Source organism: Massilia sp. YIM B02763 (assembly GCF_030412015.1).
In the GTDB taxonomy this organism is placed as follows: Bacteria; Pseudomonadota; Gammaproteobacteria; order Burkholderiales; family Burkholderiaceae_D; genus Telluria.
Genome location: NZ_JASNRD010000013.1, coordinates 1 through 111,853 on the forward strand (window position 1 = coordinate 1; position 111,853 = coordinate 111,853).

The following is a 111,853-nucleotide window of genomic DNA, read 5'->3' on the forward strand; positions in this document are numbered from 1 at the left end:
CTTATCGACTGTTTATTGTTAAAGAACTCGAATCTTGTACTACCTTGCTGCGCTCCGCGAATCGTTTTGTTCGTCAGCAGCAGAGAAGTGAGATTATGCAGTGTTTCGCTTGACTCGTCAACCCCTCGTTTTCTTCCGCTTTCGCTGCCGTGAAGCTGCGTCCGCGTCGGAGGAGCGAGACTATAGCAAACGCATGCGCAGGTCCGCAAGAGTGTCCCGGCAGTTTTTTACAACAGCCAGTCGATGGGCAGCCACGACAGCACGCGTACGCCGGCCCGCTTCCATACGCTGGTGCCCGGCTCCTCGCGGTACGCCGTCACCGTCTCCCCCGTGCGCTGCAGCCAGACGAGCTTGCTGTCGGCATCCAGGCGGACTTCGAATGCCTTGGCCGGCATCGAAGTATTCAGGCGCTGCGCCAGCTGGCCTGCCAGCGCCGGGCTGTCGATGACCAGGCCCATTTCCGTGTTCAGCTCGATGGAGCGGGGGTCGAGATTGAAGGAACCGACGAAGACACGCTTCCCGTCGACGCCGAAGGTCTTGGCATGCAGGCTCGACGAGGAACTGCCGCCGATGCGGCGCTGCTGCGTGGCGCCGTCGTCCATGCGGCGCAATTCGTACAGGGACACGCCCGCTTCGAGCAGGTCGCGCCGCCACTTGGCGTAGCCCGCATGGACGGCCGCGACGTCCGTCGCCTGCAGCGAATTGGTCAGCACCCGCACATGCACGCCGCGCTGCGCCATGCCGGCCAGCGTCGCCGTCGCTTCCTTGCCGGGCACGAAATAAGGAGACACCAGGTCGACGCTGCGCTGCGGCTCGCCCATCGCCTTGCCCAGCGCGACCGCCAGGCGTTCCTGCTTGCGCGCCTTGCCGAGCGCCTTGGCCGGGTCGTCGCTGACCAGGCGTGCCGGCGCCCACTCCAGGGGCAGGCTGCCCTGCATCAGCTGTTCGGCGAAAGGCAGCCTGCGCAGCGCCTCGATATAGTCGCGTGCCGCCGGCTCGCGGCGCCGTGCCTCGGCACGCCTGGCCAGCGCCTGCGGGTCCTCGGCATCGTCCGCGTGGACGAGGGACGCCACAGGATAGGCGGACGCGCTGTTCCAGTAGCGGTCGAAATCGCTGGAGACGTCGCGCACGGCCGGCCCGACCGCCAGCACGTCGAGGTCGACGAACAGGAAATCGTCGCCGGCGCCGAAATACTCGTCGCCGATATTGCGCCCGCCGACGATGGTCACCTGGTTGTCGACCGTGAACGATTTGTTGTGCATGCGCCGGTTCAGGCGCGCGAAATCGGTCAGGTAGCCGACGCCGCGCCAGGACCGCAGCGCGAAGGGATTGAACAGGCGCACCTCGACGTTCGGCATGCGCGCCAGGCCCAGCAGGACGGGATCGAGGCCGGACGTGTTGTTATCGTCCAGCAGCAGGCGCACGCGCACCCCGCGCGCCGCCGCGCTGCGCAAGGCGTCGAGCAGCAAGGTGCCGGTGAGGTCGCCGTGCCATATATAGTACTGGACGTCCAGGCTGCGCTCGGCGCGGGATGCCAGCAGGGCACGGGCGGCGAAGGCGTCGCGACCGTCGGCCAGCGCGTGGATGCCCGACTGCCCGGGGTGCTGCGCCAGCAGCGGCCCGATGGCGGCGCCCAGGCGCGTACCGCCGGTATCGGTGAAAGCCGTGGATGGCGTCCGCGGGGCCAGCGGCGGCAGCGCCGTGCAGCCGAAGACGGCCACCGCCGCGAAGGCGAACACCCCGCCGATCTTGATGACTGCGGACGCCCGCACGGCTAAAACCTATCCCAGCAGACCGGGGGCGCGCCTGGCAAGCGCAGGCGGCGTTGCTCGTCGTTGCGTGGATCGCCACGCGGCCTCCTCGCGCCTTGCCTGCGCTTGCCATTCATCGCCATGTGCTTCCCCCGGCCTACTGAGACAGGTTCTTACATCCCGTCGAAGTTCGGCTTGCGCTTCTCCAGGAATGCGGCCATGCCCTCCTTCTGGGCCGCGGTGCCGAATCCCGCGTGGAAGAAGCGCCGCTCGTAGCGCACGCCCTCGGTCAGCGTGGTCTCGAAGGCGCGGTTGACCGCATCCTTGATCTGCATGGCCACCGACACCGGCATCGCGGCGATGCCGTTCGCGACTTCCAGCGCCACGTCCATCACCAGGTCGGCCGGCACCACGCGCGAGACCAGGCCCGTGCGTTCGGCCTCGGCGGCGTCGATCATGCGCGCGGTCAGCAGCATGTCCATGGCCTTCGACTTGCCGATCGCGCGCGGCAGGCGCTGGGTGCCGCCGGCGCCCGGGGTGACGCCGACCTTGATCTCGGGCTGGCCGAACTTGGCCGTGTCGGCGGCGATCAGGAAGTCGCACATCATCGCCAGCTCGCAGCCGCCGCCCAGCGCATAGCCGGCGACGACGCCGATCACGGGCTTGCGCACATCCAGGATGTGTTCCCAGTTGCGGCCGATGTAGTTGCCGGGATAGGTGTCGGCATACGTGTAGTTGGCCATGGCCGCGATGTCGGCGCCGGCCGCGAACACCTTGTCGCTGCCCGTCAGGACGATCACGTTGATCGACGGGTCGGCATCGAAGGCATGCAGCGCATGCCCCAGCTCGTTCATCATGTTGTCGTTCAGCGCATTCATCGCCTTCGGACGGTTCAAGCGAATGACGACGACCTTCTCGTGCTGCTCGATCAGCAGATCGGCATATTCCATGGCACACCCCCATCTGAATTATCCAAGAGCGTCGATTGTATGACGTATACGGAAACTTTGTCCTGCCGTCATCGCCGTCGTCGATTGCAAGGATGCGCCGGCGCGGCGTGCGCCCGGTCGAATGCGGAGCTGACCGGGATCAGCGCGCGGCCGGGCGCGGCAGCAATGCCCAGATCTGACCGCGCTGCTTCATGCGCCCCGCATTGTCCGCCGCCTGCGGGCCGAAGCCGAAGAAGAAGTCGGCGCGCACGGCGCCCTTGATGGCGCCGCCCGTGTCCTGGCCCATCACGAGGCGCTGCATCGGCACCTCGCTGCCCGCTTCCGTGGTCGACAGGAACAGCGGCGCGCCCAGCGGCAGGAAGGCCGGGTCGATCGCCGCCGAGCGGGACGGCGTCAGCGGCACGCCGAGCGCGCCCTTCGGACCGACGCTGGGATCGGGCAGGCGCTCTTCGCGGAAGAAGATATAGCTGGGATTGACGTTCAGGAGTTCCTGGCGCCGCTCCGGGTGCGCGGCGATCCAGGCGCGGATGCCCTGGGCCGTGGCCTCGGCCGACGTCAGCTCGCCCTGCTCGACCAGCCAGCGGCCGATCGCCTTGTACGGATGGCCGTTCTGGTCGGCGTAGGCGACGCGCACCGTCTCGCCGCCGTCCAGCTCCACGCGGCCGGAGCCCTGCACTTCGAGGAAGAAGGCCTCGACCGGGTCGTCGACCCACAGCAGCTCCTTGCCCGGGATCCGGGCGCGCTCGATCTCGGCGCGCGTTCCATAGGGCACGACCGTCTTGCCGGACAGGCGGCCGCGCAGGCGCATGCCCTTCAGGCTCGGGTAGACGCTGGCCAGGTCGACCGTGATCAAGTCGTCCGGCACCTTGTACAAGGGCGTCTGGTAGGCGCCGCCGCGCTTGCGGGCGCCGCGCAGTGCCGCCTCGTAGTAGCCGGTGATGAGGCCGGCATCCGCGCCGTCGGCGGAACGCACGAGGTTCGGCACGAAATACGCTTCGAAGTAGCGGCGGATCGCCTCGCCGTCGGCCGCGTCGACCGTGCGGCTGGCCGCGCAGACGGCCTTCCAGTCGGGCTTGGCCGCCAGCGCGCGGCAGGAAGCCTGGAACGCGGGCCAGGCCTGGCGCAGGTCGTCCTGGCGCCAGCCGGGCAATGCGTCGAAGGCGACCGGCGTGAACAAGGGCGCCGGGGGCTGCGGCGGCACGGTCACGGGCCCCACCGGCGGCGGCATCTTGATCGGCGGCTCGGCCGGCTGCGGCTGCGGCTTCGGCTGCGGCTGCTGCTGGGGCTGCCCAGGTTGTGCCGGCTGCTGCGGCGCCGTCGTGCACGCCGCCTGCATGGCGACGATGGTCACGATGGTCAATAAGGCGGGTACACTGCGGGATGTCGAGAGCATGGGGGAAACCATATGTGGATACTGCTGTTGGAAGCGGGCGTGGCGCTGTTCCTGCTGGTGTTCATCGTCTGGTGGACGATGTTCGCGGGCCGCAAGCCGGAGCAGCAACAGGAACAGGAACGGGAACAACAGCGGCAAGCTCGGCCGCTGCCGCCCCGGGACGAGCCGCCCCGGTCCTGATCAATGCAGGGCGTGCGGCAGCGACAGCACGAATTCCGGGATCGGCACCTCGAAACGGTGGCCATCCTCGGCCACGAAGAAATACTCGCCCTTCATCGAGCCGAGCTGGGTCTCCAGCTGCGTGCCGCTCGTGTATTCGAACTGCTGGCCCGGCTGCAGCAGCGGCTGGTGGCCGACGACACCCAGGCCGCGCACTTCCTGCAGCTGGTTGTTGGCGTCGGTAATGGTCCAGTGGCGCGAAATCAGCTGGGCCGCGATGTCGCCCGTGTTCTTGATCGTGATCGTGTAGCTGAACACGTGCCGCCCCCGGTCCGGGCTGGACTGCTCGGGCAGGTATTGCGTCCTGACGGTGATGGCGAAGTCGTAGACGGGCATCGATGTTCCTTGTGGGTGTTGAGAAGCGTGGCCAACATGATACAACGCCCGCCGGATGGGCGGCGGCTGGCAGGAAGATGTCCCGGTCGCCGTGCCCTGGCGCTCTTGTCGGCGTACAATGTCGCCTCTTCGACATCAGCAGTTCCAGCACACCATGACCACCTACCGCATCGCCCCCAGCATCCTGTCCGCCGACTTCGCCCGCCTCGGCGAGGAAGTCAGGAATGTCGTCGCCGCCGGCGCCGACATCATCCACTTCGACGTGATGGACAACCACTACGTCCCGAACCTGACCATCGGCCCGCTGGTGTGCCAGGCGATCCGTCCGCACGTGCAGGTGCCGATCGACGTGCACCTGATGGTCAAACCGGTCGACCGCATCATCCCGGACTTCGCCAAGGCCGGCGCCGACATCATCACCTTCCACCCGGAAGCGTCGGAACACATCGACCGCACGCTGCAGCTGATCCGCGATAACGGCTGCAAGGCCGGCCTGGTATTCAACCCTGCCACGCCGATGCACTACCTGGAACACGTGATGGACAAGATCGACATGATCCTGATCATGTCCGTGAACCCGGGCTTCGGCGGCCAGTCCTTCATTCCGGAAGCGCTCAAGAAGATCGCGATCGCGCGCCGCCTGATCGACGAGTCGGGCCGCGACATCATGCTGGAAGTGGACGGCGGCATCAAGGCCGAGAACATCGCTGCGGCGGCGGCGGCGGGCGCCGACACCTTCGTCGCCGGCTCGGCCATCTTCGGCAAGCCGGACTACAAGGCCGTGATCGACGCGATGCGCGCCGAACTGGCGACGGTCGGGAAATAACATGCGGGACGGCGCTGCGGCCATCCGGGCCGCCATCATCGACCTGGACGGCACCATGCTGCACACGGTGCCGGATTTCGAACTGGCCCTGAACGGCATGCGCGCCGACTATGGCCTGGCGCCGGTCACGCAAGCCATCATCGAACCGATGGTGGGCAAGGGATCGGAGCGCCTGATCCGCGACGTGCTGGCGCTCGACTACGGCCCGGACCGCATCGACGCCGTGTTCACCGAAGCGATGGCGTCGTACCAGCGCCACTACCTCGCCATCAACGGGCAACGGAGCACGCTGTACCCGCTGGTGCTGGAAGGCCTGGCGGCATTGAAGGAACAGGGCCTGCGCCTGGCCTGCGTGACCAACAAGCCGATCGCCTTCGCCACGCCGCTGCTCGACCAGAAGGGCCTCGCGCCCTTCTTCGAGCTGGTCTACGGCGGCGATTCGCTGCCGCGCAAGAAGCCCGATCCCTTGCCGCTGCTGCAGGTGTGCCGCGACTTCGGGCTGGCGCCGGCCGAGGTGGTCGCCATCGGCGACTCCAGCAACGACGCCAAGGCCGCGCGCGCGGCCGGCTGCTTCGTGCTGACGGTGCCATATGGTTATAACCACGGAAAGCCTGTGCAAACGATTAATTCCGATGGTATAGTTGATTCGCTGCTCGAAGCGGCAAAGCTGATATCTGCACACAACGACACCGCAACGTAACTCGTCTATACATGTTTTTCACCAAAAAACACACCGTCAACCACTCCGGAGCCCCTGAGGCCTGGGTCTGGCGACGCTGGCAATCCTGGTCCAACTGACCGCCTGATTGCTGCAGGCACACGCACGTGCCTGCAGGTTTTTTGAAGACATCGCCGCCCGTCCCTCCCCTTTCACGGCCGGCCCGGAGAAAAGCATGACCGAACTCGAATTCAAATCGCTGGCCACGCAAGGCTATAACCGTATTCCCCTCGTCGCGGAAGCATTCGCCGACCTCGAAACCCCGCTGACGCTGTACCTGAAGCTGGCCCAGAGCCAGGACGCCGGCAAGAACACCTTCCTGCTGGAATCGGTGGTCGGCGGCGAGCGCTTCGGCCGCTACTCCTTCATCGGCCTGCCGGCGCGCACGCTGCTGCGCACCGTCGGCAACGTCACGACGATCGAGCGCGACGGCAAGATCATCGAGACCCACGAAGGCAATCCGCTCGACTTCATCGAACAGGTGCAGGGCCGCTTCAAGGTCGCGCTGCGTCCCGGCATGCCGCGCTTCTGCGGCGGCCTGGCCGGCTACTTCGGCTACGACACCGTGCGCCACATCGAGAAGAAACTCGCCGGCGGCGCACCCAGGGACGACCTGGGCCTGCCGGAAATCCAGCTGATGCTGACCGAAGAGCTGGCCGTGATCGACAACCTGTCCGGCAAGCTGTACCTGATCGTCTATGCCGATCCGTCGCAGCCGGAAGCCTATCCGAAGGCGCGCCAGCGCCTGAAGGACCTGCGCATGATGCTGCGCCGGAGCGTCGACGCGCCGGTGACGTCGAGCTCCGTGCGCACCGAGGCGGTCCGCGACTTCAGCAAGGAGGATTACCTGAAGGCGGTGGCCGTGGCCAAGGAATACGTGATGGCCGGCGACCTGATGCAGGTGCAGATCGGCCAGCGCATCCGCAAGCCCTACGTCGATTCGCCGCTGTCGCTGTACCGCTCGCTGCGTTCGCTGAACCCGTCGCCGTACATGTACTACTACAACTTCGGCGACATGCAGATCGTGGGCTCCTCGCCCGAGATCCTGGTCCGTAACGAAAAGGAAGCCGATGGCCAGCGCAAGGTCACGCTGCGCCCCATCGCCGGTACCCGCCCGCGCGGTTCGACGCCGGAACGCGACGCCGAACTGGCGCACGAACTGCTCAACGACCCGAAGGAAGTGGCCGAGCACGTGATGCTGATCGACCTGGCGCGCAACGACATCGGCCGCATCGCCACGACGGGCAGCGTCAAGGTGACGGACAAGATGGTCATCGAAAAATACTCGCACGTGCAGCACATCGTCTCGAACGTCGAAGGGACGCTCAAGGATGGCATGTCCAACCTGGACGTGCTGCGCGCCACCTTCCCGGCCGGCACGCTGACGGGCGCCCCCAAGGTGCGGGCAATGGAGATCATCGACGAGCTGGAGCCCGTGAAGCGCGGCATCTACGGCGGCGCCTGCGGCTACCTGTCGTTCGGCGGCGAGATGGATGTCGCCATCGCCATCCGCACTGGCGTGATCAAGGACGGCAACCTGTACGTGCAGGCGGCGGCCGGCATCGTGGCAGATTCCGTCCCCGAGATGGAATGGCTGGAAACGGAAAACAAGGCGCGCGCCGTGCTGCGCGCGGCCGAGCAGGTCCAGGACGGCCTGGACGGGGAGATTTGACATGCTGCTCATGATCGACAACTACGATTCCTTCACCTACAACATCGTGCAGTACTTCGGCGAGCTGGGCGAGGACGTGCGCACCGTGCGCAACGACGAGATCACGCTGGAGCAGATCGCCGACATGGATCCGGACCGCATCTGCATCTCGCCGGGCCCGAAGTCGCCCATCGATGCCGGCGTCTCCGTCGACGTGCTGAAGGAATTCAAGGGTAAAAAGCCGATCCTGGGCGTCTGCCTGGGCCACCAGGCCATCGGCGAGGCGTTCGGCGGCAAGATCATCCGCGCCAAGCAGGTCATGCACGGCAAGACCTCGAAGATCGCGCACACGGGCGTGGGCGTGTTCAAGGGCCTGCCCAGCCCCTTCACCGTAATCCGCTACCACTCGCTGGCCATCGAACGCGCCTCGCTGCCGTCCTGCCTGGAAGTGACGGCATGGACCGACGACGGCGAGATCATGGGCGTGCGCCACAAGGAATTCGACATCGAGGGCGTGCAGTTCCACCCCGAGTCGATCCTGTCGGAGCATGGGCATGCGATGCTGAAGAATTTCCTCGAGCGCTGAGCGCCCACCGCGTCGTCCCTGCGGAGGCAGGGACCCAATTTCCGCGAACTGCCTGCACATTGGGCCCCTGCCTGCGCAGGGGCGACGTTCCAGTGCCGCGTATCGAACACTGATTTTCAAGAACGGACCCCGCCATGATCACCCCCCAAGAAGCCCTGCTGCGCTGCATCGAGCACCGCGAAATCTTCCACGACGAGATGCTGCACCTGTTCCGGCAGATCATGTCCGGCGAGATGTCGCCGACCATGGTCGCCGCATTGACGATGGGCCTGCGCGTGAAGAAGGAAACCATCGGCGAGATCACCGCCGCCGCCGAAGTCATGCGCGAATTCTCGACCAAGGTGCCGATGGCCGACACCACCCACCTGCTCGACATCGTCGGCACGGGCGGCGACGGCGCGAATACCTTCAATATCTCCACGGCCTCGATGTTCGTCGCCGCCGCCGCCGGCGCGCGCGTGGCCAAGCACGGCGGACGTAGCGTGTCCTCGTCGTCCGGCAGCGCCGACGTGATCGAATCGCTGGGCGCGCACATCGACCTGAAGCCCGAGCAGATCGCCCAGTCGATCGCGCAGACGGGCATCGGCTTCATGTTCGCGCCGAACCACCACGCCGCCATGAAGCATGTGGCGCCCGTGCGCCGCGAGCTGGGCGTGCGCAGCATCTTCAACATCCTGGGACCGCTGACCAATCCGGCCGGCGCGCCGAACATCCTGATGGGCGTGTTCCACCCCGACCTGGTCGGCATCCAGGTGCGCGTGCTGCAGCGCCTGGGCGCCCAGCATGCGCTGGTGGTGTGGGGCCGCGACAATATGGACGAGGTCTCGCTGGGCGCCGGCACGCTGGTCGGCGAGCTGGTCGACGGCCAGATCCGCGAATACGAGATCCATCCGGAAGACTTCGGCCTGTCGATGATCTCCAGCCGCAACCTGAAAGTCGCCGACGCCGCCGCCTCGAAGGCGCGCGTGCTGGAAGCGCTGCGCGGCGAGCCGGGTCCGGCGCACGACATCGTGGCGCTCAATGCCGGCACCGCGCTGTACGCGGCCGGCGTGGCGCCGTCGATCGCCGCGGGCTTGGAGAAGGCGCGCGCCGCCATCGCCTCCGGCGCGGCGCTGGCCAAGCTGGAACAATTCGTGGACGTGACGCGCCGGCTCGGCGCGGCGGCCTGATCGAGGAGTGAGCATGTCCGATATCCTGAGCAAGATCCTGGCCGTCAAGGCCGACGAAGTCGCCGCCGCGAACAAGCGGCGCGACCTCCACAGCCTGCGCCGCGACGTGGAGAGCGACGGCGAACTGCGCGCCGGCATCCGCGGTTTCGCGGCGAGCCTGCGCCGCAGCATCGGCGCCGGCCGCGCCGGCGTGATCGCCGAAGTCAAGAAGGCGTCGCCGTCCAAGGGCGTGCTGCGCGCCGATTTCCGCCCGGCCGACATCGCGCAAAGCTATGCGCAGGGCGGCGCATCCTGCCTGTCGGTACTGACCGACGAGCAGTTCTTCCAGGGTTCCGCCGCCTACCTGCAGCAGGCGCGCGCCGCCTGCGCGCTGCCCGTCATCCGCAAGGACTTCATCGTCGACCCGTACCAGGTGTATGAAGCGCGCGCGATGGGCGCCGATGCGATCCTCTTGATCGTGGCGGCGCTGGACCATGGCCTGATGGCGGAGCTGGAAGCCTGCGCGATGGAACTCGGCATGGACGTGCTGGTCGAAGTGCATGACGACGATGAGTTGACGGCCGCACTGCGACTCAAGACGCAACTGCTGGGCATCAACAACCGCAACCTGCGCACCTTCGAGGTCACGCTCGACACCACCATCGGCCTGCTGCCGCGCATCTCGGCCGAACGCCTGGTGGTCACCGAGTCGGGCATCCTGAAGCCGGAGGACGTCAAGCGCATGCGCGACGCCGACGTGCATGCCTTCCTGGTGGGCGAAGCCTTCATGCGCGCGCCCGATCCCGGCACCGAACTGCGACGATTATTCGACTGACATGAACCACATCCGCGCAGGCCTCTTCATTCTATTGATCGCAGGCCTGGGCGGATGCTCGGGCGTCCGCACCACCCTCGTCGGGGCGCCACCGCCGCCGTCCTCTCCCATCCAGCCCGACGCCCCCGCCGCCCCGGCGCCGGCCTCGCTGCCGTCTTCGCTGCCGTCTTCGCTGCCGCCTTCCCTACCTTCCCCGAGCGGCCTGGACGACTACAAGACGCAGGTCGCCCGCCACGTCCTCCAGCACAATCCCAACCTCGCGTTTTCCGGCACGCTGCCCCCGCTGATGCCCGCCATCGTCGTGCTGCGCATCACGGTCGACCGGCAAGGGCAGATGACGGGCGTGGAAGTACAGCGCTCGCGCGACGCGAACGCATCGCGGGTAGCCGTCGATTCGCTGTGGCGCAGCCTGCCCCTGCCGCCGCCCCAGCGGCTGGCGCAGGCGGACGGCAAGCTGACGTTCTCGGAAACCTTCCTGTTCGGCGAGCGCTACCGCTACCAGTTGCGCAGCCTGGAACCGCCGCAGGCGGGGGAATAAGGACTAGCCGGCCTGGCGGCCCGCCGTATCGCGCAGCGCGCGCAGCGCAATGCCGATCAAGTCGCCCGGCTTGACGTCGCCATGCAGTTCCACCGCATTGCCATAGGCGATTTCCATCACGAGCGCGCCCAGCTTCAGGTGCGGAATCGACGATTGCCCGGACGGGAAAATGCGCGCGAGGCGCTGGCCGACTTCCTTCCACTGGGCGTCGAACATCCCGCTGTAGCGGGCCGCCAGCGCGGCGTCGACGCGGGCGCGGCGGGCCATGTCCAGCACCAGCAGGCGCAGGTCGGGCTCGTGCTGCATGCCGTTGGCCCAGTCGACGACGGTGCCGATCACGTCCCCGTCCGGCGCCAGGGCATCGAGCCGGGTGCACAGCTCGGCGGCCTGGCCGCCGCCGTAATGGTCGAACATGGCGCAGAACAGTTCGTCCTTGGACGCGAAGTTCGAATACAGCGCGCCTTTCGAATACCCCGCCTCCTCGGCGATGCGGTCGCAGGAGGCGCCGCCATAGCCTTCGCGCGTGAAGACGACGGCGGCCGATGCCAGCAGCCGTTCGCGCGTCTGCGCCCGGCTCTGTTCGCGCGTCAGGCGCGCCGGCCGGGCGCCGTTCAGCTGGTCTTGCAACAGGGAGGATTCGTGTTCGCTCATAAGGTGCGTGTTGTTGCGGACAGGGTCAGCCGGTCCGGCCGTCCCCGCCATGGACGGTCGGCGTGACCGACATGCCGACCTTCAGCAGGCGCGCCGCCTGCTGGTTGGGGTCGAGGACGATCTTGACGGGCAGGCGCTGCACGACCTTCGTGAAGTTGCCCGTCGCGTTATCCGGGGCGACGGGAGAGAAGGCGACGCTGCTCGCCGGCGCCAGGCTGTCCACATGGCCCGTCAGGGTCGTGCCCGGCAGCATGTCGACCGTCATTGTAACCCGCTGGCCCACGCGCATCTTTGCCAACTGGGTTTCGCGGAAATTCGCTTCCACATAGGCCTGTTGCAGCGGCACGACGGCCAGCAGCGGCACGCCGACGCGGGTATAGGCGCCCACGCGCACGCTGCGCTGGCCCACGATGCCGTCCACCGGCGCCTCGACACGCGTGTACGACAGGTTCAGTTCGGCCGCGTCGAGCGCCGCCTTGCTGCGCGCCACCTGCGCCTCGGCCTGGGCCAGCTGCGCCTGCAGCACGTCGACTTCCTGCTTGGCGGCGCTCAGCGCGGCCACGGCCGCCGTATGGTGGGCCGCCGCGGTGTCGGCCTGGGACTCCGCCTGCTGGCGGTCCTGCTGGGTCGCGGAACCGTCCGAGGCCAGGTTGCGATAGCGCTCGGCATTCGCCTTGGCGAACTTCAGCGTGGCGGCATCCGCATCGATGGCGGCGGCGGCGCGCTTGATCGTGCTGCCCTGCTGGGCGATGGCGGCGCGGGCGCGCACCAGGTCGGCGTTCGCCTTGGCCAGTTCGGCCTTGGCCATGTCGACGGCGACCACGTAGTCGCGGTCGTCGATGCGGGCCAGCAGCTGGCCCTTGTGCACCTGCTGGTTGTCCTCGACCAGCACCTCGACGACATTGCCGGCGACCTTCGGCGCGACCAGGGTGAAGTCGGCGGTCACATAGGCATCGTCGGTGCTCTGCGATGCGCTGCCGCTCTCGCGGTATTGATAGGAATAGGCGCTGCCGGCGACCAGTGCGGCGACCAGGACGGCGATCGACAGCTTTGCGGATTTGGGGAGAGACATGGGATACCTCGATATTTATATTGTTTGATACGTCAGTGTTTGGGCGGCAGCACGGGCGGCGCCATGTACCGGAGCGACAGCACGAGCGGGATCAGGGCCAGCGCCAGCGCGCCCAGCACCAGGTAGGCGTCGGCGATCGCCAGCACGAAAGCCTGGTGCGACACGCGGTGGGCGATCTCGGCGAACGCGCCCGGCTCCACGGCGCCGGCGACGCGGCGCACATTGGCTGCCTGGTCCAGCAAGACGTTGGCATGCGTGGCTTCGCGTACCGTCAGGATGCGGCCGACCAGCGCGCCGCCGAACATGGAGCCGAACGCGCGCAGCACGTTGACGATGCCGGACACCTGCGGCCCCTCCATCGGCTGCACGACGCTGGTCGCGAGGAACAGCAGCGAAATCACGGCCATCGGCTGGCCGAACGCGTGCAATGCCTGCGCCAGCGCGAACTGGTCGGCCATCCACTCGGGCGTGACCTGGGCGCCGCACCAGCAGGCGATGGCGATCAGCAGCAGGCCGAGGGAGAACACGTGGCGCGCGTCGACCCACTTCTTGTACAGCAGCCACGAGACCATCGGGCCGATGACGAATTGCGGCAGGCCGACTTCCAGGCCGATCACGGCCAGGTGCGGCGTGCGGAAGTGCCAGGCGTGGCCCAGGTAGTCGGCCGGCAGCAGGGAGCCGGACAGCAGCACAACCAGCATGCCGACGAAGATCGTGAAGCCCAGGCCCAGGTTACGGCGGTGCAGCAGCTGCAGCTTCACGAACGGCATCGGGTGGAACCATTCGCAGACGAGGAAGATCGCCAGCAGGGTCAGGCCCGCACCGAACAGCCAGCATACGAGCACGCTGTCGAACCAGTCCAGGCGCTCGCCCTGGGACAGGCCGACGCCCAGCATCACGAGGCCGGCGATCCCGGTCACGAGGCCGATCCAGTCGATCTGGCGGAAGCGTTCCAGGCGCACCGGATCCTGCGGGATGCCCCAGCCCACGGCCACGAGGGAGAACACGGCCATCGGCACGATCTGCCAGAACAGCAGGTGCCAGTTGGCCAGCGAATCCGTCCACGTGGCGGACAGCCAGGTGGCCACGTTCGGCGCGAACGTCGCCGTCATCGCGTACAGCGCCAGGCCGTACAGCCGGATCGGCAGCGGGAAGAAGCGCAGCGCGGCCGCCATCAGCACGGGAATCAGCAAGCCGCCGAAGAAGCCCTGCAGGCAGCGCAGCACGAGCAGCGTGCCGACGTCCGGCGCGAACGGCGTGAGCATGCCCAGCACGGCGAAGGTCGCGACCACCGCCATGTGGTAGCGCCGGAACGAGAACGTGATCGCGAACCAGGCCGAGAACGGCATCGCGGCCAGTTCGAACGCGCCGTACAGGCTCGTGATCCAGCTGCCGTCGTCGACGCCCATGCCGAAGGCGGTGCGGATGTCGGTCAGCGCCAGGCCGCCGATGCGGCTGTTCAGGCCCGACATCATGGCGGCGACGAAGACGCCGACCACGCCCGTCAGGATGCGCGCGCCGAAGGGATGCGGCACGGGAGCGGCTGGCGCTGCCGGGGCGGCCGGCGCCGCTGGCGCGGCCAGGCCCGGCAGGCCGGGAGACAATTCAGCGGCCATCGTCACGCGCTCCCGTCGCTGCCGGCAGCGGCTGCACGCGCCGCCGCCTCGGCCGCGGCCATCGCCGCCTGGCGGTCGGCGCAGACGCCGCTGCCGGCCACGCCGCCATCGGCATAGGTCTGCACTTCCCAGTGCCAGATGGCGTCGAACTCGTCCGCCCACACGCACAGGCGGCGGTGATCGACGCTGTAGGTGGCGGCGTCGAGGTCGCGCACCCACACGGGCGTCTCGAATTCCGCGGACTGGTACCAATCGTTCATGCGGGCCTCCTCACTTCGCCGCGGCCAGCGCCGGCTGCGCCGGATCCCAGCCGCCGCCGAGCGCCTTGTACAGGGCCACCATCGCCAGCGCCATCTCGGTGCGGCCGCGCGAGGCGGCGTTCTCGCTGTCCAGCAGGCGCTGCTGGATGACCAGCACGTTCAGGTAGTCCGCCGCGCCCTGCGTGTAGCGGCGCTGCGCGTTGTCCAGCGCCTTGCGGTTCTCCGCCGCCGCCACCTCGAGGTGGGCGGCGCGCTGCTGCACGGCGCGGTAGGCCGTCATCGCATTGGCCACTTCGTGCCAGGCGCCCAGCACCGTGCGCTGGTAGTCGATCGCCGCCTCCTGCTGGCGCGCCTGGGTCAGGGCGAGATTGCCCGTCAGGCGGCCGCCTTCGAAGATCGGCAGGTGCAGCACGGGACCGACGGCGAACTGGCGCGAACCCCAGTCGCCCGCATCGGAAAACTTCAGCGACTGGAAGCCGAAGCTGCCCGTCAGGCTGATGCTCGGATAAAAATCGGCCTTGGCCACGCCGATGGCGGCGGTGGCCGCGTGCAGCTGCGCTTCGGCGCGCAGGATGTCGGGGCGGCGGCGCGCCAGCTCGGACGGCAGGCCCACCGGCACGCGGGCCGGCAGTCGCGGGACCTCGACGGTATCCGCCAGGCGCGCATCCAGCGCATGCGGCGGCTGCGCCAGCAGCAGGGCCAATGCGTTCTTCAGGGCGTCGCGGCGCTGTTCGAGCGCGGGGATCGTGGCGCGGATCGTCTCCACCTGGGCGGCCGACACGGACGTGTCGAGCTGCGTCGCCACGCCCTGCTCGCGGCGGCGCTCGGCCACGTGCAGGCTCTTGCCGGCCAGGTCGGCATTCGTGCGGGCGATGCGCAGGTCGTCCTGCACGCCGCGCAGTTCCAGGTAGACGCGCGCCACTTCGGCCGTCACGGAAACGCGCATCGCCTGCGCATCGAAGTGCGCGGCCTCCGCCTGCGCGGCGGCCGATTCGCGCATGCGGCGCGCCCGGCCCCACAGGTCCAGCTCCCAGCTGGCGTCGATGCCGTATTGCGTCAGGCTGTACGGGGGCGAACCGGATTCGCCCGGCATCGACGCCGTGCCGAACGGATCGGCGCCGCTGGCGGCGTTCGCGCTCACGGGCTCGGCCGTGCCCATCAACGCGAGGATGCCGTTCGGGCTGGCGCGCTCGCGCAGCTGGGACGCGTTGGCGCCCACGCGCGGCAGCAGCGCCGCGCCGCTGATCCTGAGGGCGGCGCGGCTCTGCTCCAAACGCAACGCGGCCGTACGCAAGTCGAAATTGGCGGCCAGCGCGTCCCGCTCGAGGGCGACGAGGGCCGGGTCGTCGAACAGCGTCCACCAGGACGGATCGACGGGCTCGCCGACGGCCTGGCTGGCGATGCCGGCCGCGCGCGCATCATCGAAGACGGCGGCATGGGTCTGCGCTGCCGGCGCATGGAAGTCCGGGCCGGTGGCGCAGCCGCCGAGCGCCAGCAGCAAGGGCAACAACGCCGGCCCTGCGGCGCGAAGAGGTTTGAAGGTCAACATGGGATGCCGGAAAGAAACGAATCCCGGTAATTATACCGATCGGTATTTGAAATTCAAACGGTATTTATGTGATGACAGGTATTCATAAACATGGCCAAAGGCGGAAGCAGAAATGACAACGCCCCGAACTCGGTCGGGGCGTTGTTGGTGGCAATGCAATACGATTCAGCTCGCGCTGGGCCGCTTGACCGCCGTCTTGCGCGTGCCGGGCGCCGTCGTGATCTGGATGCAGGGCACGCGGTCGCCCTGCAGCGTCACGTCGAACGCCATCAGCTCGTCGCGCCGGAAGGCGTGCACGGTCACCTTGTCGCCGACGCGGTAGCGCGCGAACAGCTGTTCCAGGTTGGACGGCGCGCCGTTCACGCGCAGGCCGTCGACGGCGATCACGATGTCGCCCGCCGACAGGCCGGCCTGGTGCGCGGCGCCGCCTTCGTGGACCTGGGTCAGCTTGGCGCCGGCGGCGTCGCGGCCGATGCCGGCGTCCAGCGACGGCTTGCTGCTCTTGCGCTCTTCCGCCACCTTGATGCCGAACGGCGCGTACAGCTTGGCCAGCGGGATGTCCTCGGTGCCGCGGATGTAGCGCTCGAAGATCGACTTCAGGCGCACGCCGGCCACTTCGTCGAACAGCGCCTCGACTTCCTGCTCCGTCACGCCGCGCGCTCCACCCTGGTAGAAATCGCGGCCGTAGCGTTCCCACAGCGCCAGCATCACGTCGTCCAGCGATTTCGTCCCGCCCGTCTTGGCGCGGATGGTCAGGTCGAACGCCAGGCCCACCAGCGAACCCTTCGTGTAGTAGCTGATGATGGCGTTCGGCGCGTTCTCGTCCTGGCGGTAGTACTTGCTCCAGGCGTCGAAGCTGGACTCGGCGATGCTCTGCTTGGTGCGGCCGCTGCCGCGCAGCACGCTGGCGACGGTCTTGCCGAGCAATTTGAAATAGGTCGCCTCGCTGATGATCCCGCTGCGCACCAGCATCAGGTCGTCGTAGTAGCTGGTGAAGCCTTCGAACAGCCACAGCAGCGGCGTGTAGTTCTCGACCTGCAGGTCGTAGGGCGCGAACACGGCCGGCTTGATGCGCTTGACGTTCCAGGTGTGGAAGTACTCGTGGCTGCACAGGCCCAGGAACTTGGTATAGCCCTCGTTCGGCTCGGCGGTCTTCGGCGCGGCCGTCGTCGGCAGGTCGGCGCGCGAGCAGATCAGCGCCGTCGAGGCGCGGTGTTCCAGGCCGCCGTAGCCGTCGCCCACGGCCATCGTCAGGAACACGTAGCGGTCCATCGGCGCCTTCTTCGTCTTCGGCTCGAAGAACGCGATCTGGGTCTCGCAGATGGCCTTCAAGTCCTGCTCCAGGCGCGCCATGTCGAGGTTCGGCACGCGGCCCGTGATCACGATGTCGTGGCGGATGCCGTGCGCCGTGAAGCCGCCCAGCGCGAAGTCGCCCATCTCGACCGGATGGTCGATCAGTTCGTCGTAGTCGGCCGCGGCATAGGTGCCGAAGCCGTAGCGCTTGGCCTGCAGTTCCGGCAGCGAGGTCGCCACGCGCCAGTTCTTCGTGGCCGGGTCGGCCGGGCGCTGGATGTCGACGTGGTGCGCAGTCCCTTCCTGGCCGTGGACGCGCAGGAACACGCTGGTGCCGTTGAAGAAGCCGTGGGTCTGGTCGAGGTGGGCGGCGCGCACCGACAGGTCCCAGGCATAGACTTCGTAGTGCAGCGTGAGCGGACCGGCGACGGGCGCCGCCTGCCAGGAATGCTTGTCCAGTTTGGCCAGCGCGACGGCGGCGCCGTTCGATTCGGCGCGGATGCGCACGATGTTGCGGGCGAATTCGCGGATCATGTAGCTACCCGGGATCCAGGCCGGCAGCGAGAACACCTGCCCCTGTGGGTCGGGCGCCGCCACGGTGGCGGTGACGTTGAACAGGTGTCCGGCCAGGTCCTTGGGCACGATGGTGTAGTGGACCGCCGCCTGCTTCTTCTGGTTGGTTTTTTTCATGGGGTTGAAGAATCCTCTCTCGATGCGCCGTAGTGTAATCGGATTCCCCAGCGCCGGGGAGCGCTACAGATCGTCCGGCGTATCGATATCGCGGAAAATACCCATGTCGTCGACAGGGATTTCCGTGACCGGACAGGTTCGCAGCAGCCGGCGCGCGCCCTGCTCCCCTTCCAGGGCCAGCAAGGCATCGAGGTGAAGGCGGCCGAAACCGACCGGATTGCCGCGTCTTCCATCCATGACGGGCGCCACGATCGGCGCGCCGCCGGCCAGTGCGGCCGCCAGCGCCGCCAGCGTGGCGGGCGCCACGTGCGGCATGTCGCCCAGCGCCACCAGCCAGGCGTCCGCATCCGGAAGAGAGTAACGGATCGCATGCGTGAGCGACGCCGCCATGCCGCTGTCGGCATCGGGGCAGACGGCGACCTCGCAGCCGAGATCCGCCAGCAGCGCGGCCACCCCGCCGTCACCTGGCGGCACCACGGCGACCACGCGCGGCACGGCCGCCAGCAGCTTGCGCGCGCTGGCGGCGGCGACCGGCATGCCGCCGGCCTCCGCCAGCGGCTGCAGCAGCTTGTTGCGCTGCCCGGCCGGATCGAAACGGCGGCCCCGGCCCGCGGCCATCAGGATGCCGACCACGGACAGGGGCGCCGCCGTCATGACACCCCCGTCATGCCGAGGCCAGGTCGAACGGCAGCTTGCGCAGGCGCTTGCCGGTCAGCTTGAACACGGCATTGGCGAACGCCGGCGCCAGCGGCGGCAGGCCCGGTTCGCCCATGCCCGTCGGCGCGTCCTGCGAAGGCACGATGTGCACGTCGATCTGCGGCATCTCGTTCATGCGCGGGACCACGTAGTCGCTGAAGTTCTGCTGCTCGACGACGCCGTCCTTGAGCGTGATGGCGGCGCCCGGCAGCGTCGTGCCCAGGCCCATCAGCGCGGCGCCCTGGATCTGCGCCTCGATCGTGAGCGGATTGACGGCCAGGTTGCAGTGCACGCCGGCCGTGACCTTGTGCAGCTTCGGTGCGCCATCCTTCATCGACGCCTCGACCACGTAGGCGATCACGGTATTGATGGACTCGTGCACGGCCACGCCATGCACGTGGCCCTTCGGCAGCTTGGCCTTGCCGTAGCCGGATTTCGCCACGGCCAGGTCCAGCGCCGCGTGGTGGCGCGTGTGTTTCGCGTCGATCAGCTTCTTACGGTAGGCCACGGGATCCTGGCCGGCCGCGTGCGCCGCCTCGTCGATCAGCGTCTCCATCACGAACGCCGTGTGGGTCGAGCCCACCGAGCGCCACCACAGCACCGGCACGTTGGCCTTGGCGGTGTGCGCCGTCAGGTTCAGCGGGATGTCGTAGGGTTCGCCCATGCCTTCGATCATGGTGCCGTCCACGCCGTTCTTGACCATGAAGGCTTCGAACGGGGTGCCGGCCATGATCGACTGGCCGACGATCGCATGGTCCCAGGCGACGATATTGCCCTGCGCGTCCAGGCCGATGTCGGCGCGGTGCACGTGCGACGGACGGTAGTAGCCGCCCTTGATGTCGTCCTCGCGGCTCCAGATCATCTTCACGGGTCCCTGGTGGCCGGCGGCTTTATAGGCCTTGGCGATGTTGACGGCTTCGACCACGAAGTCCGAGCTCGGCACCGCGCGGCGGCCGAAACCGCCGCCGGCCATCACGGTATGCAGCGTCACCTGTTCGGGCTTCAGGCCCGCGGTCGCGGCGGCGGCGGCCTGGTCGCCGGTCTGGTATTGCGAGCCGACCCACAGCGTGCAGCTGTCGTCCTTCAGGTCGGCCGTGCAGTTGATCGGTTCCATCGGCGCATGCGCGAGATACGGGAATTCGTAGACGGCCGAGATCTTCTTTGCCGCGCCCGCGAGCTTCGACGTATCGGCCTGGCGCGCGACGGCGCCCGGCGTCTTCGCCAGCTCGGCGAACTGCGCCATCTGCTTGGCGCTGTCGACCTTCTCGACGGCGCTCGTGTCCCACTCGATCTCCAGCGCGTCGCGGCCCTGCTTGGCCGGCCAGTAGCCGTCCGCGATCACGGCGATGCCGCGTCCGCCGCGGTCGACGGGGATTTCCAGCACGTCGACGACGCCGCGGATCGCCTTGGCCTTGGCGGCGTCGAACTTCGCGACCTTGGCGCCGAACACGGGCGGATGGGCGACGACGGCAATTTTGGTGCCTTGCGGCTTCAGGTCCAGGCCGAACTGCTGGCGGCCCGTGGACTTGGCGCGCGCATCCAGGCGCGCCATCGGCTTGCCGACGTAGCGGAACGCTTTCTGGTCCTTCAGCACGACGGTTTCCGGCACCGGCATCTTCGCGGCCGCGTCGGCCAGCGCGCCATAGGTGGCTTTCTGGCCGCCCGGGCCGATCACGACGCCCTTCTCGGTGCGGCACTGCGACGGGTCGACCTGCCACTGCTTCGCGGCGGCGGCCACCAGCATCGCGCGGGCGCGGGCGCCCACTTCGCGGTACTGGGTGAACGAGTGGGCGATGGTGCCCGAGCCGCCCGTGATCTGCATGCCGAACACGGGGTCCTTGTAGACGTCGGCGGCCGGCGCCAGCTCGCTGCGCACCTGCGCCCAGTCGGCGTCCAGCTCGTCCGCGATCACCATCGGCAGCGCGGTGTGCACGCCCTGGCCGAATTCGAGGCGGTTGACGATGACGGTGACGGTATTGTCCGGCGCCACGCGCACGAAGGCGTTCGGCGCGTAGACGACAGGCTTGGCGTCGGCGGCGCGCGCCAGGCGGCGGCCGCCCGGCAGCACGAAGCCCAGCACCAGGCCGCCCGTGGCGGCGGCGCCGGCCTTCAGGAAGCCGCGGCGCGACGATACCTTGACGGCTGCAGCCTCGGCTGCGCCCTTGAACCATTCTGCTCGCATATCGGTCTCCTCAGGCCAGGGTCTTGGCCGCGTCCTTGATGGCCAGGCGGATGCGTTGGTAGGTACCGCAGCGACAGATATTGCCGCTCATGGCGTTGTCGATGTCGGCATCGCTCGGCTTCCTGTTCGTGCGCAGCAGCGCGGCCGCGCTCATCACCTGGCCGCTCTGGCAATAGCCGCATTGCGGGACGTCGTGCTTGACCCAGGCGTCCTGCAGGGCCTTGCCGACCTTGTCGGACTCCATCGCCTCGATGGTCGTGATCTTCTGGCCGGCGGCCGCGGAGATCGGCGTGATGCAGGAGCGGATCGCGGCGCCGTTCATGTGCACGGTGCAGGCCCCGCACAGGGCGGCGCCGCAACCGAACTTGGTGCCGGTCATGTCGAGGTTGTCGCGCAATGCCCAGAGGATGGGCGTGGAAGGATCGGCGTCGACCTGCACGTCGCGCCCGTTGATGTTCAGAGTGACCATGAAACTCCCTATCGTTTGTGGACGTACTGCTTCTTGACTGCTTATGAACTACCTGTCAACTGCTCATGTACGACGACGCCGCGCATGCGGATGCATGGCGCGGCGTCTTGCTGCGATTACTTGCTGCGATTATTTGCTGCGATTACTTGCTGACGGTGCTGCTTTACTTTATCTGCTTACTGCTTGACCGTGGCCAGCTTGGCTTCCAGCGTCTTCTGGTCGATGGCGCCCGGGATGCGGGTGCCGTCGGCGAAGAAGATCGCCGGCGTGCCCGTGATCTTGAGCTTCTGGCCCAGGGCCAGCACCTTGTCGTTCGGGGTCTCGCAGTTGTCGGCGGCGGCCGGCGCGGCCTTCCCGTTGATCATCCAGTCGTCCCAGGCCTTGGCGCGGTTCGGCGCGCACCAGATGTTCTTCGACTTCACGAAGGAGTCGTCGGACAGGATGTTGTACATGAAGGTGTAGATCGTCACGTTGTCGACGTTCTTCAGCGTGGTCTGGCGCAGGCGCTTGCAGTAGCCGCAATTCGGATCCTCGAATACGGCGATCACGCGCTTGCCGTCGCCCTTGACCTGCTTGATCGCCGAGTCCAGCGGCAGGTCGGAGAACTTGATCTTGTTGATCTCGTCGATGCGTTCGCGGGTCAGGTCGCGCGTGGTCTTGGCATCGTAGACGTGGCCGATGACCAGGTACTCGCCCTTCTTGTCCGTGTACAGGATGTCGCCGGCGACGCGCAGCTCGTACAGGCCGGCATACGGGGTTTCCTTGACCGACTCGATCTTGGCGCCGCCCAGGCGCGGTTCGACGTTCTTCTTGATCGTCGCCTCGACCGAGTTCTGGGCGCCCACGCAGGACGCCATCAGGCCGGTTGCCAGCAGGACGGCGAGCTTCGTTTTCATCATGACTGATTCCTAAAATCTTCTGTGGAGGTTACCGACCCATCGCATGGGCAATCAGCCGACGCTTGACCAGTGGCAACTTATCCAGCAAGTTTAATCCCAAATTGCGAATCACGCGCACCGGCTCCAGGTTGGCGCCGAACAGGCGCTCCAGGCCGTCGGTGGCCAATTGCATCAATAAAACGTCTTCCTTGCGCGCACGCGCATAGCGGGCCAGCACGCGCTCGTCGCCGATGCCCTGGTGCGCATCGCGCTCGCCCAGCACGCGCAGCAGGTCGACCACGTCGCCGAAGCCCAGGTTCATGCCGTGGCCGGCCAGCGGATGCACGGCGTGGGCGGCGTCGCCGACCAGCGCCACGCGCGGCGCGACCAGCGAATGGGGGCGCACGAGGCGCAGCGGGATCGCCTGCACCGCCTCCGGCTGCAGGGGTTTCAACAGGCCCAGCTTCTCGTCCGCGAACTCGCCCAGGCGGATCGCCAGCTCGCCCAGCGATTCGTTCATGATGGTGTCGGCCAGCGTATCCGGCGCCGACCACACGAGCGAGACGCGGTTGCCCGGCAGCGGCAGCAGCGCGACGATGCCGTCCTTGCAGGTGAACCACTGGTGGGCGACGTTGTGGTGCGGCTTCTCGCACTCGAAATTGGCGACGATGCCGCGCTGGTGGTAGGCGCGGTAGTCGACGCCGATGTCGCACTGCCCGCGCACCCACGATTCGCGCCCGTCGGCGCCCACGACCAGCTTGGCCGCGAGGCGGCTGCCGTCGTCCAGTTCCACGGTCGCCTCGTCGCCGCCGTTGCACAGGCGCGTGGCGCGGCCGGTGACGATGGTAACGTTCTGGGCGAAGCGCAGCGCCGCATCCAGCGCGGCATTCAGATTACTGTCCTCGACGATCCACGCGAGCGTGCCGGCATGGGCGCCGAAGGCATCGAAGCCCAGGTGGCCGCCCTGCGCGCCGTCGCCCTGCACGTCCATCGCATCGACGGGCGCCACCCTTCCCATGTCCAGCGCGCCCCAGACCTTGAGCGAGGACAGCAGCGTGTGCGCCGTGTGGTTCAGCGCGTACACGCGCGTATCCCACGGCTTCTCGCCGCCGGCCGCCCCCTCCTGCCCCGCTCGCGCGGGCGGCACCAGCAGCGTGACGCTGTGCCCGGCCTGGGACAGGCCGAGCGCGGCGGTCTTGGCGATCGCACCGTTACCGACGATGCAGACGTCGCTGCGACGGGCATCGCCATGCCGGGCGTCGGAGCGGAAGGTGGCGGAGGAAGTGGTCTGTGTGGTCATGGAGACATTATAGACCTTCACCGCCAGCCCCTTCGCCCCTCCCGGACGGCCCATAGCCCCTGGATCGCAAAAAATTGCTGTTCAGGACTTGCGATACCGCAAAGTGCTGGCTATAATCATGCCTCTCTTGGCCTGGTAGCTCAGTTGGTAGAGCAGAGGATTGAAAATCCTTGTGTCGGTGGTTCGATTCCGCCCCGGGCCACCAAGAATTCTGCAGTACAGCAAGACGCCACCTTCGGGTGGCGTTTTTGTTTTCCGGCGCGCTTCCGGCGCACTCCCTCAATCGAAGAACGCCATGTCCCGCGCCACCGCACGCGGCAATTCCTGCTTCAGCAAGTCGATCCACGCCCGCGTCTTCGCATCCACGAAGCGTCCGGAGGGCAGCAGCGCGAAGATGCCGATCTCGGGCGAGCGCCACGCGGGCAGCACCTGCACCAGGGTGCCGCGGCGCAGGTCGTCGACGACGCTGTACAGCGGCAGCATGGCGATGCCCAGGCCGCGCAGGGCGCTGTCGAGCACCACTTCGGCGGCGTTGCCGACCAGCGGGCCTTCGGGGTCGAGCTTGACGTGTTCGGCGCCGTCGTCCAGTTCCCAGTAGGACGTGACCGAGGAATTGACCAGGCGCAGGCAGGTATGGCGGGACAGGTCGTGCGGATGCTGCGGCACGCCGCGCCGCGCCAGGTAGTCCGGCGCGGCGCACAGCACCGAGACCATCTGGCCCAGCTTCAGCGCCACCAGGGCGGAATCGGGAAGGTACTGGGCCAGGTAGACGCTGACGTCGATGCCCTCGGCCAGCAGGTCGGGCGGGTTCTGCGACGAGCTGTATTCGATGGTGACGCGCGGATTGTCCGTGCAGTAGGCGGCGACCAGCGGCGCCACGTAGCGGTTGCCGAAGGCCGTCATGCTCATCACGCGCAGGCGGCCGGCCGACTGGCCCGCACCGCTGGCCTCCCCTTCGGCGCGCGCCACCATGTCGAGGATCGCCTTGCATTGCGCGGCGTAGCGTTCGCCGACACCCGTCGGGGCCAGGCGCCGCGTGGTGCGGTACAGGAGCTTGGTCTGCAGCCGGTTTTCCAGCAAGGTGACCAGGCGCGAGACCTGGGCCTTGGTGACGCCCATGTGCTCGGCGGCGGCCGTGAAGCTGCCGCCGTCCAGTACGTGCACGAACGCATTCATCGCGTGCAACAGGCCGTAGTCGAGATCCTTGCGCATAAGTCCGCCATCTTACCGCAGGCGGGCGCCGGCCTTTCCGGATCAGTTATTCAGGTACAGCGGATTGGTCGACACGTAGGTGGTGACCTTGTGGTTCAGCACGCCCTCCGGTGCGATGCGTTGCAGGTCGAACGGGATCACCTGCTCGGTGCCGGTCTGGAAGTTCCAGGTGAACGAGCGGTCGCCGACGACGAAGCGGACGGTCGAGCCGCCGGTCACGTTGACGTAGCGGGTCGCATCGTTAACGACGATGACCTTGTCGACCGCCGCCTGTTGCGGCGCGCTGCTGCCGATGACTTCGAGCGGCTGGGGAGCGGCACCGGCAACGCCGGCTGCCAGGGTGCTTGCGAGCAATACGGGAAGAATCAGTGCGGTTTTCATGTCGGGCTCCAGTTCAGACAGTGGTGCAGCGTGGCGCCGTCCGCCTTACGGGCGGCGCCTTCGATCGCCGGATGAGCGATTTGCTGTGGAACTCATCATAGTCGTGCGGATGAGTACGAAAAATAGGACTGGATCGAACTCTTTGTTACGGATGAGGTAACAATTTCCCGCTTACCACGTTTTTCCCTGTGCACGATTCGGCGGACCATCAAAGCTTCTTATGGTTGCTCCCAAGAATTCGTGAATATCGCTGCGCCGACTTGCGTCCTAGCATGTGTTCTATCGGGTGCCGTTGGCGCACCCGGCCTTCAGGAGAATGAACATGACCGACCTCAAACGTCGCAGCGTACTTGCCGGCGCCGCGGCCGGCGCCGTCGCCCTCGGTGCCACCGCCGCCGCCAAGGCGGCCCAACTCGGCCCCACCTTCGGCAATCCGGACAATCCACCCCAGGGCGCCATCAATTCCTCGGCCATCGCGAACGCCGAACCGGGGCCGCAGTTCGCCCAGCTGCGCGACACGATGCCGGCGTTCGCCAACCCGCCGCCGACCGACGTGGGCGGCATGGCGATTCCCTGGGCCTCGTTCAACCTGGCGCACAAGCGCATCCAGAACGGCGGCTGGGCGCGCGAGGTGACGACCAAGGCGTTCCCGATCTCGAAGGACATCGCCGGCGTGAACATGCGCCTGGGGCCGGGCGGCGTGCGCGAGCTGCACTGGCACCAGCAGGCCGAGTGGGCGATCATGGTCAGCGGCGAGGTGCGCATCACCACCATCGATGCGCTGGGCCGCGCCGAGGTGTCGGACGTGCGCGCCGGCGACCTCTGGTACTTCCCGCCCGGCCTGCCCCATTCGCTGCAGGGCCTGGGCGAGAACGGCGGCGAATTCGTGCTCGCCTTCGACAACGGCGCGGCCGGCGAATTCAATACGCTGATGGTGTCCGACTGGCTGGCGCACACGCCGCCCGAGATCTTGGCGCAGAACTTCGGCGTGCCGGCCGAGAAGTTCAAGGACATCCCGCTCGAGCAGCTGTGGATCTACCAGGGCGCCAAGCCCGGTCCGCTGAAACCGGACCAGGTGTACGCGGCCTCCTCGAACGGCCGCCCGGACCACCCGTTCATCTTCCGCATGAGCTCCATGGCGCCCACGCTGCGCCAGCCCGGCGGCGAGGTGCGCATCGTCGACAGCAGCAACTTCCCCGTCTCGAAGACGGTGGCGGCGGCGATGGTGACGCTGCGTCCGGGCGGCCTGCGCGAGATGCACTGGCATCCGGATGCCGACGAATGGCAGTACTTCATCAAGGGCAGCGGCACCATGACCGTCTTCAATACCGGCCCGGCCGCGCAGACCGTCAACTTCAATCCGGGCGACGTCGGCTATGTGGAGAAGAACCTCGGCCACTACATCAAGAACACGGGCACGACCGACCTCGTGTTCCTGGAACTGTTCAAGTCCGACCATTTTTCGGAAGTGACGCTGTCGCAGTGGCTCGCGAACACGCCGCGCCAGCTGGTGCGCGAGCACCTGCGCGTCGACGACGCCACGCTCGACGTGATCCACAAGTTGAAGGACCGCCGCGACGTGATCGCCTGAAAGGACCCGCCCCATGACCACCGCCGACACCGTCGCGCTCATGCGCGACAGCCTCGACCGCCCGCACCGCTCCCGACGCAGCATCCGCTCGCTGCTGGCCTTCGCCGGACCGGCGGTCGTCGCCTCGGTGGCCTATATGGACCCGGGCAACTTCGCCACCAATATCAAGGCCGGCTCCACCTACGGCTACGAACTGCTGTGGGTGGTGGTGCTGGCCAGCCTGGTGGCGATGCTGTTCCAGGCGATGTCGGCCAAGCTGGGCATCGTCACCGGCCGCAGCCTGGCGGAGCTGTGCCGCGACGCGTTCCCGCGCCCTGTGGTGATCGGCATGTGGATCGGGTCCGAGATCGCCGCCATGGCCACCGACCTGGCCGAGTTCATGGGCGGCGCGCTCGCCATCTCGCTGCTGTTCCACGTGGCGCTGGGTTGGGGCCTGCTCGTCACGGGCATCGTCACCTTCGCCATCCTGTCGCTGGATGCGCGCGGCTTCCGGCCGCTGGAGATCGCGATCGCGGCGCTGGTCGCGGTGATCGGCCTCAGTTATCTCGCCGAGCTGGCGATCGCCCCGCCGGACTGGCATGCCGCCCTGTTCCACGCCGTGGTGCCGCAGCTGCACGGAGAGCATGCCCTGATGCTGGCCGTGGGCATCGTCGGCGCCACCATCATGCCGCACTCGATCTACCTGCATTCGGGACTGACGCAGGGCCGCGCGCCGGCCCGCAACGACGGCGAGCGCTGGCGGCTGGTGCGCTTTTCGAACCGGGAGGTGGTCATCGCCCTGGGCCTGGCCGGCCTGGTGAACATGGCGATGGTCGCGATGGCGGCGACCGCCTTCGGCAAGAACGCGCCGGGCATCGCCGACATCGAGGCCGCCTACCGCACGCTGGCGCCGGCGCTGGGAACGGGCGCGGCGCTGCTGTTCCTGGTGGCGCTGCTGGCATCCGGCATTTCCAGCTCGGTGGTCGGCACGCTGGCCGGCCAGCACATCATGCAGGGCTTCGTCGGCGTGCGCATTCCGCTGCTGGCGCGGCGCCTCGTCACGGCCGTGCCGGCGGTGGCCGTGTGCATGGCCGGCGATCCGATGAAGGCGATGGTCGACAGCCAGATCGTCCTGAGCCTCGTGCTGCCGGTGCCGCTGGTCGCGCTGGTGGTGCTGTCGGCGCGGCCTTCGGTGATGGGACGGTTCGCCGCCTGCCGCCGGCTGACGTGGACGGCGTCGCTCGCCACGGGCGCGATCGTGGCCCTGAACGCGGCGCTGGTCTGGCAGGGGCTGGCGGGATGACCCCGCCCTCAATGGCCCGCCAGGGCCGCCACGATGGCGCCGCCGTCGGCCAGCAGGAACTGGCGGAACTCGCGCGCCGCCGGCGGCAAAGGGCGCTCGCCGGAGTGGACCACCTGCCACCGGTGCAGCAGAGGAAAGCCCTGCACGTCGAGCAGCTGCAGTTGTCCGGAGCGGACCTCGGCGTCGACCTCGTGCACCGACAGCAGGCCCACGCCCAGGCCCGCCATCACCGACTGCTTGATCGCTTCGCTGGTGCCCAGCTCCATATAGCGGGGCGCGGCCGCCTGGCCGAGGAAGACGTCGTCGGCCACGATGCGGGTATCGGTACCGGTTTCGCGCACGATCAGGCATTCGGCGCCCATGCGCGCCAGGGGAATGGCGCGCTGCCCGGCCAGCGCATGGGTAGGCGCCGCCACCAGCACGAACGGGTGGTCGGCGAACGGCTGCGCCACCATCTGCGGCAGGTCGGGGGCGCGCACCATCACGGCCACGTCGATCTGTTCGTTGCGCAGCATCTCGATCAATTGCGCGCGCGGACCCACCTTCATGTCGAGATCGACGGCGGTGTGTTGCTGCACGAAGGAATGGATCAGGTGCGGGAACAGCCGGCTGCCGGACGTGATCAGGCCGATCCGCAAATGCTGGACGCCGCCGCTCAGCAGATTGGCCAGCGATTGCTCGGCGGCGCGCAGGTCGGCCAGGATCACCTGGCAATGGCGCAGCACGAGGCTGCCCCCTTCGGTCAGCGAGATGCGCTTGCCGTTATGGCGGAACAGCGGCAAGCCGGCCAGGCCTTCCATCTGCTTGATCTGCATCGATACAGCGGGCTGGGTCAGATGCAGGTCTTCTGCGGCACGCGAAAAACTCAGGTTGCGCGCCACGCTCTCGAAGATCTTGATTTGGCGGAGGGTTACATGTTTCATATGCTGCACGCTCTCCTTCCCGAACGTCGTCGACAACGAATACGTTGTCTCGGGGACAGTGTAGAGGATCATGCCATGCGCGCGCGTTACAAGTTCGAAAGGCGGCGCCTGCCATTTGGTAGAGCGGGACCGCACGGCGGGCCCGGCGCCCCTGCTCTACAATGGCCGGGCAACCCGGACCCGCTGTATGTGCACTGAATTTTTCACAGGAGACTTCCATGAAATCGCTTAGCCTTGCTTCTGCCTGCCTGATCGCCCTGCTCTCCCTGCCCGCCCACGCCGCCGACACGGTGCCGCTCAAGAAATCCGATGGCGTGCTGGTCGACGGCAAGGGCATGACCGTCTATACCTTCGACAAGGACACCGCCAACAGCGGCAAGAGCGCCTGCACGGACCGCTGCGCCGAGAACTGGCCGCCGGTGCCGGCCGGCGACGCCCAGGTCGCCGTCCCCTGGTCGGCCGTCACGCGCGACGACGGCAGCAAGCAGCTGGCCTACAAGGGCAAGCCGCTGTACACCTTCGTGAAGGACAAGAAGCCGGGCGACAAGACCGGCGACAAGGTCATGAACGCATGGCACGTGGTCGGCGACTGATGTCCGCCGCGCTCCGGGCGATTCCGCTGCGTCCGGAGCGCATGTCCATGTCGACATTGTTCACAAAAAAACGACATCCATGCGCCGCAACAGCCGGAATGTTTACAATTTGCCCAAGAAGTAAGATTTCCACATAGAATTTCCTGGATGCCTACGACAGCAACCAGGACCTCCCGTGACCAATGAAGAATTCGGCTGGCTCGTCGCCCGCCTCGACACCCAGGCGGCGAACGCGCCGCGCGCCTTCCGCCTCAAGGTACTCTTCATCAGCGTAGCGGCCTACGTCGCCCTGTTCCTCGCCCTGCTCGCCATCCTGCTGCTGTTCGGCTGGGCCGTCGTGCATGCGCGCACGCATGGGCCCAGCCGCATCGCCTTCGCCGCCTGCGCGCTGGGGCTGGTGACGCTGCCCGTGTTCTGGGTCACGCTGCGCACGATGCTGATGCGCCTGCCGCCGCCCGAAGGCCGGGAGATCGCCCGCAACGAGGCGCCCGTGCTGTTCGAGCTGCTGGACAAGATGCGCGCGAAACTCGGCGGCCCGGCGATCCACCACGTACTGATCGACCGCGACTACAACGCCTGCATCGCCCAGCGCCCGCGCTGGGGCCTGGTCGGGCCCAGCGTCAATTACCTGGTGGTGGGGCTGCCGTTCATGTTCGGCCAGAGCACGTCGGAGATGCTGGCGATCGTCGCCCACGAATACGGCCACATCTGCGGCGCCCACGGCCGCACCGGCGCCTGGATCTACCGCCAGCGCCTGCTGTTCGCCGAGGTGCTGGCGCGCGTCGAAAGCACGGTCGAGGCCTCGTTCGCGCACATGCTGATGGCCAGGGCGCTGCACGCCTTCTTCCCCTATTTCAGCGCCTACACCTTCGTGCTGTCGCGCCAGAACGAGTACGAGGCCGACCAGGCATCCGTCAAGATGGCGGGCGCGCCGGCGGCCGCCTCGAGCCTGATCCGCAGCAGCCTGCTGGGCGACTGGTTCCACCGCGATTTCTGGAGCACGCTGTACCGCCAGGCCGACACGCGCGAGCGTCCCGCTTTCCTTCCCTACAAGGCGATGGGGACGGCGTTCCGCATGAGCCACGACGAATGGGCGAGCGGCGACGCCCTGAAAGCGGCCTGGCGGCGCGATTCGAACGCGGACGACACCCACCCCTGCCTGCGCGACCGCGTGGAGGCACTGGGCCAGCCGCCCGCCCTGCCGCAACCCGTGCAGCGCAGCGCCGCCACGGCCCTGCTGGGGGCCTTCGGCGAGCGCCTGGCCGAGGAGTTCGATGCGGACTGGTGGAAGGAACAGGCATCCGGCTGGGGCGAGCGCCACCGCCACGCGACGCGCTCGCTGGCGCGCCTGCGCGCATTGAACGGCGCCGCGCTGGCCGCGCTGCCCCTGCACGAGCTGCAGGAGATGGCGCTGCTGAAAGCCGAATTCGAGACGCCGCAAGCCGCCAAGCCCGTGCTGGAACACCTGCTGCGCCAGCCGGGCGGGCCGTTCCCGCGCGCGTCCTATGTCTACGGCCGCATCCTGCTGGGCGAACAGCGCCGCGAAGGCCTCGCCCACCTGGAGACGGCCGCACGCAGCGACCGCCACCTGGTGGACGACGCGTTGCGCGCCGGCTTCGCCTGGCTGCATGCGCGCGAGGGCGAACCCGTCGCATTGCAATGGGTGGACGCCGTGCTGGAAGCGCGCCCGGCCTGAGGCCGCGTCAGCGCGTCACGACCTTCAGCTGGTCGACGTCGAGCGTCGATTCGCCGACCAGTTCCTTGTCGAATTCGCCCACCAGCTCCACGGTCGTGTTCTGGTCGACCTTGACGCCCTGCGGGAAGTGTTCGTCGTCGATCTCGACCGTCATGCGGCCGCTGGCGTCGGCGAACTCGTAGTTGTCTCCTCCCTTGTGGCCGACCAGCTTGCCTTGCAGGCGCACCTGCTGGTCGTCCTTGCCCTTGGCCAGCAAGTCCTTGGCCGTCATCAGGGGCACGTTCGACGGGCCCGTGTAGCCAGCCGACGGCGCGGCCTTGGTCGATGGCCCGACGTAGCCGGTAGATTGAGCATGGGCAAAGGCAGCGGCGGCGCACAGGGTGGCGATGGCGGTGAGGGATACGATGCGTTTCATGATCAGTCCTTTCTCGATGTAAAGCCGTCGTGGACGGCAGGCATGGGTGCATTACACGGTCCGGACATTAACGGGATCTTAAGATGCCAATGGGGTCTTAAGATCCCGCAACGGGAAAATCGAGGGTGACACCGAGTCCCCGTCCATCCAGTCCGGGACCGAATGCCAGTACGATGCCGTGCAGGTCGGCGATGCGCTTGACGATCGACAGTCCGAGCCCGCTGCCCTCCTTGCCCTGCCCCAGCACGCGGAAAAAACGCTCCGTCAGGCGCTGCCGCGTGGCCGCGTCGACGCCGGCGCCGTCGTCGCGCACGGCGATGCGCACGCGGCCGTCGATGCGTACGGCTTGCACCTCGATCCGGCAGCCGTCCGGGCAATAACGCAGCGCATTGTCGACCAGGTTGCGCAGCGCAATCTCCAGCAGGGCCGGATCGGCGTCGACCGTGTCCACATCGCAGCGCACCGTTACCTGCATGCCGCGCTCCCCGGCCGCCTGCGCATGGTCGGCGCGCAGGCGCTCCAGCAGCGGCATCAGGGCCACCGGTTGCGGCCGCACGTGTTCGCGCGCCAGCGGATCCAGGCGCGCCAGCGTCAGCAGGCTGTCGACCAGCGCCGTCATGCGCGCCGTGTCCTGGCGCAGCTTGCGCAGCGGCTGGACCAGCTCCGGATGCTGGCGCTGCAGCAGCTGCACGTGCATGTGCAGGCCCGCCAGCGGCGTGCGCAATTCGTGGGCGGCATCGGCCGTGAAGCGGCGCTCGGCCTGCAGCGCGCCGTCCAGCCGTCCCAGCACGCCGTTCAGCGCCTTCACGATGGGCAGGATCTCGCGCGCCTGGCCGGAGGTGGGCACCAGCGCCAGGTCGTCCGGCGTCTTGGCGGCGATGGCCGCCGCCGTCCTGCGCAGGGGCTTGAGCACGCGCCCCGTCAGCAGCCAGCACACGAGCGCCAGCAGCACCAGCATGCCCAGCACGGGCAGCCACAGCGACTCGGCCAGTTCCTCCAGGATGTCGTAGCGCTCGTCGTAGCGCTGCCCGACCTGCACCTCGGCGCGGCGGGCGGCATCGCGCACGACGAACACGCGCCAGCGCTTGCCGCCGATCCTGGGATCGGCGAAGCCGTGGTCGTCGTCGAAGCCGGAGACGAAGGGTCGTTCCGGCGCGTCGCCGGTGCGCCGCAGCACGCGGCCGTCGACGACGACCTGGTAATGCATGTCGACCTTGCGCGCCTTGCCCTCGTTGCCCCTTCCAGGCTGCAGCCGGGCCAGCAGCCCGCGCTCGTCCCAATCGGTGGTGGCGGCCATGATCATGGTGCCGGCCTCCTCGAGCGCGTCGTCGAAGACGTCGTTCGTCTCCTGCCAGGAGATCGCCGTGACGATGCCGAGGCTGGCCAGCCACAGCACGATGCTGGCCGAAACGATGGCGGCCAGCAGGCGGCGCCGCAGCGACCACGAAGGCGCTTCGGCCATGATCGTGTCAGCCATGGTCGTTCAACCGGTAGCCGAGGCCGCGCACGGTGACGATGCTGTCGCTGCCGAACTTGCGGCGCAGGTTGTGGATGTAGACTTCGATGGCATTGCTCTCGACTTCCTCGCCCCAGCCGTACAGCGTCTCCTCGATCTGGGCGCGGGTCGTGATGCCGCTTCGGCGCAGCAGGAGCGCATACAGCACGTGGTATTCGCGCGCCGTCAATGCCACCGGCTTGCCGTCCAGCGTGGCCTGCTTGGTGTCGATGTCGAGCGCGATGCCGCCGTGCGCGAGGGTGTTGCTGGGCTGGTCGGCGCCGCGGCGCGCGGCCGCGCGGATCCTGGCCGACATCTCTTCCAGCTCGAACGGCTTGACCAGGTAGTCGTCGGCGCCGAGGTCCAGCCCCTCGACGCGGTCGGCCAGCGCATCGAACGCCGTGATCAGGATGACGGGCACGCGGTTGCCGCGCGCGCGCAATGCGGCCAGCAGCGCGTCGCCGGACAGGCCCGGCAGGCCGCGGTCGAGCAGCACGCAATCGTAGCGGTGCGCCAGCAGCGCCGTCTCGGCGGAGTCGCCGCGCCGCACCCAGTCCACCGCGTGCTGGTCCAGGCGCAGCCAGTCGAGGATCGTCTCGCCGAGGGACAGGTCGTCTTCGACCAGCAGGATGCGCATCAGACCTTCTTGAGGGCGCTGCCCTTGTGCGCGGCCTCGGCGCCCGTCTTGTCGCTCACGACGAGGTATTCCGGATGGTCGGCGGACGCCGCGACCTCGTGGCCCTTGATGGCCGTGTGCGACGTCAGCTTCTTCTTCACCGTGCCCCGCACGGTGCCCTGCGAGGAATGCCATTCGACCTTGTCGCCCGCCTTGAATTCGTCCGTCATGCTTGCCTCCCTTGATAAGATGAGCCGATTTCAACATAGATCGGCAGCCCTTCCCGCACGTTTGAAAACCGCAACGGTCGCCGGGCTGTCACACTCCCGTAACACAGCCGCTTGTATGATTGGGAGAAACATCGGACAGGTATATGTATAACAGTACACAACGGCTCCTGATCCTCGACGCGGACGGCACCACCATCGACGCGTTTTCCGCCATCGAGACCGCCTTTGCCCGCCACGGCCTCGTCATCGGCGACGAGGCGCGCTTCCAGAAGCGCCACAACCTCCTGAAATACCTGGGCGGGCTGAAGGAATTCCCCTCGATCATCCGCAAGAACCTGCGCAAGAACAGCCGCACCCGGCTGGTCGAGAGCCTCACCAGCGTGTACCGCGAGGAAGCCGCCTTGTACGACGGCATCCCCGAACTGATCCGCGAACTGATCGCCGCGCCCGACATCGTCGTCGGCATGGTCACCCGCAACATCACCAACGAGCCGCTCGAGACGCTGCGCCAGCTGTTCCTGCGCCACGACATCGACATCAACGAACTGGACTTCCTCGTCCACATCCCGCTCAGCGAAAAGAAGACGGCGCAGTTCCGCGCCATCCGCGAGCAGTTCGGCATCAACCCCGCGCGCGCCTACATCTGCGGCGACGAGCACAAGGACTTCACGGCCGCCGTCAACACGGGCATGCACCCGTTCATGGTGTCCTATGGCTTCGAGGACCACGACCGCCTGACGGCGAAGTTCGACGTGCCGCCGGAGCTGATCTCGCGCACCTCGAAGGAACTGTGCCAGCGCGTGCGCCACGCGCTTGACCTGGCCTGAATCGTCACGCCGGCGCCCGCCGCAGGCGGCTGGCGCTGACGCACAGCGCGATGACGGTCGCCGCCACGGCGATGGCTAGGCACAGCCGGATCGCCTGCATGCCCGCCGCGCCGCCGGCCAGGTCGCGGTCGAAGATCGACAGGACGATGCCCACCACCGCGGTGCCGAAGCACTGGCCGAAGGTGCGGACGATGGACAGGATGCCGGATGCGCTGCCGCTGCGTTCGCGCGCCACGCTGCCCAGCATCTCGCGGTTGTTCGGACTCTGGAACAGGCCGAAGCCGACGCCGCACAGCAGGTTGCGCCAGGCGATGTCCCAGGCTTGCGCCTGCGCCGGCAGCAGCGCCAGGCAGGCCAGTCCCGCCGCCAGCAGCGCCAGGCCGGTCGTCGACAATATGGCGGGTGGATAGCGGTCTGCCAAGCGTCCCGCATGCGGCGCGGCCAGCATGATGCCGATCGGCCAGGGCGTGAACAGCAGGGCCGAACGCAGCGCCGAATCGGCGTACACCGCCTGGAACAGGAAAGGCAGCGCGACGAAGGTGATGCCCTGGCCGAAGAAGGAGGCCAGCGAGGCCAGGGCCGCCAGCGAGAAGCGCGGCGTGGCGAAGATGTCGAGCGGGACCAGCGGCGCGGCGGCGCGGCGCTGGCGCCGGACGAACGCCCAGCCGGCAAGGAAGGCGATTGCCCCGTACATGGCGGCCGTCCGTCCTGCCCGCGGCTCCGTCCCCAGGTGCGCGCAGGCATCCGCGGCCAGGATGAACGCGCCCATGGCGGCGGCCGACAGCACGGCCCCGGCGCCGTCGAAGCCCGCACGGGCCGCTTGCCGCTTGTCGGGCACCGCGCGCAGCCCCAGCGCCAGGCCGATGGCGCCCAGCGGCACGTTGATCGCGAACAGCCAGGGCCAGCCCAGCCAGGACAGGATGGCGCCCCCCAGCGTGGGACCGATTGCCGTGTTCGCGGCGATCAGGAGCGCATTCAAGCCCAGGATGCGCCCCAGCAGGCGGTTCGGGAAGATCGTCCGGTGGATGGCCGGCGCGATGCTCAGGCACGCCGCCCCGCCGACGCCCTGCAGCACGCGCAGCGCCGTGAGCAGTTCCAGCGACGGCGCCAGCGCGCAGCCGAGCGAAGCCAGCGTGAACACGGCCAGGCCGGCGGCGAACAGGCGCCGGAAGCCGATGCGCGCCGCCAGCGCCGCGAAGATCGCCAAGGTCATGGCGACAGCCAGCAGGTAGCCGTTGGCCACCCACAGCGCGGCGCCCGCCGGCGCCTCCAGCGCGCGGGCGATCTGCGGCAGCGCCACGTTGATCATGCTGCCGTCCAGGACGGCCATCGTCGTCGCCGTCATGACGGCGATCATCGCCAGGCGGCGCTCGGGGCCGGGCAAGCCTTCGTCGCCCGGCATGTCGGAGAACAGTTCCATGACAGCCTTTCCGTGCCGGGGCACGCGTCGATCAGGCTGTCGACTATAGCGGCGCGGCCGGCATGGCGGAAGACGCGCGGGCTGCAATGACACCCTGCGTGCGGCGCCATGTCACGGCGCGGCCCGTGCATGCTAGCATCGGCGCATGTCCGACATCGACCTGAACCTGATCGTCGCCCTCGACTGCCTGCTGGCGGAAGGCAGCGTGGCCGGGGCCGCGCGCCGCCTGGGCCTGAGCGCCTCGGCGATGAGCCGTACGCTGGCGCGCCTGCGCGCGGCCACGGGCGACCCCTTGCTGGTGCGGGCCGGGCGGCAGATGGTGCTGACCCCGCATGCCGAGGCGCTGCGCGAACGCACGCGGCACACGGTGCAGGAGGCCCGCGCCGTGCTGCGCCCGTCCGCGGCGGCGCTGGATCCGGCGACGCTGGCGCGCACCTTCACGATCCGCGCCAACGACGGTTTCGTGGAAGTGTTCGCGGCCCGCCTGATCGCCGCGGCGGCGGCCGCCGCGCCCCGGGTACGCCTGCGCTTCGCGCCGAAACCGGACAAGACGGCGGCGCCCCTGCGCGACGGCGTCGTGGACCTGGAGATCGGCGTGCTGGGCGAGATGGCGCCGGAAGTGCGGCTGCAGGCACTGTTCCGCGACCGCTTCGTCGGCGTCGTGCGCGACGGCCATCCGCTCGCCTGCGCAGGCCCCGTCGATGCGGCGCAGTACGCCGCGCTCGGGCACGTGGTGACCTCGCGCCGCGGACGCCACGACGGCCCGGTCGACGCGGCGCTGGCGGCGCTGGGACTGGAGCGCAAGGTCGTCGCCATCGTGCCCAGCTTTCCGGCGGCGCTGGCCGTCGCGCGCGCCTCCGACCTGGCGGCCCTGCTGCCGGCGTCGTTCTGCGCCGCCGGCCCGGCCGGCGTGCATGCGTTCGAACTGCCGGTGGCGACGGCGCCGATCACGGTGTCGCAGATGTGGCACCCGCGGCTCGACGCCGATCCCGCGCACCGCTGGCTGCGCCAGCTCGTGCTGGCGACGTGCCGGCGCGAGGATCAGAAGCCGTACCAGAACAGCAGCACGCTGGCCGCCCCGAAGATCCAGTAGTCGATGGGCGCCCCAAGCGCCCAGCGCTTGTGCCAGGACACGTGTTCCCGCTTGAAGCGGCGCCACCCGAAGGCCGGGTTGATGAGGAACCAGAGGAAGTCCTCGACGATCCAGAACACCATCACGGACGCCATCACGCGCGCTTCCAGCTGCAACGACCACTCGCCCATGAAGAACAGGGGGAAGTGGAAGAACACGCCGATGAAGGAAAACATCCACAGGTGGTAGCCGGTCAGCGCGCGGCCGCCCCAGAAGATGTCGAGCAGCACGTGCTCCTCGATGCGCCAGGTCGGCAGGTTGGCGGCCCAGCCGCCCTCCCCCTCGATCTCGACCTCGACGCGCGCGAACAGGTAGGCGGCCGCCAGCACGGCCAGCAGCGTCGACGCGAGCTGGCCGGAAGAAGATAATTCAAACGTGGACATCGTCGCTTTCGTGTTGGTTCAGCACCGTCTCCAGCACATGCAGGGCGGCGTGCGGCCGTCCCAGGGCGCGCGCGCTGGCGCGCATCGCCTCCAGCCGGGCGGGGTGCGCGATCAGGTAGCGGATGCGGTATTCGAGCGTCTGCAGGTCGAAGGCCTTGAGCGCGGCGCCATGCTCGAGCAGGAAGTTGGCGTTGTGTTCCTCCTGGCCGGGGATCGGCGCGTTGACGATCATCGGCAGGCCCATCGCCAGGCATTCGGCCGTGGTGGCGCCGCCCGGCTTGGTGATGGCGAGGTCGGCGCAGGCCATCAGGCGCTCGACCTGGTCGGTGAATCCCAGCGCCGCCAGCCGGCCCGGGTGGCGCACGGCCAGGCGCTGCAGGGCGGCCAGTTCTTCCTCGTTCCGGCCGGCCAGGACGATCAGCTGGAAGTTGCCGGGAATGGCCAGCAGCCGCTGCGCCACGCCGGACAGGCCGCCCAGGCCGGCGCCGCCGCCCATCAGCAGCAGCGTCGTCAGCGCCGGGTCGAGGCCCAGCGCGCGGGCGCATTCGGCCCGCGACGGCGCGCGCGCGAAGGCCGGCATGATCGGGATGCCGGTGACATGGACGAGGTGGGCGGGAATGCCGGCGTCGCGCATGCGGAACGCCACTTCGTCGTTGGCGGCGAAATAGCCGGCGATGTGCGGATGGACCCACATGCGGTGCAGGTCGAAGTCCGTCACCTGCACGTAGACGGGGCAGGACAGCACCCCCGCCGCGATCTGCTGCGACAGGATCTCGGCCGGCTGGAAATGGGTGCAGACGATGGCGCTGGGCGCCAGCGCGGCGATCTCGTGGACCAGCTTGCGGCTGTCGCGCCGTTCGATCCAGCGTCGCAGGCGGTTGACCCAGCCGTCGGGGCACGCGTCGTTGCTGAGGCGGTAGACATGGCTCCACAAGCCGGGCGCGCGCTTGACGAGCAGGATGTAGAGATCGGTGTAGACCTTGCGCAGGCGCCGCGTGGCGAAGGCCATCGCGTCGAGGTGGATGGCGTCGGCGTCGCCGTAGACGATGGCGGCGCTGGCCCGGATCGCCTCGGCGGCGCGGGTATGCCCGGCGCCGGCGGGCACGCTCAGCAGGAGGATCCGTTTCCCGGCCATGCGCAGGTGGAGGTCGTTGCCGTTCATGGATCCCACTCTAGCCACCGAATGTGACCCGGCCATGACGGCCGGGCCGGACGCCGCGCGCGGCGCTCAGGCGTTGCGCCAGCGCCGGCGCGCCAGCGCGCCCATCAGGCCCATGCCGCCCAGGACCAGGGCGACGCTGCCCGGTTCCGGCACCTCGGCCGCGGCCAGGTCGATGTTGGTGTAGACGCCGTCGAAGCGGTAGTTGACGGCCAGGCTGCCGACGGACAGCACGCGCAGCAGCGCCTGGAAGTTGGCATCGTTCGACAGGTCGCCCTGGAAGCGCAGCACGGAGCCGGCCGCATCCCCAATGCCCGTCAGGGTCAGGCGCGCGCCGGCGGCGATGTCGCCCAGTGCGTCGAACACCAGCGAGGTGCCGCCGAAGTCGATCGTGGAGTCGGCCCCGAGCACCAGGCTGGCAAAGGTCTGCTTGCGGTCGAACAGGCCGCCCACGTCGAGCGTACCGCCGGCCAGCACGAGCGTGGCGGCCGGGTCGATGGCGCCGTCACCCTGCAGGGCGAAGGTGCCGCTCGCGAGCACGATGCTGGCGAAATGGGAGATCGCGCCGCCGTATGCGAAGGCGTTGCCCTTGCCCGCATCGACCGTCATGCTGTTCTTGCCGCCGCTGCCGCCGTCGATGTCGCCGATGATGCGGGCGTTGCCGCCGTCGATGAACAGCGCATTGATGCCGCTGCCCATGCGGATCGCCTGGCCGCTGCTGCCACCGTCGATCAGGCCGGCATTGCGGATGACCGTGGCGTCGGCCTTCGTCAGGATCGCCGCAGTCGCGCGGCCGCCGCCCACGATGGCGCCGCCGCCGCGGTTGTCGATGGTAATGGTAAAACCGCTGGCCTCGCCCGAACCGACGATGGCGGAATCGCTTGCCCCGCGGATGGTCCCGCCGGCCTGGTTGACGACGGTGGCGTTCGCGTACAGGCCTTCGCGCAGGCCCCCGCTCAGGTCGTTGCCGGCCAGCGTGATGCCGCGGCCCACCGCGTTCGTGTTGCCGGCAGCAACCTGGCCTTCGATCAGGCCGGCATTGACGATGCGGCCGCCGCCGGCCGAGATGCCCTCGCTGTAGGCCAGGCCGCTGGACGGGGCGCTGACCGCGTTCAGCGAGCGGATCGTGCCCGTGTTGACGATGTCGACCGTGCCGTCCACGTCGATGCCGTCGCCGTCGCCCGTGATGCCGTTGCCGCTGATGGTGCCGTGGTTGACGACCGTGACGACCTGCCTGGCGTTGAAGCCGTCCACATTGATGCCGCCGCCGTCGTTGCCGCGGATGATGCCGCCCGCGGCATTGCTCACGTCCAGCGTGAACGACGTGCCGGCCGTGGCCTGCTCGGCCGTGATGCCGTGGCGGCCGCCATCGACCAGGCCGGTGGCGGCGTTGGCGACGCGGATGCCCGAATTGGACTGGCCGTCGATGCCGTCGCTGGTGCCGGCCCTGGCCGTCGCCGAACGGATCGTACCGGCATTGTTCACCACGCCGTTGGCGCCCGGACGCACGGCGTCCGCCTCGCTGGCCGCCAGCAGGCCGCCGGCGTAGTTGTTGACGACGTTGGCGCCGGTGACGACCGAGAAGTCGACGGCCTGGGCCCCGCCCGCCGACGCATTCGTCGAGATCATCGCGCCGTAGTTGTTCAGCACCACGCTGGACGCCGGCACGTTCATCTGGACGACGTCCGCATCGGCCGTGCGCATCGTCGCCGCCGTGTTGGTACTGCTGCCGTTGTTGATCGTCAGGTTCGTCACGCCCTTGTTGTCGCGGATCGCGCGTCCCGTGCCGGTCTGGGCGATCGTGCCCTGGTTGTCGAGCGTCGCGTTGTTGCCCGTGATCGCCACGGCCACCGTCGAGCCGCCCAGCGTCAGCGACGCCCCCAGGGCGATGCTGCCCTTTTCTCCGCTTGCGCTGCCCAGCGTCTGCGCCGTCGTCACTGGCCCCGTGATGGTGAACGGGGTCGCATGAACGGGAGCCGCGCCCCAGGCGAGTGCCAGGGCCAGCAAGGTGGCGCCGGCCAGTGTGCGGTGCGCGAAGGGGAGCGAAGGAGCGGGCATGCGACGTTCCGGGAAAAGATGGTGTTGTCAAATTTAAACTGCTTTTATGACAAGAAAATGACGTATCGGGAATTGCATCTTGGATACAACTACCCGCTTCCCATGCCGGCCGGCTCTGCTAGACTGCGCCGCTGTCCCACCAACCGGAGTTGTCATGCCTACCTTCGCCGCGCGCATCATGGCGCTCGCACTTGCCGTCATTGCGCTGGCGCTGTGCACCCTCGCCTGGCAATCGACGCGCCACGACGCCGTGCCCGACAAGGGAAGCAGCTACCAGGCCGTCGCGCTGACGAATGGCCAGGTCTACTTCGGCCGCCTGGAGCGGGCGGCCACGGGCTACCTGGCCTTGCGCGACGTGTTCTACGTGCAGACCCGCCAGAACCCGGACACGCGCGCCGTCGCCAACGTGCTCGTCAAGCGGGGCAGCGAGGCGCACGGGCCGGACCGCATGCTGGTCAACCGCCAGCAGGTGCTGCTGGTGGAACCGGTCGGCGCCGACTCGCAGATCGGCAAGCTGATCGCCGAGCAGCGCGGCAAGCCCTAGCAGGCGTCACGCCGGCGGCTCGTGTTCGGCGCCGCGGCGCCCGAGACCCAGACCGAGGCCGGCGCCCAGGCCGCCGCCGCCACCGTCGCCCCCTCCACCACCGCCACCACCGCCGCCCTTGCCCCCTTCGTTCCTGCCGCGCGCGCCGCCGCCCTGCACGCGGGTCGGCCCCTGCAGCGGAATGGCGACGCCGGGCACGGGGCCCAGGTCGAGCGCCTCGCGGATGAAGTCGCGCAGCGCGATCACCAGTTCGGCCGTGTGGATCGGGCGGCCGGCCGCCATGTCGGTGGCGGCTTGCGCGGCCATGCGGCACTGCGCCTCGGTGCCCAGCAGCAGGATGTCGGCCAGCGCGCCTTCGACCGCGTCGCGGATGCGGCGCGAGCGCTCCGAGCCCGCGCGTGCTTCCACCGTGCCCAGGTCTTCGGCCGCTTCCTGCCCCGTCGTGCGCACGTCGCGCAGATGGGTCGGGTCGACGGTCAGCTCGCCCGTGAACGAGCCGCCCAGCGTGCGGTAGGCCGCGATCAGCGTGCGCAGGCGCTCGTTGATCTGGCGGTTCATGCGCTCGCGGCGCTGCTGGATCGTCTGCATCATGAGCACGCGGATGCCCACGCCGATCAGGGTGAACAGCAGGAGGCCGAACAGCGTCGTCAGCGCGGCCTGCCAGGAACTGAAGTCGAAGCCGCGCATCAGCGCACGACCTGCAGCTTGACCTGCTTGCCCTGGCGGTAGGTGTACAGCGTGAGCGCGGCGTCGCGCAGGTCGCCGTGGGGATCGAAGGCGATGGTGCCCGTCACGCCCTGGTAGCGGATGGCGGCCAGCGCCGGCAGGAACTTCACGGGGTCGACCGAGTTCGCCTTCTGCATGGCGGCCGCGAACACCATCGTCGCGTCGTAGGCGTACGGCGCATAGGTCTGCAGCGGGATCTTGTAGCGCTGGCGGTAGCGTTCGGAGAAGGCGTCGAGCGCGGGCTGCTCCTTGTCGGTGACGCCGCCCGCCACCACGCAGGTGACCTTGTCGTCGCCGAGCGCGTCGCCGGCCAGTTCCGGCAGCTTTTCCGAGCAGATGCCATCACCCGAGACCATCTTCGCCGCGATGCCCAGCGCCTTCATCTGCTTGAGCATGGGGCCGGCCACGGCGTCCATGCCGCCGTAGAAGATCACGTCGGGCTTCTTGGCGCGGATCTGCGTGAGGATGGCGTTGAAGTCCGTGGCCTTGTCGTTGGTGAACTGGCGGCTGACGATCTCGGCGCCCTTCATCCGCTTGACGCTCTTCGTGAATTCGTCGGCCAGGCCCTGGCCGAACGCGGTGCGGTCGTCGATGACGGCGATGCGCTTCGCCTTCAAGGTCTGGATCGCATACTTCGCCAGCGCGCTGCCGACCATATTGTCGTTGGCGACGACGCGGAAGGCCGTCTTGTAGCCCTGGCGCGTGTAGACGGGCGTGGTCGCGGCAGGAGAAATCTGCGGGACGCCGGCGCTGGCATAGATCTTCGAGGCCGGCACCGTGGGGCCGGAATTCAGGTGGCCGACGACGGCCGCCACCTTCGCATCGACGAGCTTCTGCGCCACGCTCGTGCCCTGCTTCGGGTCGCTGGCGTCGTCCTCGGCCTGCAGCACCCACTTGACCGGCTTGCCGCCGATGACGATGTGCTTCGCGTTCAGGTCGTCGACCGCCATGCGCGCGCCGTTCTCGATGTCCTTGCCCTGGTGGGCGCCGGGCCCGGACAGCGGCGACGCGCTGCCGATCTTGACGACGGTCTGGGCCGCGGTTTGAGCATGAGCCGGGGCAAAGGCCAGGGCAAGCAGGCAAGGCAGGAAGGCGGCGGTCGTGCGCATGGCGGTCCTTGTTGAATCGATATGATTCGATTGTACCGTCGGCGGCCGCGCGCACGCCGCCAAGCGTGCGTGGTATTTACCCCGCCGCTTCTATCATTCGCACACGCGCCGCACCGGAACCGGTGCGCGCGCCGTGCATTGCACGTGGCTCATCGGGATGCCGCGGCGTGCGCAAGGACCGACGATGAAAATGAGGAAAAAGGCCGACTTGCCCAGCAAGCCATGCGCGCGCTGCGGGCTGCCGTTCAATTGGCGGAAAAAATGGGAGCGCGATTGGGAGAACGTGAAGTTCTGCTCCGAACGCTGCCGGCGCGCGGCCAAGGGGCCGGCGCCGGCGGAAGGGACACCGCCGCCAAGGCGCGGCGGCGCTTGATCAGCGCTTGACGAGCGAGAGGAATTCGCGGCGCAGCGCCGCATCCTCGCGGAACACGCCGCGCATGACGCTGTTGGCCATCGAGGCGTCCATGTCCTTCACGCCGCGCCACTGCATGCAGAAGTGGTCCGCTTCCATGAACAGCGCCAGGCCGTTCGGCGCCATGATGGCTTCCAGCGCGTCGGCCAGCTGGATCACCGCCTCTTCCTGGATCTGCGGACGGCTCATGATCCAGTTGGCGATGCGCGCGTACTTCGACAGGCCGATCAGTTCCGACTCCGCATTCGGCACGACGCCGATCCAGACCTTGCCGATGACGGGACACAGGTGGTGCGAGCAGGCGCTGCGCACGGTGATCGGCCCCACCACCATCAGTTCGTCGATGTTCGACACGTTCGGGAATTCCGTCACGGCCGGCATCGGCTCGTAGCGGCCGCCGAAGACTTCCTTGACGAACATCTTGGCCACGCGGCGGCTGGTGTCGCGCGAGTTGTGGTCAGCGGCGGTGTCGATGACGAGGCTTTCCAGCACGCCCTGCATCTTGCCGCTCACTTCGTCCACCAGTTCCTCGATCTCGCCGGGTGCGATGTGGGCCGAGATGTTGTCGTTGGCAAAATAGCGGGTGCCGCTGGCCTGCAGGCGCGCGCGGATGCGCTGCGAGACGGGGCTGACAGCGGGGCCGGCGGCAGCGGTGCTTTCGGCGGCGGCAAGGTTCTCCGGCTCGAAAGGAGGAATGAGATCGTTCGGCATGAAATTCCTGAAATCTAGTCAATCGGATGCAGGCGCCCATGTGGCGCGGGCGGCAACGCGGTGCGTCCGCGTGGTGCATCGGTGCGGGACGGCCAGTCCCTGGGTCGTGCGGACGGTCGCTGGGAACCGTCGATGAAGTACGGGATTATAGCCCGGTATTGTCGGACGTAAATGTCGAGCCCTATTTTCCGGCGCGGCAATCCCGGTTCAGTGTTGCACGGTCGGCCCACGGCGCGCCGGCGGCAGCGGCAGGCCTTCGGCCCGCGCCAGCCGTTCCATCGCGCCCTCCAGCACCACGCGCGCCTGGGCCGCGGCCTGGCCCAGGTCCTGGTGCAGGCGGGCATCGGCCTCGTCGCGCGAGGCGCACTGGGCGCTGTAGCGCTCGAAGCTGCCCACCATCAGCAGCAGGTCGGCCAGGTGGCGCGGACATTCGCAGGCGAGGCGGTTGCCGGCCGCCGTGATGTTGGCCAGCGCCTCGTCGTCGAAGCGGCGCGCCGGCGGCTCGACCGGCGACTTGGCGGACGTCCTGGCCACCAGGTGCGGCGACAAGGATTGGCCGGCCAGCGCCTGGCGGCACAGCGGCACCACTTCGCCCATCTCGGCCGGCACCCGCGCCACCACCCAGCCGCGGGCGCGCAGCGCACGGATCGTCGCGCTGGAGCAGAACCGGTACAGCACCACCACGGCGGCCGCGCCGACGGCCTCGCGCGCCTGCGCGATCATGGGGACGGCGCCCTCGTCCAGTTCCGGCAATTCGACCAGCAGGACATCGGTGCCGCCATGTTCCGCCGGTGCCTCTGCTTGCGCCGCCGGCTGGTCGAAGCGCGACCAGCTGGCCTGCACCTCCAGCAGCAGCGCATCGCCCCCGCTGGCGGCGATGCGGCGCGCCAGGCCCAGGCCGATGACGACCACGCCGATCGGGCCGGCCGGCAAGTCGTCCGCACCGTCGCCATTCGCCAGCTCGCGCAGGCGCTCGACGGGCAGGTGGGCCAGTTGGCCGATCGGGTGGCCCTGGTCGACCAGTTGCTTGAGCAGGCCCAGGCGCTGCACCTGGGCCGCCGAGTAGAGGCGCTGGCCGTGCGCGGAGCGGCGCGTGTCGGACAGCTCGTAGCGGCGTTCCCACACGCGCAGGGTCTCGACCGACAGGCCGGCCAGGCGCGCCGCGACACCGCTGCGGTAGGTGACGTCGCTATCGTCGTCGTGTTGATTGGACATGAGTGAACCGCCTATGAACCGTCAATTTCGTCATTATAGCGGTTCAGAGGCTGGTCAAGGCATGCGGGATGCAGAAATGCGACACCGGAAGCGTCGTCCCGCGAAGGCGGGGACCCAAATTCTGCGTGCGTTGAGACGGTGCGCGAAGATTGGGTCCCTGCCTTCGCAGGGACGACGTATTGATGTGGCGGGATTGTTACCAGAAAATCACCCGCTCTTCCGGCTTCAAATACATCTTGTCCCCCGGCTTCACGTCGAACGCCTCGTAATAACCCGGATGATTGCGCAGGCTGCCGTTGACCCGGAACTCGGACGGCGAATGCGGGTCCGACTTCACCTGGGCGATCAGGGCCGCGTCGCGGGCCTTGCCGCGGCGCGCCTGGGCCAGGCCCATGAAGATGCGCTGCTCGGCCGTGAAGCCGTCGATCACGGGGGCCGGCTTGCCCTTGAGCGAGATGTGGTAGGCGCGGCTGGCCATGATGGCGCCGGCGTTGTCGGCGATGTTCTCGCCCAGCGTCAGCTCGCCGTTGAGCGTATAGCCCGGCACCGGGCTGTAGGCGCCGTATTGCGCGACGAGCACCTTGCCCTTGGCGGCGAATTTCTCGCCATCTTCCCTGGTCCACCAGTTGCGCAGGTTGCCGTCGCCGTCGTACTGGGCGCCCTGGTCGTCGAAGGCGTGGCTGATCTCGTGGCCGATCGAGATGCCGACCGCGCCGTAGTTGATGGCCGGCTCGGCGTTCGCGTCGTACAGCGGCGCCTGCAGGCGCGCGGCCGGGAACACGACTTCGTTCATCTCCGGGCTGTAGTAGGCGTTCACCGTCTGCGGCGTCATGTGCCATTCGCTGCGGTCGACCGGCTTGCCCAGCTTGTTCACGCCATATTGATGGGCGAATTCGCGCGCGCGCAGTACGTTGCCGGCCAGGTCGTCGCGCTTGATCGCCAGCGTCGAGTAATCGCGCCACTTGTCCGGATAGCCGACCTTGACGGAGATCTTGGCCAGCTTGGCGTGGGCCGCCTTCTTGGTGTCCGGCGTCATCCAGTCCAGCGTGTCGATGCGCTCCTTGAACGCGAGCAGGAAGTTGTTCACCATCTCCTGCACCTGGGCGCGGCGCTCGGCCGGGAAGTAGTGCTGCACATAGACCTTGCCGACCACTTCGCCGAGGTCGCGGTTGATCTGGGCGATCGCCAGCTTTTCGGTGGCGCGGTTGACCTTGGCGCCCGTCAGCACGGTGCCGCGGAAGGCGAAGCTCTCGTCGACGAAGTCCTGCGACAGGTAGGGCGCATAGGCGCTCAGCAGGCGCCACGTGAAATAGGACTTCCAGGTGGCGACGGGCGTGGCGGCGACGATCTTGTCGAAGGCCTGCATGTAGGTCGGCTGGGCCACGTTCACGAACGGCGCCTTGCCGGCGATGCCCTGCTCCTTCATCCAGCCATCCCAGTCGAAGCCCGGCGCCAGCGCCTTCAGCTGGGCGACGGACAGCTTGTTGTAGGTCTTGACGGGATCGCGGTTCTGCACGGCGCTCCACTGCGCCCTGGCGATCTCCGTTTCCAGCGCCACGATGCGTGCGGCCTGGCCGGCGGGATCGGGCTGGCCGGCCAGCGCCAGCAGCTTTTCCACGTGCGCCTGGTACTTGGCGCGCGTGTCCATCAGCTTGGCGTCGCCGGTCTGCAGGTAGTAGTCACGGTTCGGCATGCCCAGGCCCGATTGCGCGATCTCGACGAGATAGGCCGTCGACTGCTTGCTGTCCTGGCCCACGCCCATGCGCAGCGGGCTGCCGGCACCGATACGCTCGGCGTGGGCGGCCAGCACGGCCAGTCCCTGCTTGTCCTGCAGGGCGGCGATGCGCGCCAGTTCCGGCGCCAGCGGCTTCACGCCAAGCGCGTCGCGGCGCGTCTTGTCCACGTAGCTGGCGTAGTAGTCGCCCATCTTCTGGGCGTCCGAGCCGGCGGCGGCCTGCCGGTCCTGCGCGGCTTGTTCGATGAGCGTGCGGATCTGGCCCTCGACGTTTTCCTGTGCAATATTGAAGGCGCCCCAGCTCGAGCGGTCGTTGGGGATCTCGGTGCGCTTGAGCCAGTTGCCTTGCGAGTAGCGGAAGAAATCGTCCTGCGGACGGACGGCGGCATCGACGGCGGTCTTGTCCACGCCGGAAGCGGTGGACGGCACGTTCTCCGCGGCGTGGGCTTGCAAGGCGAACGCGCCGGCGATCAGGGCGCTGCACAGGGTGCGGTTCATGAGGTCTCCATTATTTTCATCGAGGCTGCATGCTAATTTAATCCTTTACGAATTAAAAGTTTTCAAGCCAACATCCTGTCTAGACAAGGTTGGGCGGTTGCGCTACGGCGAAAGGTATAATCCCGCGCTTTGCCGGAGCCTTCCCCATGAGCACCTTGCCGCCCTGCCCCCAATGCCAATCGGCCTATGCCTACGACGACGGCACCGGTCTCCTCACCTGCCCGGAATGCGGCAACGAATGGCGGCCGTCCGCGCAGGCCGATGCGGCCGACGCCAGGGAATGGCGCGACGCCTCCGGCAACCTGCTGCAGGACGGCGATACCGTCACCGTCATCAAGGACTTGAAGCTCAAGGGCGGCGGCGGCACCGTCAAGCAGGGTACCAAGGTCAAGAACATCCGCCTCGTCGACGGCGACCACGACATCGACTGCAAGATCGACGGCTTCGGCGCGATGAGCCTGAAGTCGGAATTCGTCCGCAAAGCGTAAAACGATTGGAAAACGCGGCGGGCGGCCCCACCTGTGGGGCCGTATGAGATCCCTTTCCTGTCTTGTCCTTCTCTCGATCGCCGCCTTCTCCGCGCCTGCCCGCGCCGACGAACTGGCCGACCTCGTCAACGCCTACCGCGCCGCGCCCGGCGATTGCAAGGGCGGCGCCCCCGCGCCCGCGCTGGCGGTCGAACCCGTGTTGTCGAACGTGCGCATCGGCGTGGGCACCTTCCTCGAATCGCGCCTGCGCCAGCTCGGCTACCGCGCGGAGCGGGCCGAGGCGATCGTCCTCACGGGGCCGCAGGATGCGCGCGCGGCAATGGACGTGCTGCGGCAGAAATACTGCGGCCGGCTCCTGGACGCCGGTTTCAGCGCGATCGGCACGGCGCATCTGGGCAACGGCTGGCAGGTCGTGCTGGCGCGTCCCGTCGTCATTCCCGACCTGCCGGACTGGCAGCAGGCCGGCCAGGAAATCCTGGCCCTCGTGAACGCGACCCGGGCCCGTCCGCGCACCTGCGGCGACCGCGCGTTCGGACCGGCGGGCCCGCTCGGCTGGAACCCGCTACTCGGCCAGGCCGCCTTCGCGCACAGCGACGACATGGCGCAGCGCCACTACTTCAGCCACCAGCAGCCGGACGGCACCGTCCCGGCCGACCGCGCCACCCGGGCCGGCTACCGCTGGCGCGTCGTCGGCGAGAACATCGCCTCCGGCCAGCGCACGCCGGCCGAGGCGATGGCCGCCTGGCTCGACAGTCCGGGCCACTGCGCCAACATCATGAATCCGAAGTTCAGCGAGATGGGCGCGGCCTACGCCATCAATCCCGGCAACGACAACCGCACCGCCTACTGGACCCAGGTGTTCGGCGCGCCCCGTTGAACCATGTTCATATACGTTCGCTATCGACCCGATTGACACAGACATATTGCGCACAATTGAATTGCGCGCTATAGTTCAACCCATGGAAACGAACGCTGCACACGAAGCCCTGCTCCTGGACAACCAGCTGTGTTTTGCACTCCATTCGGCATCGCTGGCGATGACGAAGGTGTACAAGCCCCACCTGGACCGCCTGGGCGTGACCTACCCCCAGTACCTGGCCTTGCTGGTGCTGTGGGAACGCGACGGGATCACCGTGTCCGATATCGGCGAGCGCCTGTTCCTCGATTCCGGCACCTTGACCCCGCTCTTGAAGCGGCTCGAGGCCCAGGGCCTGGTCGACAGGAGCCGCGATCCGCAGGACGAGCGCCGGGTCGTGATCCGGCTGACGGACGAGGGACGCGCGCTGAAGCAACAGGCCGCCGGTATTCCCGCCTGCATCCTGGGCGCCGCCGGCTGCAGCGTGGACGAGATCGTGAAGCTGGCCGAGGAAGTGAAGCTGCTGCGGCAGCGCCTGGCCGGTGCGCTATAGAAGATTGTTGTACTTGTTTGAATTTAACCTGAACGTAACGACAGAAAGGGAAACGCCATGACCACCAAACTCGACAAAGTCCTGTACACCGCCAAGGCCCACACCACCGGCGGCCGCGAAGGCCGTTCCGTCAGCGACGACGGCATCCTGGACGTGACCCTGCAGCCGCCGAAGGAAATGGGCGGCAAGGGCGGCGCCACCAACCCGGAACAGCTGTTCGCCGCCGGCTACTCGGCCTGCTTCATCGGCGCGATGAAATTCGTCGCCGGCCAGAAGAAGATCGCCTTCCCGGCCGACGGCGCCGTCGACGCCAGCGTCTCGATCGGCCCGATCCCCAACGGTTTCGGCCTGGCCGTGGAACTGGCCGTGAGCCTGCCGGGCCTGGACCGCGCCGTGGCGCAGGACCTGGTCGACGCCGCCCACATCGTGTGCCCGTACTCGAACGCGACCCGTGGCAACATCGACGTCAAGCTGACCCTGATCTGATCGAGCTCGCCGGACCTCGGTCCGGCAACCCGGAAGACAAAAGGCGCCGCCCGCAATGGGCCGGCGCCTTTTTTGCTACCTGGGGCCGGCGTCAGCCCATGGCCTCGCCGCCGGCGAACATCTCGAGCACGCCGGCGGGCGCACGTGGGCCGAACATCGTTTCCAGCATCGCCTCCGCCTCGCGCGCAACGCGCGCGCTGCGGACGAACATGGCGTCCTCGTAGGCGGCCGGCGCCGCCTCCACGTCGCCGGCGTGGGCGGCGATGGCGCGCCCCAGTTCGGCACCGTCCAGCAGCGCCAGGTTGGCCCCGTCTCCCGACGGCGGCATCAGGTGCGCCGCGTCACCCAGCAAGGTGACGCCTGGTACACGTTCCCAACGGTGCCCGACGGGCAGCGCGTGGATGGCGCGCGGCACGGGATCGGTATCGCTGCCCAGCACCAGGTCCCGCAGTTGCGGCGCCCAGCCCTCGAATGCGGCGGCGATGCGGGCCAGGGCCGCCGGCCGGTCGGCGAAGTCGATGGCGGCGATCCATTCCTGCGACCGTTCCAGCACCAGGTAGGCATGCAGCACGCCGCCGGGTTCGCGGTGCGCGAAGATGGCGCGTCCCGGTGCGGGCGCCATCAGCATGCCGGCACCGACCGCCCGTGCCGCCGCGGCATGGCGCGCATCGGCGTCGTGCAGCCAGGTCTCGATGAACACGAATCCCGTGTAGGCCGGCTGCGCTGCGGAGACGAGGGGCCGGATGCGCGACCAGGCGCCGTCCGCGCCCACCACCAGGTCGGCCGTCGCGCGGGTGCCGTCGGCGAACGCCAGCGCATGGCGGCCCTGCCCCAGCGCGGTCACGCCGGCCACCTTGCAGCCCCAGCGCACGGTGCCGGGCGGCAGCGATGCGATCAGGATGCGGCGCAATTCCCCGCGCGGCACCTCCGGACGGCGGAAACTGCCGTCGTCGGGCGCATCGACCAAGACCGTGCCGTCCTTGCCCAGCACCCGCGTCGCTTCGGCGCCGCGATGGACGATGGCGCCGAATTCCCGGGTCAGCCCGGCCGCGGCGAGCGCTACCTGCCCATCCTCGGCATGGATGTCCAGCATGCCGCCCTGGGGGCGCGCCTCCGGCCCGGCCTCGGCTTCGTAGACGGTCGCCGCGATGCCGTGCAGGTGCAGGACGCGGGCCAGCAGCAGGCCGCCGAGCCCGGCGCCGACGATCGCGATGGAAGTTGCCATGGTGTTGTCCTTGTCGAGTATTTTGTGGAACAGCGTTCCACTGTATTATTGGAACGATGTTCCACTAATGTCAAGCACCATGGCCACGACTACCCGGCGCACGCAACGCGGCGCTCCCTCGCTGTCGCGGGAACGCATCGTCGAGGCATCCATCGCGCTGCTGGACGAGAAAGGCGAGGAAGGCCTGACCTTCCGCGCGCTGGCCCATGCGCTCGCCACCGGTGCGGGCGCCATCTACTGGCACATCGCCGACAAGGACGACCTGCTGGACGCGGCCTGCGACGCCATCGTCGCCGCCGCGATGGCCGGCGCGGCACGAGGCGCGACAGCGCGCGCACGGATCCGCGCCGTCGGCCTGGGCATGTTCGATGCGATCGACGCGCATCCCTGGGTGGGAACGGAGCTGGCGCGCAGTCCGGCGAAGATGCCGACGGTGCGCATCCTCGAGGCATTGGGACGGCAGGTGCGCGCACTCGGCGTGCCGGAGCATGCGCTGTGGATGGCGACGTCGACGCTGCTGAACTACATCCTCGGCCTGGCCAGCCAGAATGCGGCGAACCGGCGCCTGGCGCGCGAGCGCGGCCTGGGCAGCCGGGATGGCTACCTGGACAGCGTGGCCGCCATGTGGGCCCGGCTGGACGCGCAGGACTACGCGTTCACGCGCAGCATGGGCACACAGTTACGCGCCCATGACGACCGTGACGATTTCCTGGCGGGCATCGACCTGATCCTCGACGGCATCGGCCTGCTGCGGGGAGGCGCTACGCCGCCTCCGGAAACGGCACCCGCTCCACCGCCCGCCTGAGCGCGTCGAAACACTGCGGGTCGAGTGCCGTACCGACCGTCTTGCTCATCATGTCGAGCGCCTGCGGCACCGGGATCGCGCCGCGGTAGGGGCGCGCCGCCGTGATGGCGTCGAAGATGTCGGCCGTCGTGATGATGCGCGTCTCCAGGCGGATCTCGTCCGCCCCCAGGCCGCGCGGATAACCGCTGCCGTCCAGGCGCTCGTGGTGGGCGCCGGCGATCGAGGCCAGCTCGCGGAAGGCGTCGATGCGGCCGAGGATGGTCTCGGTGAATGCGGCGTGCTGCTTGACCGCGTCCCATTCGGCGCGGTCGAGCGCGCCGGCCTTGTCGAGCACGCTGTTGCTGACGCCCAGCTTGCCCACGTCGTGCAGCAGCGCCCCGCGCTTGAGCCAGCGGCGGCGCTGCTGCGACAGGCCCAGCGTCTCGCCGATCATGTCCGTATACAGCGCCACCCGCGCACTGTGGCCGCTGGTGTAGGGGCTCTTGGCGTCCACCACCTGGCCGAAGGCGGTGGCGATGTCGTCCAGGTAGTCGTCGTCGAGCGGCTGCTGGGAACCGCCGGCGGGCTGCAGCGCGGCCACGGCATCGTCGATGCCCGGACCGGACAGCACGCTCCAGAACGCCTCATCGCGCGCGACTTCCGCGAAGGCGTCGACCAGGCGCGGGTCGAACCACTGCCCCGAACGCGCACGCACTTCGGCCAGCGCCGCCGCGCGGCCGTTCTCTGTATGGAACACGTCGATCACCTGGGCCAGCAGGGCGATGCGCGAATGGATGGGAATGTCTTCCCCGGCCAGGCGCGCCGGCTTGCCCTCGCCGTTGTAGTGCTCGTCGAGCGAATAGATGCCGTCCGAGACGCCCTGCGGGAACCGCAGCAGCGCCGCGATCTCGGCGCCGCGCTGGCAGCGCGTGGCGACCAGGTCGCGCGCGATCTCCGGACCGTCGCGCAGGATCGTCATCACGCTGCGGAAGCGCTCGGCCAGGCCGGCCTTCAGCCCCGTGTGCTTGAGCACGAAACCGAGTACCTGGGGCAGGCTGTCGCCGACCAGCTTGTAGTCGCGCTTGAAGTCCAGGTCGTCGGTCAGGTAGAGCGCGCAGATGCGCGCCGCATTGCTGCTGCAGCCCAGGTCCTTCAACAGCAGCGTGTAGTACAGCTCCCACAACTGGTCTTCCGGCAGGCCCACTTGGCGCCCGATATGTGTTCCTATCCAACAACAGCGCACGCAATGGCCGGCCGGCTGCCCTTCGGTAATGTCCAGGGCATAGCTGAGGGATCCGATCAATTCCGACAGTTTCAACGATTTTTGAGCAAAGGCAGAGGGATCCATCGCGCTTTTTGTATCTTTAATGAAATATTTGATGATTTTGAGAAATAGAGTACAACTAAGATACGTCGGCGCAGAATTTATTTTTTCTATCGACGCTATATAAATGGATAGTTTGATTAAATCGCCTTAACGCTCTACCATGATCACAAATAGCACTCAGCTATCAGGTCAAATCACTCGATAGCCCCCACCATCGTCCTGAAAGAACTGACATGAGCAAACTGACCACCGCCTCCGGCATTCCCGTCGTCGACAACCAGAATTCGATCACCGCCGGTCCGCGCGGCCCCGTGCTGCTGCAGGACTTCCACCTGATCGAGAAGCTGCAGCACTTCAACCGCGAGCGCATCCCCGAGCGCGTCGTGCACGCCAAGGGCTCGGGCGCCTTCGGCACCTTCACGGTCACCGAGGACATCACCCGCTACACCAACGCCAAGGTGTTCGCCCAGGTCGGCAAGCAGACCGAGACCTTCCTGCGCTTCTCGACTGTCGGCGGCGAAAAAGGCTCGGCCGACACCGAACGCGATCCGCGCGGCTTCGCCCTGCGCTTCTATACGGAAGACGGCAACTGGGACCTGGTCGGCAACAACACCCCGGTGTTCTTCCTGAAGGACGGCATCAAGTTCCCGGACTTCATCCACACCCAGAAGCGCGATCCGAAGAGCAACCTGAAGTCGGCCCAGATGATGTTCGACTTCTGGAGCAACACCCCGGAAAGCCTGCACCAGGTGACAACCCTGTTCTCGAACCGCGGCACCCCGGACGGCTACCGCCACATGCACGGCTTCGGCAGCCACACCTACAGCCTGATCAACGATGCCGGCGAACGCGTGTGGGTCAAGTGGCACTTCAAGACCCTGCAGGGCGTCAAGAACCTGAGCGCGGCCGAAGCGACCCGCCTGGCCGGCGCCGATCCGGACTACGCGCAGCGCGACCTGTTCAATGCCATCGCCACCGGCAACTTCCCGCGCTGGAGCGTGGAAGCGCAAATCATGAACGACGAGCAGCGCCAGGCCTGGGAAGCCAAGACCGGCTGGGATGCGTTCGATTTGACCAAGGTCTGGCCGCACGGCGACTTCCCGCGCATCAAGGTCGGCATCCTGGAACTGAACCGCAATCCGGAGAACTACCACGCCGACGTCGAGCAGGCCGCCCTGTCGCCGGGCAACATCGTGCCGGGCATGGGCTACAGCCCGGACAAGATGCTGCAGGCACGTATCTTCTCCTACCACGATGCCCAGCTGTACCGCATCGGCACCAACCACCAGTACCTGCCGGTGAACCGTCCGCGCGTCGAGGTCTACAACCAGCAGCGCGACGGCGCGATGGCGGTCGGTAACGGCGGCGCGGCGCAGAACTACGATCCCGTGCACATGGGCGGCGTGCCGGCGGCCGGCGGCTTCGGCCACGGCGATGCGGGCTGGCAGGTGGAAGGCGTGGCGGGCCGCTACGACACCCGCATGACCGACGACCACTACACCCAGGCGGGCAACCTGTTCCGCCTGCTGGACGCCGACGAGCAGCGCGACCTGATCAACAACATGGCCGGCGCGCTGAGCCAGGCCGACGCCACGGTCCAGGACCGCTGGATCGGCCACCTGGCGAAAGCCGACCCGGCCTACGGCAAGGGCGTGGCGGACGCGGTCAATCGCATCCTGAACAAGGCCTGAAACGGCAAGGGCGCATGACGGCCAGCGACAACCTGGCCGCCATGCAAGCCAAGAGGCCGCGCCGACGATTCGGCGCGGCCTTTTTCATGCGCGAGGCCGGAAGCCCCCGCTCCTGCTGCCTGCGCATTGCTGAGTTGGATAGGGACAACGCACACCGCTTATCGTGCGCCGTTGCGGCCGCCTTGCGTCAATACTGGTTCGCATCCCTGCCCTCCGGAGGCATCATGCCCAGCACGCGCGCAGCAGTGTGTGAAGTCTTGACGGCGCTTTTTGCACTCGCCTTGCCGGCGGCGGCGCTGGCCGCGCCGGTCACCGTCGTGACACACTCGACCGGCACCGCCTACGTCTACCCGACCGTGCTGTTCGCGCTCGGGCTGGAAGAGTTTCCCGAAGAAGAGGTTCTGCCGTACGAACTGACACTGACGTCCACCTTCGACTGGAACGCCCCGCTGCCGGCACGCGACGAAGGCGCATGGAACTACGGCGCGGTCGCGGTCGACTTTCGCATGGGCGACCTGCACTACCAGTATGCTGGCACGGAAACAAGTCACGTCAACCTGTACACGCCGTCCTACCTCGGCGGCGACGCGTACTTGCAGGATGTCTCGGCCAATCCCAATGGCAGCAGCTATGGCTATTCCTTCGACTTCAGCCACATGCTGCACTCCCCGGCGGGCAGCATGGGGCCGGGCGGCGCACTGACGCCGATGGCCTTCGGCGGCAACGGCAATGAGAACTCCTCGATGGGTATCACGACGTACTACATCAACGACGAGTTCATCTTCAGCTGGAGAATGCGCGGCGACGTCGACACCTATTCCGTCCAGGTCACGAGCGCCGTGCCGGAGCCTGCCGCTTACGGCCTGCTGCTCGCGGGCACGCTGACGCTGGCACTGCGCCGGCGCGCCGGCCGCGCGAGCGCATAGCGGCCGCTGTCATCGCTCCTGCGCTGCCAGCCAGGGCACGACGATCTCGAGCAGGCGCTGCGGCGCCTCGATCGGGATCATGTGGCCGCTGTCCTCGACGACCTCCAGCACGGCGCCGGGAATGGCAGCGGCCATCTCGCGCGCTTCCTCGATGCTGCGCAGCCGGTCCTGGGCGGCCGCCACGACCAGCGTGGGGCACCGGATCTCGTGCGAGCGTTCCAGGTCGCCCGGGCGGTCCAGCATCGACTGGCGCCGGAACACCTCGCCGCCCAGGCGCACGCCCATCGCGCGCACGCGCTCGATCATGGCCTCGTTGTCGCGCTGCTTCGGATGCAGCGAGCTGGCGACGGCGACGCGGCTCAAGCCGCTGAAGGCGATCGACGGCGCGGCGGCGCCGATCGCGCCCTTGCGCTTCTGCAGCGAGGGCGTGTCGGGCCGCGTGGACGTGGCAACCAGCACCAGGGCGCGCACCCGATCGGGCGCCTGGCGCGCGATCGCGCGGGCGACATAGCCGCCCATCGAAAAGCCGACCAGCAGGAACGCCGGCGGCGCCGTCTCCAGCACGCGCCGCGCCATCGCCTCGACCGAGGTGTCATGGCGCAGGTCGGCGTGCACGATGGGTCCGAAGCGCTCCAGTGCCGGCAGCATGTCGTTCCACAGGGTTTCATCGGCCATGAAGCCGGGGACGAGGAGGATAGCCATGCCGGCATCCTAGCAGATGCCCGCTCATTTGCCGGCTCATCTGCCTGCTTACCTTCCCACTTACCCGGCGGCTCATACGGAAGTATGAGTCATCTACACCTTCATGTAATTTACATCACTTTTATTGCATAACAGAATCATTTCATTCAAAATCTCATGCCTCGGGAGTAGACTTCCGCAACCCTCACAGGAACCGTCGTGAACCCATCCGCCACCTCCAGCGTACGCAACCAGCTCAGGTTCACGTTCGCCATCATCATTGCCCTGTCCTTCCTGTCGACCGCCATCGCCATCTGGCGCCTGCAGGTGCTGGCCGCCGACACGCAAGCGCTGACCCAGCGCCCGCTCGCCAAGGAACGCCTGATCTCGAGCTGGCTGCTCAATACCTCGGTGGGCGTCAAGCGTACCGCCCTGATCACCCGTGCCGCGGACACGGACCTGGCCAAGGCCTATGCCGACGAAGCGCGCGAATCGAGCGCGCGGGGCGGCGAACTGCAGAAGAAGGTCGGCGAGCTGCTCGACACGCCGGAAGAAAAGGCGGTCTTCGCCGAGATCGGCAGCGTGCGCGAGAAGTACACGGAAGCGCGCAACCGCGTCGCCAAGCTCAAGACCGAAGGCAGGAGCGACGAGGCGCTGGCCCTGTTCGACCAGGCCTATACGCCGGCCGCCAACGGCTACGTCGGCAAGATCAACGAATTGCTGGCGCTGCAGCAGCGCGCCATCGATACGCAATCGCATGCGGTGCTGACCAGCGCGGAGCTCAGCGGCGACGTGCTGGTGGCCCTGTGCCTGGCGACGCTGGTATTCAGCATCGCCGCCGGCGTACTGTTCGTGCGCGCCCTGTTCAAGCGCCTGGGCGGCGAGCCGGCAGCCGCCGCCGCGGTGGCCGCCGAGATCGCGGCCGGCAACCTGCGCGTGGACGTGCCGCGCCGCGCCGGCGACGAGGACAGCCTGATGGCCGCGCTGGAACGCATGCGCGCCAGCCTGTCCGGCATCGTCGGCCAGGTGCGCACCGGCGCCACCAGCATCGGCACCTCGATCGCGACGATGGCGGGCGAAACCCGCGACCTGTCGGCGCGCACCGAGAGCCAGGCGTCGGCACTGGAGGAAACGGCGTCGTCGATGGAAGAACTGACCCAGGCGATCGGCCACAGCGCGGCGAGCGCCGAGCAGGCCGACAGGCTGGCGGCCGATGCCGCCAAGGTGGCGCGCGAGGGCGGCACGATGGTCGGCCAGCTGGTCGAGACGATGGGCGAGATCGATGCCTCTTCCGCGCGCATCGCCGACATCATCGGCGTCATCGACGGCATCGCCTTCCAGACCAATATCCTCGCGCTGAACGCGGCGGTGGAAGCGGCGCGCGCCGGCGAACAGGGGCGCGGCTTCGCCGTCGTCGCGGCCGAGGTGCGCGCGCTGGCCCAGCGCTCGGCCGCCGCCGCCAAGGAAATCAAGGACCTGATCGACGCATCGACCCGCCGCGTCGCCGACGGCTCGACGCTGGCCGGCCGGGCCGGCCAGACCATGCAGGGCATCGTCGACGGCATCGCGCGCGTGTCGCACATCATGAACGAGATCGTCAGCTCCAGCCGCGAACAGGCCAGCGGCATCGCCCAGGTCAACCAGGCGATCATGCAGATGGATGGCAGCACGCAGCAGAACGCGGCGCTGGTCGAGCAGTCGGCCGCCGCCACCCGTTCGATGCAGGACCAGGCCGAGGCCCTGGTGGCGCAGGTGGCGCTGTTCCAGGTGGAAGGCGGCGAGCGCGCGGTAGTACCCGCCGTCGCTGTGCCGGCCGCCAGGACCGCGGCCAAGCCGGCGCTGCCGTCCGTGCGCAAGGCCGCGGCGACGTCAGCCGATAAGACGGCCACCAAGCCAACCACTAAGCCAACCACCAAGCCAGCCATGGCGGCAGCCGGCGACGACTGGGAAGCGTTCTGATCCGCTCCACCCTGCCTGCCGCGGCAACCCGTCGATCTGCCGGGTTGTCGCGGCAGGCGTTATGAGGCACCATCTGCCTTATTTCGTTTTTTCAAGAGTACCGCCATGAACCTGCCTGCCCACCAATTGACCATGACGGTCCTGATGACCCCGGATACCGCGAACTTCTCCGGCAACGTGCACGGCGGGACCATCCTGAAGCTGCTCGACCAGGTGGCCTATGCCTGCGCCAGCCGCTATGCGGGGACCTATGTCGTGACCTTGAGCGTGGACCAGGTGACGTTCCGCCAGCCGATCCACGTGGGCGAGCTGGTGACCTTCCTGGCCGCCGTCAACTACACGGGCCGCACCTCGATGGAAATCGGCATCAAGGTCGTGGCCGAGGACATCCGCAGCCAGGCCGTGCGCCACGTGAACAGCTGCTTCTTCACCATGGTGGCCGTCGGCGACGACAAGCAGCCCGTCCCCGTCCCTCCGCTGCGCCCGTTCACGCCGGACGAGCAGCGCCGCTTCGAGGAAGCCAAGGGCCGCAAGGAATTGCGCCTGGCGCTCGAACGCCAGCACGCCGAACGCGCGGCCACCCGCGGCTGATCCGCGACCAGGCGCCGTGCGCCTTCCCCTTTCCTCGCGCATGCCCGGTCCCGGTGCATGCCGCCGGGTTTTCCCCAGGACGCGCCGTCTTGGGGCAAGCCACCTCATCTTGTCGGAAATCTTTCCACTCGCCTCAGCCACGTATCCTCCGCGAATGTAACCGTTTGTAGTTCCTTGCCTCAGGGTTTCGGCACCGTCGGCAACTGTCGGTCGATTCATTCCGGAAGGAACTCAACGTTTCCTCTCCACCCCTGACAAATGCGCACAAAAACGGTGCGCAAGTGTGTTTTCGTACAAATTCGTCGATATTTTTTACATTTCGATGACATTTTCCAGGGGGCCAACGTTTTCTTATTGGAAATCAAATAGTTACTTCGGTGGCACGCTATATGCAATCCAGGTGTTTCGTGACCCGGAAGGGATAGCCCTCCCCGTCACGCAGAGGGGCACCGCAGACCCCGCTTCCAACACTTGAAGAGGCGCACTACCCATGATGATGAAGAAAGCGTTCGCCGCACTGGCACTCGCAGGGATGGCCATGTCGGCACAGGCCGGCATCGTGACCAACGAGGGATTCGACACTGTTTACGGAACCGACGGCCTGGCCGCCAAGGGCTGGCTCGGCGTGAACAACAGCAGCAGCAGCGAGCCGAACGGCTGGATCGGCGGCAATCCGGACACCTTCGCCGCCCAGTCCGGCGCCGCCACGTCCTACGTGGCCGCCAACTATCGGCTGGCCGGCGCCGACGGCACGATCAGCAGCTGGCTGCTGTCGCCGGTCTTCGACGCCACCGGCGGCGCCACCGTCACCTTCTGGCTGCGCGCGGAAGCGCTCGCCGGTTACTACGACCAGGTGAACTTCGGCTTCAACCTGAACGGCCAGTTCGTCAACATGACGCCGGTCAGCGTGGTGCCGACCGACGGCTGGACCCAGTACACGGCCGTCCTGGACGCGGGCACCGTCGGCATGGCGCGCTTCGGCGTGCAGTACGTGGGCGACTTCAACACGTCCGATTACGTGGGCCTGGACAACGTCACCATCACCAGCGTGCCGGAACCGGCCAGCCTCGCGCTGCTTGCCTTCGGCGCCTTCGGGCTGGGTATCGCGCGCCGCCGCCGCGCCTGAACAACGAACAGGAGAACACCATGTCGACACCGCATTCCCTCCAGCGCCTGCTGGGCGCCGCCAGCATCCTGGCCCTGTGCGCAGCCGCCCTGCCCGCCGCCGCGCAACAAGTCGCCGAGCCGGCCCCCCAGAGCGCCGATGCCCAGACCGTGGCCCGCGACGCCAGCACCGGCCGCCTGCGCGCCGCCACCCCGGAAGAAGTGCAGGCGCTGGCAGCGTCCAAGGCACGCGCCACGGCACGCTTCGCCGCCCCGCGCACGCTGCCCAAGACCCACGCCACCGGCGCCCGGGGCGCCCGCCTGACGGACGAGTTCCTGACCTCGTCGGTCGCCGTCCGCCAGCCCGACGGCACCCTCAAGATCGAGCACGGCACCGCCGAGACCGCGCAACAAGAAGCGCCAGCCGCCAACACCCCCGTCGTGGAGTAATTCATGCGCACCAACGTCATTTCGCACACCGTCCGCTCCCTGATCGCCGCCGGCGCCCTGACCTGCGTGGGCGCGCACGCCGCCACCATCCAGATCACCAGCCGCGACCCCGTCGGCGTCGGCTTCAACGATCCGACCCCGGTCGCACCGGTGGGCGGCAACCCCGGCACGACCCTGGGCGAGCAGCGCTGGAACGTCTACAAATACGTCGCCGGCATCTGGGAAAAGAACATCAAGAGCGACGTCACCATCACCGTCAGCGCGGGCTGGGAAGCGCTGACCTGCACGGCCACCTCGGCCACGCTGGGCAGCGCCGGCGCCTGGAACATCTGGTCCGACTTCAAGAACGCCAAGCCGGGCACCTGGTATCCGCAGGCGCTGGCCAACAAGCTGGCCGGCGTCAACCTGAGCGAAGGCTATGACGACGGCACCGGCTATGGCGGCGTCGACATCAAGACCCAGTTCAACGTCAACCTGGGCAACCCGGGCTGCCTGGACGGCTCGCCGTTCTACCTGGGCCTGGACGGCAAGGCCGGGGACAAGGTCAACTTCGTCGAAACCCTGCTGCACGAACTGGGGCACGGCCTGGGCTTCTCCGTCCTGAGCGTCTCGACCTCGAGCGGCTACCGCCTGAACGCCGACGCCAGCGCCTACGTGGCGACGGGCGGCCTGCCCAGCATCTGGGAACAGTTCATGTACGACAACACCGCAGGGAAATACTGGTTGAACATGAGCTCGGCCGAGCGCCGCGCCTCGGCGATCAATCCGCTGCAGCTGGCCTGGACCGGTCCGAACGCCGTCGCCGGCGCCAAGCAGATGCTCAAGGCGATCCCGGTCATCAAGACCGTCTCGCCGGCCGCCAACGGCAACCTGAGCATCGACTTCAATACCTCGTCGTTCGGTCCGCTGCCGCCGTCCAGCGGCACGCTCGGCACCCTGGCGCTGATCGCCGCCCAGCCAGGCGAACTCGGCCCGGGTTGCAGCGAATTCAATGCCGCCAACACCGTCGCCGTGAAAGGCAAGGTGCCCGTCATCAGCCGCGGCGGCTGCAATTTCGCGCTCAAGGTCAAGAATGCCCAGAACGCGGGCGCCGTCGGCGTCATCCTGGCCAACAACGTGGCCGGCTCGCTCGTTCCGGGCGGCACCGACGGCACCGTCACCATTCCGGCCGTGGGCGTGTCGCTGGAGGATGGCAACAAGCTGACGGCCTCGGTCGGCAGCGCCGCCCTCCTCGGCAGCCGCGCCAAGCCGGGCGTGGTCACCGTGAACCTGGGCACCGACCCGACCCGCATCGCCGGCGCCGATGCCTACGGCCGTCCGCTGCTGTACACGCCGGCCACGCTGGCCCCAGGTTCGTCGGTCTCGCACTGGGACGTCACCGCCAGCCCCAACCTGCTGATGGAGCCGAACATCAATGCGGACCTGGGCACCACGCTGGTGGCGCCGTACGACCTGACCCTGCCCCTGCTGAAGGACATCGGCTGGTAACAGGCCAGGCCCGGTCCGGCGCCACGGTGCCGGACCGGGCCCTCACAATGCATGCGATGTAGCGGGATTATGTACTTTACGTAAGCCGTGCTATAATGCGCCGCCTTGGCCTGGTAGCTCAGTTGGTAGAGCAGAGGATTGAAAATCCTTGTGTCGGTGGTTCGATTCCGCCCCGGGCCACCAAGAATCCCGCATCAGCGATGATGCAAACGACAACGCCACCCTCGGGTGGCGTTGTCGTTTGTGGCGCAGGTATTTCTACGCCGCCTTCTTCGGCAGGATATCGCTGGCCATCATCTCGCCGAACGGCCCCGTGATCGACTGTTCGCCCGCCGCCTTGCCCTTGCCCAGCAAGGGCAAGACCGGCTCGGCGAAGCGGTAGGACTCTTCCAGGTGCGGATAGCCGGACAGGATGAAGGTCTCGATGCCCAGCAGTAAGACGCTCATGGTGTGTTCCCGTTTCGACAAGGACGGCAACAGCGTAGAACGCGGCTCCCGCCACGCCAACGAAGGCTTTCGCTCATCGATATGCGTTTCGCGCTTTAATTTCGCGCTTTAACTGTCCGCGCATATCGATGGCCGGATTTCTTCGTTCACGCGGCAGCAGGTTGCGATGCAAGATGGCGTTTCGTTCAACATCGCCACGCCATGCCATGTCTTCCATCCCGCACGCTTCCCATGTTGTTTGAACGCCATGCGGTAACCGGCAGGAGTTCGCAGGATGCGCCAAAAGGGTTACACTTTGCCTGACAGAAACCCTTTCGCCGTACTGGCACGCGACATCCGATGCGTTCTTCCCATGCCCTGCGCTGTAGCGGCGCCGTCTTCCTCGCCATGCTGACGCTCGGCTGCTCGACCCGCCAGCTGCCCGCGGCCAAGCCGGCCACCACGATCCTGTTCGTCGGCAACAGCTTCACCTACGGCGATCCCGCCGGCGCGGCGCCGCTGGCCAAGATCTACCGCCCGCACACGGTCACCGACCTGAACGGCACGGGAATCGGCGGCGTGCCGGCGTTGTTCAAGGCCATGACGGAGCAGGCCGGCCTGGATTACGACGTCAGCCTGGAGACCATTCCGGGCGCCGGCCTCGACGCCCACTACGAGCAGAAGTACGACACGATCGTCAAGCCGTTCGACGTGGTGCTGCTGCAGAGCTACAGCACGCTGGATGCCCACAAGCCGGGCAATCCGGACAAGCTCGTCAAGTACACGGGCCTGCTGGCCGATGCCTTCCGCGCCCGCAATCCGAACGTCGACATCCGCCTGGTGTCGACCTGGTCGCGCGCCGACCAGGCCTACAAGCCGGACGGCGCCTGGTATGGCGCGCCGATCGAACGCATGGCGCTGGACGTACGGCGCGGCTACGACACGGCGGCGCGCGCGAACCGCCTCCGCGACGTCATCCCGGTCGGCGAAGCGTGGAACCGCGCCATCGCCGCCGGCGTGGCCGACCCCAACCCCTACGACGGCATCGCGCCGGGCCAGGTCAACCTGTGGGCGCCCGATTCCTATCACGCCAGCGTGCACGGCTACTACCTGGAAGCGCTGACGATCTTCGGCAACGTCACCGGCCGCGACCCGCGCTCGCTGGGCGCCGCCGAACCGGTCGCGCGCGAACTCGGCATCGAACCCGCCACCGCCGGCGCGCTGCAGCGGTTCGCGGCGGAGCAGCTGGAAGCCAGTCGCCTGGGCGCACGGGGTCGCTTGCCTTAAGGCCGGACTTCCAGGTACGGCAGAATGGTTTCCCATCTCTCCGTGAATGGCTGGAGCCGATTCCACATCGCCGCAGCGTCCCCCGGCTCGTCGGCCGGATAAGATAACGCGCGCCGGCCCAACTGGGCGCCCGAAGAAAACGGCATGCCGTTCCTTGCGGAGCGGCATGCCGTGCATTGCCGGACAGGCCGGCATGGGCCTGTCGGTGTGTCAGGGATGCGCAGTGGTGCTCAGGTGCCAGTGGTGCATGTGGCTCGCGGCGACCTGGACCCGGGCCGGCTTGTTCCAGGCCTCGATACCTGGAATGGCCAGGGCGGGCGTTCCCGCGAACTTGCCGTCGACCAGCGCCAGCTTGATGAACGATTGCCCGATATAGATGTGCCGGGTGCTCGCCGATGCCGCTTCGTTGGCCATGTTGTTGCGGTTGGCCGTAATCCAGGCCTGCAGCGCGGCCAGTTGCGGCTTCTGGGGGGCATTGCTTGCCACTTCCTGCCGTGCCGCGTTGATCATCTGCAGGATGGCGGCGCCTTCGCCCTGGCCGCCCAGGGCTTCGCTGTAGCCGCCCTGCCCGTCCGCGTAGCGCATGTCGATCTGCTGACCGTCGCTGTGCCCGCTATGGCCGAGGATCGAACGGCCGGTTGACGTCTGCGTCACGTGCTGGCCACTGGTGTCGTCGAAGCGGTAGGCACGCGACTGCAGCCAGGCGATCGTCTGGCGCGTGGCCCAGGAATCGCCGCCAGCGTCGCGGCTGCCGTAGCGCCGTCCACCCAGGCCGCTTTCGTTGTTCGCCAGGTACAGCGGCGTGAAGGCCGTGGCGCCGTTGAACGCGACCTGCCCCCCCTCCTGCGGATCGGACGTGACGTCGGTGTCCTCGACCCTCCCCTTGATGCGCACCGTTACCGAGACCTTGCCGCCGGTATTGGCGTCGGCGAAAGCAGGCAGCCTGATGCCGCTGAACTTGATCGTGCCGTTCGTATCGGTATGGGCCTGGCCCATCAGGTTGTCGCTGGAGAACGATGGCGTGCCGTTCGACGAAACGCTGATGTTCACCTCGCTGATCTTGGCGTTGGCGGGCGCGTAGCGGATCTCGAGCGGGATGGTATGGGTACCGTCCGTGCCGTTCAGCGGTACCGACAGGTAGGGCCCCGGCAGGTTGCCTTGCAGGTTCAGCGGCTGCAGCACCGGATGGGCATCCTTGTTCGGCGACGTGAACTTCGCTTCGGTGACCTTCAGGCCCACGCATCCCGTGCTCAGCTCCACCGTGGTGATGGTCGGCAGTGCGCTGTCGCCGATATTGGTCGCGCTGACCTGCCCGGACACGGTGAAGGCGCCGTTCTTGGCCTGGGCGCTGACATCGACGCAGGCGCTGCTGCCGATCGAGCCCTGGGTATAGTGCGACTGGTTGACGGAGCCGCTGGCCGACAGCGATGCGCCCGGCAATCCCGTGATCGCATATGACCACGTGTCGTTGTACTGGCTCTGTTGTGTAGTGTAGACCGGGTACTCCTCCGTGAAGACAGTGATCTTCACGCCGACATTCTGGGTGCCCTTCGGGACCTCGAACGAGATAGGTGTCGTGATCGTCGCGTTCTGCGCGGCGGCGGTGGCACTGAACGTCGTGCCGCCCTGGGCCTGCGTGACGGCAGCGCGGGCGCCGCTACGGTCCGGCGCGGCGATCGAACGTGCCGCGACGGGCGTGCCGTCCTGCTTGACGGTGCTGGCCACGAACGAGGCGCCCTTCGCGGCGCTCGCGGAAGCCAGCGCCTTCTGCATGGAGCCCATGTTGTAGACGATCGACACGTTGGCCACCGTTGCATCCTGCTGGACGATGGTACTGGCCGATACCACGTTCGGGTTATCCAGGTCGTTCAACGTCAGCTGATAGGTATCCGGAATCACATTCGGGAACGTGAAGCCGCCGCTGGCATCGATGACGGCGACCTGGCGCAGGCGCTGGTTGAAGCCGCGCAGCAGCATCTTCCTGCCCGCCAGGCCGGTCACGGCCGCGCCCTGCGGCGAGACGAGCTTGCCCTGCAGCGTCGCCCCCTTGCCCGCTGCCAGCATCTGGTACACGGCGGCGAACTCTCCGTCGGCCGAGACGAAGTTCAGCGACACGTTGAGCGCGCCCGACGGTAGCGCAGCCAGGAGTTGCTGCAGCTTTGCGCCCTGGATCGTGAAACTGCCGGCGACAGGGTCGAACGTCCAGTACGGCTTCAGGCTCAGCAGGGTGTTGTTCGCGCCCAGCACGATCCCGTCGCTGTCCTGCGCCAGGTCGAGCCCACTGGCGCCTGCGAGCTTGAAGGTCAGCGGGTTGCCCGAGAAGCTGTTGTTCGGCCCGAGCCCCGCCACCGACAAAGTGGGCAGCGGCTTGCCGTCGCTGCCGTCCTCGTTCGGCTCCACGTAGACCAGCGGGGTCGCGGGACGGTCGCTAAGGATCGTCAGCGCCAGGACCGTGCTCGTGCCGCCCTTGACGAGGGTGAACTCGGCATGCTGGGGCGCGCCGGTGTCGCCCGGCGTCGAGAAGCGCAAGGTGCCGTCCTTGAGCAGCACGTCGCTCACAGCGCCGCTGACGGTGACCTTGTCGGCACCGTCGGGCAGGCCGATATCGGCAAGCGCGAGCACCACGACCTCGGCCGGCTTGACCGGTTCGAGTTCCATGACGGCGCTGGACGCGATGTTCCAGGCCAGCCCGGCCGCATCGAACGGGATGGTGCGGTCGATGCGCAGGATGATCGTGTCCTGCGGGCTGACGCTGGCGCCCGCGCCGATGCTGCCGGCGGCGACCTGTCCGTCGATGACGGTGACACCGTTCGGCACGCCCGTCAGCACCGCCTGGACATTGGCGGCAGCGGCACCGTTGTTACGGATGCTGACCTGGTAGGTGTACTCGTACACCGTACGGTTAACGCGCGTTTCTCCCAGCTTCTGCAGCCCGGTCACCTCGAACTGGGCGCTGGCGGCCTTGTGGGAAACGGATGCCAGCATGCGCGGCGTATCGCTGCCGCCATCCTGGGCGGATTGCCCGCAGGCGGCAAGCAGTCCGAGCGCCGCGAGCGCGAGCGCCATGCTCCAAGAACGCATGTTCATCGTGCGCCTCCGTTGCGGCGGCGTTGCAGGACTCCGGCGGCCAGGCCGAGCCCGACCAGACCGAGCGTGCCCGGCAAGGGAATCGCAGCACTGTCGGTCAGGCCGCTATCGATCTCCACGAACGTCGCGGGATCGACGATCGAGAACGGCTGGCGTTCAGGCAGGCCCAAGCCGGCGTAGTCGAAGGATACGGAGAACCCGGCCAGCGAAGCACCGGCCGCGATGCCCTCGCCCAGGGCGAGGCCGTCGAGGAAGCCGGCGGCAGGAATGCCGCTGTCCGGCTGGATCAGCAGCAAGTCCCACCCGGCCACGGTAGATTCGTCGACCAGATTGGCGAACATCTTTTCGTTGAAATAGATTGTGAATTCCTGTAGCGATTGCGACAGGCTGTCGTTATGGATCGTGTAGTCGTAGCGCCAGCGATGTTCGCCCAACTGGGTCGTACTGTAAGACAGCGTGGTCGCTTGCGCGCACGTCACGCCGAAAGACAACAAGAACAAAAACTTCGTAAGGAATTTGCGGAACATCTTCATATGACCTCCCTAGTGAATGAAGCAAGTCAATACAAAGCACTAAGTGTTCCAGCAACAGTATCTCAACAGAAATAAACTACGCAACAAGTACTTACGAATGTGACGCATGCGAAGCGCATGACGCCATGTTTCGCGTGTCAATTTTCCCGACACTTATTTACCCGGCAGGGATTTGCGGCGCACGCCAGCTCGGCCGCAACCGTGCGGGCTTGCCAAGCCGCCACGGCCGCGCGATCATGGCCGCATGACCCATCAATCCATTTCCGTTCGCTCCCTGCTTGCCACCGCCCTGCTGCTGCTGGCCAGCAGCGCGTGCAGCAGCGACGCGCCGCGCGCCGATGCACCCGCGCCCGCCTCCGCTCCCGCCACGCCCGCCAGCCTGCTGGCCGCCATCGAGGCCGAGCGCGGCGCTGCGTCGTGCGACAGCGACGCCCAGTGCCGCACCATCGGCGTCGGCGCCAAGGCCTGCGGCGGACCGGAACGCTACCTGGCCTGGTCCAGCAAGGATGGCGACGGCAGCCGCCTGAAAACGCTGGTGGAACAGCATGCGGCGCTGCGCCGCCAGGAAGACGCGGCGAGCGGCATGATGTCGACCTGTAACCTCATACCCGACCCCGGCGCCACCTGCCAGGCCGGCCAATGCGTGCTGCGCCCGCCGGGCCTGGGCGGCAGCCAGGCGCGCTGACCGTTCCGCCCCTTCCTTCCAATAAAAAAGCCGCGGCGGGTGCCGCGGCTTTTGTCGCTGGAACCGCCCGCAGGCGGTCCCGCATGCTGCATCACTTGGTGCCGACGATCTTGTTGGTCGCGTTGTTAAACACCGGCAGCGGGTCGGTCGTGTCGATGTCCAGGACGGTCGTGCCCAGCAGGGTCGAACCGTTCATGTAGCCGACCGAGCCGAGATAGCGCTTGCCCGTCGCCAGGCCCGCCCAGCCCACCGTGACCGACGCGGTGCCGGCGATGGTGACGGCGCTCGGCGCGCTGACCTTCAGGTTGCTGCTGGCCGTGGCCGGGTTTACCAGCCAGGACGACAGCTTGTAGCTGGTGGACGCGGTCTCCGGCGCATAGCCGACGACGCAGACGCGGTAGGTGCCCGCCACCGGGTTGGTCAGCGTGACCATCTCGTTGCTGGTGCCGCTGCCGCTGCTGCCGACGATGCTGGTGCCGCGCAGCACGACCATGTCGAGGTCGGAACGGGCCTTGCCGTCGCCCGTGTCGGCGTCGAACAGCGCGAAGCGGGCCACCGAGATGCCGGCCGGGACCGCGAAGTCGTGCACGACCACGCCGGCACCGCCGCCGTTGTAGCACAGCAGCTCGTTGTTGGCGTTCTCGCTGATGTCGGCCTGGCCGACGCTCTTCCCGGCCTGGGTCGCCGGGATCAGGCCGCCCTTGGCGACGGACATTGCGCCGCTGAAGCCGGTGCCGATGCTGAGCACCTTGCTGCCGCTGGGCGCTTCGCTGTAGGCCGTGGCCGGTGCCGACAGCGAGGCGCCGCGCGCGATCAGCGGGCTGCGCACGACGTGGGTGCCGTCGGTCCAGGTCAGCTTGCCGTACTTCCAGGTGTTCTGCTCGGCGGTGGTGCGGTTCAGCTTGACCTGGAAGCTGCCCTTGGCGCCCGGCGCCAGCGTCAGCGTCGCCGGGACGACCTGCACGGTGAAGCCCGGCAGTTCGGCGCTGGCCGTATAGGTCGCCGCGGTCGCGCCGACGTTGGTGACGGTGCGGTTCAGGGTCAGCGAGCCGAGCACGTTGGCGGCCGTCAGCGATGCCAGGTTCAGGTCGTATGCCGGAATCGTGCCGATGGCGTTGCAGGTCGCGGTGTTGTAGACGCCGGCGCCGATGCCGCACAGGAAGCGCGCATAGTCGATCTCGGACGCATCGTAGACCAGGCCCGGATCGGCGGCCGCGGTCGGGGCGATGTGGCCGGCGCCCTGGGCCCACGGCAGCGTGCCGGTGGTACGGGCGGTGGCATCCCACGAGACGGCGCCGTCCAGGCCGTCGCTCTGGGTGTCGTAGGCGGTGGTCATCAGCGCCGACTTGATCATGGCCGGGCTCCAGTCCGGATGGCGCTGCTTCAGCACGGCGGCGATGCCGGCCACGTGCGGCGAGGCCATCGAGGTGCCGGTGTAGAACGCGAAGTCCTTGACCGTCGCTTCGGCGCCGGCGGCGATCGCGTTGCGCTGCTCGCGGGTGATGTCGGCGCTGACGGCGGCCAGGATGTCGGTGCCGGGCGCGGTGAGGTCCGGCTTCATGATGTTGGCGTTGGCCACGTTCGGGCCGCGCGAGGAACTGTTGTTCATCACGGGCGCCTTCACGCTCGGGTCGACGATGCCGCGCAGGTTGCCCAGCGCGGCGGTGGCGCTGCCCGGGTTGGCCGCGATGTAGTCCTTGACCTTGGCGCCGTCTTCCGCGGTGATGTGGACCGTCGACAGCGAGTGCGCCTGGTTCAGGATGCTGGCGTTGCCGCCTTCGACGTTGGCGATGATGACGCCCGCCGCGCCGGCCGTCTTCGCGTTGGCGCTCTTGTTGACCAGCACGTTGTCGCCGCGGTCGCAGACGAGGATCTTGCCGCTCACCTTGGCCGGATCGAGCAGCTCGGTCGGCGCGACGGTGTCCGCGGGGCCGAAGCAGCGGTTCAGGTTGGCGTTGGCCGGGTCGACGCCCGCCTTGCCGGCATCCCTGGCCAGGATCAGTTGCGAGGTCGGCGTGTTGGCATTGCCGGACGCGCCCGTCACGGTGACGCCGTTGCCCAGCACGGCGTCGCCCGCGTACAGGCGGTTGTGGGTCGAGTTGCCGACGGTGGTCAGCCACGGGCTGATGTGCGAGGCCGGCGCCGTCGACGGGCCGGAGTTGCCGGCCGACGCGGCGACGAACACGCCGGCGGACGCGGCGCCCAGGAAGGCGACCTCGGTCGCTTCGCTGAACGAGCCGCCGCCCGCGTTCGGGCCGATCGAGAAGTTGATGACGTTGACGCCGTCCACCACGGCCTGCTCGATCGCCGCCACGCTGTTCGAGGTGGCGCAGCCGTTCTGCGCGGTGGCCGCGTCGGTCCAGCACACCTTATAGGCGGCGATGCGGGCGCGCGGCGCCATGCCGCTGATCTTGCCCAGGCCGACGCCGCCCGAGTAGGCGGTCACGTGGGCATTGCCGCCCGCCGTGCTGGCCGTGTGGTCGCCGTGGCCGCCTTCGCCGCTGGCGCCGCCGACCGAATCGCGGCCCGAGCGGAATTCGCTCCAGTGCAGCGCGGCGCTCGAGTTGCGGAACGAGCGGATGCCGATCAGCTTGTTGTTGCAGTCGCTGGCCTTGATGCCTTCGCCGATTTCGCAGGTGCCTTTCCAGGTGGCCGGCGGTGCGGTATAGGCGAGCTTGCTGCCGCCGCGGGTCGGGTTGCCGTTCTCGTCGACGCGGTCGGCGAAGCTGTCGTGCTCCGGCCAGATGCCGCCGTCGACGATGCCGATGATGATGCCCTCGCCGGCCTTGTCCTGGCCGCCGACCTGTTCCCACAGGCTGCCGGACTTGTCCAGGCCGAGGAAGGTCGGGGTGTAGCTCGTGTCGAGCTTCATGATCGAGTCGGCCGTGATGTTGACCACGCCGGCCTGCTTCTTCAGCGCGCGCACTTCGGCGTCGGTCAGCATGGCCGAGAAGCCGTTGAAGACGACGTTGAAGTTGTTGGTGACGGGGGCCTTGCCCACGACGGCCAGCACATCGGCCTTCTTCTTCTCGAGGTAGGCGACGTAGTTCTGGACGGTGGCAGCGTTGACGTTCAGGCGCTGGCCCGTGGCGGGCTTGGTCGCGGCCAGTCCGGCGACGTCGCCGGTATAGGTGGCGACCGGCTTGTCGGACAGCTGGATGATGTAGGAACGGCGCACGTCGTCGGCGAGCGACGGGGTGGTGGCGGCGACGGCCAGCGCGAACAGGACCGCCGAGGTAATGGGACGCAGTTTCATGGGTCGGATCCTTGGCAATCAGGCGTTGGCGGACGAGGCGTTCGACTTGCGGCGGCGCAGCGCGAGGGCGCCGGCGCCCAGGCCCAGCAGGGCCAGGCTGCCCGGCTCCGGCACTTCGGCCAGCGCGATGTTGTCGATGCCGAACTGGGCCTGGTTCAGGATCGGGCTGCCCTCCGCCGGATACACGCACGACAGGCTGCCGTCGTCGCCGTCGACGTTGACGCAGGCGCGGATGGTCAGGCTGGTCAGGGTGGCGTTCAAAAAGTCGCTGCCCAGCTGCGCGGCACCGAAGCTCGGGTGGCCGTCGACGTAGCCGGGGAAGTCCAGGCTGGCGGAAATGGTGGAGCCGTCCATGAGCGTGCCGACCAGGTTCAGGGCGCCGTACGAGAAATCGTCCAGGCCGCCCACCGGGGCGAGGAAGGAATAGTCGAAGCCAGTCAGGCGGAAACCCCAGTTATTGCGGGTCAGGACGATGCCGCCGTCGTTCACGCCCAGGTAGTAGTAGCTGTTGTTGCCGGTCGGGCAGCCGTCGGCCGAGCAGGTGTAGGGGTCATTGCCGTTGACGATGACGCCCGCGCCGCCCTTGCCGTTGCCATGGTTGTCGACGACCGTCAGCGTGTAGTCGCCATTGAACATCTGTTCGCCGCCGTTGAGCGGGAACGGCATCTCGTTCTCGAAATTCAGCACGGTCGCCATGGCCGGCGTCGCCGCCAGCATGGTCAGCGCCGTCGTGACGCCCAGTGCAAGTTTGGTGAGCCCGGAACGGGCGGTGGAACGCGTACTGAAGATCGTGGTCATTATCTCTCTCGCTGTAGTGAACCGGACCATGTCGCCATGGCACGGGGGTGTTTTTTTACTAATTCACACGGCTTTTTACTCTAGCAAGAAACACAATTTATGTAGAACAAATTTTCTCAAATTAAATTTATATATAGAACAATACGCAAAATAAGATTTGGATTTCCCTATGAAAACCGCATTCTCACCTGTCATCGAATTGTCGTTTTTTAATTACAACTCATTGCACATAGAAAAAAACATCGACACGCTCGGCGGAAAATGATAGCTATTTCTTAACGCAAATAGACATAAAATAATTAAATAAAAGAAATTAAATGATGATTTTCATTGCACCAAAAACCATCCTTCGCGCACGAAAATGAATGGAAATGTCGCGTGCCGCGCGGCCCGACGCACCGGAACGACGCGCGAGCGGCACCGCCCATGGAAACGATGGGCGAAACAGCGGCACCCCTGCGACATGGACGTCCGTCGATGCTGCGCCGCGCAATCCCGCCGGCACAAAATAAAAAACGGCGCCGCAGCGCCGTCGAGGGGGTGGCATCGAAGCCGGGTCAGGCCGCCTGCTCCAATGCCGGATAGTCGGTATAGCCTTCCGCGCCGAAGGTATAGAAGGTCTGCGGATTCGGCGCATTGAGCGGCGCATCCAGCTTCAGGCGCTGCACCAGGTCCGGGTTGGCGATGTAGGCACGGCCGAAGGCGACGGCATCGGCGGCGCCGGACTGCACGGCATCGATCGCCATCTGGCGGGCGTAGCCGTTGTTGGCGATGTAGGTGCCCTTGAAGGTCTTGCGGGCCCAGGCGAAGTCGAAGCCCGGCACGTCGCGCGGGCCGCCCGTGGCGCCTTCGATGAAGTGGATGAAGGCGATGCCGCGCGCATTCAATTGCTCTACCAGGTAGCCGAACACGGCCTGCGGGTTGCTGTCGCGGGCATCGTTCACGGGCGTCACAGGCGACAGGCGGATGCCCACGCGGCCGGCGCCGATCTCGGCGGCCACGGCGTCGACCACTTCCAGCGCGAAGCGGGCGCGGTTCTCGACCGAGCCGCCGTAGCCGTCGGTGCGCTTGTTGGAGCCGTCGCGGATGAACTGGTCGATCAGGTAGCCGTTGGCGCCGTGGATCTCCACGCCGTCGAAGCCGGCGCGGATCGCATTGGCGGCGCCGCGGCGGAATTCGTCGATCACGGCGCGGATGTCGTCCTCGCTCAGCGCGCGCGGGGTTGGCATGTCGACCTTGCCGTCATGCGTGTAGGCGACGGCGTCGGGCTTGACGGGGGACGGGGCGACGGGTTCGGCGCCGCCCGTCAAAGCCGGATGGGTGATGCGGCCCACGTGCCAGATCTGCGCGACGATCTTCGAACCGGCCGCGTGCACGGCCGCGGTGATCGGCTTCCAGCCCTCGACCTGGGCGTCCGAATAGATGCCGGGGGTCGCCATATAGCCCTTGCCGACCGGGGACACCTGGGTGCCCTCGCTGATGATCAGGCCGGCGTTGCTGCGCTGGCGGTAGTACTCGACGTTCATCGGGCTGCCCGGGACGTCGCCGGCCGCCTCGTCCGCGCGGCTGCGGGTGAGCGGCGCCATGACGACGCGGTTGGCGACCTCGATGTCGCCGATGCGGGTGGGCTGGAACAGCAGGAAGGGTTCGTTTGCGCTGGTTGCCATCGTTCGTCCTTTGATGAAGAGGAAATGATGAAGGGGCCGCGTTCGCCGAATGATTGGCGTAGCGGCCCCGTGCATTGATGCCATTATGCCCATTCCCGACCGGATCAAATAGTCAATACGAGTGATATGATTTATTCCTGACAGGAATGGGAGAGAGCACACGATGGACCGCTTGCGCCTGATGGAAACCTTTTGCCGCGTCGTCGAGAGCGGCAGCTTCTCGGCCGTGGCGCGCGAGGAGATGACGACCCAGTCGGCGATCAGCAAGCAGGTGCAGGCGCTGGAAAACCAGCTCGGCGCCCGGCTGCTGGTGCGCTCCACGCGCAGCCATTCGCTCACCGAGGCCGGCCAGTTGTACTACGAGCGCTGCCGCCAGGTGCTCGATACGCTCGACGAAGCGCGCCTGGAAGTGCAGCGCGCCGAGCACGACATCGGCGGGCTGCTGCGCGTGTCGGCGCCGGCCGCCTTCGGCCGTCTGCACATCGTGCCGCGCCTGCAGGAGTTCTACGCGCGCTATCCGCGCATGCGCATCGACCTGGTGCTCGACGACGCCTTCGTCGACCTGGTGGCGGCCGGCGTCGACGTCGCCTTCCGCGTCGGCGAACTGAAGGACAGCCGCCTGGTCGCGCGCCGCATCGGCACGGCGCACCGCGCCATCCTGGCGTCGCCGTCCTACCTGGAGCGCCACGGCGAGCCGCAGCATCCGGACGAGCTGGCCCGGCACCACTGCGTGCTGTACACGGGCCTGTCCAACGAGTGGGCCTTCATCGACGAGGACGGCGCGCCGCTGACGCTGCGGATCAATGCGCGCTTCCAGTCCAACACCTCGGAGGCGACGCGCCAGGCCGTGTGCGAGGGCCTGGGCATCAGCTACTCGACCACCTGGATCTACGGCGCCGACATCCGCGCCGGCCGCGTCAAGCCGATCCTGACGCGGTTCAAGCTGCCGCCGCTGCCGCTGAACGTCGTGTTCCAGCCGGCGCGCCGGCCGTCGCTGAAGGTGAACCGCTTCGTGTCCTATTTCGCCGACGCCTTCGCCCAGGATCCGGACATCGCCCAGATGTTGGAAGGCGCCGCCGGCTGAGCTCACACGGTAAGATGGCGGCCATGAAATACCTGACTCCCCTTCTTCTTTCCGCCCTCCTCGGCGCCTGCGCCGTCGCCCAGGCCGAACCCGCCGCCGCGCCGCGGGTCGTGCCGATCCCGCGCCTCGACGTGCCGCGCTACATGGGCACCTGGTACGAGATCGCCAAGTACCCGAACCGCTTCCAGAAGGACTGCGCCGGCTTCACCACCGCCACCTACACGCTGCAGCCCGACAAGACCGTGCAGGTAGCCAACCGCTGCCGCCGCGCCGGCGGCACGCCCGACCAGGCGATCGGCAGCGCGCGCCAGATCGGCGGTCCCGCTTCCGCCACGCTGAAGGTGCGTTTCGCGCCGCGCTGGCTGTCCTTCCTGCCGATGGTGTGGGGCGACTACTGGGTGATCGACCTCGATCCCGCCTACAGCCTCGTCGCCGTCAGCGAGCCGACACGCGAATACCTGTGGATCCTGTCGCGCACCCCGGCCGTACCGCACGACGCCTACGAGGCGCTGCTCGAGCGCCTGCAGCGCCAGGGCTTCGATCTGTCGAAGCTGGAGAAGACACGCCAGTAGCGGCGCGTGAGGCGCTTCAGAGCCTATTCCGGTAGGCTCTTAGTACAACGCTTCCACCTAAATGCTTGCCAAGGGACGGTTATTTACGGAATATACTTATTTCATTTCTGTAACAACCATCCCGCGCATGAAGACTGCCGCCGCGCGCGTCTCGCGCCTGTACGAAGTGATGGACCTGATGCTGGACTCGGTCGGCGATCCGCTCGCGTTGAAGACGCTGGCGGCGTCGGCCAGCTATTCGTCCTTCCACTTCGACCGCATCTTCCGCGAACTGACGGGCTTCTCGGCCGTCGAGTACCAGAGAAAGCGGCGCCTGCGCCGCGCCGCCCACCTGCTGCGCCACGAACCGGACGTGCCCATCGTGCGCATCGCCCAGGACTGCGGTTTTCCTTCCAACGCGGCCTTCGCCAAGGCCTTCAAGCAGCAATTCGCGATGTCCGCCAAGGCCTGGCGCGAAGGCGGCTGGCGCGACTACATGGACCGCCAGGTCGGGCGCGAGAGCGACGTCAGCTTCTTCGTGGCGGAGCCGGACAACCTGGAAGCGATCCTCGCGCCCTACTGTCCGCCGGAGCCGGGCACGGTGGCCGCGCGCATCGCCGTGCGCAGCCTGCCCGCGCTGACGCTGCGCTACCAGCGCTTCTTCGGCCAATCCGGGGCGGCGCTGTCGATGGCCTGCAATGCCTTCATCCGCGAGCGCGAACGCGCCGATCCCCTGGCCCCCGGCACGCCCTGGTACGGCGTGTTCGACGAGGATCCGGGTTTCACGGGGGAGCGGGAATACTGCTACGACTTCGGCTGCGCCGACGACCACGCGCCCGACCCCGCCCTGGGCCTGCGCACGCTGCCGGCCGGCAGCTACGCCTGCCTGGAATTCTCCGACGAATGGCCGCGCTTCCGCTCGATGTACGAGGACTGGCTGGACAAGCAGGCGGTGTGGCGCCTGGACAGCACCCGCCCGCACATCCAGAGGGTGGAGCGCGGGCCGGACGGACGGTGGCGCGGCTGGCTGGCGCTGCCCGTCAAGAAGCGCTAGCGCCCGCGCCACGCGACAGGTCGCCGAAGCGAGCGAGGTAGTGCCATACCTTCTTGACGTCCTGCGGGTCGTGAACGCCGCCGTTCATGGCCGCGCCGATGCAGGCCGGGTCGAGCCAGCCGTCGCGGGCGATGCGCTCACCCAGGTCGACATAAGCGCGGCCGCGGTAATCCGGATGGCGGCGCAGCGTTTTTACCGCCAGCCGAAAACCCGGATGCCACTCGAGGGCGCAAGGCAGCTTGCGCGCGGCCGCTTCGATGGGCGTGCCGCGGTAGCAGGGATCGAGCACCAGCGCCTCGGCGTCGCGGTCCAGCCGCAGCTCGCCGTGCACGTGCGCCTCGATGTAGTCGTCCAGGGGATCGATCCCGGCGCTCAAGGCGCGCGCCACCAGGTCCATGTGCTGCGCCGTGCCGAAGTGCTCGGGTTCGAACACGCTGTCCGGATGGCAGAATGTGCAGCGCGCCAGCACGTCGGAACGCAGGCGCAGGAAGGCCGAGCCGAAGCGCACGGACGCCCCGGTGGCTCGACGCCGGTAGTCGAGCGCGCCGTATTTCGGCCGCTCGGCCGGATCGGCCGCGTCATAGGCGCCGCCGAAGATGCGTTGTTCCCAGCGCCAGCGCGCGTCGCCGGGAGAGGCACCGAGCCCGCCGTTGCTGGTGCCGGTCTCGAACTGGGAACGGTAGATGCCGTCGTCGGCCAGCACGGCCAGCACCGGTTTCCCGTGGTGCAGGCGGTCGGGATGGAAATTCACCGTGACGCGCAGGCACGGGTCGAGCGCCGCTCCGCCGCTGAGGGCTGCGACATGGGCGATGGCCCGGGCCTGGATGTCACCAATCGAAGTCATCCGGGATCTTGAAGTCCTTGTACGGATCGTCCTCGTCCGCCACCGCCTCGACCTTGTTGACGCGCACCACGCGTTCCGGCGCGCGCTCGGCGATCTTCTCGGCGATCACGCGCGGCACCAGCTCGAAGGCGCCGTTCAGTTCGACGATGGACAGGCGCCCGGCGACCAGGTGCCCCCGCACGGCTTCCGACACGTGGATGCGTTCGACCTTGGTGCCGATCGTGAAGTTATAAGGGATGTCGCCCTTGCCCTTGGGCTGGCGGTTGACCTGCACCATCTGGGCGATCTGGGCGAGGACGGCTTTCTGTGCGGCGGCGGCGTCGCGCTCGGCGTTCAGCGCGCGGGCGCGCTCGGCCTGCTGGCGCTGGGCTTCCAGCGCCGCCTCGCGCGACTCGTTGACGCTGGTGACGCCGGTGCGGCGCTCGATCTTCTGCTGCTTGCTCTTTTCCTGGTTGGCGACCTTGACCTTCTTCTTGTCGACCAGGCCGGCCTTCATCAGCTGCTCTTGCAGGGAAACCATGTTACTGCTCCGTATGAAAGGATGCGCCGACGGGCGCTCGAAGCCGCCAGCATAGCAAAACGCCCTGCCCCCGGGCTAGTCCAGGTGCTGCTGCAGGAAGAAGCGCAGCATCTCGGCCGAGGCGTCCGGTCCGCCGGCATCCGTGTACGAGCCGGCCGGACTGCCGCCCGACCAGGCGTGGCCGGCACCGTGCAGCACCCAGTGTTCGGCCACGGCGCGGCCGTCCCCGTCCAGCGCCGTCGTCCGCGTATGGGTGCGGCCGGCGGCACCGGTACCGCCCTCCTCGATCGTGCGCAGCTGCTTGCCGTCGCCCGAGAACTGGGCCAGCACGGCGGCGCCGTTGGACGGGTGCACGACGGCGTCGGCGTCGCCATGGAACACGATCACGGGCACGCGCCCGCGCGGAGCCTGGCAACCCTTGCGGCCACGGCTGCCCTTCATCGCGTTCAGGCCCGACATCAGGTCGTGCGCGCTGCCGGCCGCCAGGCCCGAATGCACCCCCACGGCCGCGAACAGGCCGGGGTGGGACGCCGCCAGGATCGCGGCCATCGCGCCGCCCGCGGACAGGCCCGCCACATAGACCCGCCGCGCATCGCCGCCGTGCGTGCCCAGCACGTCGCGCACCATGCCCGCCAGGATGGCCGGCTCGCCGGCCTCGTGCGACTGGTGCTGCGCCTCGAACCAGTTCCAGCAATTAGAGCCGTTGGCGCTGCGCGCCTGTTCCGGGTAGAGCACGAGGCAGCCGTGGCGCTCGGCCAGCGCGTTCATCGCGGTGCCGGCGGCGAAGTCGGCGGCGTCCTGCTTGCATCCGTGCAGCATGACGACGAGGGGACGCGGCCCGGTGGCCGGCGCCGCCGGCACGTACAGGCGGTACTGGCGGCTGCCGGCGCCGTTGGCGAATTCGCCGTGCAGGAACTGGCACGGCGCTGCCGGATCGGCCTGCGGCGCGCGTGCACGGGCCTGGCCCGCCTGCGGCATCTTGAAGTGTTTCGCCCAGTCGGGTGCCGCGTTCAGGTCGACGAAGGGCTTTCCGACCGGCTGGCGCGCTTGCGGCTGCGGTTGCTGTGCCCGTGGCTGCGACGGAGCGGCAGCGGCGCCCGGCAGCAGTCCCGCGCTGCGCAGCGCGTCCTGGATGATGGCGGTGGCGGCAAGTGGATCCTTGCCCCGACTGTTGCGGACGGCCTGCAGCAGGTCGCCGACGAAGTTGTCGTTGAGTTTCATGGAATGTCCTAGGAAGTGTGGATGCGGTCCGCCAGCGCGGCCTTGACGGCGGCGGGGGCGAGGAAGGCGCCGAGCACGCGCAGCGAGGCGATCGCCCGGCGCGCCAGCTCGGGGCTGACGTCGTCGTCGATCGTCGCCAGGCCCAGCACGTGGATCTCGAGCTGCTCGCCGGCGGCGGCGACGCGTTCCAGCTCGTCCCTGGCATAGCGCTGCATGCCCATGACGAAGCGCTTGCGCACCACGGTCTGGCGGATGGCGTCCTGGTGCTGCTGCAGCTGGTTGCGGATGGCGGTGCGGACGAAGTCGGTGCGGTTCGTATAGAAGCCTTCCTCGACCAGCAGGTCCATCTGGGCCAGGTCGACCAGGCCCAGGTTGATCGTCACCTTGTCGGTGTCCGGCAGTTTCGCTTTGCTGTCGACGAGTTTCATGGCATGGCCTTTTTCGATTTCATACTCCCTTTATACTCCAACCAGAGTATAAAAGTCGTTTTTCATCCAAAAAAGGCCGTGCCGGGATACGGAACGGTCACTGCTCGGGCGCAGGCTCCATGCGCACGAAGCGCGCCAGCAACAGCACCGGGATGGCCGACAGCACCACCCACAAGAAGAAGTGGCGGTAGCCGAGCGCCTGCTGGATGTCGCCGCTGACCACCTTGGAGAGCACGAAGCCGAGTTGCATGAAACCGGAGCCGAGCGCGTAGTGCGCGGTCTGGTACGGCCCGCTGGCGATGACCTGCATGATGAACAGGATCATGCCGACGAAGCCGAAGCCGTAACCGAACATCTCGGCCGACAGGGCGGCGGTGACGAGGCCCAGCGACTCCGGCTGGGCCACGCTCAGGTACCAGAACACGAGGTTGGGCACGTTCATCGCCAGGATCAGGAACAGCATGGCGCGCCGCAGGCCGAGCCAGGACGTGAAGTAGCCGCCCAGCACGCTGCCGGCCAGGAAGGCCGCGGTGCCGGCCGTGCCGTAGATGGCGCCCACTTCCTGCGTCGACAGCCCCAGGCCGCCGAGCGCGCGGGCGTCGCGCAGGAACAGCGGGCCGATCGTCTGCACCTGCCCTTCCGCCAGCCGGAACAGCACGATGAACAGGATGCCCATCCAGATGCCGCGCTTGGCGAAGAAGGCGCGGATCACGTCCAGCAGCAGCGCAGCCGTGGCGCGCACCGAGGCCGGGGCCGCGCCGCCGCGATGCGTGTCCGGCAGCGCCCAGGCGTGATACAGCCCCAGCCCCGCCAGCAGGGCGCCGAGCAGGCCGAACACGGTCGACCAGGCGGCCGGCGCGCCGACGCGCTGCTCGAGCACGCCGGCGAGGATCACGAGGCCGCCCAACGACAGGAACTTGGCGCCGTTGAAGAAGGCGCCCTGCCAGCCCGCGTAGGCCGCCTGCTGGCGCGCCGTCAGGCTGGCGATGTACAGGCCGTCGGCGCCGATGTCGTGGGTGCTGGAGGCCAGCGACACGACGGCCAGCAGCACGAGCGCCAGCGCGAACCAGGCCGGCAGCTGCAGCGCCAGCGCGACGCAGGCCAGCGCGATACCGCCCGCCACCTGCAGCGCCACGACGATGCGCTTCTTGCTGCGCGCCAGTTCCAGGAAGGGACTCCACAAGGCCTTGAACACCCAGGCCAGGCCCAGCACGCCGGTCCAGCGCGCGATCTGCTCGTTGGGCACGCCCATGCTCTTGAACATCAGGCCGGCCACCAGCGCGACGGCATAGAACGGCAAGCCCTGGGCCAGGTACAGCGTCGGCACCCAGGCCAGCGGATGGCGGGTCGCCTGCGGTTTCAACACGTCAGCGTGTGCCTTGTCCATGCGCGTCCAGTGAGGTCGGTTCGAGGGTGACGATGCGGCTCCCGCGGCCGCGCGTGTCGAAGGCGGCGACCTTGAAGACGCGGTCCCGGGGCACGGGCGCGACCTCGCCCGCCGCGCCGACGCGCGGACTGGCCGCCGTCGGCGCGCTGCCGTCCAGAGTGTAATGCAGGGCCAGGCCCGGCAGGGCGACGTTCGCGCGGACGACATCGCCGGCGCGCACGGCGCCCGGCGGCGGCAGGCGGTAGTCCCAGGCCAGCGGCGGCCGGTCCAGGCGCGGCAGCTCGCGCTGGCCGAGGCGGTTGGCGAACGCGTTCCAGTCGGCCTGCATCGCGGCGCTGCGCGCGGCCGGATCCGCGATGGCGCTCCAGCCGGGCTCCGGCGCCCAGGCGCGTTCGGCCAGCGCGATCATGCGCGGCATGACCAGGTACTCGAGGCGCGCGGGCGAACAGGCATTCTCGGCCCACAGCTCGCCCTGCAGGCCGGCGATGTGCGCCCGGCCCGCGGCGCCCAGGCGTTCCAGCGCGGCCAGGCGTGCGGCCGGCACCGGGCGGCCCATCGGGTCGCGCGCGGCCTCGCCTGCGGCCATGTCCAGCGGGCAGAAGGCGAAGGCATCGCGGGTCTCGACGAAGCCGGCCCAGTAATAGCCCGGCTCCTGCGGATCCTTGGCGTAGGCCAGGTCGAAGTACAGGTTGGCGGCGTTGGCCAGCACGACCTCGTAGCCGGCATTGGCCAGGCGGTAGGCCACGTCTTCCTTGCCCGAGCCCCAGGCATTGTTCCAGGCGTAGACGTGAAAGTCCGGGCCGGCGAAGTCCGGATTCGGCACGGCCTGGCCGTCCGCGCCTTCTAGCAGCGCATTCTCTTCCCAGCCGGCGAAGGCCAGGCCGTGGCGCGCCAGGATCGCGCGGCAGCGGCCCACGAAGTCGGCATGCAGCTGGCCGACGCCGGTCCAGCCCCGCTCTTCCATCAGCGCGCGGCAACGCGGGGAGCCGAGCCAGGCCCCGGCCGGGACCTCGTCGCCGCCCGTGTGGATGGCGCGCAGGGGCACGCCGGCCTCGCGGTACAGCGCGGCGACGTGGGCCACGACGGTCTCGATGAAGCGGTCGACCGAGGGCAGCGCGATGCAGATCACGTTGTCGTGCCACATCTGCACGGATTCGTAGACGGAGGCGTCGTCCGGATCGTCCAGCCGGTATTCCCACGCGGCATCCGCGTCGCCGGCGGCCAGCAGGCGGTCGTGGCGGGCGCGCATGGCGACCACGGCGGCGCGCGCATGGCCCGGCATGTTGAATTCCGGGATCACCTCGATATGGCGCGCGTGGGCATGGCGCAGGATGGCGACGAAGTCGGCGGTCTCGTAGAAGCCGGTGCCGGGCGAGGCGTCCACGTCGGCGCCGGAGCCGAACGAAGGCGGCAGCGCGGCGCCATCGGACGCGACGCCGCGGCGCGAACCGATGTCGGTCAGTTCGGGCAAGGCGTCGATGCGCAGGCGCCAGCCCTCGTCGTCCGTCAGGTGCAGGTGCAGGCGATTGAGCTTGTACAGCGCCATGCAGTCGATCAGGCGCAGCACCGTCTCCTTCGCGGCGAAGTGGCGCGCCACGTCCAGCATCATGCCGCGGTAGCGGAACCGCGGCGCGTCGGCCACGTGGCCGAGCGGCACGCTGCCGTCCGCTTCGAGCAGCTGCCCCAGCGTCTGGATGCCGTTGAAGACGCCGTGGGCGGACGCGCCGCGTATCCGCACCGTGCCGGCGCCGATGTCGAGGCGGTAGGCTTCCGGATCGTCCATCCCGTCCGGATCGACGTCCAGCACGATGCGCGCCGCGCTGCCAGAGCGCGGCAAGGGCGCAAGCAGCGCGCGCAGCAGGGCCGCCTCGCCGGCCAGTCCGCCCGCAGGCAGCGCGATCTCGCTGTCCGCCGCCAGCAGGCAGGTACCGCCTGCGAAACGCGCCGACACGGGTTGCGGCGTGATGCGCTCCACACGGGCACGCGGCAGTTGCTGCAGCTGCGCGTTCTCCCGCCAGCGCCAGGCCGCGTCGGCCGGCGGCCAGGCGTCGTCCGCGTGGCGCTGCAGCTGCTCCGGGCGCGCGAACGGCAGGATCTCGGGGTCGCCCAGGTCGGTCACGCGCCCGTCCGCCTCGACGAGGTAGAAGCCGAGCGGCGCATCGGTGTCGCCGATGGCCCAGAAACGCGCCTGGTAATGCACGGCGTGTTCCTGGCCCGGCGCCCAGCCGGCGCCGGAGGAAGAACTCGCGGCCGTCAGGCGGAACAGGTCGCCGTTCAGGTGGGCGATGGCGTAGCCCGGGGAGACGCTGTCCGCCAGCGCGGGACGGGCCGTATTGAAGTACACGGCCCATCCCGGCGCGATGGTCCTGCCGGAGACGTTGGACAGGACCAGGCGCGCCGCGAACACCTGCTCGTCGACCAGGTTGGACAGGCACTCCCAGGCCAGGTCGATGGGACGGCTGCGCACGATCAGAGCTTGCCGCGCAGGCCGACGTAGAAGGTGCGGCCGTTCGAGTAGAAGGCGCGCGGACGGTCCTTGTTCTCGGCGTACATCTTGATCGTCTCGTTGGTCAGGTTCAGGCCGTCGAAGGTCAGCGTCAGGTGCTCGTTGATCTTGACGTTCACCGAGGCCGCCAGCGAGGGCATACCGTCCACGTGCTGGCTGGCGCCGCGGTCCACGCCGGCCTTGTACGAGGAACGGTAGTTGTACGCGAGGCGCGCCGAGAAGCGCTCGTTCTCGTAGTAGCCCGTCACGTTCCAGGTATTGCGCGAGGAGTTCAGCAGCTCGCCGCCGTCGTCCAGTTCGCCGTCTGCATACGTGTAGTTGGTCAGCATGCCGAAGTTGTTCCACAGCGGCTGCTGCCAGCTCAGTTCCACGCCCTTGTTCCTGGCGCTCGTGTTGTAGGGCGACGTGATCTGGTACTCGGTGAAGGTGCCGCGCTTGTTGTTGTAGTAGCTGCCGGTGCTGGTACCCTGCGCGACGATCGAGCTGAAGTCCATGTAGAACAGGCCGGCCGACAGCAGCGCTTTCGGCGCGTAGTACCACTCGGCCGTCACGTCGTAGTTCACCGAGCGGATCGGATCGAGGTTGACGTTGCCGCCGCTGCCCGACAGGGCGTCGTCGTTCAGCGACACGGAGCCGCCCAGCGCGCTGTAGTCCGGCCGCGCCATCGTCTTGGCCACGCTGGCGCGCAGCACCAGGTCGGAGCGCGCGTCGTATTTCAGGTTGGCGCTCGGCAGGTAGTCGCGATAGGTGCGTTTATAGGTGGTCGGGGTGTACGGGCCGAAGGCCGATCCGGTGATCGGATTGGCGCCGCCCGGCAGGTTCACGACCGTCGTCTGGCGCGTCTCGACGGCGCGCAGGCCCACGTTGCCGCTGAAGCGGTCGACGCTGAAGTCGGCCATGCCGTACAGGGCCGCCGTCTTCTCTCCGACCTGGAATTCGTCGAGCCAGTTGTGGCGCAGCGTGTAGTCGAGCAGGCGGTTGCCCGGCACCGCGCCCCAGGCGCCCAGCGCCGCGCCGCTGTACTTGAAGTAGTCGTTGAAGACGAAGCCGCCGAGGTCGGAGCCGAAGTCGGACGGATAGTGCTCGCCGTTCCAGGCCGGTCCCGGATTCGTGAAGCCGAGCGGGCCCGGACGGGTCTCGAGCGGGTGCTCGGCGGTGCGCTTGTGGTCGGTCCAGCGCGCGCCGAAGCGGATCGCCTGCAGCCACTCGACGTCGCGCACGCGCCATTCGCCGTCCGCCTGCGCATACTTTTCCTGGTCGACCGATTGGGCCTCGCCGCCGCCCGCCCAGGCCGTCGAGCCGGGGCGGTTGGTGGTGCCGCCCGGGTAGCTGACGCTGGCCGGCGACAGGCCGTTCAAGCCGTAGACCATGCCGCCGTCGACGTTGTTCTGGTAATAGACGTCGTTGCGGTCGTAGCCCACGCCATGGGTCTTGCCGACCTTGCCCGTGAAACTGAGGTCGGCCGTCACGCGCCAGCGGCCGTTCAGGTCCACGTACCAGGATTCGCCGCCCGCATCCGGACGGTAGATGTTGTCGACCTCGCCCGAGTTGGCGGAGAAGCCGGCGCCGACCAGGGTGCCGTTGCGGATCACGGGGTTCTGCGGGATCAGACCGGCGCTGTTGATGGAGTTCGCGGGTGCGGCCAGCCAGTTGGTGTTCTGGTGCGGCGCTTCCAGCTTGGAATAGAAGCCGTTCAGGTCGATGCCGACGTCGCGCGAGGGCTTCGCTTCGATGTCGAAGGCGCCGCCCTTGCGCTTCTTGGTCTGTTCGAACAGCGCGGCGCCGATGAAGGTCGGCACGACGACGCCGGCCAGCGCCGGATTCGCCTGGGCCGCCGCGCTCGTCGCGCTGATCGGCGTGTAGCCCAGGATCTCCTGGCCGTCGCGGCGCACGGCCTGCTTTTCCGAGAAGCCCTGCAGCAGCACGCCGAAGGTGCTGGCCGGATTCTTCCAGCTCACCAGCGCGGACACCTGCGGTTCGGTCTTGCCGCGCAAGTCGTTGTAGTTGGCCTGCACCGAACCTTCGACGGTCAGCGCCTGCTTGAAGTCGAGCGGGCGGCGCGTGATCACGTTGATGGCGCCGGAAACGCCGCCTTCGACCAGGTCGGCCGTCGCGCTCTTCTGCACGACGACGGAGCCGACCAGTTCCGACGGCAGCAGCGAGAAGCTGCTGGAGCGGCCGACGTTGCCGCCGACCTGGTTCAGCACGAACCAGTCGCCGGTGCTGATCGCGTGGCCGTTGAACAGGGTCTGCTGCAGGCTCGGGCTGGTGCCGCGCAGGCTGACGCGGTCGTTCTCGCCGAAGCCGCCCTCGCCGCCCGCCGACGACTGCGTGTTCACGCCGGGCAGGCGCTGGATCGCGTCGGCCACGTTCTTGTCCGGCATCTTGCCGATGTCCTCGGCCGTCACCACCTCGACCACCGCGTCGGCGCTGCGTTTCTGGCGCAGCGACTGCTCCAGCGCGGCGCGCACGCCCGTCACGATCACCGTCTGCGCGTCGCCCGGACGCTCCGGCTGGATGCCGGCGCCGCTGCTCGCCTGCTGGCTGTCCTGTGCCTGCGCCTGTGCCTGAAGTCCCAGCGCCAGCATCGCCACCGCGCTCGCGATCGCCGTGCGCGCCACCGTTTTCCGTTTCAACGACTGATTCATGTTCTCTCCCAAACCGTGATGGCCGCCGCTCGGCGTGGCCAGGACAATGAAGTTTCCGGTGTCGAATTCGGCGAACGCTGCAGCCGCTCGTCTCGCCTCTTATGTTCGTCTGGGCGGATTGTGTCGTTGAATGAATGTCCATGTTTGTCAAATCTTGCTATCGCGAACGTCCGTGTCATCTTTTCGACACGTGCGTGTGCTAGGCGGTATGCATTGACCGGATAGCCATCTTTTACCCGCCTGGACTATTCGCTTGACACGCCGGAACGATCGTTCCATTATGGACCGGTCGTTCCAAGATACCGAAGGAGTTCACCATGTCCCACCTTGCATCCGCCCGTCCCCGTCCCTGCGTCGCCATCGCCGGTGCCAGCGGCCGTGTCGGCGCCGCCTTGATCGCCAGCCTCGCGGCCGATCCCGTCGACCTTGTCGCCCTGACCCGCAAACCCGATCCGGCACGCTTCCCTGCCGCCGTCACGCAACGCGCCGTCGATTTCGACACGCCCGCCACGCTGGCGGCGGCGCTGGACGGCGCCGACCGCCTGTTCCTCGCCCAGGGCACGTCGCCGCGCCAGGTCGAGAACGAGATCGCCCTGATCGACGCGGCCGTCGCGGCCGGCGTCAAGCACATCGTCAAGCTGTCCGCATTCGGCACGCCGCTGCAGCTGCATCCGTTCGACTGGCACACGCGCATCGAGGCGCACCTGGCGACGCGCGACATCGGCTATACCTTGCTGCGGCCTTCGACCTTCAATGATTTCCTGCTGCGCGCGGCCCCGGAAATCGCCAAGGGCAACTGGGGAGGCGCGGCCGGCAACGGCGTCGTCAACCTGGTCGACACGCGCGACGTCGCCGACAGCGCGCGGGTCGCGCTGCTCGATCCGGACAGCAGCGATTGGCAGCGTGCCTTCCACCTGACCGGACCGCGCGCCTGGAGCATGCCGCAGGTCGCCGCCGAACTTTCGCGCCTGCTGGGCCGGACCGTGGGCTACGAGCAGCGCAGCGCGGAAGATCAGCGCGCGCGCCTGGTTGCTGCGGGACTTCCCGATTTTGCCGCCGGCGTGCGGGTCGGCCTCGAGCGGGCGTTCTACGAGTCGGCGCTGCAGGAAACGACGTCGACCGTGCAACTGCTGACCGGCCACGCGCCGCGCACGCTGACGGCCTGGCTGGAGGAAAACCTGGCCCTGTTCCGCTAGGACTTGGCCGGCCACGCCGCCATGGCGAGGTCGACCATGCCCGCCATCGCGGCGGGCGTCGCGCCGGCCTGCGGCAGGTTCATGATGGCGTGCAGGATGCCCAGGTAGTACCAGGCCAGCGTGTCGACGTCGGCATCGCCCGGCAATTCGCCGTCCTGCACCCCTTGCGCGACGAGGCGCGCGAAGATGGCGTGCTGGCCCGCCACGCCCTGCATGACGGCGCCGCGCGCCCCCTCCGGCAGGTCGGCCTGCTCGGCGCAGCTGCGCGCCAGCATGCAGCCAGCCGGGCGCGGCGCGGCCGATGCCTTCGGCAGGAAGTCGCGCAGCAGCGCGGCGATGCGGCCGCGTGCCGTCTCCCCTTCGACCTTGCCCATGCGGCGCAGCACCCGTTCGGTGTAGCGCGCCAGCGTATGCTGGAACAATCCCTCCTTGTCGCGGAAGCGCTGGTAGATGCTGGAGCGGGACAGGCCCGTGGCCGCGGTGAGATCGTTGATCGACGCGGCCGCGTAGCCGTGGCGCCAGAACACCTGCATCGCGGCCTCGATCACGGCCGTTTCATCGTATTGCGGTTTGCCACTCACTCTTCACCTCGGATCTCCGATCGACACGGCAATATTATGCGTCGAATCGGCCGATCCGGCCGGCGTCAGCGCCGGAACAGCCACAGCAGCAGCGAGACGACGACCGAGACGACGAGGCAGGTAACGATGGGGAAGCTGAAGCCGAACCCTTCGCGCACGACGTGGATGTCGCCGGGAAGGCGGCCGAGCGGCAGGCGCCGCAGCCAGGGCCAGGCCAGGCCGGCGGCGAGCAGGACGAGGCCGAGGACGATCAGGAGTTTTTGCATGAGCGGTTCCGTTGGCGCGGCATCAGGCGGCCGAGGCGCCGCCCTTGTTCGTCGGTGGGGGGATTTCTCCGCTGCTGGCGTCGCCGCCCGTCGTCTGCGCGCCCTGGCCGCTGCTGGTGACCACGCGCGCATCGTCGGCGCTGGCCGCTTCGCCCAGGCCCGTGCCGCCGGCCACCGCGGCGCCCGCGCCCGGCGTCAGCTGCCCGCCCTGCGGGTTGCCCTCGTCATCCTGGCGCGGCAGGCCGCTGCCGCCGTCGCCGCCCATCGTCGCGCCGGCCGCGGCATCGGTGCCGGCGCGGCCGGCGATGTCGGCGCCGACCTGGCCGGATTGGCCCTGCACCGGCACGGCGCCGGCCGATGCCGTCGTATCGCTGCGCGTGTTCGCGCCTTCGCCGCTCGTAGTCGAAGGCGGCGAAGCGCTGGTGTCTTTCTGCTGGTTGCTCATCTGGTGCTCCTTGGTGTCGTCAGGGTCGAAGGATCATTCTGCCGCAGTCGCACCGGCCAGGGCGCGCCTTTGCGCCGGCGCCCTCGTCCCGCTTCCGTTCCCTTTCGTACCGCCCGAAAAAGCTGCTTGGGATAGACTTCTTCCCAACACATGCGGCCAACGCGGCCGTTTCAAGTGAAACTTTTCTTTGGATAAAAGGGAGGTAAGATGACTACAACCTGGATCGTTTCCGCGGACGCAGGACGCGCCCGTATCTTCGCCGAATCCGACCCGCACCAGCCCTACGAGGAAGTCGAGGACATGGTCAGTCCGAATGCCCGCCTGCGCGTCTCGGACATCAACACGGACCGGCTCGGTCCCACCTCGGCCGGCCAGAGCATCCACAACACGGGCGGCGCCACCCCCAACAAGCAGTACGAGCCGGCGCAGACGCCCGAACAGCGCGACGCCGAATTCTTCGCCAAGGAAATCTGCGGCTTCCTGCTCAAGGGCCAGCAGGAAAAACGCTTCGGCAAGCTGGTGCTGGTGGCCGAACCGAAATTCCTGGGCGTGCTGCGCGGCGAGCTCGACAATCAGCTCAAGCCCGCCATCGAGCTGGAAGTGAACAAGGACTACAGCCACTCGAACGCCCATCAATTGCGCGAACAGCTGCAAGCCTACAAGGCCAAGCAGTAATCCTCCTGCCCTGCGCCGCGTGGTGCGGCGCAGGGCGCCCAGGGAGGATCAGAAGGTTTCCCACTCCGTTTCCCTTACGCTTGCCGCGACTGGCTTGCGCTGGGCCGCCGCGGCCGGCGCCGGCGCGGAACGGGCCACGCGCGGCGTGGCGCGCTCCGGGCGCGCCGTTACCCGCACGGCCGGTGCCCGCGACTGCGACGCTGCCGCCTGGCTGCCTTGGGCGAGCTTGAACACACTGACGGCCTCGGCCAGGTCGCGCGCCTGCTCCTGCATCGATTCGGTGGCCGCCGCGGCCTGCTCGACCAGCGCTGCATTCTGCTGGGTGACCTGGTCCATCTGCATGATCGCCTGGCCGACCTGGTCGATGCCGGCGCTCTGCTCGCCGGATGCGGCCGAGATCTCGCCCATGATGCCGGTCACCTGGCGCACGCTGGCGACCACTTCCTGCATCGTGGCGCCGGCTTCGTCGACGAGACGCGCGCCGACGCCGACCTTGTCGACCGAGTCGTCGATGAGGGCCTTGATTTCCTTGGCGGCGGCGGCCGAGCGCTGGGCCAGCGTGCGCACTTCGCCCGCGACCACGGCAAAGCCGCGTCCCTGCTCGCCGGCGCGCGCCGCTTCCACCGCGGCGTTCAAGGCCAGGATATTCGTCTGGAACGCGATGCCGTCGATGACCGAGATGATATCGACGATCTTGCGCGCCGATTCATTGATCGCGCCCATGGTGCCGACCACCTGGGCCACCACGTCGCCGCCGCGGGTGGCGATGTCGGAGGCGGATACCGCCATGCGGTTGCCCTGGACGGCGTTGTCGGCGTTCTGCTTCACGGTGCTGGTCAGCTCTTCCATCGACGACGCGCTTTCCTCCAGCGCGCCGGCCTGCTGCTCGGTGCGCACGGACAGGTCGTGGTTGCCCGTGGCGACTTCCGCGGCCGCGGTGGCGATGCTGTCGGCGCCGCTGCGCACCCGCGCGACGAGCGTGTTCAGGTTGTCGTTCATGCGCTGCAGGGCCGCCATCAGCTCGCCGGTCTCGTCGCGCGCGTCGACCTCGATGCGCGTGGACAGGTCGCCGCCGGCGACCGCGTTGGCCAGGTCGACGGCGCGGCGCAGCGGACGGGTGATGCCGCGTGCCAGCAGCCAGGCCATGACCGCCCCGATGGCCAGTGCCATGACACCGGCGGCGGCCATCATCTGCTGGCCACTGGTCGTCAGCTCGTCGACGCGGTCCTGCGCCGCCTCGAACATCGTGCGCTGGCGTTCGGCCAGCCGGCCGACCGCATCGTCGTAGGCGGCCAGCGCCGGACTCATCTTTCCCTCGGCCAGGCGATGGACCGCGGCGCCATCCGCGCCGCCGTCCTGGCGCGCGAACAGTTCGTCGCGCGCGGCAACGTAGACGGTACGCTTGTCGGCGATCTCCGCCAGCAGCGCCTTGCCCTCCGGGCGCACGACCAGCTTTTCCAGTTCTTCCTTGGCCTTGGTGATGGCGGCGCTGTTGGCCTTCATCCTGGCCGCGATCGCCGCCAGGTCCTGCGCGTCGCGGGCGCGCAGGCGCGCGTCGACCAGGGCACGGTTGGTGCGGCTGCCGGCCAGCCAGCTGTCGGCCAGGCGCAGCTTGCGGATGGTGCCGTCCATCTCGTCGACGGCATCGCCGACTTGTTGCAGGCGCAGCGCGCCGATCCCGGCCAGCAGGACCGTCAGCGCCAGCACGGCGGCGAAGGCGAGCCCCAGGCGGACGCCAATTTTCATGTTCTTCAATTGCATAGCTACCTCGACAATGCGGAAATCGGTACGACGAATGCCCGGCAGGGGGAAGGCGGGCGGAAAAGCATTGGCGGCGAGGTTTTGGCCTGGGGAACAACTTTTGGTATGTACACCGCCATGGTAATGCAGTTTTTTGCCGATTCTCATCAAACGTTGTCGCAAAACAACATACCGCTGTATCTCTTGCCGGACACCGTGCTCGCGGGCAAACCCGTTAGAATGGCCGGTTGCGTTTTCACCCTCCGTGTATGTATCCGCTTCTTCACGACTGACCGATGGCCTACTCATTCCCCCGCGCCCTGCGCCTCGTTGCCGGCATGATGCTGCTGGGCGCCCTGCTCGCCGGCGCCCGCGCCGCACCGCCCAAGCCCGTCCTGCTGGGCATCGACGGCGAATTCGGCCTCGACAACAGCACCTCCGCCCAGGCGGTGGAACTGGGCATGCGTGCGGCGGTGGCCGAGATCAATGCCGCCGGCGGCGTGCTGCACGGACGCCCGCTGGAAATCGTGACCAAGGATCACCGATCGATCCCGGCGCGCGGCATCCGCAACATCCAGGAATTCGCCGCCATGCCCGACCTGGTGGCCGTGTTCGGCGGCCGCTTCAGCCCCGTCATCATCGAGGAACTGCCGACGCTGCGCCAGACCCGCACGCTGTTCATGGCCGTGTGGTCGTCGGCCGACGGCATCGTCGACAACGACATGCGCCCGAACTACGTGTACCGGCTGTCGCTGCGCGATGCGCTGGCCATGCCGCGCCTGCTGGCGGCGGCGCACCGCCGGCGCCTGGACAAGGTCGGCCTGCTGCTGACCAACACCTCCTGGGGCCGCAGCAACGCCAAGGCGGCCGAGCACGCGCTGGAGCGCCAGCCGGACATGAAGATCGTCGGCACGTCCTGGTACAACTGGCGCGACACGAGCCTGATCGACAATTACCAGCACCTGCGCGCGGCCGGCGCCCAGGCCATCGTGCTGGTTGCCAACGACGACGAGGCGGCGATCCTGGTGCGCGAAGTGGCGCGGCTGCCGAAGGCGCAGCGCATCCCCATCCTCAGCCACTGGGGCGTGACGGGCGGCGAATTCGTCGAGCAGGCCGGGCCGGCGCTGCAGGAGGTCGACTTCACGGTGATCCAGACCTTCAGCTTCTTCAAGGCCGACCCGGCCCGCGTGCAGCGCTTCCTGGCCGGCGCGGCCAAGGTGTCCGGCGTGCGCCGCATCGAGGACATCAAGGGGCCGGTGGGCGTGGCCCATGCCTACGACATGACCCACATCCTGGCGCGCGCGATCGACCGCGCCGGCAGCACTGACCGCAAGGCCGTGCGCGACGCCCTGGAACAACTCGGGCCGTGGCGCGGCCTGGTCAAGCACTACGCGCCGCCGTTTACGCCCGCCAACCACGAAGCCCTCGGGCCCGGGGAGCTGCTGATGGCGCGCTACCGCGCCGACGGCGTGCTGGTGCCGACGCGGGACTGATCGATGACGCCGAACGCTCCCCCTGCCAGCCTGTCGCAGCGCTTCGCGCTCGCCGCGGCGATCCTGACGGCGGCCGCCGTGCTGCTGATCGCCGGCGTCTCGTTCTGGCTGATCGACCACCAGCGCATCCAGGCCAACGCCCTGCTGCAGCAGCGCGAGGTGGCCTTCCACGCGACCACGGTCGGCCGCAACCTGGAGGTGCTGACCACGCGTGTCGCCGAGGTGGCCAACAGCCCGATCCTGGCCACCGCGCTGGTCGACAGCGCCGGCAAGGAAACCTACCTGACGCCGTTCCTGCACGGCCTGCGCCAGATGAACGGCATCCCGCTGCAACTACTGTTCACCGACTTCGAGGGCAAGGAAATCGCCAGCAACGGCGTGCCCGGCTTCACCGAGGCCGACCTGGCCTGGCTGCGCGCGCGCATCGAGAGCGGCGACGAGCGGCCCGCGCTGCAGTCCGGCCCCAAGGGCGACGAACTGATCGCCGTGAACCTGCTGCGCTACTCGCGCACGCGCACGCCGGAAGGCGCGCTGATGGTCAAGATCCGCCTGGCCGACCTGAAGCCGGTGCAATGGGCCAGCTTCGCGCGCACGGATGCGCGCGCGGACGTGGCGCGCCGCGGCGCGCCCGACGTCCACGAGATCGCGGCCGCCGTGCCGTTGCCGAAGCACCTGGCCCACCTCGGCCTGCAGCTGCGCGAGGACGAACGGCACCTGGCCGCGCCGCTGGATGCCGCCGCCCCGCAATACCTGCTGATCGTCGGCGTCGCCGCCGTGCTGGCGCTGGTCGTGTTCCTGCTCGCCTCGCGCCTGGCGCTGGGCCTGACGCAGGACCTGCGGCGCCTGCAGGCCTTCTCGGCCAGCCTCGGCGACGAAGGCATCAGCAGCCAGCGCGCGCCGCTCGAGGGCAGCCTGGAAGTCGTCGGCCTGGCCGGCGCCCTGAACCGCATGCTGGACCGCCTGTACGAACAGCACGTCCACCTGGAAGCGGAACGCCAGAAATTCCTGCAACTGTCGAACAATATCCCGCAGCTCGTCTGGATCGCCGACCCGCAGGGCAACATCATGTGGTTCAACGAGCGCTGGTACGAATTCACGGGCGTGGCGCCGGGCACGATGGATCCGAACGACTGGCATGCCTTCCACGATCCCGACCAGCTGCCGCAGGTGCGGCGGCGTTGGGAGGCGGCCCTGGCCAGCGGCGAGATGGCCCAGATGACCTTCCCGCTGCGCGGCGCGGACGGCCGCTACCGCAATTTCTTCACCTCGGTGGCGCCGCTGCGCGATGCAGGCGGCGCCATCGTCCAGTGGTTCGGTACCTGCACCGACGTCACGCCGCTGGAACGCGCCGAACGCGCGGTGCGCTACAGCGAGGAGCGCCTGCAGCAGGGCCTGGTGGCGGCGCGCATGGCCGTGTGGGAGCGCGACCCGTCGAGCGGCCAGGTCAGCTTCTCGGCCAATTTGCACAGCGTGTTCGGCAAGTCCTGGCACAACGTCGCCGAGCTGTGGCGGCTGGTCGACGCCGACGACCGCGAGCAGGTGCGCGAGCTCACCGAACGCGCGCTGCGCGAAGGCGGCGAGTACCGCATCACCCCGCGCATCCGCCGCGCCGACGACGGCAACACGGCCTGGATCGACATCCGCGGGCGCCTGGGCCTGGGTCCGGACGGCCGCAGCACCGTCATGCACGCCGTCGCCATCGACATCACCGAACGCAAGCGCGCGGAAGAGGCGCTGCGCCTGGCCGACCGCCGCAAGGACGAATTCCTCGCCATGCTGGCGCACGAGCTGCGCAATCCCCTGGCGCCGATCGCCAGCGCCGCCGACATGCTGCGCCTGGCCTATGCCGACGAGCCGCGCGTCAAGCAGATCAGCGACATCGTCGCGCGCCAGGTCGCGCACATGCGCCACCTGGTCGACGACTTGCTGGACGTCTCGCGCGTCACGCGCGGCCTCGTGACCGTCAACCGCAAGCCGATCGATTTGCGCACGGCGGTCGGCGAGGCCATCGAGCAGTCGCGCCCCCTGATCGACGCGCGCCGCCACCAGCTGCAAGTGCGCATGGCGCAGCAGCCGTTGATGGTCGACGGCGACCATACCCGCCTGGTGCAGGTGGCCGCCAACCTGATCAACAACGCGGCCAAGTACACGCCGGAGGGCGGCCTGATCGAAGTCGCGCTGGACGCCGTCGACGGCCGCGCCCAGCTGATGGTGCGCGACAACGGCAGCGGCATCGGCCAGGACCTGCTGCCCGTCGTGTTCGACCTGTTCACCCAGGGCTCGCGCACCCTCGACCGCACCCAGGGCGGCCTGGGCCTGGGCCTGGCCCTGGTCCGCAAGCTGGTCGAACTGCACGGCGGCCGCGTCGACGCCGCCAGCCCCGGCCTGGGCCGCGGCAGCACCTTCACGGTCCGCCTGCCCCTGCTCGCCTGAGCAACCTCAAACCGGGGTCAGAGTCCTGATTTTGGAAACAACCTCTTAGCCATTTCCTAAAACCGGACTCTGACCCCGGTTTGTGTTTTCGCAAATATGTAATGACGGCTGGCACGACTATTGCTTAACAGAAAGTAACTCCTTTTACTTTCCAAGCAATGCGCGCCAACCAAGATTCGCTGCTGGACTCCTTCCTGCCCCACATGCCCGACGTCGGCCGCTACCAGGCCGCGCTGCGCGAGCTGCACCAGACCTGGCGCCTGATCGAGGCGTCCGCCAAGATGAATTGCCCGGCCGAGGCGCGCATGCTGCTGCCCGCCGTCGTGGCCACGCGCACCAACTTGGGGCAGCTGGAAGAGGCGCTGGTCGCCAAACTGGTGTCCGAAAAGGTGCAGCAGGTGCTGGGCGAAGCGGCCACGCGCGCCCAGTACGCGCTCGACCTGCTTGTACGCAACCTGTTCGAACGCACGGCCGACGTCGGCTTCCTGGCGACCGACGTCGACCTGTGCCGCTTCGCCGCCGGCCTCGATGACGACCACGAGCGTGCCCAGGCCCGCCTGGCCGCCTACCGCGACAAGTACACGGTCTACGACGACATCCTCGTGCTGGCGCCGGACGGCCGCGTGCTGGTGCAGGCCGATGCCGGCGCGCACCTGGCCGCGAGCGACGACCCGCTGGTGGCGCAGACCCTGCAGGCGGACGGCTACCTGGAAACCTTCCGCGCCACCGACCTGCGACCCGGCCAGGCGCGCGCCCTCGTGTATTCCCAGGCGATGCGCCATCCGGAGACGAACGTGCCGGCCGCCGTGCTGTGCCTGAGCTTCCGCTTCGAGCACGAGATGGCCGCCATCTTCGCCGCCTACGGCGATCGTGCCGGCCGTGCCAACATGCTGCTGCTCGATGCCGAGCGGCGCGTGATCAGCAGCGCCGATCCGCTGTGGATCCCCGCCGGCGTGCGGGTCCCGGCCCCGCCGCAACAGGCGGATGGAGATGCGCAGAACGACGGGCAGCAAGCGCACGTGCTGCTGTTCGCCGGCCGCGCCTACCTGGCCAGCATCTTCGCGAGCGGCGGCTACCAGGGCTATCCCGGCCCGGCCGGCTGGACCAGCCAGGTGATGGTGCCGCTCGACCTCGCGTTCGACAGCGCCCGCGCCGGCAGCGGCGGCATCGACGCAACCGAGCCGCGCCTGCTGCAGGGATTGCTGTCGCATGCGGACAGCTTCAATCCCGCGCTGCACGCGCTGCTGTCCGCCGTCACCGCGGCCACCCACGGCATCAAGCGCATCGTCTGGAACGGCAAGGTGACGACCAGCGTCGAGGCGCACGCCGGCAACGGGGGCAACGAGAGGCACGACAAGGGGGACGGCGGCGCCGCCCGCCTCGGGACGATCCTCGACCAGATCACGGAAACCGGCCAGCGCAGCGACGCCGTGTTCTCGCGCTCGATCCGCGACCTGTACCGCACCGTGCTCGCCTCGAGCATGCGCGCGGCCGAATTCACCTCGCAACTGCTGGTCGACATGCTCGACCGCAGCCTGTACGAACGCGCCAACGATTGCCGCTGGTGGGCGCTGGCGAGCCAGCTGCGCCACGGCCTGCTCGATGCCGATGCGGCGCGCCGCGCCCAGGCGATCGGCGCGGTACTCAAGACCATCAATGCGCTGTACACGGTGTACAGCCGCCTGTTCGTGTACGACCGCAGCGGTGTCGTGATCGCCGCCACGGGCAGCCAGGACGTGGTGGGCGCGCGCATCGACGGCGGCACGCTCTCCAGCGTGTGCAAGCTGCGCGATCCGGGCGAGCACCACGTGGAGCCGTTCGCGCCGTCCGCCTTCTACGGCGGCCGCCCGACCTTCATCTACCACGCGGCGATCCGCGACCCGGAACGCGAGCAGGCCGTCGTCGGCGGCATCGGCATCGTGTTCGACGGCGCCACCGAATTGGCGAACATGCTCGCCAGCGGCGTGGCGGGACGGCCCGGCATGCATGCGTTCTTCTGCGCGCCGGACGGCCGGGTGCTGTGCAGTACCGATCCGGCGATCGGCGCGGGCACGCCGCTGGGGCTGGAACCCGGCCTGCTGGACGCGGCCATGGAAGACGGCGCCAGCGTCTCGCGCATCGTCACCTGGCGCGGCCAGTACTGCGTGGCCGCCTGCACGGCCGCCAGTGGTTACCGCGAATTCCGCGCCGGCGCGCACCGCGAGGAACCGGTGCTGGCCGTGCTGCTGCAGACCTTCGGGCTGCTGCGCGACGATGCCGCCCTCGATGCCGCGCTGGAGCCCGCGCGCATCGAATCGGTGCCCGAAGGCGGCCGCGCCGTCGCGCTGTTCCACGCCCAGGGCGCCCTGATGGCGCTGGACGCCGCCTGCGTCGTCGAGGCGGTGCCGTTCGCGCGGGTGAAAAAAGCGCCGGGGCCGGATGCGCGCATCGGCATGCTCGACATCGACCTGCCCGGCCAGCCGCGCGCCTTCGTCTGGGTGTTCGACCTGGCGCGCCTGATGGGCGGCCGCGGCGCCGTCGCGACGCCGCACAGCCAGGTGCTGCTGGTGCGCAAGGACGGGCGCGCCGTCGGCCTGCTGGTCGACGACGTGCACTCGGTCCAGCAATTCGATGCCAGCCAGTCGGCGCCGCTCGGGCTGGCGGGCGGCACGCGGCCGCTGTCGAAGGGGTTGATCAAGGCGAACGGCGGCGCCGTGCTGATCCAGGAACTGGACATCGGCACGATCTTCGCCGCGCTGCTGGTGTCGAAGGAAGCGACGGTCTAGGCACACGCTGAGTTGCAGCGCGGCACTGGTTTGACGGCCTACGCGATTCGTCGGACCATGGAGCCAACGCCAACGCTCATGTCGCTTCCATGTCCGCATTACCCCGCCCCGCCCTCGGCCTCGTCTGCATCACGTCGTCGAAGGATGTCCGCTACCGCACCGTCACGCGCAAGCGCCTGCTGGAGCAATCCGACGCCGGCCAGCGCAAGATCCTCGACGACATCTACCGCGACAACCTGCAGACGCTGGACCGCGCGCTGCAGTACTGCCAGTGCGAAGGCATCCGCCTGTACCGCATGCCGTCCTCGATCTTCCCCTTCTTCGACGAGGACATCGGGCGCGAGGTGATGCGGCCGCTGGCCGGGGCCATGGCAAGGACCGGTCGAAAGGCCACGGCGCTCGGCATCCGCCTCGTGATGCACCCGGACCAGTTCGTGGTGCTCAGCTCCGACTCGCCCGACGTCGTCGCCAACAGCGTCAAGATCCTGCAGATGCATGCCGACATCATGGACCTGCTGGAGCAACCGCGTTCCCCCTGGGCCCTGCTCGAGATCCACGGCGGCAAGGCGAACCGCAGCGACGCCCTGGTCGAACGCATCGCGGCGCTGCCGGAAGCGATCCGCACGCGCCTGTGCCTGGAGAACGACGAATACGCGTACAGCGCCGCCCAGATCCACGACGTGTGCGTGCGCAGTGGCGTGCCGATGATCTTCGACGCCCACCACCACGTCGTCTGCGAGGGCCTGTCCAGCTACGACGACCCGAGCGTGGCCGAGATGCTGGCCAAGGCGCGCGCCACCTGGGCCGATCCCGACCACCAGCTGGTGCACATCTCGAACGGCCGCGAAGGCTTCAACGACCGCCAGCACTCGGACCTGATCTCCGTGATGCCCGCCTCGTACGAACGGGCGCCGTGGATCGAGATCGAGGCCAAGCTGAAGGAAGAGGCGATCCAGGGCCTGCGCCACTGGCCCGCGGGCCGGACGGGCCATATCAACGACCCGGCGCCATGAGCCCATGCATATCGTGCATGGCCGCGATCAGCAATAAGAATTAGTCATTTCGCGGCCCGGCGCGCAGAATGGGGCCGGCCATGCAGACCCGCCAAAAGGCGGTCGCCGCACCAGTGTGTCTGGTGCAGAATATGGTCGTCCACGTTCGTCCAACTACCGATGCCAGGTCCGAATCTCCACGCTTCCGATCGTTCCAGCCACCGCCCGCGGGGCCGTGCATGATCGTCCGCGACCGTCCCACGCCGCTGCGCCTGTTCCTCGCCGTGCGCGGCTCGATCCTGCCCAGCATCTGGAAGAGCGTCGCCGTCACCACGCTGCTGGCCGTCGCCGTCACGGCGATGCATGGCACGATCGACGGCATCAAGTTCTCGCTGGCGGCCTTGCCGTTCACGCTGATGGGCCTGCCGCTGGCGATCTTCCTCGGTTTTCGCAACAACTCGGCCTATGCCCGCTACTGGGAAGGCCGCATGCAATGGGGCGAGCTGGTGCTGCGCAGCCGCAGCCTGGCGCGCCAGTGCCTGTCGCTGGTCGATGCCGGCCGGCCGTTCGCGGCGGAGGGCACCGACCCGCGCACGCGCATGCTGCGCCGCGCGATCGCGTATGCCCATGCGCTGCGCCACCGCCTGCGCGGCGGCGATGCCGGCGCCGACGTCGCGCCCTGGCTCGCACCGAGCGAGTGGGAACGCGTGCGCATGCTCCCCAACCTGCCGCACGCGCTGATGCTGGAGATGGGCGCCGACCTGGCGCTGTGCCTGCGCGAGCGGCGCCTGGACGCCTGCACGGCGCCGGCGCTGGACGCGACGCTGACGGCCATGACGGGCGTCGCCGCCGCCTGCGAACGCATCCGCGGCACGCCGATCCCGTTCTCCTACACGCTGCTGCTGCACCGCACCGCCTACCTGTACTGCTTTTTCCTGCCCTTCGGCCTGGTCGACACGATCGGCTACGCCACCCCGCTGGTCACGGCCATCGTCGCCTACACCTTCTTCGGCCTGGACGCCCTGGGCGACGAGATCGAGGAACCGTTCGGCGAATCCGACAACGACCTGCCGCTCGAGGCCCTGTGCCGCACGATCGAGATCGACGTGCGCATGGCACTGGGCGAACGCGACCTTCCCCCACCGCTGCAGCCGGTGAACTACCGGCTCGGCTGATTCATAACGATAGAGACGACCATGACACAGGACTACCAGGATCGCATCCGCCACGCTCCCTTGCGCGAACGCGTCACCACCGCTGCCGATGCCGCCAGCTGGATCAAGGACGGCATGACCGTCGGCATGAGCGGCTTCACCCGCGCCGGCGACGTCAAGGTGGTGCCGGCCGCGCTGGCCGAGCGCGCCCGCCGCGAACCGATGAAGATCACGCTGCTGACGGGCGCCTCGCTGGGCCACGACACCGACAAGCTGCTCACCGAGGCCGGCGCGCTGGCGCGGCGCATGCCGTTCCAGGTCGACCCGGTGCTGCGCGCGGCCATCAACCGCGGCGAAGTGATGTTCATCGACCAGCACCTGTCCGAGACCGTCGAGCAGCTGCGCAGCCGCCACATCAAGCCGGTGGACGTGGCCGTCGTCGAGGCGGTGGCGATCACCGAGACGGGCGCCATCGTCCCGACCACGTCGGTCGGCAACAGCGCCAGCTTCGCGATCCTGGCCGACAAGGTCATCGTGGAGCTGAACCTGTCGCAGTCGCCGCACCTGGAAGGCCTGCACGATATCTGGATCCCGAAGAAGCGCCCGATGCGCGAACCGGTGCCCGTGATGTCGGTGCAGCAGCGCGCCGGCGTGCCGTTCATCGAGATCCCGCCCGAGAAGATCGTCGCCGTCGTCATCTCGGACCAGCCGGACAGCACCTCGTCGGTGCTGCCGCCGGACGCGGACACGCAGGCCATCGCCGGCCACCTGATCAAGTTCTTCGGCGACGAGATCGCGGCCGGCCGCCTGACCCATTCGCTGCTGCCGCTGCAGGCCGGCATCGGCACCATCGCCAACGCCGTGCTGGCCGGCTTTGCCGACAGCCCGTTCTCGCACCTGACGATGTACTCGGAGGTGCTGCAGGACTCGACCTTCGACCTGTTCGACGCCGGCAAGCTCGATTTCGCGTCCGGCTCGTCGATCACGCTGTCGCCGCAAAAGTCGGCGCAGGTGTTCGGCGACTTCGGTCGCTACCGCGACCGCCTGGTGCTGCGTCCGCAGGAAGTGTCGAACCATCCCGAAGTCATCCGGCGCCTGGGCATCATCGCCATCAACACGGCGCTCGAGGCCGACATCTACGGCAACATCAACTCGACCCACGTGGGCGGCACGCACATGATGAACGGCATCGGCGGCTCGGGCGACTTCGCGCGCAACGCCTACCTGTCGATCTTCGCGACCAAGTCGTTGGCCAAGAACGGCCACATCTCGTCGATCGTGCCGATGGTGTCGCACGTCGACCATACGGAGCACGACGTCGACATCATCGTCACCGAGCTGGGCCTGGCCGACCTGCGCGGCCTGGCGCCGCGCGAGCGCGCCGACGTCATCATCGAACGCTGCGTGGCCGAGCCGTACAAGGACCTGCTGCGCGCCTACGTCGCGGAAGCGAAGACGCGCGGCGGGCAGACGCCGCACGTGCTGGAGAAGGCGTTCGGGTGGCACGAGCGCTATCGCGAGACGGGAAGCATGCTGGAGGGTTGACCTGAAACACCGTCGTCCCTGCGCAGGCAGGGACCCAATTTGGCGTCGTCGCGATGAAAAAATTGGGTCCCTGCCTGCGCAGGGACGACGTTACAGGTACTTCACCCACCCTTTCCCGCTCTCCCGCTTGTACCGCCCGAACGCCCTCGTCGGCCAGTACAGCGCCGCGGCCAGCCCCGCCGCCAGCACCCACACTTCCCACACGTACATCAAGTCCACCCGCTCCGCGCCCAGCAGGGCCGCGGCGAGGCGCTGCATGGCCAGCAGCGCGTACAGGTGCAGCAGGTAGTAGAACAGGGGCGCCCCGCCGAACACCCCGCAGGCGCGGGTGAAGGCGTTGTCGGCGCGCTCCAGCCACGCCAGCACGGGCAGGCCGCAGCCCAGCGTCAGCAGCAGGAAGTCCAGCGACGGCGGATACTTGGTGAAGTTCAGCCACGCCATCGCCGTATGCAGGGCGTCGTCCTGGGCGCGCCACGGCAGCGGCTCGCCGTAGACGTTCCACGTCCGCAGCACGGCCAGCAGCGCCAGGCAGGCGGCGCCGGCCAGCAGCAGCCGGCGCTGGCGCAGCGACGGCGCCATGGCCCGCGCATACAGCGGGCCGCACGCGTAGCCGAGCAGGATCACGCCGATCCACGCCAGCACGGGATAGCTGACCTTCACGCGCGGCGCGCCGTCGGTGAGGAAGCCGCGCTGTTCCAGGACGGTCCAGGCATGAGCCGCCGCGCTGCCCGGCTCGAAGGCCACCCCCGCCAGCGCGTTGTGGCCGCCCACGATGGCCAGGCCCAGCGCCGCCAGCACGGCGAGGGGCAGCCGGTGCAGCAGGGCCAGCGCCAGCATCGCCAGGCCGATGGCCCAGATCACCTGCAGGTACACGGTCGCGGGCGCGAACGTGCCGGTCCAGGCGAAGTTCACGGCCACGATCTCGAGCAGCACGAGGAACAGGCCGCGCCTGGCAAGGAAACCGCCGGCCGGCCGCGCGCCGCCCGGCGGATGGGCGTACAGCCAGGCCGACAGGCCGGTCAGGAACACGAACATCGGCGCGCAGAAGTGCGCGGCCAGGCGCGAGAAGAACAGGCCCGGGCTGGTCGCCGCGACGTCCATCGGGTCGCTCACCTGGTGCTGCAGGAAGAAGGTTTCGCGCACGTGGTCGACGGTCATCAGGAGCATGACGAGGCCGCGCGCCACGTCGATGGAGAGGATGCGTTTGCTCGAAGGGTTCACCGGCGCTCCTTCAGAACCGCAGCGAGGCCGTGGCCGTCAGCGTGCGCGTGCTGCCGGGCGCCACCCACAGGCGGCTGTAGGCGCTGGCGTAGTAGCGGCGGTCGAACAGGTTGTCGACGTTCAGCGCGAGGCGCCAGCGCGGCTGCGGCATCCAGGCGGCGAGCAGGCGCGCCGTCGTGTAGGCGGGCAGGCGGAAGTCGCTGGAGGCAGCGACGTCGCCGAACCGTTCGCCCACGTAGGTGATGCCCGCGCCGATCGAGGCGCGCGCGTCGCCCGCCACCAGCAGCACGTTGCCGCTCTGGCGCGGCACGTTGGGGAAGCGGCTGCCCGTGCGGATGGTGTTGTCGCCGTGCGTGACGCGCGCATCGGTGTAGGCATAGGCGGCCGACAGGCGCAGGCCGCGCCGCAATTCGCCGGCCACGTCGAGCTCGACGCCCCTGCTGGCCACCTCGCCGGCCGGCAGCGCGTAGTCCGTGTTGACCGGGTTCGTCGTCAGCACATTGCCCTTCTCGACGCGGTACAGGGCCAGCGTGCCGGAGACGCCGCCCGGCACGTCCAGCTTGGCGCCGATCTCGTGCGAGCGGCTGTCCTCGGCCGGAAACGCGGTGTTGTCGATGCCGATGCCGCTGTTCGGGCGGAAGCCCTTCGCCGTGCTCGCATACAGCGCCAGCGCGTCGGTCGGTTGCCACACGAGGCCGGCGCGCGGGCTGGTTGCGCTCAGCGCCTGGCGGTTCACGGTGCCGGTCCGGTAGTTCGCGACGGTCTGGCGGTAGCGGTCGTGGCGCAGGCCCACGAGCGCCTTCCAGCGCGGCGCCAGGCTCACCTGGTCCTGCAGGTAGAGCGCATGGGCGCGCTGCGCCTCGCTGGTGTCGATCGACAGCGCCAGCGGCGCGGCCGCGGCACCGTACACGGGCGCGAACACGTCGATGGCATAGGGATTGGCGGCCGACGGATTGCGGCGCAGCTGGATGCGGCGGTCGTCGAAGCGGTAGCCGTCCACGCCCAGCAGCAGCGCATGGCGCATGCCGGCCGTGGACACGGTGCCCAGCAGCTCCAGGCGCGCCGAGCGGTCCTCGGCCGAGAAATCGCGATGGCGGCGCTGGCGGCGCAGCGTGCGGCCGTCCGCCAGCAGGTCGTTCGCTTCGGTCGAATAGCCGTCCAGCGCACTGTCGCGCCAGGCGGCGCCGCCCTGCAGCGACCAGCCCTCCGCCATCACGTGCTGCACGAATACCTGGTGGCCCGTCGAGCGCACGGTGGTGCGGCCGTCGCCCGGTTCGCCGAGGAAGCGCTCGACGGGCACGGCGCCCAGCTGCATGCCGATCGCCGGGATGCCGCGGTCGAACGGCGCGCGCTGGCGCGTCGCCTCGATCTCGTAGGTCACCGTGGTATCCGGCCCCGCCAGCCACAGGAACGAGGGCGCCGCGTAGGAACGGTCGACCTGCACGGTCTCGCGGAAGCTGCCGCCTTCCTGGTGCGCCACGTTCAGGCGGTAGGCGACGCTGTCCGTGACCGGCCCGGTGAGGTCGGCGGCGGCGCGGCGGGTGGCGTGGCTGGCCAGCGCCACGTCGATGCCGTACTGCGGCTTGAAGCGCGGTTTCTTGGTCAGGATGTTGACGGTGCCGCCAGGCTCGCCGCGCCCGTACAGCGCGGACGCCGGCCCTTTCAGGATCTCGATGGCCTGGGTGCCGGCGACGTCGCGCATGCCGTTGTAGCCGCGGCTGGAACTGAAGCCGTTCACCATGTAGTCCGAGCCGAAGTTCGGGTCGCCCGTGAAGCCGCGCATCGCGTAGCTGTCCCACAGCCCGCCCAGGTCGCTCTGGCGCGCGATGCCGCTGGCCAGTTCCAGCGCCCCCGCCAGGCTGGTCACGCCGGCGTCCTCGAGCAAGTCATTGCCGAGCGTGCGCACGCTTTGCGGCAAGTCCCTGGGCGCTGTATCGGTCTTGGTGGCGCCGGCGACCGCCAGCGTGCCGTAGGGGGAACGCTTGCCGTTGATGACGACGCTGTCGATGGCGTCGGATTGCGCGAGCGCCGAAAGGGGAAAAGCGGGAAAAGCGCCGGCGAGGAGCGCCAGGCACGGTAATGCACGGTATTTCATGTCGATGGATGTCATCTGTCTTCCTGTCCTGCATGGCCGCGCACGGCATGGCGCCGCCGCTGCGCGTCGGAAGGCGCAGCGGCGCTCGCCGCGGGCGCGGCAACTGGTCGTGGAACGGCCACCGCGCGGGCGGGCGGCCGCCGCGCGCGATGGCGCGTCGAACGTTACGGGTGCGGGAAGACGGGAGGCGCGTGCGGCGGGGGGCGCAGCCAGCCGAGGGCCGGCACGGCCTGGCTGGCGCCGCTTGCCGGCGCCAGCGCGTGCAGCAGGTGCCAGACGAACGGCGCCAGCGGCAGCGCGGCGTCGGGCGGCGCCGCCAGCGGTTGCGCATGCAGCGTGCACGCGACGCAATGCTGCGATTTGGCGGACAACTCGTGGTGGTGCTCGGTCGCGGCCAGCATCTGCAGCAGGAAGACGAGCGTCGCCAGCCACACGAGCACGCGGCCGCGCGCGGAGGCGGGTCGGTACTGGCGGAAGGAAAAGGCGTTCATCGGCTGCGTTGCATGATGCGTTGTGCGGAATCGGCGATTGTACTGCAGCGTCGCGGCACCGCATGGATTTCCGCCGCAGGCGCGCTATGATGGAACGGTGGCCGCCGGCGCATCCGCACGGGCGGGTCTTTCACGGTGGGGAGAATGGCATGCAAGGCATCGAAGACGGTTCGACCATCCGGGCCCCGCTCGCGCGGGACATCGTGCGCATCGTGCTGGGCACCGCGGTCCTGCTCCTGGTGCCGCTCGTGGCAATGCAGTTCACCCGCCAGGTGGATTGGGGGCCGGGCGATTTCCTGGCCGCCGGCGCGCTGCTGGCGGGCGCCGGCTTTGCCTGGGTCGGCGTGGCGCGGCGCGTGCGCGCGCCCGGCCGCCGCGCGCTGATGAAGGCCGGCGTGTTGCTGGCGTTGCTGCTCGTCTGGGCGGAACTGGCGGTCGGCATCGTGTCCTGATCGCCGACGGATAAAAAAACACCAGCCCGCGGGCTGGTGTTTTTCTTCATGCATCGCAGGGCCGGCATGCCGGCCCGTCGCGATCAGTAGCCGCGGCTGCCGGTGCCGCCGCTAGTGCCGCTGGTGGAGCCGGTACCGGTGGTGCTGGTGCCGCCGGTGGTGGTGCCCGTCGAGGTACCGGTGCCGGTGGCGCTGGTGCCCGCGCCGGAACCTGCGCCGGTGCTGTTCATGCCGCCTGCCGAGCCGCTCAGGCCGCTGCCCGAGCTGACGCCGCCGGCGCCGGTGCTGCCGCTCATGCCGCTGCTGCCCGAGGAGCCCGAGCCCATGGTGCCGGTAGCACCGGTGCCGGTGGCACCGCTGCCGGTCGCGCCGGTGCCGGTGCCGCCGCTGCCCGTGCCCATCGAACCCGCGCCGCTGGTGCCGCTGCTGCCGCTGGTGCCGGACGTGCCGGTGCCCATCGAGCCGGACGAGCCGCCGGTGGACGACCCGCTACCCATCGAGCCCGACGAGCCGCCGGTGGACGAGCCGCTACCCATCGAACCCGACGAGCCGGTCGAGGAGCCGGAACCCATCGAGCCGCTGGAGCTGCTACCCGAGGAGCTGCCGGATTTTTTCTTGCCTGAATGTTTCTGAGACGAGCCGGTCGACGATTGATCCTGCGAAGAGGCACTGGAGCCGGTCGACGAGCTGGTTTGCGCCTGTGCGTTCACCGCACCCAGCATTGCCATGGCAACCGACGCACCCATGAGACCTTTCAGCAATTTATTCATCTTCATGTCGTTCTCCTAAGTTGTATATGGGGCAAAAAGCTCAACAATATCAAGTAGATATCGAGCGAAGAACAAGTTTATGACGGTCGCGGCAAAGGGTGCGCGCGGTAGCCGGGAGGAAAATATATGCTGCGCCGCAGCAGCCGCTCATTCCGCGACCGCGGCGCCGATGCCGGCGGCACGTGCGGCCAACGTCCCCAGCGCGGTGTACAGCTCCAGCATGCGGCTGGCGTCGTCCGGGTAGACGCGGTTCGACAGGAGCACGTAAAAGCTGCGTGAGCCCGGATCGATCCACAGCACGCAGCCGGTAAAACCCGTGTGGCCGAAGCTGCCGACCGGATACAGCGTGCCGCGCGGTCGCACCGCGTACGGCGAATCGATGTCCATGCCCATGCCGCGCAGCGCCAGCCCCGGCGGCGATTGCGCGGTCGTCAGCAATTGCACGCTGCGGGGGCTCAATACGCGCACGCCGTCCAGTTCTCCGTTGCGCAGCACCATGCGCGCAAAGCGCGCCACGTCGTGCGCCGTCGCGAACACGCCGGCCGATCCGGCCACGCCATCCATGCGGCGCGCGGTCGGGTCGTGCACGATGCCTTGCAGCACTTGTCCTGGCGTGAGATCGGTATGCGCGCTCGCCGTACCCGGCTGCGGCCCCTTCTGGGTCGGCGCGATGACGGCGCGCGCGACGCCGCGCCGCAGCGGCAGGTAGCCCGTATCGCGCATGCCCAGCGGTTCGTAGAGGCGCGTGCGCACGAACGCCTCCAGCGGCATGCCGGATACGCGCTGCACGATCTGGCCCAGCAGCACGTAGTTGATGTCGGAATACCGCAGCAGCGTGCCCGGCGCCTGCGTCACCGCCGACGTGCAGGCAAGCACGTGGCCGGCCGCATCGCCGTGCCAGGCCGGCCTGGCGGGCAGGCCCGACGGCAATCCGGAGCTGTGCGTCAGCAGGTGGCGGATCGTGATCGCGTCCTTGCCGCCGTTCGCGCATTCGGGAAAGACGTCGACGAGGCGCGCATCGAGGTCCAGCTTGCCTTCCTCCGCCAGCATCAGCACGGCGGGTGCAGTGGCCAGCACCTTGGTCAGAGACGCCGCGTCGAACACGGTATCGCGCCGTACGGGCGTCGCGTCGTCGTAGCTCAGCGTGCCGTAGGCCTGCTCGTAGGCATCGCCGTCGCGCTCGAGGTGGAACACGGCGCCCGGCAGCTTGCGCCCGGCGATGGCCTGGCCGATGGCGGCATCGATCGCGGGAAAGGTGGACGCATCGAGGGCAGCGGCGGGCCGGCCGGGCGGCGTGCGCGGCGTGGCGCACGCGGCGGCGAGCCCGGCAATACAGGCAAGGGCGAGCAGGGTGCTGCGCTGGCGCGGCAGGCGGATCGGGAACATGCGCATGGACGGGACTGCTTGAAGGAAAGGCCATCATAGCAGGGCCCGGCACGGACGGGCGCCGTCATTACGGAGCGGAAAATCGGGGTCCGTGCACGCGAAACATGGGATCGGCGTATGATTTCCGCATGATCCCATTCTCGATACTCGACCTCTCCCCCATCGCGGAAGGCGGCACCGCAGCCGACTCCTTCCGCAACTCGCTCGACCTTGCCCAGCACGGCGAGCGCTGGGGCTACAACCGCTTCTGGTTGGCCGAACACCACGGCATGCCGGGCATCGCCAGCGCGGCGACGGCGGTGCTGATCGGCCACGTGGCCGGCGGCACCTCGCGCATCCGCGTGGGCGCCGGCGGCATCATGCTGCCGAACCATTCACCGCTCGTCATCGCGGAACAATTCGGTACCCTCGCCTCGCTGTATCCGGGCCGTATCGACCTGGGCCTGGGCCGCGCGCCCGGCTCGGACCAGGCGACCGCGCGGGCGCTGCGCCGCAACCTCGCTTCCGATGCGGACGAATTCCCGCAGGACGTGGTGGAACTGATGGATTATTTTTCCGAGTCGCCGCGCCGCCACATCCGCGCCGTGCCCGGCGCCGGCCTGGACGTGCCCGTCTGGATCCTCGGTTCCAGCCTGTTCGGCGCCCAGCTGGCGGCGGCCCTCGGCCTGCCGTACGCGTTCGCCTCGCACTTCGCGCCGCAGATGATGATGCAGGCGATCGAGATCTACCGCGCCACCTTCCGCCCGTCGGCCCAGCTCGACAAGCCTTACGTCATGCTCGGCTTTAACGTGTTCGCCGCCGACACGGACGAGGAAGCGCAGGTGCGCGCCACCTCGATGCAGCAGGCCTTCGTGAATTTGCGCACGGGCCGCCCGACCAAGCTCAAGCCGCCGGTCCCCGGCTACTACGACCTGCTGGGCACGGCCGAGCGCACGATGCTCGACTCGGTGCTGTCCTGCTCGGCGATCGGCTCGCCCGAGACCGTCGAACGCCAGTTGAAGGCCTTCATCGAGCGCACCGGCGCGGACGAGCTGATGATCACGGCGCAGATTTACGACCACGACGCGCGCCTGCGTTCGTACGAGATCGCGGCGGATATCCAGCGCAAAGGCTGAATGCGGCGCTGAACATTACAGCGCGTGTCATCGGTGGCCTGGCGCACATCCGTTCGTGCGGAGTGCGCCTACCCTGTTCTCATGACGGCGGCACATGCGCGCCGTGACGAACAGGAGAATGACGATGAAAGCAATGAAGACAATGGCCATGGGCGCCGCGGCGCTGGCGCTCGCATGCGCATCGGCAGGCGCGCTGGCCAAGCCCGGCTGCCTGAAGGGCGCGGCGGTCGGCGCCGTCGGCGGCCACTTCGCCGGCAAGCACGGCGTCATCGGTGCCGCGGCCGGTTGCGCCGTGGGCCACCACATGGCCAAGAAGCAGGAAAAGCAAGAGCAGCAGCAGGCGCAAGCCCAGGCGAATGCCCAGGCCCAGCAGAGTCAGCAGCAGGCACCGGTCCGCAAATAAGCTCGCAAATAAGCCGCGGCGGCGCCTGGAGCGACATCAGGCGTCGCCCGTCCCGGCCTGGAACGCGTCGATCAAGGCACGCGTCGAACGTACCTTCCCCACCACCTTGAACGTGTTCTGGCAAGCAAACTCGTGCGCCTCGGCCTGCATGCCGCTCATCGCGTCCTCGGCGAAGACGAGGGCGAATCCTTGGTCGAAGGCGGCCCTTGCCGTCGACTCGACGCCGAAATTGGTGGCGATGCCGCCCAGGATGATGGTCTCGATGCCGCGCCGGCGCAGCAGCTGCTCCAGGTTGGTGCCGTAGAACGCGCCCCACTGGCGCTTGGTGACGACGATGTCGGTGGCCTGCACCTGGGCGTCCGACGAGAACTGGATGGCTTCCGGCGGCGGTTCCGGCGTGCCGGGCTTCTTCATCGGATTGTCGGCCGGCAGCGCCAGCAATTCACCCATCAGCACGCGCACGAACACGACCATGCCGCCGCGGTTGCGCATCTCGTCCGCCAGCAGCACGCAATTGCCGACCACCCGGTCGGCCGGATGCGGCGCCAGTTCGCGCGTCGTATTGAAATTCTGCAGGTCGATCAGCACCAGGGCGGTGCTGCCGATATCGATCTTGACATCATCCATGTTCAATAACCCTCCTTGGTCTCCAGTATCGGGCAGCGGCGGAATCGATGGCGCGCATTTTCATCCGCTTCGGGTTTCCTCTGTGATAGATTTCTCAAGATCATCAACAGCGGAGTGTCCATGAAACGATTCGCCCTGGCCGGCATGAGCGCCCTGCTCGCCGCCTGCGCCACCACCCAGCCGCCCCTGACCGCGACCACCGTCGGTTCCGGCGCCGTCCGCAGCGCAGACCAGCAGGCGCTGGAATTCGACAAGGCCGACCTGAAGCTGCGCATCGAGCCGGCGACGAAGAGCATCCAGGGCGACGTGCTGCTGACCTTCGGCACCCGTGCCGCCGTCGACCGCATCGAACTGGACCTGGACCGCAACCTGCCGATCGAGGCCATCGACGTGGACGGCCAGCCGCTGCCCGCCAACCGCTGGCGCAATCCGGACGGCAAGCTGACGGTCGAGCTGCCGCGGCGCCTGGAGCCCGGCAAGCAGACCACCGTCCGGGTGCGCTACCACGGCAAGCCGCACGTGGCCAAGAAGGCGCCGTGGGACGGCGGCTTCGTATGGTCGACCACGCCGGACGGCCAGCCCTGGGTGGCCAGCGCCGTACAGGGCGAGGGCTGCGATCTGTTCTGGCCCTGCATCGACCACCCGACCGGCAAGGCGAAGGTCGTCGAGGAACACCTGACGGTGCCGGCGCCGCTGGTCGCCGCCGGCAACGGCGTCGCGCTGGGCATGGACACGAAGGATGGCTGGAACACCTGGCACTGGCGCACGAAGAACCCCAGCACCTACGGCATCTCGATCAACGTCGGTCCGTATAAACTGCTGGAGGGCGACTACAAGAGCCGCTACGGCAATACCATCCCGCTGCGCTTTTATTACCTGCCGCAGAGCGAGGCGCAGGCGAAGGAGTTGTTCGCCGAATTCCCGCAGATGCTGGACTTCTTCGAATCCACCATCGGCCCCTACCCGTTCGGCGACGAAAAGATGGGCGTGGTGGAGACGCCGCACAAGGGCATGGAGCACCAGACCATCAATGCTTACGGCAACAAGTACGCGAAGACGGCCTACGGCTTCGACGAGCTGCTGCAGCACGAATTCGCCCACGAATGGTTCGGTAACCAGTTGACCAACGCGGACTGGGACGATATGTGGCTGCACGAGGGCCTGGGCAGCTATATGCAGCCCTTGTACATGCAGGTGCTGCGCGGCGACCAGGAATATTTCGCCCTGCTGATAGCGTCGCGCGCCGGCATCCGCAACAAGAAGCCGATCGTGTCCGGCACGCCCAAGCTGGAAGAAGACGTGTACGACGAGAAGAAGGGGCCGGGCCAGGACATCTACGTGAAAGGCTCGCTCGTCATGCACACGCTGCGCGGCCTGGTCGGCGACGACGCGTTCTTCCGCTCGGTGCGCGAGATCGTCTACGGCACGCCCGATCCGCGTCCCGGCA

The 111,853-nt window shown here is 68.3% G+C and carries 101 protein-coding genes, 2 tRNA genes and 1 pseudogene (1 of these 104 cut by a window edge); 48 read left to right on the plus strand and 56 right to left on the minus strand.

What is annotated here, in order from left to right:
• Positions 1-227 precede the first annotated feature (227 nt).
• The 3 genes from QPK32_RS16535 to QPK32_RS16545 form a co-directional block, all read right to left on the minus strand.
• On the minus strand, positions 228-1,772 hold the full coding sequence (locus tag QPK32_RS16535; RefSeq protein ID WP_290413890.1) for a phospholipase D family protein: 1,545 nt from the start codon (positions 1,770-1,772) through the stop codon (positions 228-230).
• A gap of 152 nt (positions 1,773-1,924) precedes the next feature.
• Positions 1,925-2,701 carry an enoyl-CoA hydratase gene (locus tag QPK32_RS16540; RefSeq protein ID WP_290413891.1) on the minus strand — a complete coding sequence of 259 codons (777 nt, stop codon included), beginning with the start codon at positions 2,699-2,701 and terminating at the stop codon, positions 1,925-1,927.
• Positions 2,702-2,840: 139 nt separating this feature from the next.
• Positions 2,841-4,094 (minus strand): murein transglycosylase A, encoded by a 1,254-nt coding sequence (locus QPK32_RS16545; RefSeq protein ID WP_290413892.1) that lies wholly within the window; start codon positions 4,092-4,094, stop codon positions 2,841-2,843.
• A 12-nt stretch (positions 4,095-4,106) separates the two neighbouring features.
• Between QPK32_RS16545 and QPK32_RS16550 the strand changes: the two genes are divergently transcribed.
• Entirely contained in the window at positions 4,107-4,274 is a 168-nt protein-coding gene (locus tag QPK32_RS16550) for a hypothetical protein (RefSeq protein ID WP_290413893.1), read from the plus strand.
• Here QPK32_RS16550 and apaG read toward each other — a convergent pair whose 3' ends face one another.
• Entirely contained in the window at positions 4,275-4,649 is a 375-nt protein-coding gene (apaG, locus tag QPK32_RS16555; protein WP_290413894.1) for a Co2+/Mg2+ efflux protein ApaG, read from the minus strand.
• 154 nt (positions 4,650-4,803) lie between these two features.
• Between apaG and rpe the strand changes: the two genes are divergently transcribed.
• From rpe to QPK32_RS16590, 7 genes are all read left to right on the plus strand, one after another.
• Positions 4,804-5,475, plus strand: coding sequence for a ribulose-phosphate 3-epimerase (gene rpe, locus QPK32_RS16560; protein WP_290413895.1), 672 nt, complete (start codon positions 4,804-4,806; stop codon positions 5,473-5,475).
• Between the two features lies 1 nt (position 5,476).
• Positions 5,477-6,175 carry a phosphoglycolate phosphatase gene (locus tag QPK32_RS16565; RefSeq protein ID WP_290413896.1) on the plus strand — a complete coding sequence of 233 codons (699 nt, stop codon included), beginning with the start codon at positions 5,477-5,479 and terminating at the stop codon, positions 6,173-6,175.
• A gap of 193 nt (positions 6,176-6,368) precedes the next feature.
• A complete protein-coding gene (trpE, locus tag QPK32_RS16570; RefSeq protein WP_290413897.1) occupies positions 6,369-7,865 on the plus strand; it encodes an anthranilate synthase component I in 1,497 nt (498 codons plus the stop codon).
• A gap of 1 nt (position 7,866) precedes the next feature.
• The gene (locus QPK32_RS16575; RefSeq protein ID WP_290413898.1) at positions 7,867-8,430 is read left to right on the plus strand and encodes an aminodeoxychorismate/anthranilate synthase component II; all 564 of its coding nucleotides are present in this window, start codon (positions 7,867-7,869) and stop codon (positions 8,428-8,430) included.
• A gap of 134 nt (positions 8,431-8,564) precedes the next feature.
• The gene (gene trpD, locus QPK32_RS16580) at positions 8,565-9,599 is read left to right on the plus strand and encodes an anthranilate phosphoribosyltransferase (RefSeq protein ID WP_290413899.1); all 1,035 of its coding nucleotides are present in this window, start codon (positions 8,565-8,567) and stop codon (positions 9,597-9,599) included.
• A 13-nt stretch (positions 9,600-9,612) separates the two neighbouring features.
• The gene (gene trpC / locus QPK32_RS16585; RefSeq protein ID WP_290413900.1) at positions 9,613-10,413 is read left to right on the plus strand and encodes an indole-3-glycerol phosphate synthase TrpC; all 801 of its coding nucleotides are present in this window, start codon (positions 9,613-9,615) and stop codon (positions 10,411-10,413) included.
• 1 nt (position 10,414) lies between these two features.
• On the plus strand, positions 10,415-10,951 hold the full coding sequence (locus QPK32_RS16590) for an energy transducer TonB (RefSeq protein WP_290413901.1): 537 nt from the start codon (positions 10,415-10,417) through the stop codon (positions 10,949-10,951).
• A gap of 3 nt (positions 10,952-10,954) precedes the next feature.
• Here the strand turns inward: QPK32_RS16590 and QPK32_RS16595 are convergent, their stop codons facing one another.
• From QPK32_RS16595 to QPK32_RS16645, 11 genes are all read right to left on the minus strand, one after another.
• Complete coding sequence (locus tag QPK32_RS16595; RefSeq protein WP_290413902.1) at positions 10,955-11,602, minus strand: TetR/AcrR family transcriptional regulator; 648 nt, start codon at positions 11,600-11,602, stop codon at positions 10,955-10,957.
• 25 nt (positions 11,603-11,627) lie between these two features.
• Entirely contained in the window at positions 11,628-12,674 is a 1,047-nt protein-coding gene (locus QPK32_RS16600) for an HlyD family secretion protein (protein ID WP_290413903.1), read from the minus strand.
• A gap of 32 nt (positions 12,675-12,706) precedes the next feature.
• The gene (locus QPK32_RS16605) at positions 12,707-14,290 is read right to left on the minus strand and encodes an MFS transporter (protein WP_290414030.1); all 1,584 of its coding nucleotides are present in this window, start codon (positions 14,288-14,290) and stop codon (positions 12,707-12,709) included.
• Between the two features lie 2 nt (positions 14,291-14,292).
• Positions 14,293-14,550, minus strand: a complete 258-nt coding sequence (locus QPK32_RS16610) for a hypothetical protein (RefSeq protein WP_290413904.1) — start codon at positions 14,548-14,550, stop codon at positions 14,293-14,295.
• A gap of 10 nt (positions 14,551-14,560) precedes the next feature.
• Complete coding sequence (locus QPK32_RS16615) at positions 14,561-16,099, minus strand: efflux transporter outer membrane subunit (RefSeq protein ID WP_290413905.1); 1,539 nt, start codon at positions 16,097-16,099, stop codon at positions 14,561-14,563.
• 165 nt (positions 16,100-16,264) lie between these two features.
• Positions 16,265-18,082, minus strand: a complete 1,818-nt coding sequence (locus QPK32_RS16620) for a M61 family metallopeptidase (protein ID WP_290413906.1) — start codon at positions 18,080-18,082, stop codon at positions 16,265-16,267.
• 63 nt (positions 18,083-18,145) lie between these two features.
• Positions 18,146-18,736, minus strand: coding sequence for a nucleotidyltransferase family protein (locus QPK32_RS16625; RefSeq protein WP_290413907.1), 591 nt, complete (start codon positions 18,734-18,736; stop codon positions 18,146-18,148).
• 10 nt (positions 18,737-18,746) lie between these two features.
• Positions 18,747-20,960 carry a xanthine dehydrogenase family protein molybdopterin-binding subunit gene (locus tag QPK32_RS16630; RefSeq protein WP_290413908.1) on the minus strand — a complete coding sequence of 738 codons (2,214 nt, stop codon included), beginning with the start codon at positions 20,958-20,960 and terminating at the stop codon, positions 18,747-18,749.
• Positions 20,961-20,970: 10 nt separating this feature from the next.
• A complete protein-coding gene (locus QPK32_RS16635) occupies positions 20,971-21,429 on the minus strand; it encodes a (2Fe-2S)-binding protein (RefSeq protein ID WP_290413909.1) in 459 nt (152 codons plus the stop codon).
• 176 nt (positions 21,430-21,605) lie between these two features.
• Positions 21,606-22,328, minus strand: a complete 723-nt coding sequence (locus QPK32_RS16640; protein WP_290413910.1) for a DsbC family protein — start codon at positions 22,326-22,328, stop codon at positions 21,606-21,608.
• Between the two features lie 28 nt (positions 22,329-22,356).
• The gene (locus QPK32_RS16645; protein ID WP_290413911.1) at positions 22,357-23,607 is read right to left on the minus strand and encodes an FAD-dependent monooxygenase; all 1,251 of its coding nucleotides are present in this window, start codon (positions 23,605-23,607) and stop codon (positions 22,357-22,359) included.
• A 129-nt stretch (positions 23,608-23,736) separates the two neighbouring features.
• Here QPK32_RS16645 and QPK32_RS16650 point away from each other — a divergent pair.
• Positions 23,737-23,812 (plus strand) — tRNA-Phe (locus QPK32_RS16650).
• Between the two features lie 74 nt (positions 23,813-23,886).
• On the opposite strand, the gene QPK32_RS16655 is transcribed toward QPK32_RS16650, so the two are convergent.
• Together QPK32_RS16655 and QPK32_RS16660 are read right to left on the minus strand one after the other, a co-directional pair.
• Positions 23,887-24,819: a LysR family transcriptional regulator gene (locus QPK32_RS16655; RefSeq protein ID WP_290413912.1), complete on the minus strand. Its 933-nt coding sequence runs from the start codon at positions 24,817-24,819 to the stop codon at positions 23,887-23,889.
• A 42-nt stretch (positions 24,820-24,861) separates the two neighbouring features.
• Positions 24,862-25,200 carry a CzcE family metal-binding protein gene (locus tag QPK32_RS16660; protein WP_290413913.1) on the minus strand — a complete coding sequence of 113 codons (339 nt, stop codon included), beginning with the start codon at positions 25,198-25,200 and terminating at the stop codon, positions 24,862-24,864.
• Between the two features lie 322 nt (positions 25,201-25,522).
• Between QPK32_RS16660 and QPK32_RS16665 the strand changes: the two genes are divergently transcribed.
• Positions 25,523-26,791, plus strand: a complete 1,269-nt coding sequence (locus QPK32_RS16665) for a cupin domain-containing protein (protein WP_290413914.1) — start codon at positions 25,523-25,525, stop codon at positions 26,789-26,791.
• Positions 26,792-26,804: 13 nt separating this feature from the next.
• On the plus strand, positions 26,805-28,073 hold the full coding sequence (locus QPK32_RS16670; RefSeq protein WP_374046760.1) for an Nramp family divalent metal transporter: 1,269 nt from the start codon (positions 26,805-26,807) through the stop codon (positions 28,071-28,073).
• Positions 28,074-28,081: 8 nt separating this feature from the next.
• Here QPK32_RS16670 and QPK32_RS16675 read toward each other — a convergent pair whose 3' ends face one another.
• Entirely contained in the window at positions 28,082-28,996 is a 915-nt protein-coding gene (locus tag QPK32_RS16675; RefSeq protein WP_290413915.1) for a LysR family transcriptional regulator, read from the minus strand.
• Positions 28,997-29,214: 218 nt separating this feature from the next.
• On the opposite strand from QPK32_RS16675, the gene QPK32_RS16680 reads away from it, so the two are divergent.
• Together QPK32_RS16680 and QPK32_RS16685 are read left to right on the plus strand one after the other, a co-directional pair.
• Positions 29,215-29,589 (plus strand): hypothetical protein, encoded by a 375-nt coding sequence (locus QPK32_RS16680; protein WP_290413916.1) that lies wholly within the window; start codon positions 29,215-29,217, stop codon positions 29,587-29,589.
• A gap of 175 nt (positions 29,590-29,764) precedes the next feature.
• Positions 29,765-31,285, plus strand: coding sequence for a M48 family metallopeptidase (locus QPK32_RS16685; protein WP_290413917.1), 1,521 nt, complete (start codon positions 29,765-29,767; stop codon positions 31,283-31,285).
• 7 nt (positions 31,286-31,292) lie between these two features.
• Here QPK32_RS16685 and QPK32_RS16690 read toward each other — a convergent pair whose 3' ends face one another.
• The 4 genes from QPK32_RS16690 to QPK32_RS16705 all read right to left on the minus strand — a co-directional run bounded on the left by QPK32_RS16690 (position 31,293) and on the right by QPK32_RS16705 (position 34,041).
• The gene (locus QPK32_RS16690; protein ID WP_290413918.1) at positions 31,293-31,700 is read right to left on the minus strand and encodes a YgiW/YdeI family stress tolerance OB fold protein; all 408 of its coding nucleotides are present in this window, start codon (positions 31,698-31,700) and stop codon (positions 31,293-31,295) included.
• Between the two features lie 97 nt (positions 31,701-31,797).
• Complete coding sequence (locus QPK32_RS16695) at positions 31,798-33,177, minus strand: ATP-binding protein (protein WP_290413919.1); 1,380 nt, start codon at positions 33,175-33,177, stop codon at positions 31,798-31,800.
• The gene (locus tag QPK32_RS16700) at positions 33,170-33,832 is read right to left on the minus strand and encodes a response regulator transcription factor (protein WP_290413920.1); all 663 of its coding nucleotides are present in this window, start codon (positions 33,830-33,832) and stop codon (positions 33,170-33,172) included. The genes QPK32_RS16695 and QPK32_RS16700 overlap by 8 nt, the downstream gene beginning before the upstream one ends.
• On the minus strand, positions 33,832-34,041 hold the full coding sequence (locus QPK32_RS16705; RefSeq protein ID WP_290413921.1) for a DUF2945 domain-containing protein: 210 nt from the start codon (positions 34,039-34,041) through the stop codon (positions 33,832-33,834). The genes QPK32_RS16700 and QPK32_RS16705 overlap by 1 nt, the downstream gene beginning before the upstream one ends.
• Before the next feature lie 143 nt (positions 34,042-34,184).
• Here QPK32_RS16705 and QPK32_RS16710 point away from each other — a divergent pair, with 143 nt between their 5' ends.
• Entirely contained in the window at positions 34,185-34,868 is a 684-nt protein-coding gene (locus QPK32_RS16710) for an HAD family hydrolase (RefSeq protein ID WP_290413922.1), read from the plus strand.
• Between the two features lie 4 nt (positions 34,869-34,872).
• On the opposite strand, the gene QPK32_RS16715 is transcribed toward QPK32_RS16710, so the two are convergent.
• The gene (locus QPK32_RS16715) at positions 34,873-36,288 is read right to left on the minus strand and encodes an MFS transporter (protein ID WP_290413923.1); all 1,416 of its coding nucleotides are present in this window, start codon (positions 36,286-36,288) and stop codon (positions 34,873-34,875) included.
• A gap of 145 nt (positions 36,289-36,433) precedes the next feature.
• On the opposite strand from QPK32_RS16715, the gene QPK32_RS16720 reads away from it, so the two are divergent.
• The gene (locus QPK32_RS16720; RefSeq protein WP_290413924.1) at positions 36,434-37,381 is read left to right on the plus strand and encodes a LysR family transcriptional regulator; all 948 of its coding nucleotides are present in this window, start codon (positions 36,434-36,436) and stop codon (positions 37,379-37,381) included.
• Here the strand turns inward: QPK32_RS16720 and QPK32_RS16725 are convergent.
• The 3 genes from QPK32_RS16725 to QPK32_RS16735 form a co-directional block, all read right to left on the minus strand.
• Positions 37,330-37,803: a hypothetical protein gene (locus QPK32_RS16725; RefSeq protein WP_290413925.1), complete on the minus strand. Its 474-nt coding sequence runs from the start codon at positions 37,801-37,803 to the stop codon at positions 37,330-37,332. The genes QPK32_RS16720 and QPK32_RS16725 overlap by 52 nt on opposite strands.
• A complete protein-coding gene (locus QPK32_RS16730) occupies positions 37,790-38,965 on the minus strand; it encodes a glycosyltransferase (RefSeq protein WP_290413926.1) in 1,176 nt (391 codons plus the stop codon). Before QPK32_RS16730 ends, QPK32_RS16725 begins: the two co-directional genes overlap by 14 nt.
• A 66-nt stretch (positions 38,966-39,031) precedes the next feature.
• Positions 39,032-41,020, minus strand: coding sequence for a PEP-CTERM sorting domain-containing protein (locus QPK32_RS16735; RefSeq protein ID WP_290413927.1), 1,989 nt, complete (start codon positions 41,018-41,020; stop codon positions 39,032-39,034).
• Between the two features lie 154 nt (positions 41,021-41,174).
• Here QPK32_RS16735 and QPK32_RS16740 point away from each other — a divergent pair, with 154 nt between their 5' ends.
• Entirely contained in the window at positions 41,175-41,564 is a 390-nt protein-coding gene (locus QPK32_RS16740; RefSeq protein WP_290413928.1) for a hypothetical protein, read from the plus strand.
• Positions 41,565-41,570: 6 nt separating this feature from the next.
• On the opposite strand, the gene QPK32_RS16745 is transcribed toward QPK32_RS16740, so the two are convergent.
• Both QPK32_RS16745 and QPK32_RS16750 read right to left on the minus strand, forming a co-directional pair.
• Positions 41,571-42,251: a hypothetical protein gene (locus tag QPK32_RS16745; protein WP_290413929.1), complete on the minus strand. Its 681-nt coding sequence runs from the start codon at positions 42,249-42,251 to the stop codon at positions 41,571-41,573.
• Positions 42,251-43,399, minus strand: a complete 1,149-nt coding sequence (locus QPK32_RS16750; RefSeq protein WP_290413930.1) for a branched-chain amino acid ABC transporter substrate-binding protein — start codon at positions 43,397-43,399, stop codon at positions 42,251-42,253. The genes QPK32_RS16745 and QPK32_RS16750 overlap by 1 nt, the downstream gene beginning before the upstream one ends.
• Before the next feature lie 190 nt (positions 43,400-43,589).
• Here QPK32_RS16750 and QPK32_RS16755 point away from each other — a divergent pair, with 190 nt between their 5' ends.
• Positions 43,590-43,772: a DUF2256 domain-containing protein gene (locus QPK32_RS16755; RefSeq protein ID WP_308632584.1), complete on the plus strand. Its 183-nt coding sequence runs from the start codon at positions 43,590-43,592 to the stop codon at positions 43,770-43,772.
• On the opposite strand, the gene folE is transcribed toward QPK32_RS16755, so the two are convergent.
• The 3 genes from folE to QPK32_RS16770 form a co-directional block, all read right to left on the minus strand.
• Positions 43,773-44,522, minus strand: coding sequence for a GTP cyclohydrolase I (gene folE, locus QPK32_RS16760; RefSeq protein WP_290413932.1), 750 nt, complete (start codon positions 44,520-44,522; stop codon positions 43,773-43,775).
• A 207-nt stretch (positions 44,523-44,729) separates the two neighbouring features.
• Entirely contained in the window at positions 44,730-45,737 is a 1,008-nt protein-coding gene (locus QPK32_RS16765) for a MerR family transcriptional regulator (protein ID WP_290413933.1), read from the minus strand.
• A gap of 196 nt (positions 45,738-45,933) precedes the next feature.
• The gene (locus tag QPK32_RS16770; protein ID WP_290413934.1) at positions 45,934-47,970 is read right to left on the minus strand and encodes a M13 family metallopeptidase; all 2,037 of its coding nucleotides are present in this window, start codon (positions 47,968-47,970) and stop codon (positions 45,934-45,936) included.
• A 146-nt stretch (positions 47,971-48,116) separates the two neighbouring features.
• Here QPK32_RS16770 and QPK32_RS16775 point away from each other — a divergent pair, with 146 nt between their 5' ends.
• The 4 genes from QPK32_RS16775 to QPK32_RS16790 all read left to right on the plus strand — a co-directional run bounded on the left by QPK32_RS16775 (position 48,117) and on the right by QPK32_RS16790 (position 50,353).
• Positions 48,117-48,458, plus strand: a complete 342-nt coding sequence (locus tag QPK32_RS16775) for a zinc ribbon domain-containing protein YjdM (protein ID WP_290413935.1) — start codon at positions 48,117-48,119, stop codon at positions 48,456-48,458.
• A gap of 43 nt (positions 48,459-48,501) precedes the next feature.
• The gene (locus QPK32_RS16780; protein WP_290413936.1) at positions 48,502-49,335 is read left to right on the plus strand and encodes a CAP domain-containing protein; all 834 of its coding nucleotides are present in this window, start codon (positions 48,502-48,504) and stop codon (positions 49,333-49,335) included.
• Between the two features lie 82 nt (positions 49,336-49,417).
• Entirely contained in the window at positions 49,418-49,867 is a 450-nt protein-coding gene (locus QPK32_RS16785) for a MarR family winged helix-turn-helix transcriptional regulator (RefSeq protein WP_290413937.1), read from the plus strand.
• 57 nt (positions 49,868-49,924) lie between these two features.
• Complete coding sequence (locus QPK32_RS16790; RefSeq protein WP_290413938.1) at positions 49,925-50,353, plus strand: organic hydroperoxide resistance protein; 429 nt, start codon at positions 49,925-49,927, stop codon at positions 50,351-50,353.
• A gap of 91 nt (positions 50,354-50,444) precedes the next feature.
• Here QPK32_RS16790 and QPK32_RS16795 read toward each other — a convergent pair whose 3' ends face one another.
• Positions 50,445-51,578 (minus strand): NAD(P)/FAD-dependent oxidoreductase, encoded by a 1,134-nt coding sequence (locus tag QPK32_RS16795; RefSeq protein WP_290413939.1) that lies wholly within the window; start codon positions 51,576-51,578, stop codon positions 50,445-50,447.
• 79 nt (positions 51,579-51,657) lie between these two features.
• Between QPK32_RS16795 and QPK32_RS16800 the strand changes: the two genes are divergently transcribed.
• Positions 51,658-52,383, plus strand: coding sequence for a TetR/AcrR family transcriptional regulator (locus QPK32_RS16800; RefSeq protein ID WP_290413940.1), 726 nt, complete (start codon positions 51,658-51,660; stop codon positions 52,381-52,383).
• Here the strand turns inward: QPK32_RS16800 and QPK32_RS16805 are convergent.
• Positions 52,340-53,710, minus strand: coding sequence for an HD-GYP domain-containing protein (locus QPK32_RS16805; RefSeq protein WP_290413941.1), 1,371 nt, complete (start codon positions 53,708-53,710; stop codon positions 52,340-52,342). The genes QPK32_RS16800 and QPK32_RS16805 overlap by 44 nt on opposite strands.
• Positions 53,711-53,922: 212 nt before the next feature.
• Between QPK32_RS16805 and QPK32_RS16810 the strand changes: the two genes are divergently transcribed.
• Both QPK32_RS16810 and QPK32_RS16815 read left to right on the plus strand, forming a co-directional pair.
• A complete protein-coding gene (locus QPK32_RS16810) occupies positions 53,923-55,380 on the plus strand; it encodes a catalase (protein ID WP_290413942.1) in 1,458 nt (485 codons plus the stop codon).
• A gap of 14 nt (positions 55,381-55,394) precedes the next feature.
• Complete coding sequence (locus QPK32_RS16815) at positions 55,395-56,306, plus strand: PEP-CTERM sorting domain-containing protein (protein ID WP_290413943.1); 912 nt, start codon at positions 55,395-55,397, stop codon at positions 56,304-56,306.
• 9 nt (positions 56,307-56,315) lie between these two features.
• Here the strand turns inward: QPK32_RS16815 and QPK32_RS16820 are convergent, their stop codons facing one another.
• Entirely contained in the window at positions 56,316-57,008 is a 693-nt protein-coding gene (locus QPK32_RS16820) for an alpha/beta fold hydrolase (RefSeq protein ID WP_290413944.1), read from the minus strand.
• Between the two features lie 198 nt (positions 57,009-57,206).
• Between QPK32_RS16820 and QPK32_RS26715 the strand changes: the two genes are divergently transcribed.
• The 6 genes from QPK32_RS26715 (at position 57,207) to QPK32_RS16850 (ending at position 62,762) form a co-directional block, all read left to right on the plus strand.
• On the plus strand, positions 57,207-58,946 hold the full coding sequence (locus QPK32_RS26715) for a methyl-accepting chemotaxis protein (RefSeq protein ID WP_290413945.1): 1,740 nt from the start codon (positions 57,207-57,209) through the stop codon (positions 58,944-58,946).
• A gap of 105 nt (positions 58,947-59,051) precedes the next feature.
• Positions 59,052-59,537: an acyl-CoA thioesterase gene (locus QPK32_RS16830; protein WP_290413946.1), complete on the plus strand. Its 486-nt coding sequence runs from the start codon at positions 59,052-59,054 to the stop codon at positions 59,535-59,537.
• Positions 59,538-60,027: 490 nt separating this feature from the next.
• The gene (locus QPK32_RS16835) at positions 60,028-60,663 is read left to right on the plus strand and encodes a choice-of-anchor J family PEP-CTERM protein (protein ID WP_290413947.1); all 636 of its coding nucleotides are present in this window, start codon (positions 60,028-60,030) and stop codon (positions 60,661-60,663) included.
• A 20-nt stretch (positions 60,664-60,683) separates the two neighbouring features.
• Positions 60,684-61,091, plus strand: a complete 408-nt coding sequence (locus QPK32_RS16840; RefSeq protein WP_290413948.1) for a post-PEP-CTERM-1 domain-containing protein — start codon at positions 60,684-60,686, stop codon at positions 61,089-61,091.
• Positions 61,092-61,094: 3 nt separating this feature from the next.
• Entirely contained in the window at positions 61,095-62,579 is a 1,485-nt protein-coding gene (locus QPK32_RS16845) for a PA domain-containing protein (protein ID WP_290413949.1), read from the plus strand.
• 107 nt (positions 62,580-62,686) lie between these two features.
• Positions 62,687-62,762: transfer RNA gene (locus tag QPK32_RS16850), tRNA-Phe, on the plus strand.
• A gap of 75 nt (positions 62,763-62,837) precedes the next feature.
• Here the strand turns inward: QPK32_RS16850 and QPK32_RS16855 are convergent.
• A pseudogene (locus QPK32_RS16855) lies at positions 62,838-63,011 on the minus strand (alkanesulfonate monooxygenase); the annotation flags it as partial.
• 354 nt (positions 63,012-63,365) lie between these two features.
• Here QPK32_RS16855 and QPK32_RS16860 point away from each other — a divergent pair.
• Positions 63,366-64,292 (plus strand): PEP-CTERM sorting domain-containing protein, encoded by a 927-nt coding sequence (locus QPK32_RS16860; protein ID WP_290413950.1) that lies wholly within the window; start codon positions 63,366-63,368, stop codon positions 64,290-64,292.
• A 210-nt stretch (positions 64,293-64,502) separates the two neighbouring features.
• Here QPK32_RS16860 and QPK32_RS16865 read toward each other — a convergent pair whose 3' ends face one another.
• Positions 64,503-67,379, minus strand: coding sequence for a hypothetical protein (locus tag QPK32_RS16865; protein WP_290413951.1), 2,877 nt, complete (start codon positions 67,377-67,379; stop codon positions 64,503-64,505).
• Positions 67,376-67,912 (minus strand): PEP-CTERM sorting domain-containing protein, encoded by a 537-nt coding sequence (locus QPK32_RS16870; protein ID WP_290413952.1) that lies wholly within the window; start codon positions 67,910-67,912, stop codon positions 67,376-67,378. Before QPK32_RS16870 ends, QPK32_RS16865 begins: the two co-directional genes overlap by 4 nt.
• A 244-nt stretch (positions 67,913-68,156) precedes the next feature.
• On the opposite strand from QPK32_RS16870, the gene QPK32_RS16875 reads away from it, so the two are divergent.
• Positions 68,157-68,597 (plus strand): hypothetical protein, encoded by a 441-nt coding sequence (locus QPK32_RS16875; protein ID WP_290413953.1) that lies wholly within the window; start codon positions 68,157-68,159, stop codon positions 68,595-68,597.
• Between the two features lie 91 nt (positions 68,598-68,688).
• Here QPK32_RS16875 and QPK32_RS16880 read toward each other — a convergent pair whose 3' ends face one another.
• From QPK32_RS16880 to QPK32_RS16890, 3 genes are all read right to left on the minus strand, one after another.
• A complete protein-coding gene (locus QPK32_RS16880) occupies positions 68,689-71,853 on the minus strand; it encodes a S8 family serine peptidase (protein WP_290413954.1) in 3,165 nt (1,054 codons plus the stop codon).
• An 18-nt stretch (positions 71,854-71,871) separates the two neighbouring features.
• Positions 71,872-72,651, minus strand: coding sequence for an NF038120 family PEP-CTERM protein (locus tag QPK32_RS16885; RefSeq protein ID WP_290413955.1), 780 nt, complete (start codon positions 72,649-72,651; stop codon positions 71,872-71,874).
• 557 nt (positions 72,652-73,208) lie between these two features.
• A complete protein-coding gene (locus QPK32_RS16890) occupies positions 73,209-74,318 on the minus strand; it encodes an alkene reductase (RefSeq protein ID WP_290413956.1) in 1,110 nt (369 codons plus the stop codon).
• Between the two features lie 163 nt (positions 74,319-74,481).
• Between QPK32_RS16890 and QPK32_RS16895 the strand changes: the two genes are divergently transcribed.
• The 3 genes from QPK32_RS16895 (at position 74,482) to QPK32_RS16905 (ending at position 77,007) form a co-directional block, all read left to right on the plus strand.
• Positions 74,482-75,402, plus strand: a complete 921-nt coding sequence (locus QPK32_RS16895; protein WP_290413957.1) for a LysR family transcriptional regulator — start codon at positions 74,482-74,484, stop codon at positions 75,400-75,402.
• Between the two features lie 23 nt (positions 75,403-75,425).
• A complete protein-coding gene (locus tag QPK32_RS16900) occupies positions 75,426-75,974 on the plus strand; it encodes a lipocalin family protein (RefSeq protein ID WP_290413958.1) in 549 nt (182 codons plus the stop codon).
• Between the two features lie 127 nt (positions 75,975-76,101).
• Positions 76,102-77,007: a helix-turn-helix domain-containing protein gene (locus tag QPK32_RS16905; RefSeq protein ID WP_290413959.1), complete on the plus strand. Its 906-nt coding sequence runs from the start codon at positions 76,102-76,104 to the stop codon at positions 77,005-77,007.
• Here the strand turns inward: QPK32_RS16905 and QPK32_RS16910 are convergent.
• The 7 genes from QPK32_RS16910 to QPK32_RS16940 form a co-directional block, all read right to left on the minus strand.
• Positions 76,994-77,851 carry a DUF3626 domain-containing protein gene (locus QPK32_RS16910; RefSeq protein WP_290413960.1) on the minus strand — a complete coding sequence of 286 codons (858 nt, stop codon included), beginning with the start codon at positions 77,849-77,851 and terminating at the stop codon, positions 76,994-76,996. The genes QPK32_RS16905 and QPK32_RS16910 overlap by 14 nt on opposite strands.
• A complete protein-coding gene (locus QPK32_RS16915; protein WP_290413961.1) occupies positions 77,835-78,371 on the minus strand; it encodes a DUF2058 domain-containing protein in 537 nt (178 codons plus the stop codon). Before QPK32_RS16915 ends, QPK32_RS16910 begins: the two co-directional genes overlap by 17 nt.
• A gap of 75 nt (positions 78,372-78,446) precedes the next feature.
• Positions 78,447-79,592: a PHB depolymerase family esterase gene (locus QPK32_RS16920; protein ID WP_290413962.1), complete on the minus strand. Its 1,146-nt coding sequence runs from the start codon at positions 79,590-79,592 to the stop codon at positions 78,447-78,449.
• Positions 79,593-79,600: 8 nt separating this feature from the next.
• Positions 79,601-80,020 carry a CopG family transcriptional regulator gene (locus QPK32_RS16925; RefSeq protein WP_290413963.1) on the minus strand — a complete coding sequence of 140 codons (420 nt, stop codon included), beginning with the start codon at positions 80,018-80,020 and terminating at the stop codon, positions 79,601-79,603.
• Between the two features lie 97 nt (positions 80,021-80,117).
• Positions 80,118-81,407, minus strand: a complete 1,290-nt coding sequence (locus QPK32_RS16930; protein ID WP_290413964.1) for an MFS transporter — start codon at positions 81,405-81,407, stop codon at positions 80,118-80,120.
• Positions 81,388-83,874, minus strand: a complete 2,487-nt coding sequence (locus QPK32_RS16935) for a family 20 glycosylhydrolase (protein ID WP_290413965.1) — start codon at positions 83,872-83,874, stop codon at positions 81,388-81,390. The genes QPK32_RS16930 and QPK32_RS16935 overlap by 20 nt, the downstream gene beginning before the upstream one ends.
• Positions 83,875-83,876: 2 nt before the next feature.
• Complete coding sequence (locus tag QPK32_RS16940) at positions 83,877-86,561, minus strand: TonB-dependent receptor (RefSeq protein WP_290413966.1); 2,685 nt, start codon at positions 86,559-86,561, stop codon at positions 83,877-83,879.
• 317 nt (positions 86,562-86,878) lie between these two features.
• On the opposite strand from QPK32_RS16940, the gene QPK32_RS16945 reads away from it, so the two are divergent.
• Entirely contained in the window at positions 86,879-87,757 is an 879-nt protein-coding gene (locus QPK32_RS16945) for an NAD(P)H-binding protein (RefSeq protein ID WP_290413967.1), read from the plus strand.
• Here QPK32_RS16945 and QPK32_RS16950 read toward each other — a convergent pair.
• The 3 genes from QPK32_RS16950 to QPK32_RS16960 all read right to left on the minus strand — a co-directional run bounded on the left by QPK32_RS16950 (position 87,754) and on the right by QPK32_RS16960 (position 89,049).
• A complete protein-coding gene (locus tag QPK32_RS16950) occupies positions 87,754-88,338 on the minus strand; it encodes a TetR/AcrR family transcriptional regulator (protein WP_290413968.1) in 585 nt (194 codons plus the stop codon). The genes QPK32_RS16945 and QPK32_RS16950 overlap by 4 nt on opposite strands.
• Before the next feature lie 65 nt (positions 88,339-88,403).
• Entirely contained in the window at positions 88,404-88,604 is a 201-nt protein-coding gene (locus QPK32_RS16955) for a DUF2905 domain-containing protein (protein WP_290413969.1), read from the minus strand.
• A gap of 22 nt (positions 88,605-88,626) precedes the next feature.
• On the minus strand, positions 88,627-89,049 hold the full coding sequence (locus QPK32_RS16960) for a hypothetical protein (protein ID WP_290413970.1): 423 nt from the start codon (positions 89,047-89,049) through the stop codon (positions 88,627-88,629).
• A 207-nt stretch (positions 89,050-89,256) separates the two neighbouring features.
• On the opposite strand from QPK32_RS16960, the gene QPK32_RS16965 reads away from it, so the two are divergent.
• Positions 89,257-89,724, plus strand: coding sequence for a host attachment protein (locus tag QPK32_RS16965; protein ID WP_290413971.1), 468 nt, complete (start codon positions 89,257-89,259; stop codon positions 89,722-89,724).
• A 48-nt stretch (positions 89,725-89,772) separates the two neighbouring features.
• Here QPK32_RS16965 and QPK32_RS16970 read toward each other — a convergent pair whose 3' ends face one another.
• Positions 89,773-91,470: a methyl-accepting chemotaxis protein gene (locus tag QPK32_RS16970; protein ID WP_290413972.1), complete on the minus strand. Its 1,698-nt coding sequence runs from the start codon at positions 91,468-91,470 to the stop codon at positions 89,773-89,775.
• A gap of 290 nt (positions 91,471-91,760) precedes the next feature.
• On the opposite strand from QPK32_RS16970, the gene QPK32_RS16975 reads away from it, so the two are divergent.
• From QPK32_RS16975 to QPK32_RS17000, 6 genes are all read left to right on the plus strand, one after another.
• Complete coding sequence (locus QPK32_RS16975) at positions 91,761-92,957, plus strand: ABC transporter substrate-binding protein (RefSeq protein ID WP_290413973.1); 1,197 nt, start codon at positions 91,761-91,763, stop codon at positions 92,955-92,957.
• 3 nt (positions 92,958-92,960) lie between these two features.
• On the plus strand, positions 92,961-95,390 hold the full coding sequence (locus tag QPK32_RS16980) for a PAS domain-containing sensor histidine kinase (RefSeq protein ID WP_290413974.1): 2,430 nt from the start codon (positions 92,961-92,963) through the stop codon (positions 95,388-95,390).
• 158 nt (positions 95,391-95,548) lie between these two features.
• Positions 95,549-98,155 carry a chemotaxis protein CheW gene (locus QPK32_RS16985; protein WP_290413975.1) on the plus strand — a complete coding sequence of 869 codons (2,607 nt, stop codon included), beginning with the start codon at positions 95,549-95,551 and terminating at the stop codon, positions 98,153-98,155.
• An 89-nt stretch (positions 98,156-98,244) separates the two neighbouring features.
• A complete protein-coding gene (locus QPK32_RS16990) occupies positions 98,245-99,168 on the plus strand; it encodes a UV damage endonuclease UvsE (protein WP_290413976.1) in 924 nt (307 codons plus the stop codon).
• 218 nt (positions 99,169-99,386) lie between these two features.
• Positions 99,387-100,322: a bestrophin family protein gene (locus tag QPK32_RS16995; RefSeq protein ID WP_290413977.1), complete on the plus strand. Its 936-nt coding sequence runs from the start codon at positions 99,387-99,389 to the stop codon at positions 100,320-100,322.
• 21 nt (positions 100,323-100,343) lie between these two features.
• A complete protein-coding gene (locus QPK32_RS17000) occupies positions 100,344-101,846 on the plus strand; it encodes an acetyl-CoA hydrolase/transferase family protein (RefSeq protein ID WP_290413978.1) in 1,503 nt (500 codons plus the stop codon).
• A gap of 90 nt (positions 101,847-101,936) precedes the next feature.
• On the opposite strand, the gene QPK32_RS17005 is transcribed toward QPK32_RS17000, so the two are convergent.
• From QPK32_RS17005 to QPK32_RS17015, 3 genes are all read right to left on the minus strand, one after another.
• Entirely contained in the window at positions 101,937-103,067 is a 1,131-nt protein-coding gene (locus QPK32_RS17005; RefSeq protein WP_290413979.1) for a heparan-alpha-glucosaminide N-acetyltransferase domain-containing protein, read from the minus strand.
• A 10-nt stretch (positions 103,068-103,077) separates the two neighbouring features.
• On the minus strand, positions 103,078-105,177 hold the full coding sequence (locus QPK32_RS17010) for a TonB-dependent siderophore receptor (RefSeq protein WP_290413980.1): 2,100 nt from the start codon (positions 105,175-105,177) through the stop codon (positions 103,078-103,080).
• 149 nt (positions 105,178-105,326) lie between these two features.
• Positions 105,327-105,653: a hypothetical protein gene (locus QPK32_RS17015; protein WP_290413981.1), complete on the minus strand. Its 327-nt coding sequence runs from the start codon at positions 105,651-105,653 to the stop codon at positions 105,327-105,329.
• 149 nt (positions 105,654-105,802) lie between these two features.
• On the opposite strand from QPK32_RS17015, the gene QPK32_RS17020 reads away from it, so the two are divergent.
• Both QPK32_RS17020 and QPK32_RS17025 read left to right on the plus strand, forming a co-directional pair.
• The gene (locus tag QPK32_RS17020; RefSeq protein WP_290413982.1) at positions 105,803-106,105 is read left to right on the plus strand and encodes a hypothetical protein; all 303 of its coding nucleotides are present in this window, start codon (positions 105,803-105,805) and stop codon (positions 106,103-106,105) included.
• 102 nt (positions 106,106-106,207) lie between these two features.
• Entirely contained in the window at positions 106,208-106,738 is a 531-nt protein-coding gene (locus QPK32_RS17025) for a hypothetical protein (RefSeq protein ID WP_290413983.1), read from the plus strand.
• Positions 106,739-107,022: 284 nt separating this feature from the next.
• On the opposite strand, the gene QPK32_RS17030 is transcribed toward QPK32_RS17025, so the two are convergent.
• Positions 107,023-108,267 (minus strand): serine hydrolase, encoded by a 1,245-nt coding sequence (locus QPK32_RS17030; RefSeq protein WP_290413984.1) that lies wholly within the window; start codon positions 108,265-108,267, stop codon positions 107,023-107,025.
• A gap of 122 nt (positions 108,268-108,389) precedes the next feature.
• Here QPK32_RS17030 and QPK32_RS17035 point away from each other — a divergent pair, with 122 nt between their 5' ends.
• Together QPK32_RS17035 and QPK32_RS17040 are read left to right on the plus strand one after the other, a co-directional pair.
• On the plus strand, positions 108,390-109,376 hold the full coding sequence (locus tag QPK32_RS17035) for an LLM class flavin-dependent oxidoreductase (protein ID WP_290413985.1): 987 nt from the start codon (positions 108,390-108,392) through the stop codon (positions 109,374-109,376).
• 124 nt (positions 109,377-109,500) lie between these two features.
• Positions 109,501-109,779 carry a hypothetical protein gene (locus QPK32_RS17040; RefSeq protein WP_290413986.1) on the plus strand — a complete coding sequence of 93 codons (279 nt, stop codon included), beginning with the start codon at positions 109,501-109,503 and terminating at the stop codon, positions 109,777-109,779.
• Between the two features lie 36 nt (positions 109,780-109,815).
• Here the strand turns inward: QPK32_RS17040 and QPK32_RS17045 are convergent, their stop codons facing one another.
• A complete protein-coding gene (locus QPK32_RS17045; RefSeq protein ID WP_290414032.1) occupies positions 109,816-110,406 on the minus strand; it encodes an isochorismatase family protein in 591 nt (196 codons plus the stop codon).
• 120 nt (positions 110,407-110,526) lie between these two features.
• Here QPK32_RS17045 and QPK32_RS17050 point away from each other — a divergent pair, with 120 nt between their 5' ends.
• Positions 110,527-111,853 carry the 5' portion of a M1 family metallopeptidase gene (locus tag QPK32_RS17050; RefSeq protein ID WP_290413987.1) on the plus strand. 380 nt of this gene lie beyond the right edge of the window, so 1,327 of the gene's 1,707 nt are visible here — the first part of the coding sequence; it begins with the start codon at positions 110,527-110,529; its stop codon lies off the right edge, out of view.

Bases quoted from the DNA above. Each gene is read 5' to 3' on its own strand.
- QPK32_RS16540 (WP_290413891.1), bottom strand. From the start codon at position 2,701: ATGGAATATGCCGATCTGCTGATCGAGCAGCACGAGAAGGTCGTCGTC.
- QPK32_RS16545 (WP_290413892.1), bottom strand. From the start codon at position 4,094: ATGCTCTCGACATCCCGCAGTGTACCCGCCTTATTGACCATCGTGACC.
- QPK32_RS16550 (WP_290413893.1), top strand. From the start codon at position 4,107: ATGTGGATACTGCTGTTGGAAGCGGGCGTGGCGCTGTTCCTGCTGGTG.
- apaG (WP_290413894.1), bottom strand. From the start codon at position 4,649: ATGCCCGTCTACGACTTCGCCATCACCGTCAGGACGCAATACCTGCCC.
- rpe (WP_290413895.1), top strand. From the start codon at position 4,804: ATGACCACCTACCGCATCGCCCCCAGCATCCTGTCCGCCGACTTCGCC.
- QPK32_RS16565 (WP_290413896.1), top strand. From the start codon at position 5,477: ATGCGGGACGGCGCTGCGGCCATCCGGGCCGCCATCATCGACCTGGAC.
- trpE (WP_290413897.1), top strand. From the start codon at position 6,369: ATGACCGAACTCGAATTCAAATCGCTGGCCACGCAAGGCTATAACCGT.
- QPK32_RS16575 (WP_290413898.1), top strand. From the start codon at position 7,867: ATGCTGCTCATGATCGACAACTACGATTCCTTCACCTACAACATCGTG.
- trpD (WP_290413899.1), top strand. From the start codon at position 8,565: ATGATCACCCCCCAAGAAGCCCTGCTGCGCTGCATCGAGCACCGCGAA.
- trpC (WP_290413900.1), top strand. From the start codon at position 9,613: ATGTCCGATATCCTGAGCAAGATCCTGGCCGTCAAGGCCGACGAAGTC.
- QPK32_RS16590 (WP_290413901.1), top strand. From the start codon at position 10,415: ATGAACCACATCCGCGCAGGCCTCTTCATTCTATTGATCGCAGGCCTG.
- QPK32_RS16595 (WP_290413902.1), bottom strand. From the start codon at position 11,602: ATGAGCGAACACGAATCCTCCCTGTTGCAAGACCAGCTGAACGGCGCC.
- QPK32_RS16600 (WP_290413903.1), bottom strand. From the start codon at position 12,674: ATGTCTCTCCCCAAATCCGCAAAGCTGTCGATCGCCGTCCTGGTCGCC.
- QPK32_RS16605 (WP_290414030.1), bottom strand. From the start codon at position 14,290: ATGGCCGCTGAATTGTCTCCCGGCCTGCCGGGCCTGGCCGCGCCAGCG.
- QPK32_RS16610 (WP_290413904.1), bottom strand. From the start codon at position 14,550: ATGAACGATTGGTACCAGTCCGCGGAATTCGAGACGCCCGTGTGGGTG.
- QPK32_RS16615 (WP_290413905.1), bottom strand. From the start codon at position 16,099: ATGTTGACCTTCAAACCTCTTCGCGCCGCAGGGCCGGCGTTGTTGCCC.
- QPK32_RS16620 (WP_290413906.1), bottom strand. From the start codon at position 18,082: ATGAAAAAAACCAACCAGAAGAAGCAGGCGGCGGTCCACTACACCATC.
- QPK32_RS16625 (WP_290413907.1), bottom strand. From the start codon at position 18,736: ATGACGGCGGCGCCCCTGTCCGTGGTCGGCATCCTGATGGCCGCGGGC.
- QPK32_RS16630 (WP_290413908.1), bottom strand. From the start codon at position 20,960: ATGCGAGCAGAATGGTTCAAGGGCGCAGCCGAGGCTGCAGCCGTCAAG.
- QPK32_RS16635 (WP_290413909.1), bottom strand. From the start codon at position 21,429: ATGGTCACTCTGAACATCAACGGGCGCGACGTGCAGGTCGACGCCGAT.
- QPK32_RS16640 (WP_290413910.1), bottom strand. From the start codon at position 22,328: ATGATGAAAACGAAGCTCGCCGTCCTGCTGGCAACCGGCCTGATGGCG.
- QPK32_RS16645 (WP_290413911.1), bottom strand. From the start codon at position 23,607: ATGACCACACAGACCACTTCCTCCGCCACCTTCCGCTCCGACGCCCGG.
- QPK32_RS16655 (WP_290413912.1), bottom strand. From the start codon at position 24,819: ATGCGCAAGGATCTCGACTACGGCCTGTTGCACGCGATGAATGCGTTC.
- QPK32_RS16660 (WP_290413913.1), bottom strand. From the start codon at position 25,200: ATGAAAACCGCACTGATTCTTCCCGTATTGCTCGCAAGCACCCTGGCA.
- QPK32_RS16665 (WP_290413914.1), top strand. From the start codon at position 25,523: ATGACCGACCTCAAACGTCGCAGCGTACTTGCCGGCGCCGCGGCCGGC.
- QPK32_RS16670 (WP_374046760.1), top strand. From the start codon at position 26,805: ATGACCACCGCCGACACCGTCGCGCTCATGCGCGACAGCCTCGACCGC.
- QPK32_RS16675 (WP_290413915.1), bottom strand. From the start codon at position 28,996: ATGAAACATGTAACCCTCCGCCAAATCAAGATCTTCGAGAGCGTGGCG.
- QPK32_RS16680 (WP_290413916.1), top strand. From the start codon at position 29,215: ATGAAATCGCTTAGCCTTGCTTCTGCCTGCCTGATCGCCCTGCTCTCC.
- QPK32_RS16690 (WP_290413918.1), bottom strand. From the start codon at position 31,700: ATGAAACGCATCGTATCCCTCACCGCCATCGCCACCCTGTGCGCCGCC.
- QPK32_RS16695 (WP_290413919.1), bottom strand. From the start codon at position 33,177: ATGGCTGACACGATCATGGCCGAAGCGCCTTCGTGGTCGCTGCGGCGC.
- QPK32_RS16700 (WP_290413920.1), bottom strand. From the start codon at position 33,832: ATGCGCATCCTGCTGGTCGAAGACGACCTGTCCCTCGGCGAGACGATC.
- QPK32_RS16705 (WP_290413921.1), bottom strand. From the start codon at position 34,041: ATGACGGACGAATTCAAGGCGGGCGACAAGGTCGAATGGCATTCCTCG.
- QPK32_RS16710 (WP_290413922.1), top strand. From the start codon at position 34,185: ATGTATAACAGTACACAACGGCTCCTGATCCTCGACGCGGACGGCACC.
- QPK32_RS16715 (WP_290413923.1), bottom strand. From the start codon at position 36,288: ATGGAACTGTTCTCCGACATGCCGGGCGACGAAGGCTTGCCCGGCCCC.
- QPK32_RS16720 (WP_290413924.1), top strand. From the start codon at position 36,434: ATGTCCGACATCGACCTGAACCTGATCGTCGCCCTCGACTGCCTGCTG.
- QPK32_RS16725 (WP_290413925.1), bottom strand. From the start codon at position 37,803: ATGTCCACGTTTGAATTATCTTCTTCCGGCCAGCTCGCGTCGACGCTG.
- QPK32_RS16730 (WP_290413926.1), bottom strand. From the start codon at position 38,965: ATGAACGGCAACGACCTCCACCTGCGCATGGCCGGGAAACGGATCCTC.
- QPK32_RS16735 (WP_290413927.1), bottom strand. From the start codon at position 41,020: ATGCCCGCTCCTTCGCTCCCCTTCGCGCACCGCACACTGGCCGGCGCC.
- QPK32_RS16740 (WP_290413928.1), top strand. From the start codon at position 41,175: ATGCCTACCTTCGCCGCGCGCATCATGGCGCTCGCACTTGCCGTCATT.
- QPK32_RS16745 (WP_290413929.1), bottom strand. From the start codon at position 42,251: ATGCGCGGCTTCGACTTCAGTTCCTGGCAGGCCGCGCTGACGACGCTG.
- QPK32_RS16750 (WP_290413930.1), bottom strand. From the start codon at position 43,399: ATGCGCACGACCGCCGCCTTCCTGCCTTGCCTGCTTGCCCTGGCCTTT.
- QPK32_RS16755 (WP_308632584.1), top strand. From the start codon at position 43,590: ATGAGGAAAAAGGCCGACTTGCCCAGCAAGCCATGCGCGCGCTGCGGG.
- folE (WP_290413932.1), bottom strand. From the start codon at position 44,522: ATGCCGAACGATCTCATTCCTCCTTTCGAGCCGGAGAACCTTGCCGCC.
- QPK32_RS16765 (WP_290413933.1), bottom strand. From the start codon at position 45,737: ATGTCCAATCAACACGACGACGATAGCGACGTCACCTACCGCAGCGGT.
- QPK32_RS16770 (WP_290413934.1), bottom strand. From the start codon at position 47,970: ATGAACCGCACCCTGTGCAGCGCCCTGATCGCCGGCGCGTTCGCCTTG.
- QPK32_RS16775 (WP_290413935.1), top strand. From the start codon at position 48,117: ATGAGCACCTTGCCGCCCTGCCCCCAATGCCAATCGGCCTATGCCTAC.
- QPK32_RS16780 (WP_290413936.1), top strand. From the start codon at position 48,502: ATGAGATCCCTTTCCTGTCTTGTCCTTCTCTCGATCGCCGCCTTCTCC.
- QPK32_RS16785 (WP_290413937.1), top strand. From the start codon at position 49,418: ATGGAAACGAACGCTGCACACGAAGCCCTGCTCCTGGACAACCAGCTG.
- QPK32_RS16790 (WP_290413938.1), top strand. From the start codon at position 49,925: ATGACCACCAAACTCGACAAAGTCCTGTACACCGCCAAGGCCCACACC.
- QPK32_RS16795 (WP_290413939.1), bottom strand. From the start codon at position 51,578: ATGGCAACTTCCATCGCGATCGTCGGCGCCGGGCTCGGCGGCCTGCTG.
- QPK32_RS16800 (WP_290413940.1), top strand. From the start codon at position 51,658: ATGGCCACGACTACCCGGCGCACGCAACGCGGCGCTCCCTCGCTGTCG.
- QPK32_RS16805 (WP_290413941.1), bottom strand. From the start codon at position 53,710: ATGGATCCCTCTGCCTTTGCTCAAAAATCGTTGAAACTGTCGGAATTG.
- QPK32_RS16810 (WP_290413942.1), top strand. From the start codon at position 53,923: ATGAGCAAACTGACCACCGCCTCCGGCATTCCCGTCGTCGACAACCAG.
- QPK32_RS16815 (WP_290413943.1), top strand. From the start codon at position 55,395: ATGACGGCCAGCGACAACCTGGCCGCCATGCAAGCCAAGAGGCCGCGC.
- QPK32_RS16820 (WP_290413944.1), bottom strand. From the start codon at position 57,008: ATGGCTATCCTCCTCGTCCCCGGCTTCATGGCCGATGAAACCCTGTGG.
- QPK32_RS16830 (WP_290413946.1), top strand. From the start codon at position 59,052: ATGAACCTGCCTGCCCACCAATTGACCATGACGGTCCTGATGACCCCG.
- QPK32_RS16835 (WP_290413947.1), top strand. From the start codon at position 60,028: ATGATGATGAAGAAAGCGTTCGCCGCACTGGCACTCGCAGGGATGGCC.
- QPK32_RS16840 (WP_290413948.1), top strand. From the start codon at position 60,684: ATGTCGACACCGCATTCCCTCCAGCGCCTGCTGGGCGCCGCCAGCATC.
- QPK32_RS16845 (WP_290413949.1), top strand. From the start codon at position 61,095: ATGCGCACCAACGTCATTTCGCACACCGTCCGCTCCCTGATCGCCGCC.
- QPK32_RS16860 (WP_290413950.1), top strand. From the start codon at position 63,366: ATGCGTTCTTCCCATGCCCTGCGCTGTAGCGGCGCCGTCTTCCTCGCC.
- QPK32_RS16865 (WP_290413951.1), bottom strand. From the start codon at position 67,379: ATGAACATGCGTTCTTGGAGCATGGCGCTCGCGCTCGCGGCGCTCGGA.
- QPK32_RS16870 (WP_290413952.1), bottom strand. From the start codon at position 67,912: ATGAAGATGTTCCGCAAATTCCTTACGAAGTTTTTGTTCTTGTTGTCT.
- QPK32_RS16875 (WP_290413953.1), top strand. From the start codon at position 68,157: ATGACCCATCAATCCATTTCCGTTCGCTCCCTGCTTGCCACCGCCCTG.
- QPK32_RS16880 (WP_290413954.1), bottom strand. From the start codon at position 71,853: ATGAAACTGCGTCCCATTACCTCGGCGGTCCTGTTCGCGCTGGCCGTC.
- QPK32_RS16885 (WP_290413955.1), bottom strand. From the start codon at position 72,651: ATGACCACGATCTTCAGTACGCGTTCCACCGCCCGTTCCGGGCTCACC.
- QPK32_RS16890 (WP_290413956.1), bottom strand. From the start codon at position 74,318: ATGGCAACCAGCGCAAACGAACCCTTCCTGCTGTTCCAGCCCACCCGC.
- QPK32_RS16895 (WP_290413957.1), top strand. From the start codon at position 74,482: ATGGACCGCTTGCGCCTGATGGAAACCTTTTGCCGCGTCGTCGAGAGC.
- QPK32_RS16900 (WP_290413958.1), top strand. From the start codon at position 75,426: ATGAAATACCTGACTCCCCTTCTTCTTTCCGCCCTCCTCGGCGCCTGC.
- QPK32_RS16905 (WP_290413959.1), top strand. From the start codon at position 76,102: ATGAAGACTGCCGCCGCGCGCGTCTCGCGCCTGTACGAAGTGATGGAC.
- QPK32_RS16910 (WP_290413960.1), bottom strand. From the start codon at position 77,851: ATGACTTCGATTGGTGACATCCAGGCCCGGGCCATCGCCCATGTCGCA.
- QPK32_RS16915 (WP_290413961.1), bottom strand. From the start codon at position 78,371: ATGGTTTCCCTGCAAGAGCAGCTGATGAAGGCCGGCCTGGTCGACAAG.
- QPK32_RS16920 (WP_290413962.1), bottom strand. From the start codon at position 79,592: ATGAAACTCAACGACAACTTCGTCGGCGACCTGCTGCAGGCCGTCCGC.
- QPK32_RS16925 (WP_290413963.1), bottom strand. From the start codon at position 80,020: ATGAAACTCGTCGACAGCAAAGCGAAACTGCCGGACACCGACAAGGTG.
- QPK32_RS16930 (WP_290413964.1), bottom strand. From the start codon at position 81,407: ATGGACAAGGCACACGCTGACGTGTTGAAACCGCAGGCGACCCGCCAT.
- QPK32_RS16940 (WP_290413966.1), bottom strand. From the start codon at position 86,561: ATGAATCAGTCGTTGAAACGGAAAACGGTGGCGCGCACGGCGATCGCG.
- QPK32_RS16945 (WP_290413967.1), top strand. From the start codon at position 86,879: ATGTCCCACCTTGCATCCGCCCGTCCCCGTCCCTGCGTCGCCATCGCC.
- QPK32_RS16955 (WP_290413969.1), bottom strand. From the start codon at position 88,604: ATGCAAAAACTCCTGATCGTCCTCGGCCTCGTCCTGCTCGCCGCCGGC.
- QPK32_RS16960 (WP_290413970.1), bottom strand. From the start codon at position 89,049: ATGAGCAACCAGCAGAAAGACACCAGCGCTTCGCCGCCTTCGACTACG.
- QPK32_RS16965 (WP_290413971.1), top strand. From the start codon at position 89,257: ATGACTACAACCTGGATCGTTTCCGCGGACGCAGGACGCGCCCGTATC.
- QPK32_RS16970 (WP_290413972.1), bottom strand. From the start codon at position 91,470: ATGAAAATTGGCGTCCGCCTGGGGCTCGCCTTCGCCGCCGTGCTGGCG.
- QPK32_RS16975 (WP_290413973.1), top strand. From the start codon at position 91,761: ATGGCCTACTCATTCCCCCGCGCCCTGCGCCTCGTTGCCGGCATGATG.
- QPK32_RS16980 (WP_290413974.1), top strand. From the start codon at position 92,961: ATGACGCCGAACGCTCCCCCTGCCAGCCTGTCGCAGCGCTTCGCGCTC.
- QPK32_RS16985 (WP_290413975.1), top strand. From the start codon at position 95,549: ATGCGCGCCAACCAAGATTCGCTGCTGGACTCCTTCCTGCCCCACATG.
- QPK32_RS16990 (WP_290413976.1), top strand. From the start codon at position 98,245: ATGTCCGCATTACCCCGCCCCGCCCTCGGCCTCGTCTGCATCACGTCG.
- QPK32_RS16995 (WP_290413977.1), top strand. From the start codon at position 99,387: ATGATCGTCCGCGACCGTCCCACGCCGCTGCGCCTGTTCCTCGCCGTG.
- QPK32_RS17000 (WP_290413978.1), top strand. From the start codon at position 100,344: ATGACACAGGACTACCAGGATCGCATCCGCCACGCTCCCTTGCGCGAA.
- QPK32_RS17010 (WP_290413980.1), bottom strand. From the start codon at position 105,177: ATGACATCCATCGACATGAAATACCGTGCATTACCGTGCCTGGCGCTC.
- QPK32_RS17015 (WP_290413981.1), bottom strand. From the start codon at position 105,653: ATGAACGCCTTTTCCTTCCGCCAGTACCGACCCGCCTCCGCGCGCGGC.
- QPK32_RS17020 (WP_290413982.1), top strand. From the start codon at position 105,803: ATGCAAGGCATCGAAGACGGTTCGACCATCCGGGCCCCGCTCGCGCGG.
- QPK32_RS17030 (WP_290413984.1), bottom strand. From the start codon at position 108,267: ATGCGCATGTTCCCGATCCGCCTGCCGCGCCAGCGCAGCACCCTGCTC.
- QPK32_RS17035 (WP_290413985.1), top strand. From the start codon at position 108,390: ATGATCCCATTCTCGATACTCGACCTCTCCCCCATCGCGGAAGGCGGC.
- QPK32_RS17040 (WP_290413986.1), top strand. From the start codon at position 109,501: ATGAAAGCAATGAAGACAATGGCCATGGGCGCCGCGGCGCTGGCGCTC.
- QPK32_RS17045 (WP_290414032.1), bottom strand. From the start codon at position 110,406: ATGGATGATGTCAAGATCGATATCGGCAGCACCGCCCTGGTGCTGATC.